Source organism: Enterococcus sp. DIV1444a (assembly GCF_051712125.1).
In the GTDB taxonomy this organism is placed as follows: Bacteria; Bacillota; Bacilli; order Lactobacillales; family Enterococcaceae; genus Enterococcus; species Enterococcus faecalis.
The window spans coordinates 267,501-382,843 of the sequence record NZ_JBIOOG010000001.1 but is presented as its reverse complement, the minus strand read 5'-3'; the positions used below and the strand labels follow the sequence as shown (position 1 = coordinate 382,843).

Below are 115,343 nucleotides of genomic sequence, written 5' to 3'. Positions count from 1 at the left end.
TCCAAATGAATACAATGTCCTGCTTCAGGAAAAATTGTCAGCCGCAACAACGGTTGACGTGCCTGCATTTTTTTCGCAATCCCAATAAACTTTTGATCTTCGCCGCCTACCAATAAATCGGTAGGAATCGGCTGCAATTCTGCTAGACGTTCCCAATAACTCTCTTGCGCTCCTGTCCCCATATACCACAAACTACTAGCCAATCCAAAGGCCGATTGGCTCAAACGTTCCTGACGAATGGCCATTCGCTGTGTCATAGACAAGGCTTTTTGCGTTTGAAATAACGGTAATTCTTGCCAGAAATCAATAAAATCCACAAGCGGTTCCTCTAAGAGACGTTCCGCCAAACGATGATCTTGACAGATACGAGTCTGACGTTCTGCGGCGGTGGCCAAACCTGGTGACCCACTTTCCAATAAAAGATGCTGTACCTTTTGTGGATAATGTAATGCAAAACCTAAAGCTGTTCGAGCGCCCATTGAATAGCCTAATAAACAAAAACAAGGCAAATTTAGCGATTCGGTTAGTTCAGCAATATCACGGCAAACTTGTTTCATGGTATAACGCTCTGGTGCTACCAAACTAGCAGTAGCACCATGCCCAGGTAAATCAATGCCTAAAACGTTATAAGGTGTGTGACTAGGAAAAACGGCTGCAAACGTGGCTAACGTTCCTGTAAAACCGTGTAAACAGACTAGTGTCGTTCGCTTTGCATCAAAAGGTGTTAACCATTGATAATGGTACTGCATCCCCCGAATTAACCGTTCCATGAAATCCCCTGTCTTTCTACTCTTCTACCAATTTCAGCTAAAATTGTTTCGTACAAATGAACATTCTCTTGGCGATTTCCTTTGACTTCGATCACTTGAAATTGTGGTTCTTCCGCCGCTGTTTGTAAAATTTGCTTGAGCTCTGCGATTGTTTTGACTTCTTGATACGAAGCGCCATAAAGTTCAGCAACTAACGAAAAATCTAAATCAAGCGGTGTTCCAAATAAAGGCTCAAAATCATCCTCCCGTAAAGTTCGTTGGGATAGAAAAGAGAAAATCCCACCACCATTGTTATTTAATAAAACAATTGTTAACGGCAACTGATAACGTTTTGCCAAAAATAAACCATTCATATCATGATATAGCGCTAAATCACCAATCAGTAGAACGTTTTGCTGTGTCGGTGCTACAGCACTCATTCCTAAAGCAGTTGAAACAATTCCGTCAATCCCGTTGATGCCGCGATTTCCAAACATCCGATAAGGGCGACTATCCATAAATCGATCTAAATAGCGGATAGCCATACTATTAGATACAAATAACTGACCGTTCTCTTTCATTGTCTGGTGAACAGCTAAGCTAGCTGTTGTTTCATTTAATTCTGTCGCGTTCAGCGTTTCTAGAAGAACTTCAGAGACCGTTTTTTCCAGCAGGAGCCATTGTGCTAACCAAGTCGCTTCTGTTGGTTTGACAACCGTTAGCAGTTGTTCTACAAACGCGGTTTCCTTTGCCTGAATAACCGTTTGTGATTTTTTCAATTGCTCTTGCCATTGCCCGTTTTCGTCCACAAAATAAAAAGCAGTCTCTGTCGTTGCTAAGCGTTTCAACCATAACATGATGTTTTTAGAAATTGGCAACGAACCAAAGCGCACTACCACTTCTGGTTCTTGTGGTAAGGTCGCCATATTTAGAAACAGATCACTGTGTGCAATAATAACTTCACTATTTTGCCCATGTGTCACAATGTTTGCTAACGGATCAGCTAATAACGGCCATTGCAAAGCTTCGGCTAATTGAATAAATAACGCCGCTTCCTCCTCTGTATGACTACCACCGATAACCAAGACCCCGTTTTTCTGGTGCCATTGATCCGCTAATTGTTGCACTTGTTCTGTAGAAAGGATTGATTGACCAGCGAATAAAGCCGTTTGTTGAGAACTCTTTATTTTTCTCTCTAAGTCAGGTAATAATGGTTCCCGCAAAGGAAAATTCAAATGAACAGGTGCTGCAGGCGTTTGTTGCGCGAATGCTGCTCCTTTAGCGCCTTGCCAATAGGCGTAATTCAACATCTCTTCTGTTGCTTCTGGCAAAGCCATTTCAACAAATAATTTCACATGATTTTGATACATTTGTAATTGGTCCATGGCTTGAGGAGCACCAACTTGACGTAACTCATGCGGCCGATCCGTTGTTAAAACGACTAAAGGCACATGGCTAATATTGGCTTCACAAATTGCTGGATAATAGTTTGCAGCTGCTGTTCCAGAGGTACAAAGTAAGACCACTGGTTTTTGACTCGCTTTACTTAATCCTAAAGCAAAAAAAGCAGCGGAACGTTCATCGACATCGACAAAAGTTTGGATTGCGGTTTCCCGATGAAGTAATAAAGCCAGTGGTGTGGAACGGGACCCTGGACTAATGACTGCTTGTTCAACTCCACTATTTTTTAGGCCTTCAATAAAGGCCGTTAAATAATCGGTCATTGTTTCTTGATGATTCATTAAACCTGCCCTCCAATTCCTCGTAACATCGGTTGAAATTTTATTTTCGTTTCTTCTCTTTCTAGCTCTGCTTGAGAATCAGCAACGATACCACAACCTGCATAAAGAACGCCTTGCTGACCAGCAAAGACACCTGAACGCAAGGCCACAGCGAACTCGCCACTATCATCATTCCCTGAAATCCAACCGATGGGCGCACCATATAACCCACGACTCCCCGGCTCATATTGCCGAATCCATTCGACTGCCAACTCTTTGGGCTCACCGCCTAAAGCTGGCGTTGGGTGTAGCTGCATCACACTTTCCAAGAACGAAATTCCCGACTTACGTTGACCCGAAATCGGCACATAAAGATGTTGTACATCTCGATTTTCCAAAATAATGGGTGCTTGAATACTGTTTTCAGAAGTCGTCATCTTCGCCAACTCTTTCGCTAAACGTTCCACCACGATTTGATGTTCTCCTGTATTCTTGCGGTCTCGTAAAAGTTGTGCTCCTAAAGCTTTCGTTTCTTCTGATGTTTGACCCGTTTTAATAGTTCCTGCAATACAAGCGGTCGCAAACGTTTCTTTAGTACCCAACAGAAGTCGTTCTGGTGTTGCACCAATGAAACTTGTGTCTTTGGCTTCTAAAGCAAACAAATACGTATTTTGTTGTTGTGCCATTAAATTAACGAGCACTTGGTTACTTCGAATTTTTTCAGGACTGCTCACAGCAAGTTGTCGAGCCAAAACCACTTTTTTTAAAGGGCCATCTTCTCTTAAGACTGCTACTGTTTCGTTGACAGCTTGTAGCCATTCAGTCACGGCAACTTCTTCCTTGTCAATCTTTGTTTCCGCTACAGCTGGCAACTCCTCACAGGTAGCTAACAAGCGATCAAACTGAGCCACCAAAGTCGACCACCGTTCCTCGACTTCTTGTTCACTAGAACCTGAAAAGTTCAGCGTTCCATAAATACGTGAACCTGAAAAAGTAAATAGAATACTTGGTAGATAAAACCAACCTTCCCCTAACTCTCCCCAGGCCTCAGCAGGCGTTTGTTCTGTATCAAAAGGCAAACCGCCAAACAGAAGAGCCCCCGTACCAGAAATAGACATATTTTGAAAACGAGTTGCCGCCTCTTTTTTTAAAAAATTGTTCAATTGCTGCGTTTCTGTTTCTGCGCCTTTTAAGATAGTTTCATATCCGAAGCCAATCAAAGCAAAATCTTTTTTCGGCGTTTGCCAAAAAAAACGTTCTCCTTGGTATACCTTTTCACCAGCGGCAAAAATTGCTAAGGCTGTTTGTTCTGTTTCTAATGGAAAAACCCAACTGAACTGACGGGCATTCTTCTGATAGGCTTGTCGTAATTCATCAGGCAATTTCATCTGATTAAAAACGCCTCTCTTTCTTCTGTCATGAAACGATGTTTGGCAATCTTTCCACTCGCTGTTTGCGGGAAAGAATGACAAAAATAAATGCGTTTCGGTCGTTTATATTTTGCCAGTTTTCGTGAACACTGGTCTTGAATTTGCGCTAAGGTGAGTTCTTGATCACTAATCACATAAGCAACTGGGACGGCTCCCCATTGCGCATCTGGTTCTCCCACAACTGCCGCTGCTTTAATTCCTGTTATCGCCTGTAACACCTGTTCAACCTCAGTGGGGTAAATGTTTTCACCACCAGAGATAATGAGTTCACTTAAACGACTAACCAAATACAGGTAACCTTGTGCATCTAAATAGCCCATGTCGCCTGTTTTAAACCAACCATCTGCTGTCCATTTTTCAGGTTGACGCTGGTTAAGGTAACCTGAAACAACGTTTGGTCCCTTAAGTAAAATTTCCCCGACTTGCTTTTCTGGCTGTTCTTGTCCTAGTTCATCAACAATTTTGATCTGCATATCTTTTAACGGTTGCCCAGCAGAGCCGATTTTCAGTGCCGCATCTTCAAATTTCAAGGCAACAACTTGCGAACACGTTTCCGTCATCCCATAAGATTGAATGACTGGAATCCCTTTTTCCTCACACTGCGCTAATTTATCCGATGCAATCGGTCCGCCACCCAATAGCATTCCTTTAAAGCTGACGCTGTAGCCAGCCTCAGGATAGACAGACAATAATTGTTGTAACATTGTCGCAACCACTGAAATGACGGTTCCACGGCCTTCTTGTAAATCTTGTGTCACTTGCTGTTCATCAAATTTATCGTAAAGGCGAATACTACAACCTAAGACGAGTTGTCGAACAACAATCGACAATCCGCTAATATGAAATAATGGGACTGCACACAACCAACAATCTTCAGCAGTAATCCCCATATTTTCTTGAGTGCCTCTAGCACTGGCCAAATGATTTTTAAACCGTTGCAAGACCCCTTTAGGCTGTCCTGTAGTTCCAGATGTATACATAATAGAAGCCACCGACTCTAAGTCACTTGGCTGTTGAAACTCCTGACGTGAAAGACTATGCTGTTTTTTAACCATTGGCTGAACGTCGACAAAAGAAATCTCCTCTAACAAAGCCTGCGTTTCAGGCGCACCAATAATCGTTTTAACTTGCGCATCTTTTAACTGAAAAGTCAGTTCAGCAAGTGTCAAATGCGTATTTAAAAATAATAACTCTTTCCCCAATTCCCATAAGGCTAGAATTGAAAAATACAACTCTTTGCTGTTCTTACTGAATAAAGCCACACGTTTTTCTTCTGGTGCAAGCACCTGTTGATATGTGGCTACCCAATGGCTGACTTCTTGTTGCACTTCTAAAAACGTCCAAGATTCATCCTGAAAATAAAAAGCAGGATGATCGGGACGTTTTTGTACTTGTTTATTTAACCAAGTCATTGGTTTATGGGAATTTAGGGAATTGATCGAAATCTGGTGTCCGTTTTTCTTTAAATGCATCTCGGCCTTCTTGTGCTTCAGCCATTGTATAGTAAAGAAGTGTCGCATCACCAGCTAATTGTTGCACACCAGCCAAGCCATCTGTATCGGCATTTAAAGAGGCTTTAATCATCCGTAAAGCAATCGGGCTTTTGGTTAACATTTCTTCTGCCCACTCCATTGTCACATCTTCTACTTGATCTAATGGAACAACAGTATTAATCCAGCCCATATCTAAAGCTTCTTGGGCAGAATATTGTTTACACATAAACCAAACTTCTTTCGCTTTTTTATGGCCGATAACGCGCGCCAAGTAACCTGAGCCGTATCCACCATCAAAGCTACCGACATTTGGTCCAGTTTGCCCAAACTTAGCATTTTCAGCCGCAATTGTTAAATCACAAACTAATTGTAAAACATTGCCGCCACCAATGGACCAGCCTTTCACCATTGCGATGACTGGTTTGGGAATGACACGAATTAACCGTTGTAAATCTAACACATTTAAACGTGGAATATTGTCTTCGCCAACGTAACCACCATTACCTCGAACTTTTTGATCGCCACCAGAACAGAATGCTTGGTCACCGGCGCCTGTTAAAATAATAACCCCGACATCTTCTTTATCACGACTAATGTTGAATGCATCAATCATTTCCATGACTGTTTTTGGTGTGAATGCGTTGTGAACATGCGGGCGGTTGATAGTAATTTTTGCTACTTTGCCTGCTTGCTCAAATAAAATTTCATCATATTCTTTAATTGTTGTCCAGTTTCTCATTAGGAAACCTCCTTCATTAATCTCATCTTTTCTATTATACACAAGAATCGGCACTTTAGAGAAAAAGTCGCTTGAATTTTAAGAAAAAACATGGCTATTTCAAATTTTCTTCATTCCTGTATAATAAATAAAAAACCTTTTATTCTCTCTTTTATTAGAAAGGACTGATTACGATTCATCTTTTAGAGTATTTAGGCATCACGATTCAACACGTTTCTGCTGAGAAATGTCAGCTTACTTTAGCGGTAAAAGACGTGCATAAACAACCCTATGGCCTTGTCCACGGGGGCTTAAATGGCATCTTAATTGAAACTGCCTGTAGTTTAGGTGCGAACGAAAACGTTCCTGAAAATGCTTTTGCTGTCGGCATAGACTTACAAGTAAATCATCTTCGTAGTGTCCCTGATGGTAGCCTCACCGTGATTGCGACGCCTGATCACTTGGGGCAGTCCCTTCAAGTTTGGGAAGCAAAAATTTATAACGCAGACCGCCAATTGACGAGCGTGGGGCGTTGTACCTTAACAAATCGACAAAAAAAACAGTAATCTTTACAGGTTACTGTTTTTTTGTTTATGGTTTTTAATAAGTAATTAGATTACTTCGTTTATTTAATTTTAGTACCAACCATTTGCTAACCAGAATGATTTAGCTGCATCCCATGAACCATAGCGACCTGCTACGTACTGATCTGCCACGCGTTCTTGGTTGGCAGGTGAATAGTCACCATTTAAATAAGAGGCAGATAATTGGTAACGACCGATATACTGACCGTTTGTTGCATCGTAAGAACCACTAGATTCACGTTGTGCGATCCACTCTTTTGCATCACTGCTTGCGGCAGGTGCTGCTGGTTGCGCTACTTCTTGAGCAACAGGTTGTTGTACTTCTTGTTGTACTGGTTGTGCAACAGGTTGTTCAACTACTTGTTGAACTGGTGCAACTTCTACAGCTGGTGCTGGAGTATTAGCAACTTCTTTTTCTGAACGAATAACTAATTGTTCTCCTTCAAAAATTAAATCAAGGTTTGGCAATTTGTTATCAGAAGCAATTTTTTGAATTAAGCTATTGTCTCCTGCAAATTGATGAGAAATTGTTGATAAAGTATCTCCTGCTTTAACTGTATATAAGCTTTCTGCGTTTGCGTCTGTTCCTAAGAATAATCCTAAACCTGCGGCCAAAGTTGTTCCAAGTAAAATCGTTTTGATTGATTTCATGTATGTTTCTCCTTTGTAATTAAAAATATTTGATTGTTGCTCTTAGCTCTCGGCAACAACCACGTCTGCTTCGCTTTATCGAAACGACTTCACATACTTTATCATCGAATGGCCGGCCGTAGGTGAATATCTCGTGACAATTTATTACTAGAATGTCGGTTTTGTTACATTTTGTAATAAAAAGCTGCTGGAAGCTTGATATTATCCTGTTTATATTTTGCGAAAAAAAGTTAAAAAAACAGGATTTTATTTTTGAGAAACCGTTTTCTAACCCTTGATTAGCCATTAAATGTCGGTTTTTTTACATTCGTTTCAGTCAAAAAGTAACAAAATGTTAAAGATACTAGACATGAGAATGTTTTTTTCAAAAACTCACGCCTAAAAAGAACAGGTGTTTTCTTTGAATTTTTTTATCATTCACTATTTTTATTTTTCCTTCTATTATATAGTTAAATTTTTTATCGTATTCATTTTTCGATTCTGAAAAAACACTAAGCACTTCCTATTGAAACAAAAAGAGTTAAACAAAAAAATCTTATATTTTGCTTGTTATTTATTCATTTTAATCTTATTCAAAAAAGGAATAGCTAAAACGACTGTGAAAACAAAGTATTGAAAATAAAGCAGAATAAATATTCATTTTTATTGTAATTCACGAATAAAAAACAAACAATCACTCGAACGCTTGTTATTTAAAAACGTAATCAGTTTTTTCTCTTTCTATTTTCCAATCTATGAGTAATAAAATATATGAATCTACATTTAAGTCATTTTATTATCAAATATTCTGAATATTATAAGAATTGGAGTTTTATCTATGAGTGACAAAGAACAACTTGAGAAATTAGACAAATCCTTTCTGGGACAACCGAAAGGACTAGCAACACTGTTCTTCACAGAAATGTGGGAACGTTTCAGTTACTACGGCATGCGTGCTATTCTAATGTATTACATTTACGATACCGTAGCCAATGGCGGTTTAGGTCTCCCCAAAGCAACCGCCTTAGCCATCATGTCCATTTATGGATCAATGGTTTTCATGTCCAGTATCATTGGCGGTTGGGTCTCTGACCGTGTCTTAGGTTCAAGGAAAACTGTTTTTATTGGTGGTTTGCTAATCATTGCTGGACATATTGTTCTCGCTACCCCATTTGGTGTGCCCGCCTTATTCGTTTCTATTATGCTAATTGTGTTTGGGACTGGGATGTTAAAACCAAACGTTTCAGGGATGGTTGGCCATCTTTATTCAAAAACTGACTTACGTAGAGATGCAGGCTTCTCCATTTTTTACATGGGGATTAATATCGGTGCCTTAATTGCTCCCCTTGTTGTCGGAACTTTAGGACAAGAATATAATTATCATTTAGGCTTTTCCGTTGCCGCAGTTGGGATGTTCTTCGGGCTACTACAATATTATTTCCAAGGACGTAAATCTCTGGCTGGGATTGGTCAGGCCCCAACTAATCCAATGTCTAAAGAAGAGCAAAAGAAATTTGCTAAAGCATTTATGTTGGCAATTGTCGTTGCTTTACTTATTTTTGGTGGCGCCTATGTCACAGGACATTTAACAATTGATTTCTTTATTAATACCATCAGCGTGTTAGGAATCCTGTTACCAGTTTATTATTTCAGCAAAATGTTAACGTCTAAAGATGTTACTGCTGAAGAAAAACCAAAAGTTCTGGCTTACTTGCCATTATTCTTAGCAGCAATTGTTTTCTGGTCATTGGAAGAACAAGGTTCGTCTATTCTTGCTCTATTTGCAAATGAACGGACGCAAACGAGTTTGTTTGGCTTCCCGATTGCCGCTAGCTGGTTCCAATCATTAAATCCTGTATTCGTAGTTATTTTGACCCCTATTTTTGTTACATTATGGACAAAACTAGGTAAACGTCAACCATCAACAGTTGTCAAGTTTTCACTAGGGCTAGTCTTTGCTGGTCTTTCCTTCGTCTTATTAATGTTGCCAGGTCTACTTTATGGCACCGAAGGACGGGTGAGTCCACTTTGGTTATTCTTTAGTTTCTTCATTATGATTGTCGGAGAAATGTGTTTATCTCCCGTTGGTTTATCGATTACTACAAAATTAGCACCGAAAGCTTTCGAAGCTCAAACGGTTGCTATTTGGTTATTAGCAGATGCCGCTTCACAAGCCATTAATGCTCAAATTGCTCGTTTCTATACACCTGGAACAGAGTCAGCCTATTTTGGGATTGTCGGACTTGTAGCTGTCGTTGCCGGGATTCTCTTATTCATTGTGAAAAAACCAATCCAAAACTTAATGGGTGACGTCCGTTAAACCGTCAAAAAAGTTGCCTTTCTCTTTTTTGAAAGGCAACTTTTTTATACAGTATTTTGATAACGTTTTCAAAAAGTGATATACTAAATAGAAGGAGGACGAGGACATGCGTTACTTAATTGGCGGTATTTTTTTATTGATTAGTATCTGGCAATTCATTGTTACTGGACGGACATTTTCCTACTTAAAGAAAGAGGGCGGCAAAAGAACCTCACCATTTATTCTGTTAGGACTATGGAGTAGTTTAGTGTTTGCTATTATTTCATTTGCTGTGGCGATTGCTTCTTTCTTTTATGTGAGTTTTTAGTAGAAGGCTAGCCATAAGTAAAAGGAGCGAGATTGCTAGTCTCGCTCCTTTACTTATTTTTTATGGTTGTTTTCCAATATAAGCTAAAATTCCACCATCGACATATAAGATATGTCCGTTAACAAAGTCAGAGGCGTTAGATGCTAAGAAAACTGCCGGGCCAGCTAAATCTGCTGGTGTGCCCCAACGATTAGCTGGTGTTCGTCCCAAGATGAATTCGTTAAATGGATGCCCTGATTCTCTTAATGGCGCTGTCTGTGGCGTTTCAATGTAGCCAGGTCCAATCCCATTACATTGGATATTATATTGTCCATATTCAGAAGCAATATTTTTCGTTAACATTTTTAGTCCGCCTTTTGCTGCCGCGTACGCACTAACTGTTTCACGACCTAGTTCACTCATCATTGAACAGATATTAATAATTTTGCCATGGCCCTTTTCAATCATATCTGGAATAACCGCTTTTGCCATAATAAATGGCGCATTCAAGTCAACATCAATCACTTGACGGAACTCTTCTGCTGACATATCTACCATTGGAATTCGTTTAATAATTCCCGCATTATTGACTAAAATATCAATAGAGCCGACTTCTTCTTTAATCTGAGCAACCATCGCTTGAACTTGCTCTTCATCAGTGACATCACACACATAACCACGTGCTTCAATCCCTGCAGCCCGATAATTTTCCAAACCTTGTTCAACTGATTCAGGAGATAAGTTATTAAAAACAATTGTTGCTCCTGCTTCAGCTAGGGATTTCGCAATCTCAAAACCAATCCCATAAACAGCACCTGTAATTAATGCTACTTTTCCATCTAATTGAAAATCATTCATTTTAAATTCCATGTTTTCTCCTCTTTCTTTGGTTTATTTTAATTGATCCATTGCAACCATATCCATGTCTGTGTACGTAATATTTTCTCCGCACATGGCCCAAATAAAGGAATAATTACTTGTACCAACCCCAGAATGAATCGACCAGCTTGGTGAAATAGCTGCTTGTTCATTACTCATTACTAAATGTTTTGTTTCGTCTGGTTTACCCATCATGTGGAAAATCCGCGTATCTTCTTCCATATCAAAATAAACATACGCTTCCATACGACGTTCATGTGTATGACAAGGCATAGTATTCCAAGCGCTACCTGGTTCTAAAATGGTGTAACCCATTTGTAACTGGCAACTTTCACAAACGTTCGGATGAATGTATTGGTAAATTTTACGTTGGTTCAATGTTAATGGATCACCTGTTTCCATTGGGGTAATTTCATCAATACTAATTTTTACGTTGGGATATTTATGATGTGCTGGGACACAACTAATGTAAAATTTCGCTGGATTATCAGGGTTTTCTGAAGAAAAACGAACATGTTTTGTTTCTTTCCCAATATAATAGCCATCTTGTTTTTTCATTGTTTCTTTGGCGCCATCAATTTCAATAAAGCCTGGTCCCCCAATATTAATAACCCCTAGTTCACGGCGTTCTAAAAAATAATCAACCCCTAATTCTTTGTCCAAAATAATTTCTAATTCTTCTGTGGTCGGTGTCACACCACCAAAAATCATCCGATCATTATGTGTGTAGGTTAAGCTGATTGCACCTGGAATAAAAACTTTCTCTACTAAAAATTCATCTCTCAATTGTTCTGTTGAATAGTGACGGATATCCGCCGGACTATGTGTATAACGTGTTTCCATATTTTGCATAACTAAAATCTCCTATCTATTTATTTTTCCTGAGCCCGTTGCCAAAAAAGCAAGGACTTCTTTTTGACTAAATTGATTACAATCACCATGTACAGTATGTTTTAACGCACTAGCCGCTGTTGCAAAATCAATACAGGTTTGTGGATCATAGGCAGCTAATATGCCATGTAAAACCCCACCAGCAAACGCATCACCGGCACCGACACGGTCAACAATCGGTTGTAATCGATGACATTTGGACGTATAATACGCACCTTTGTACCATAGCGTGCCGATTAATTCATTATCTGTCGCTGAATGAACTTGACGTTTGGTTGAATAAAATACTTGAATGTTGGGATAACGTTCTTGCATTTTTCGGTAGTACCACGTTAATGCGTCTTCAAGTTCTTCCTCTGGTTCTGGAATCTCCAGTAAATAACGAGCGTCTAATACCCCAGCTGAACAAATATCAACAAATGGAAGAATGGCCTTCAATGCCACGCTCGCTTCTTTCTGGGTCCAAAGTTTCCCTCGATAATTAATGTCAAAACTTACTTGGCACCCTGCTTGCTTCGCTGCTTTAACTAGCGCAACCGTCATACTTTGCCACGTTTTTGATAACGCCGCTGTAATCCCTGAAATATGAAAGATCTCTACTCCTGAAAACAGCTCATGTAAGTCCCATTCCATTTCTTCGATTTGAGCAAAGCTTGAATAGGCGCGATCATAGACAACACTGGCTGCTCGTTCTCCTGTACCAGTTTCCAAGTAATATGTTCCTAGGCGTGTTCCGCCAGTTCGTACAAATTCCGTTGAAACCCCATAACGACTTAAATGCTTTTTGGCGGCTTCTCCTAATGAATTATCGGGCACTTTACTAGCAAAAGTCACTTGGTGGCCATAGTTCGCTAACGAAATTGCTACATTCGCTTCACCACCGCCGTAATGTACAGCGAAATTTTCTGTTTGTGCTACGCGTATTCCGACAGGCGTTGACAAACGCAACATGATTTCTCCCAATGTTACGACTTTTCCCATGCGCCTACACCCCTTTGATTGCTTGGAATTTTTCCATATAGGCTTGGGCAACCTCACGAACTTTTTCAAAATCCCCAGTTGCTGCTGGCGCCAACAGATTACCGCCAACACCGACGGCCGTCACACCTGCAGCAAACCACTCGGCCATATTTTCCAAACTGACACCACCCGTTGGCATAATATTTAACTGAGGCAATGGCGCTTTAAATGCCGAAATAACACTCGGTCCATAAACACTTCCCGGAAATAGTTTAATAATATCTGCTCCGCTTTTCAGTGCTTCTTTCATTTCTGTGATGGTCATACAGCCTGGCAAGTAGGGAACTTGATATAAATTGCAAATTTTAGCGGTTTCTTCATCGAAGCTTGGACTCACAATATATTCAGCCCCTGCTACAATAGCTAAACGAGCAGTCGTAGCATCCAAAACTGTGCCCGCACCAATGACTACGTCAGGATTCTCTTGGTATAACGCAACTAATTCCTGAATCACTTCTGTTGCTTGAGGAACAGTAAAGGTTAACTCAATCCCCCGCATACCGCCTGCTACAATGGCTTGACTAGCTTTTAGCGCTTCCTCTTTTGTCTTTCCGCGAACCACAGCAATCACGCCAGCATTTTCTAATTTTTGTAAAATTGATACTCGCTTCAACAGACTCCCTCATTTCTTATTCAGAAATATATATTTATTATAAAGAAATTCACAACTTCATTATACAGATAAAAAAAGAAAATGCAAACGTTTTTACAAAAATAAAAAAAGAAAGCCAAACAAAAATCCCAATCGACTTTTGTTTGGCTTTCTTTTTCTACTATAATTTCGCTTCAATCGCTGCTTTTGTTGCTAAAAGGGCTTGATTAATCGTCGTTTTATTTTCCTCTGTCAAACGATATTTCGGCATGCTTACACTAAAAGCACCCGCAATTTCGCCATCTTTCATTAAAGATACTCCGCTACAGAAAATATCTTGTTCAATTTCTTCATCATCGTAAGCAACCCCCGTTTGTTGCACTTGTTTTAATTCTTTTTTCAAACGCAAGGGATTGGTAATCGTATTTTCGGTATAGGGAATTAATGTCTGCATGTCTAAATATTGTTGCACTTGTTCTTCCGAAAATTCTGCTAAAACGGCTTTACCCATGGCCGAATTATACAAAGGTCGAGTAATTCCCACTTTCGAGGACATGCGAATGGTTTGATTTTTCGGTTCTAATTTATTGATATACAGAATTTCATTATTATTTAAAATCCCTAAATGAATGGTTTCATCGACCGTATTTTGAAGGTTTTCTAAATAAGGTACCGCAATTTCAGCTAAATCGATTTGCTCCACACTTTGATTCGCATAGCGAATCAATTTTGTTCCTAAGCGGTACGTCTTGTTCGTGTCTTTTTGAACATAGCCAATTAATGTTAAGGTTTCTAAAATTTTGATTGCTGTTGATGCCGTCATTTCGGTATTCTTTGCAATTTCCTGTAAGGTTTGATCGGGTTGTAAACTTAGACAGTCCATGATTTTAGCCGCTTTTAACAAGACTGTTCCGTAAGGTTTTGTTTCTTTCATCGAAACCCTCCTTTTCCATATAAGAAATTATATAGAAAAATAAAGAAATTGCAAGAAAAAAAGAACTCGAAGATTCATTCAGTAACGTTTTACTTTCACTTCAGGTCTTTCTCCCAGTCCTATTTCATTCTTATTTTCTTTTCTTTAACTCATCAGAAATATCTGCATCCTTAGGAATTAAAAGATACTCACTGACTTCTGTGGTTTCATTAAATACGACATATAATTTTTGTTCTTCATCGAAATCGCCTAAATCAATCGCTACGTAATTGGGACAAACTTCTGAGATACCATGAAACATTTGACTAAAGATTTTTTTCGTAATGCCCACATTACGATGCTGCTCTTCTGCTTTCTCCACCGCACTTTGTAACGTATATCCTTCATCTAAAAAACGCTTGATCCAATGCACTTTGACGACTGTATGTAACCGATATTTCCGTGGACCGTTTGCGTCTTTCGCAATAGAAGAAATATACCCTTTTTCTTCCCAATAACGAAGTTGACGTGGCGAAACTTCAGCAATTTCACTTAGTTCACTAATTCCTATCAACAAATTTTCTTCATTTAACAAACGCTGAATCATTTTTGACCACATTAGTTTAACTTCCTTTCCCTTATCCTTTCCTTAATTGTAGTTTTTTTTACACCTTTGTCAAGTAAGTTGACAAAGATTCTAATTAGTTGTAAAGTAGTTAATGCAATTTAATTTGAAACTTACAGAAAAAGGAGCGATATATGTGACTTCACAACAACCTGTGGATATTCACGGAAAACCTTATAACCGGTCGTTACTTGTCGGTGTTTTACTAATCGGAACATTTTGTACGATTTTAAACCAAACACTTTTAACGACGGCCTTACCTACATTAATGAAAGAATTTGATATCTCAGCTTCAAGTGTACAGTGGCTAACCACTGGATTCCTACTTGTGAACGGCATTATGATTCCCATCAGTGCTTGGTTGATTAACAAATTCAGTTCAAAAAAATTATACATAACAGCGATGTCAACGTTCTTAATTGGAACCATCATCTGTTTTGTAGCGCAAGACTTCGGCATGTTATTGACTGGACGACTTGTTCAAGCCGCAGGGGTCGGCGTATCTATGCCTCTTTTACAAACAATTATGCTTTCAATTTTCCCGCCTGAAAAACGTGGCGCTGCCATGGGCACAACGGGAATTGTTATCGGATTAGCACCCGCTTTAGGTCCAACATTATCTGGTTGGATTATTGATTCTTATACATGGCGTGACCTTTTTGGGATGGTTATTCCAATTGTCGTTTTAGTCCTAATTTTAGCTTCATTTTTAATGAAAAATGTCATCCAATTATCTAATCCAAGTATCGATGTCTTATCGGTCATTCTTTCTACTCTCGGCTTTGGTAGCTTACTTTACGGCTTCTCAAGCGTTGGTGATAAAGGTTGGGGTAGCCCGCAAGTCTATGGATTCTTAATTGTTGGTGCGATTGTTTTATGTCTTTTTACATATCGACAATTGCATTTAGAACAACCTTTCTTAGAACTACGCGTTTTTAAATCAAAAGTCTTTACTGTTGCAGCCATTTTATCTGGCGTAACCAACATGGCAATGATTGGCGCCGAAATGGTTTTACCTTTGTATATTCAAAATATTCGTGGCGAGTCTGCCTTCCATTCAGGGTTAATGCTTTTACCAGGAGCGTTAGTCATGGGACTTATGATGCCAGTAACTGGTCGCATTTTTGATAAAATTGGTGCCCGTCGTCTTGCGATTACTGGGATGTTTATTTTAACAGCTGCAACGTTACCGTTTGCTTTCTTAACAAAAGCAACACCTATTATTTATATCATTGTCCTATATGCGATTCGGATGTTTGGTATTTCGATGGTCATGATGCCTGTGACAACTTCTGGCATGAATGCTTTACCAATGAATTTATTAAGTCACGGAACTGCTGTAAACAACACCTTCCGACAAGTAGCCAGCTCAATTGGAACAGCTGTTTTGATTAGTGTTTTAACAAATGTTACCAAAGACGGCTTACCTGCATCGGACTTATTAAAAACAGCTCCACTCGCTTATCGCGATCAAGCAACAAACGCAACATTAAACGGCTACCACGCAGCCTTCTTCGTGGCAACAATCTTTGGCGTTCTTGGCTTGGCGATTACTTTCTTCTTAAATAAAAAAGAAGCAATGCCTGTTAAGGAAGTAGGTGCAATGAAATAATGATTATTTTTCTTTTAATCCTTTGCGTGTTAGGCTTTGCCTACACGAATGTATTTGGCCGAAAAGTCTGGCATAAATGCTGTATGGTTATTTTTGGTTTAGGCTTCTTAGCTTCGTTAAGTCTCATCGTTTTAAACGATAAAGATCATTTTGGTATGACCGAAGTTACTCAGGACAAAACGTTTGAACTAAAAAGCAGCAGCGCAAGCAAAGATGGCCCCAACATGTTATTGTACCAGCCGTTGGGCGATGGTTCCGAAAAAGTTTATTTATACAACACACCAGACAAAAAGAAACTACAAAAAACAGGAACGGAAAACGTCACAAACACGGTTCAAAAAGATGCTCAAAAAGCCACATTAGTCCAAAAAACGACGAAATGGTCCTATCAAGAGTCTTGGGCCAAAACACTATTTGGCCTTGCTGACAACGATAACCAATTTGCAAAACAAGAAAACACCTTCAACGTTGCTAGTGACTGGCTAGTTTTAAGTGCTGATCAAGCCAAAAAATTAGGCGAATATATGGAACAACATGCCGCTGATATCAAAAAAGAAGGGACTGAAACAGTTGGCAAAAAAATGATGGCCGCTATGATGGCCAATCCATCAATGTCCCAAGAAGAACAAGGGAAACTCACCGAACAATATACCAAAGAGTTTCAACAAGAATTGATTCAGAAAATTCTTAGTGACATGAAATAAAAAAGCGAGCTTGATAGGATCATCAAACAAGATGTGACTACCAAGCTCTTCTTTTTAATTATAAATCGCTTTAATCGGATCCATCCTCGAGGCACCAATTGCTGGAATAATCCCGAAAAAGATACCTGTGAAGACCGAAACCAATGTTGAAATAGCAAAGATGGACGGCGTAATAATTGGCGTGATCGAAATATACCCACCAACCACAGTTGCCAATAAGTAGCCGCAGCCGACACCAATCAAACCACCAATCAATGTGATAAACGCTGCTTCCATTAAAAATTGGAATAAAATGACTCGTGGTTTAGCACCAATGGCCCGACGAATCCCGATTTCTCGTTTCCGTTCCGTGACAGACACATACATGATGTTCATGACGCCAATTCCCCCGACTAATAGGGAGATTGCAGTAATTGCCATCAGAAACATTGTCATACCCGTGACCATTTCTTCCATTTGTTGTTGGAGTTGTTTGTCTTGGTCATTTTCTTTAAACGTTCCTTTCACTTCAGGATGATTTTCACTTAAAATGGTGATTGCCTGTCCTAAAATTGCTTCCCGGTCCGCTCCCTCACGAACCTTAATATTGATGCCACTAATTGCTTTTGTTTTCGCTAATTTATTGTATGATTCTCGAGAAACAAAACTGCTCATAGCGGTTGCCCAATCATCGTTCATACCCAAACTATCTAAATCTTTTGGCGCTAAAATACCAATCACCTTGTACATATAACCACCAATTGAAACAGCTTTTCCAATGAGTTGGCTAGGATCATCAAGCCGAATTTGCGCTTCAAAGATATCATGATTTAAGACAATCGCATCTGTATTTGCATCGCTCGGTTGAAAATCACGACCATATAAAATATCATTCTGCCCTTTAGTCGACGTAATGGATAAATTCGCTTGCGCCCCAAAATAATCCATTGGTACAAACAAATTGTCTCCGCCCCCCATCATTGATTCACCATATTGAGGATAAATACTTTCAATTCCTTGAATGTCTTGTAATTTTTTCAAGTCCACTCGGCTAAACGTATAATCTGGCTCTTCATAGGACATAAAATTGTCACTGCTACCATCCGACATTGTATAATGAATCTTCAAAACATCCGCGTTCACTGCACTGGATGCCTTCACAACTTGACGCTTCATCCCTTCACCTAGCGCAGAAATCGTTACGACTGATGTAATCCCAATAATAATCCCGACCATCGTTAAAAATACCCGCAACTTATGTGCCTTTAAGCTTAAAAAAGTACTAACAAATAAATTAGCAATCATCTAATCACCTCTTCTTCCAAAAAGCGACCATCTTTCATATGAATCACTCGTGAGGCATATTTTTTCATATCTTCATCATGTGTCACCATGACAATTGTTTTGCCCTGTTCATTCAATTCTTTCAATAATTCCATAATTTCTGTACCCGTTTCACTATCCAATGCCCCAGTCGGTTCATCAGCCATAATCAATAATGGATCATTCACCAAGGAACGAGCAATGGCTACTCTTTGTTGCTGTCCTCCAGAAAGTTCAGTAACTTTTGATTTGGCTTTTGTTTCCAACCCGACAATTTTTAGGTATTTTTCAGCAATCGCTTTTTTCTCAGCGCGGCTTTTTTTCCCTTCATAAACACAGGGCAATTGAACATTTTGACTAACATTTAAGGAATTAATCAAGAAAAATTGTTGAAAAATAAACCCTAGATATTCATTGCGAAAGGCTGATTTTTTATTTTCAGACAATTTTGAAACATCTGTTCCTGAGAAATGATAACTTCCGTCTGTTAAGCGATCCAAGAAACCAATAATGTTCATCAGCGTTGTCTTACCGCTGCCGGACTTCCCCATGATTAAAATGAACTCTCCTTGATGGATGGTCAAGTTCAATTCTTTTAAAACATGTAGTTTTTCCTTACCTACCGGATAGAACTTGTTAATGTCCCGCAATTCAATGAGGGGTTGATTTGTATTGTTTGCTTCCACCATCAAGCCCTCCTATTTCGACGCATCTGTCATTGATTCGTTGGTTGCTGATTCATCAGAAGCAATCGCTGCATCTGATTCAACAATATCACCGACTTTTACTGGTTTTTTTGAAGAAATAACCACTCGGTCGGCTGATTCTAAGCCAGATTCAATCGCCATTTTATCGCCATTTTCTTGCCCGACTTGGACATCACGACGAATGATGGTTCCAAAATCATTTACTAAAACGTAGGCCTGTTCACCCTCTTTTTGAATCGCTTTTTTCGGTAACTCAATCGCCCCTAAATCGCCTAAATCAATGGTTGCTTGCATATGGTAGCCATTTTTGACTTTGTCTAAATTGGCCAACGCAATTTTGACGCTATAACTAGACATCGTCGTGCCGCCCTCTGTATTGCCACTCGCGGCATCGCTGTTGCCTTCAGGAGGATTATCATCGATGTAAGAAATTGAGCCATCCACAACCACATTGTTGGAAACAGAAGTTAGTTTAGCTTTTTGCCCAACACTAATTTTAGTCAAATCCTTTTCATTCACTTTCCCAGCTAAATAAAGATCTTCTGAAGTTAACCGTAAAATCGGTGAATTGGCGTCTTTTACTTCTGGAATTGATACGCGACCTTTGAAATTAGCCTTTGTGGAAATATATTGCTTCGCTCCTAAGTCCGCTAAGGTTTCATTGGTGAAGGTAATCTCTTCATCTACCGCATCGACTTCTGTTTGATATTGTTCATTTAAATCATCCCCAGACATCGTGCGATCTTCTTCTTTAGTTTTATTAAATTTATCAATGGCTCGATTCCACTTATTATAGATATTCGCCCGCTTCGTTTCTAATTTGGCTAAGCTATTTTGTTGTGCCTCAATTTCTTTTGTGACCGCCTCATCTTCGTAAGTAAACAGTTCTGTGCCTGTATCTACGACATCGCCGTTTTTCACCTTAATCTCTGGATCCTTTGTTATTTTTTGATCGCGCGCAAAGGCTTCCATTTGTTCCGGTTGGATAACGCCATTAATATAAATTTGTTGCAAATCGGGAACGTCAAAATAGTCAATTCCCCAGTCATCTTTAGGCGCTTGCTTAATAGCTACTTGTTGTGCATTTTTATTTAACGCATTCACAGTTACGACGCCCCCAACCGCAATTACTGCAACTGCCCCCAATATAATCATCGTTTTCTTCTTCATTTTCTTCGTTTCATCTCCTCGTTCTGTCTAGTTTCCCTAACAAACTAAATTGCTCGGTCATTCACTTATAACTATTTAACCATGCTTGAATTCAAGAAACAAGGGCCTTTCTCTAGGCCTTTAGTCTGATTTATTTCATCTTTGTTCATTTTTTGTTTATTTCACGACAATCAGCAACCATTATTGAGTCTTTGTGTTCCAACATTTAAAAAAAGGTTATTTTTATGTTATTTATAATTAAACTATACGCAATCGAGATTTTTTGCTTCTTTTTTTATTTAAGGTAAACTAGAAGAAACAATTGAAAGTGAGGGCTTACCATGAAAATCGTTATTTTTGGCGGCAGTGGTTTTTTAGGTCAACAAATCGCGAAAATTTTAGTCCAACGCCAACATCAAGTCATCAGTGTTTCACGTCATGGAAAGCCTGCCACGCTCTCCGCATCTTGGAGCCACCAAGTGCAGTGGGTACGCTCCGATGTTACTCGTGACACGAATTGGCAAGAACAGGTCCAACGTGCTGACTGGGTCATTGATACAGTAGGTATTTTATTTGAAAATCCACGAAAAAAGAAAACCTATCAACGCCTAATTCTGACACCAGTGAAAAAAATCAGCTCTTTTTTAGCGCAACAAAAAAAGCCAGCTAAGTTTTTATTTATTTCAGCCAATACTGTTCCTTTCCCTTTGAGAAAATATATGGATGCCAAATTGGCAGCAGAGGAACTAATCCACCAAGAAGTCACTGAAGCAGTGATTTTTTATCCTAGTTTACTCGTAGGTCAAGAACGTACCGGCACCATACTTTTTAGTAAATGTATTTATTTTTTTAAGAAAATCCCCTTTTTAAAGAACTTATTTATTGGCTATGATCCCGTGCCTGTGGCAGAAATGGCACAAGAAATTGTTCACGTTTTAGAAGGCGGCAATTCTATTTACACACACAGAAGGACCCGTTAACAAGTTATCCCCCAATCGTCTCTGTCTAGAGGCGGTTTTTTTGTGTTACAATACAACTGTTCGAAGGAGAGAAGAAGCATGAAAAAAATTGCCATTATTGGCGGCGGCATTATCGGAATGACGTTAGCTAATTATTTAGATCCACAAAAATTTGACATTACCATTTATGATGAAGGGCTCGGCCAAGCGACTAAAGCGAGCGCCGGGATTATTTCCCCTTGGCTATCCAAACGTCGGAATAAGAAATGGTACCAATTAGCACGAGAGGGTGCTGCCCTATTTCCAAAGCTAGTCAAAGATTTTCAGCTGACGGAGGATATTTATCGTCAATCAGGGACTGTCATTTTGCGGCCCACAGCCGCTTTGGCAGACTTAGCCCATTTGGCAGAAGAGCGTAAGCAAACTGCACCTGAAATTGGGGAAATCGAGATGTTGTCAGCGGTTCAAACAGCAAAGTTCTTACCACTACTTAAGGAAACTCCCTCACTTTTTATTTCTGGCGGCGGTCGCCTAGATGGTCCAGCTTATCTGAACCATCTTCAAAAACGCGCCGAAGCCAAAGGGGTCACTTTTTGCTCACAACGGGCGCACTTTCGACAACTGAATCAAGGGTGGAAAATTGTCACAAATTCAGAAAAAAAGAGCGTTGATTTTCTCGCTTTAACACCTGGTCCTCATTTAAAGGAATTACTAGCTACTTTAAATTTATCTGTGGATATTCGTCCCCAAAAAGGACAGTTATTAGTTTTCGAGACCCCTTTTACAAATAGTCAGCAATGGCCTGTTGCTATGTTAGACGGCGAAGCTGATTTAATTCCGTTTAATCAAGGAAAAATTTTATTAGGTGCCACCCATGAAAATGACCAAGCCTGGGATTTGGAAGAGACTGTTAGTGCTTTTCAACAACTAACTTCTGGGACTGCGCCATTTCTAAAAGAAGCAGATCAGCTTTTTAAGCAACCCATGCATTACCGCGTCGGTACACGTGCTTATACATCTGATTTCGCTCCGTTTTTCGGTCCCTTGCCAGAGATGCCCCACCTTGTGGTTGCTAGCGGACTTGGTTCATCGGGACTCACTACCGGCCCGTTCATTGGTTACCAATTAGCTGAATACTTCAATACAAGTGCCTTCAAAGGAGAACTTTATCAAAAACCACTTAGTCAATATGTTAAAAACAACCCCTCACTTTAATCAGTGAGCGGTTGTTTTTGCCTTTAATTAAGAAATGTGAAGTATCTTGGTAGAAGGATTTTGTTATTATGCTACTTGTGGTCGCGCATAGCGTTCTACGTTTTGTTTAATATTTTTAACCGTTTCTGGATCTTCAATGCCCGTTACTTCAGCGATCACTGTATCAACGCTTTCTTGGTCAAGCATTTCCTGTAATTGACGGCTTTGTTCATCTTCTGGATCATGATAATTAAAGACAATACCAATCATTGCTAATAAATGCGGCGACACTAGATTGCGTTCCTGTAATTCACGGATTGGTCGAATAAACCGTTCTTGCGCACCTAATTTTCTGATTGGTGTCCGTGCTACACGTGTAATAGCATCTGAAATATATTTATTTTGGAAACGTTGAATAATTTTTTCAATATAGGCTGCATGTTCTTGTTCATCAAAATTCCATTTAGCCACTAAAAGTTTACCCGTTTCCTGCAAAACTGATTTGAGTTGCGCTACCACTAAGGCGTCCTGCATCGCTTCGTCAATGGTTTGATAGCCTAACAACGCCCCTGTATAGGCAACTGTAGCATGGCCAGTGTTTACACTAAATAATTTCCGTTCAATATACGGCTCTAAATCAGCAACGTAATGAACGCCTTCTAACTGAATCTCTTTGGCTTTTCGGTGGGTATCATCAATGACCCATTCACAAAAAGGCTCAACTTGAACAAAAAGTGGGTCTTCATGTTTTTGTAATGGAACAATCCGATCAACCGCCGCATCAGGAAAACCAATCCATTTTTCAGCATAAGCTGGGTTTTTCAAATATTTGGCCACTTCTTCTGCTAAAAAGGTTGAACCACCAATCATATTTTCACAAGCGATAATATCCAGCGGCTTTTGACAATTTGCTTCGGCACGTGCATCAATTCCTTGAGCAATTAATTCAGCAATTCTTGGTAAAATATTGGGACCAATTGCCGTCGTGACTAAATCGGCTTCCCCAATTGCTTCGACTACTTTTTCTGGTTCTGTCATGTTATTTAAACCGGTCACATTTTCAACGTTAATTTGTTGATGTGAGGCATCGGCCAATTCAATTGTGTAACTTTTACGTTCTTTTAACGCTTGAATGATAGTTTCATTAACATCCACAAACTTAATATGAAACCCGTTTTTAGCTAAAATTTCGCCGATAAAGCCGCGTCCAATATTTCCTGCTCCAAAATGTACTGCGTTCATTCTTATTCTCTCCTTTAAGCAATGGCTAAATTTTCTGTTATTTCTTCTTTACTTAATGCATCAGCAAGTTGCACCACGTTATCCATATCACTACAATAAAGTGCTATTTGTTGGACTAATTGCAAATGTTCTTCACCGACTCCGGCAATCCCAAATAATACGGTAGCAATTTTTTCATCTTCTTCGGTGCCAAAATTAACGCCCTCTGGGACTTGTACTACACAGATTCCTGATTTTTTCACTAATTTTTTGGCTTCTTCTGTTCCATGAGGAATGGCAATAAAATTCCCCATATAAACAGATAGCAATTGGTCTCTTTCAATCATTGCTTCAATATAAGCAGGCTCAACACAGCCTGCCTCGACTAGTTTTTCGCCGCAAAAGCGAATAGCTTCTTCTTTTGTATTAAACTGTTGATTTAATTCAATTGAAATATTCGTAAGATTTTCCATTGTTTTCTTCCTCTCTAGGCACTTTCTTTTAAGAGCGAAACCACTGTTTCATATTTTTGGGGATTAACCATACTTTTTACTGATAAATGTGTCGCTTTCGGTGCTTTTTTACGTGCTTGTTCCGTTAGTTCAGCTTTTGTGACAATTAAAGCCTGTGTTTGTTGAGTTAATTCATTAATATTAATTTTTCGAATCGGCATTGAAATTTTCTCTTTATCTAAAATTTCTTCTAAGACTTTCATTCCCATCGTTGCTGACCCGACACGGTCATCGTGAACCAAAAGAATCTCATTGACATTGGCTAAATCTCCCTCAATTTCAGAAGTAGGTGTTGCTTTAGAGACTGTTGGTTGTGAGTCTTTTTTTTCTTTGGCACCTGATAGTTCAGCCACAATTTCATCATAACGTGGTGAGTTCAAGAAGTTTTCAACTGCTACAAAGGTTGCATTAGGCGCTTTCTGTTTGGCCCGTTCTTGCAATTCCGCTTGTGTGACAATCAATGTATTTCCCTCATCGGTCAAATTATTAATGGCCCGATTCGTCACAGTTTGTACTAAACCAGCCTCTTGGACCTTTTTCCGTAAGATAGACGCACCCATTGCACTAGAGCCCATCCCAGCATCACAAGCAAAAATAATTTGTTGAATTCCTGACAATGAAGCACTACCATTTGCGACAGTTAATCCTTTTGATGCTGCTTTAGCAACTTGGGTTTCTTTCACTTTTTGGGCAAATTCATCACTTTCTTCTTTCGCATCCGCTTTTAAAATGACTGCGGATACTGCAAAGGAAACAGCAGTTGCTGCCAAAACACCTAAAATAACTGGTAAGTAAGAACCCATTGGTGTCATCGCTAAAATAGCTATAATGGAGCCTGGTGAAGCGGGCGCACGTAAACCAGCATCTAACGTTTGGAAAACCAAACTACCTGTCGCACCACCTGCAATAACTGATAGGAATAATAACGGTTTCATCATTACATATGGAAAGTAAATTTCGTGGATACCACCAAGGAAATGAATAATTATTGCTCCCGGTGCTGAAGATTTTGCCGCACCTTTTCCAAAAAACATAAATGCTAATAAGACACCTAACCCAGGACCCGGGTTTGCTTCTAATAGGAAAAGAATTGATTTGCCAGCCGATAAGACTTGTTCTGTCCCTAAGGGTGTTAAGATGCCATGATTAATCGCATTGTTTAAAAAGAGTACTTTTGCTGGTTCAATAAAAATACTCGTTAATGGAATCAAATGAGCATTTAAAATGATTTCCACACCACGTGCCATTGCAGCAGTCAGCGCATCAACAATTGGGCCAATCGCTGAAAAGCCAAGTAAAGCTAACGCAAAACCAATTAATCCAGCTGAAAAATTGTTTACTAACATTTCAAAACCAGCTTTAATTCGATGTTGGAAATACTGATCAAATTTCTTAATTGTCAAGCCACCAAGTGGACCCATAATCATGGCACCTAGCATCATCGGAATATCAGTTCCCACAATCACGCCCATTGTCGCAATTGCGCCAACTACGGCACCGCGATCACCTGCAATTACTTTCCCACCAGTGTAGCCAATTAATAATGGAATTAAATAGGTCAACATTGGGCCAACCATCGTGGCAAAGGCTTTATTTGGCAGATATCCATCTGGGATAAATAGCGCTGTCAAAACGCCCCACGCAATCAATGCCCCGATATTGGGCATCACCATGCTAGATAAGGTACTGCCTAGTCTTTGAACTTTTGCTTTAATTGATACTTTATTCTTTTCTGATACTTGTTCCATTTTTATTCCCCTTCTCTCAAGTAACTTTTCTTGTTGACTAAATTGTATCCGCTTTCTAAAGCTAAAAAAAGTCGTACTTTGGCACAAACCATTGTGCCAAAAGTTGAAAGAAAAAAGCACATGTTCTCTAGTTACGAAAACCAGAAAACACATGCTTATTCCATTTCTAATAATTCCAATAATAAATGAACAACTTTTTATGCTATACTCAAATTGGCGACTTGCCTCGAAAGGAGGTGCATCACATGTACGAGATTGTCACAAAAATTCTTGTGCCGATTTTTGTCGGGATTGTCCTGAAACTTGTAACCATTTGGTTGGAAAAACAGAACGAGGAATAAACAAGTTGCTTCCAGCCGCTGCTGTCTAAACAGCAAAAAAAAGACACCCTACTGCAATAGGGTGTCTTTTTAGTGCATCCATGCACGACTTTGTCACAAGTTACCTTAAATTTATCATAGGGCCTATTTTTTGTCAAGGAATCTTCTTATCTTTTTTGTTTAATCTCTTAAATAAAAAATATTTTATTTTTTAAGATAAAATTATTTCAATAATTTTTGGACATTTCAGAATGAATTGATTTTTTTCCTACCAATTTTTTTCAGACGTAGCTTTAAGCTTGAGCCAGAATTTTTTGCGCTTCATCGATTGTTTGACAATCACTGAGCCGCTGAATGTTTTCGAGATCTGAACAGAAAAAAGCTAATTCTTGAAGCATGCTTAGTTGCCGTTGACTTTTTAAAGCAACAACAAATAACAAGGTGGCTATTTTTCGATCTGCTTCCGTACCAAAGTTGACCCCATCAGGCACTTGAATAAAGCAAATCCCTTCTTTTAAAACTTGTTCATCTTGTCCTTCCGCATGAGGCAATGCCACGAAGTTACCGATATACACGCTGACTTTTTGTTGGCGTTGATACATTGCTTTGACATAGTCAGGCGTGACCAACTGATTTTTTAGCAGTAATTCACCAGAAGCTGCAAGTGCTTCCTCCCAACTAGCATACGATTGATTCAACATTATTTGCTCTGCTGTAATTTCAAACATCTCTCAACACCTAGCCTTTCATTTCTTCAATTAATAATGACGAAAGCAACTGATAAACAATGGCTTCATTTCCTGAATGAAAAATTTCTGTATTTAAGTCATTCATAATAATCGCACCACTGATTTTTCCTAAAATTTTTCCGATTGTTTCATCGATCGGCATCGGCGCTAGCATGAGTAACATACGTTGTAACTGCATCGGCTTTTTATCCATGCCTTCAATCATAAGTGGCTGAGCTAGATTAAAAATACAAAAGACAGGCTGTGTCACTGCTGTACTCGAGGTATGGAATAAGGCCATTTCCGTCTGAGGAATCCCAATAGGCGCTTGCTCGTAACGTTTCATTAATTGCTGACAAACGATTGCACTATCGGTGATTAAATCTGCGGAAAGTTGCGCGAGGGCTTGTTGAACGGTTTCTGCTAAATCCGCTTGATTATTTAAATCTGCTATGAAAAATGTTTCTAATAGTTTACTAATTTCTTCCATGAAAGCGACCACTGTTTCGTAACTTTCCTCGCCACCTGTTTTTTTCACAGGCGCTTTCCTAAGCGAGCGTTTTTCGTGACTAATCCGCTTAAACTCTTCTTTCAATTGGCGGATTTCATCGTCTAAAAGTAATGGTGAAATCAATTTATATTTGCCGTTGTATCCTGGTAATAACGAAGTGGAAATCACTAAGTCATAGTTTTCCTCAACATTCACCTTGCCTAAATCCGCAATCCGAAAAAAATGAATCTGGTTGATAAAAGGAAAGTAGCGCCGTAATCGCATTTCCAACATACTTGTCGAAGCCAAGCCGCTAGGAGAAAAACCAGCAATATCAACTTCCATAATTTTGGGACTCCGTTCTAAAGAATTGGCAAAATGAAGTACCATGTAGGCAATTTCCTCTTCCGATAGATTCTTTTGCGGAAAAATTTGCGGCAACGCTTGGCGTAAAGCCGCAGCTATTTCTTGATATTGATTCATGATCCGTTCTAAAATGGGATTCGTTAAATCTTCTTCTTGTAAAACCGCCCGAGAAAAAACACCTGATAAATGCGTCAACAACATTTTATACAAATTGGTATCTTCGAAAAAATTAACTTCCGTTTCTTGACTTACTGCTTCAATCAGTTGTTTCACTGCATAAGCCAGCTGAGTGTCAAAATGTTCATCAAAAAAATCTTCATCAAAAGAATTAGAAAAATCACTTAATAAGCTAGCAAAAAAAACAATCTCACTGACAGCATATAGTTGTTTCGTTTCAGCAGCGACTTTTGAAAAAAGTCGTTTAGAACAATTGAGAAAGGCCTTATTCATCTGCCCAGTATAGGTCTCATCAGCTAAATAAAAACCTGCAGTGACCCGATCCATCGCAATCGTTAACATTAAGATCAAATGTTGTAATTTGCGATCACTTAATGCTGGAAATAAAGTTTCTACTTCTGGCTGAACAATTTTTTGTGCAAACGCTAAATGTTCTGCATGAATAAACTGAAAGAAAAAATGGTCGTTTGTCGTTAATTCAGTAAAATGAAAAAATTGGTACTCATTAATTTCCATACTTAGAATATTCGCCATTAGAAGACGGCGATATTTTTCAGAACCAGTCACTTCATAACCTTGATTTCGAGAAATCGTCAAAGGAATCCGCGCAATCCGTGTTTCTAATTGTTTAATATCGGCATAAAAAGTCGTATTACTAATACAATACGTTTCCAGAAAATAATGCATAGAGACTGGCTCTTTTGTTTGAAGTAATGTCAATAAAATCGCATGTTGCCGCGCCAAAGTAGAAAGTTCCTGTGTTTCTTCTCCTAAAATAGCAGCCTGAATTTCCGTCATCGCTGCTTCATCTGCTTGAATCGAAAAGCGCCCACGAGCTACTTTTTCTAACGTCGCGCCCATCGTTGCTAGCGAGGTTTCTAAATTTTCTAATTCACGATACACTGTCCGGCGGCTAACCTTTAACAAATTCATCATGCGGTTTACTGAAACGGGGGTGGGACTATTCACTAATTCCGTTAATAGAACGGTTTCTCTTGTCGTTAAAAACATCTATCAACTCCTCCTTCCAGCCATTCTTGATACTCTTTCTTATTCAAAAAACTAGTAACCACATATAAATTTTGTTGCGTTAGATCTAAATGATAGGCTTGCGCCAGTTCACGAGTCACTACGTAGGTTTTCTCCTTGGTAAAAAAGACTGTTTCCAGTGGTTCTTTAGATACTTCAATTGCGACTCCTTGTTTCGCCGCTTGTTGTCGCAATAATTCCATTCCCATTGTTTGCGACCCTCGAACGTTCTCGGCATATAAAAAAACCAGCTTCTGTATTTGTTTTGTCGGGTTCGTTCCAGTAGATTCTGAACCAAGTGAAGATTGCTCTCGAGAAGAAGCAGTCAGTTTGGCTAAAACTTGCGGGTAATAGGATTTAATTTCTAAAAAATTTTGAACACTCACCATATCCTTTTCTGGGACGTACTTTTGTGCTAACTGTTGCAATTCTGCTTGAATGACCACTAATGTCTCAGGCTGCCACTTCATCTGATGAACGGACTGGTAAGTCACAGGCATCTCCAAATTCACAGCTTTTAATTGTCGTCTTAGCAAACTAGCCCCCATGGCACTTGAGCCCATTCCTGCATCACAAACAAATAAAATTTGTTGATAGTTGGGTGTGACTGTTTTCACTTGGTCTTCCTCCTTCTCCTTCATCTTTATCATTGAAACTGGTTCAGTTCCTCGTTGACGTTTTAATAACAAGCTTGCTATTGCAAAAGAGCACAGAAAGCTAACAAAAATTCCACTAAAAACTGCCAGCCTCGCATCAGTTGGGGCATTGGCTAAAATCGCAACCAATGAACCTGGCGAAGCAGGAGCGCTTAGCCCCACATTAAATATTTGAAAAACAAGCGTACCACTCATTCCTCCAGCAATTACTGCTAAAAATAAGCGCGGATCCATCAAAACAAACGGAAAATAAATTTCATGAATGCCCCCAATCAGTTGAATCATGGTGGCACCTCCTGCTGTTTTTCGTTGTCCTACAGGCCCAAACAGCAGAAAAGCAACCAAAACACCCACGCCTGGCCCAGGGTTTGTTTCCAATAGAAATAAAATGGACTGTCCTGTTTGACTAGCGCCTTCTAAACCTAGAGGCGTTAATAAGCCGTGGTTAATCGCATTATTAAAAAATAACACTTTTAAGGGTTCTAAGAAAACGTGAACCAATGGTAAAAGATTGGCTTCAATTAACCAAGAAGAAAATTGATACAGCCAAAAACTAGCGCTTTCAACAGCAGGAGCCACAACTAGAATACCAAAACAGCAAAGCAGTCCTCCCACAATTCCTGCTAAAAAGTTTTTAGTCAGCATCTCATAGCCTTCTTTAACTTTCGGTAAGAGAATTTGTTCAATTTTGGCGAAAGTATATCCTGCTAAAGGTCCAATAAACATAGCACCAAACAACTGTGGAACATCTGTGGAAACAATCACGCCCACTGTCGCAATAGCAGCAACGACGCCGCCACGTTGTTCCTCGAACATTTTTCCGCCTGTAAAACCAATTAAAATCGGTAAAACAACTCGAATCATTATTGTTTCGACTTCAGAAAGAGCTAGCCGTAGATTCCCGGCCGTATAGCCAGCCACCAAAGACAATAAGCTCCACGCAATAAAAATACTCAAATTTGGCATAATCATCCCACTCAAACGATGGCCAAAACTGCGTAAATAGGGAGTTACTTTCACAAACTTATGTTTAAAAAAGAGCGAATGCATTTCTTTTTCCTTCATATCCCTTGTCCCTCGCTCTCTATGTAGATAATTAGAATACTTCTATTATATGAAATTTCACAAAAAAATAGTATAGATTTTTGTAAAATAATTCTTTTATACACCTCACAAGAGAATCCGTTTACATTAATAGAAAAAAATTTTATACTAAAAAAAAGAAACTCTTCGGATTGGAGGCCAATTATGGCAATCAAAGCAATTGTAATGGATATTGATGGTACCTTGTTAACTTCAGAAAAAAAGATTTCACCAAAAACGCGACAAGCATTAGTAGTTGCACAAAAACAAGGCCTCTCACTGATTTTGGCTTCTGGCCGCCCGACTAACGGTATGCGGCCCTTAGCAGATGAATTGGGGATGGCTCATTATAATGGACACCTACTTTCCTATAACGGCGCTTGTGTCACCCATCATGGCAGTCAGCAACAACTATTTAACCAGACAATTTCAAAATCGTTGAGTCAACAAATTTTAGAACATTTAAAACAATTTGACGTAATTCCAATGATTAATGATGAAACATTTATGTATGTCAATGATGTTTTTCATCACACCTTACATTTAGAGACTGGTGATTTTAATATTATTGAATATGAATCACGGGGTGGCAACTTTCAATTATGTGAGTGGCATGATTTAGCCGCCAGACTAAACTTTCCCTTGAACAAAATTTTAATTGCTGGTGAACCCGCCTATTTACAAAAATATCATGAGGCCATCTACGCGCCTTTCAAAGAAACCGTCACCGCTGCTTTTTCCGCTCCTTTCTATTTTGAATTTACCGCTAAAAATATTGATAAAGCGCGTTCTTTAGAAAAACTAACCCTACAGTTAGGCATAACTGCTGAAGAAGTAATTGCTTTTGGTGATGGTCACAACGACTATACTATGTTGGAATGGGCCGGCACGGGAATTGCTATGGAAAACGCCGTTGACGAGCTTAAAAGCATCGCAACGGAAGTCACTTTATCCAACGACAATGACGGCATCGCTGTTGCATTAGCCAACTTTCTTTAAGAATGTTGGTTGATGCAAGCGTACGCCGTCATTTTTTATTGCCTATTCAAATGTCGTGATTTTTTCTGGTGCTAAACGAACAGATTCATAGCCAGTTTCCATGCCCTTACCCACAGATAAAATCATTACTGGGACATAGCGCTCTTGATCTAAACCAAATGTTTCGGCTAATTTTTCCGCTTCAAAACCACCGATTGGATTTGTTTCATATCCGTGAGCTCGTGCCACTAACATAAATTGCATAGCTGCTAAACTCGCATCAATTTTTACGATGTCATTCATTTGTTCTCTGCTTAAACTTTCATAATGGGGAATAATGGCTGCTAATTGTTGGTCCCGCACTTCTTTAGGCATTTTACCACTAGCATAGGCTTGATTGTAAATTTCCTCTCCTCGTTCATGGCAGTTTAGATCACCAAAAATTAAGAGCATTGCAGAAGATGTTTCATTTTGACGCGTATTAAAGCGAATTAAGGGTTTTAATTTTTCTTTGCCTGCTTCACTTTCCACTACGACAAAACGCCATGGCTGCATGTTAACAGAAGAAGGGGCGGTGGTCGCTTCTTGAATCATTGTTAACATTTCTTCATGAGAAATTTTATGGGTTTCATCGTACACCCGAACCGATTTGCGGCCAAAAACAATCTCTGAAAAATCATTCGTTGTATATGTTGTCATTCTATCATACCTCTTTCGTTGTAATGCTTTGATCTAGTTTTGTCAAAAGTTCTTTTAATTGGCGACAGTCGTCCTTTGTAAATGTACTGGGAATAATTTCTGTTACCGTTTGTTGCTTGGCTGTACATTGCTGTAGTTCTTGTTGTGCTTTTTCTGTTAAATGCACTAGCACTTCCCGATTATTTTCTGGATTTCGCTGTCGTGTCACATACTGTTTCTCTTCTAAAATTTTCAAATGGCGAGTGACCGCACCACTATCGATTTTTAAGTGTTCTTGAATCTCCGTTTGAAGACACGGCTGACGTTCTTTTAAAATCATCAGCAACTCATAACGAGTCAAACTCAAGCCAACTTGCTCTTCAAAAACTTTGGTAATTTTTTGATCTAATACCTTTAACTGACATAATAATTGGCTGACTTCCCGTAATGATAACGACATAGTTTCCTCCTTAAAAAGATGACTCGTCAACAATTGACTAGTCGACTATAACTGTTTCTTTCTAAAAATGCAACCTTTTTTACAAAAAAAATAGAACAATTGACGGAGAAAAACTACAGCATTCCCCATCAACTGTTCTATTTTTAATCAACCTATTTTTCGGTAACAGGTTCTGTTGATAACCGCTTAATCCCTAAACCAGTAAACGCACTGACCATTGAGAAAACAGGCGATAACAAACTAAAGAAAACAAATGGTAAGTAAGTCAACGTTGGTACGCCAAAGGTCCCCGCTACGAAGCTACCTGCAATCCCCCAAGGAATGAGGTAATTAATAACCGTCCCACCATCCTCCAAGGTTCTGCCTAAAACAGTCGGATCCAAACCTTCTTTTTTGTAAACTTCTTTAAAGGCATTCCCTGGTAAAATAACCGATAGGAATTGTTCACCAATAAAAATATTTACGCCAATTCCTGTTAATAACGTTGATAAAATCAATTTCGGTGTACTGCTCATTTTCTGCGAAACAACTTCCATGACCGCAGAGATCAATCCTAATTCCATTAATAAGCCACCTAGAGACAACGTTAGAATAATAAGTGCCACAGTCGGCATCATACTCATAATCCCGCCACGGCTTAATAATTGATCAATTTGTGCGTTCCCTGTTTGAGAAACAAACCCATTTTCCAACGTGTTTCCTAATGCCTGCAACGATACTTTCGGATTTTGAATAATAATCATAATTACTGCCACAATAATGTTTAACAAAATCGTGATAATCGCTGGAATTTTGCGCCAGGCACAGATTAACATTAAGGCTAATGGTAACAATGACCAAATGGAAATGGTAAAGTTGTCTTCCAATACTTGAATAACTTGAACTACTTCTGTCAGACTTGTATTCGCGTACGTTTGCCCTAAAATCATAAACAAAATTAGAGAGACAATAAATGCTGGTACAGTCGACCACATCAAGTTTTTTATATGTTTAAATAAATCCGCTTCAACAATCGCTGCGGCTAAGTTTGTTGATTCTGATAAGGGCGACATTTTATCACCAAAAACTGAACCAGAAACAATCGCACCCACAACTAAGGCAGGATTTAACCCTAAGGTACTGCCAATACCAAAAAACGCAATTCCGATTGTTGACATCACTGTAAAAGCACTACCTACTGCACTGCCGACAATCGCACAGACAATAAAAACAGACGGCACAAACCATTTAACACTAATCATTTTAAAACCAAAAACCATAATTGTTGGAATAATTCCTGCTTGAATCCAAACGGCAATCAACGCACCCACTAAAATAAAAATAAAAATTGGAATAATCCCTGGCTTCAAGCCATCAACAATCCCTTTATGCATTTGATCAAATGGTACTTTACGAAACATTGCGTAGCCTAAAATCAATGCAATCACAAACAAAATAGTAATATTTGGCGATATCTTTAAGCCAATCACTCCTGTTGCAATAGCTGCCACAATAATTAATAACACGATACTTGCTTCTCGAACACTCACGGTCTTCTTTTTCAGTTCTTCTTTCATTTCGTTACGCTCCTCTAATCTTTTTTCTGAATACTCTGACATTAAAGGATCTTATGATAACGAATAACCCCTCCACAACTCATTGAAAACGCCTCCTAAAGCTACATAAAAAGAGAGATTCATCCTTAAAGAATAAGGACGAATCTCTCCGCGGTACCACCTTAATTAGAAGCTTACTTGCTTCTCGCTTATGTATTATGTAATTGTTACTACTTATTAGTGTAATTCACAAATAGACTTGATCGATTCGCAGCAACCATCGACTTTCTGAACAAAACATCTATTTCCTACTGGGCTAATAATTTATGAATCTCAATATACCAAGAAGAAACCGACTTGTCAACGAAAATAGCATAAAAAATTTTTTCACACGCCAACAAAAATTACTTTTTCTTTTTGTAAAAATAGAAAGAGGTCGGGACAGCAGCGTTTAACTCCGAGAACCAAGTAGGTACTGTTTAACATCTATTTGCTTTGCAAATAGTGTTTCTCAGCAATAAGAAGGAATTTCCGAAAATTGTCATAAAACACAACGAGGTACGAGTTGATGTTGCATGATACCTACCCGGTGTTCTTTAATTTTTGGAGACCAAGTAGGTATTGTTCATCATCGAATCACTACGTTCTTCGTGATTCTCAACAATTTCGGCTTATTTCCGAAGGACCTTCACCAAGTAGGTACGATGATTTCATCTGTTCATGCTTCACAGTGAAACATCGCAACTCTTAGAGCTGTAGCTCTTTTGAAGGCTGGACTGTGACGAGACGCAAGTCGAGAAAACACCTTAGAAGTTGTTGAGAACGAAGCAACGCGTAGTGTTGCTTCTGTTCCCGCCGTTTATCAGTTTTTGAGCGTGGGACAAAAATCCAAAGTGATTTTTGTTCCACGCTCCTGTTAATTAGTGGGTTGTGCCACCTTGTAGTTGAATATCTTCTTGCGTTTTTACCGCTGCTTCAATCATATAGAACAAAGAATCTGTGATTGCTTCTAATGACATAGAAGCAAACGTTGGTTTATCAATTGTTTGTTCTGGTAGGAACGGAACATGAATAAATCCGCCACGAATAGTTGGATATTTGGTGTTAATTAAGTGTAGTAAGTGATACATAATATCATTACATACAAAGGTTCCTGCTGTATAAGAAATCGTTGCAGGTAATTGGTGGTCGTGACAATTTTTTACCATCGCTTTAATCGGTAAATTTGTAAAATAGGCTGTTGCTCCCTCTTCAACCAACGGTACATCGCTTGGTTGTTGCCCTGCATTATCTGGGATACGCGCTTCCGCTAAATTAATCGCCACTTTTTCAACAGTGACTGTTTGACGGCCGCCTGCTTGTCCAACACAAATCACCATATCTGGTTGATGGGCTTCAATTGCTTCAGCCACCTTTTCACCACTAGTGCCAAAAACAGTTGGCACCTCAACTTTAATAATTTCAGCTCCTGCAATTTCAGCAGGTAATTTTTTGACTGCTTCAAAGGCAGGATTGATTGCTTCTCCTCCAAATGGATCAAAGCCAGTAACGACGACTTTCATTTCGATCATCCTTTCTTATTTGAATAGAATCATATAAACAATTTGGAAAATTAACATGAAAAGTGCAATCGGCAATTGATTTTTAATGACGCCGTACTTATCTTTCATTTCCAACATGGCTACAGGTACGATATTAAAGTTCGCAGCCATCGGTGTTAACAGTGTACCACAAAAACCACATGTTAAGGCAACCATCCCAACTAATGCGGGATCTGCCCCTAAAGAAAAGACAAACGGCACACCAATTCCGACTGTCATCACAGTTATTGCTGCGAAGGCATTGCCCATGATAGCCGTAAAAATAACCATTCCCACAGCATAAATAATAATCCCTACATTAACATTTCCTGCTGGTACTACGGCACTAACCCCTTTTGAAATAATCTCACCAACACCAGCGCTAGTAAAAACAGCACCTAAACAAGCTAATAGCATTGGCAACGTACTAAGAGGACCGACTGTTTCTAACATTTCCGCCGCATCATCAAAAAATACTTTCGGCGTATTATTTTTAGAAAAGAACATCATGATGAAAATTGCTACAAAAACACCAACGCCGACACCAACTAAAGCCCCTAAAGTAGTCAATGTGGCAAAAAGAATCGCAAAAACCCCGATACTTAGTGCGGGAATAAAAATCTTCATTCCTAATTTTTGAGACATTTTTTCCATGTATTCTTTCGAAGGTAAGCGACTTTCCCCTTTTGTCACTTTTTGAAGAATTGCCGGAATTGTCATCACAAAAATAAGTACGCCACAGGCAACTGGTGGAATAAACCGGCCAAAACCGATTAAAATCCCTAAGATTCCCCAGAATAAACTAGTCCCATACGCATGTGGATTGGTTTTATCACGAAAACTACGAAAACTTGTATATAACAAGATAATCCCCATAAAAATGTAAAGGACTTCCAATAATTTTGCACTCAAATCAATACTTGAATCTGTGAAAAAACTCATTTCAGTCCCTCCTGTCCATAATATTTTTTACGTAATCTTTTTTCTTTTAAAGTAAAGTAAATACTTGCCGAAATTAAGGCAACTAAGGCGACTGGTATTTCCACTAAAGCCAATTTACCTAATGTCACTTCATAGCCTAAATCTTTCAATGTTGATTGAACAAGCAATGCCCCAGCCCCACCAACAAACAAAACTTGACCAAAGAACCAACAGATATTTTCCATGGCTGAAGCCATCCCTTTTAGTTCTTCTTCATACTCTGGCACCATTGGTAAATTTTTTGATTCAATTGTTCCTAACGCCATTGGCAAAATAATCGGGCGCACAAAACCTGCTACCCCACCGAAACTTACGTTAAAAGCGGCAAAAATAATCCGAAAGACACCATAAATGTCAATAATCACACCAGCAGATACCTTTTTGAATCGTTTAATCAACGTAGCCGCTGACTCTTTCAAGCCATTTCTTTCTAACGTTCCTGTTGCTAACATAATAATAATAAAGATAGCCATGCCTCGATTATTCACAAAGGTTGTTCCTAGTGTTTCTAGCATCGATGTCAAACCAAGCCCGCCAGTAAAAGCCGTCACTATTAAAGCAACCATCACAATCAAGATAGCATCAAATTTCAATGCGAAGCCGACAATGACGATCAATACGCCTAATAAAGGTAATAAATCCATCAAATCTCTCCTTCTTAAAATAAAATTTCACTTTCCATTATATGCCAATTTTCGCTCATTTGTAAGACTTTTTTAATTTTTAATGTTACTTTTTCTAAAGACACAGTTTCCAACACTTTTTAGAGCTACCACTCGCACTTTTTCCTTTTTTCCGCTAGAATAAAAGAACCAATAACATTGAGGAGGATTTTTATGTTCCAAACTTTTAGAGAAAATTTTCGGCGCCATACCCTATTACGCGACGCCGTCTTTATCGTTATCGGAAGTGCCATTGTCTTTAATCCCGGTGCTTTCTTCCAGTTCGTCGGTTATTTAATTGCTGGTTATTTGATGCTTTTAGGGTTAATTAATATTTATGATGACTACAAAATAAAAAAACAAACAGGTAGCTGGGGACTTGGTTTCGTAACAGGTTTAATCTTTGTTGTCTTAGCAGTAGCCTTTTTATTTTTTGCACCAGTGATCGTTTCGATTCTGCCATTTTTATTAGGGATTAGTATTGTAATAAACGGCCTCGTTCAATTGACTTTTGCTTTAAATACTCGTCAAACAGGCGCGCTTATCTACAGTGTTCTCGTTTTAATCGCTGGAGCCGTTTTAGTTTTCAACCCCTTCAAAAGCCTCTTAGTTTTGATGCAAGTCTTTGGATTTATCCTGATTTTCATGGGAATCATTGAAATTATTGGTCATTTTAGAAATAAAGCTTAACGAAAGGAGCAACTTATGGATAAAGAAAGTACCAAGTGGATCCGCTTTTTAGGTGGGAAAAATTTACTTTACACATTAACTATCCTTTGTCTAATTGCTGTAACTATCTTTTTATTCAACACCGTTTCATTTATCTTTAAACCGATTTTTGTTATTTTCAGTGCCGTCTTAGGCCCGGTACTTTTTGGTATTATTCTATTTTATTTGCTTAATCCAATGGTGAAACGCCTTGAGAAAAAAGTCCCCCGTGTTTGGGCGATTGCGATTCTCTATGTCTTAATTATTGCATTACTCGTGTTAGCTGGACTGCAACTTTTCCCAATTATTCAAGACCAAACGGAAGAGTTAATCAAACAATTCCCAAGTTTTTGGAAAAGCACGCTCCAAACAGTACAACAATTTATGGCTAAAACACCTTTTGTAAAAGATTTAGAATCTGCTAATGAGTCCATTAATCAGCTCTGGAGCAAACTGGCAAACTCCTTTAAAGACTTTGCAGGGGATTACCTACAAACAGGCGCACAAGGTCTGGGAAGCGTCTTTTCTGCAGTCTCTTCTACTTTCCTAACCTTGTTTACAGGACCTATCATCGCCTTTTTCCTTTTAAAGGACAAAGAAAAGTTTTATCGCTTTGTAAAAGGCATGATTCCCCCAGCTTTTCGTCCTGATTTTGATGAATATAGTCAAATTGCCAATATTCAAATTGGCGATTATCTAAAAGGTCAAGTCATTGCTTCGTTGGTTTTAGGGATTATGTATTGGCCAGCTTTTCTATTAATTGGTTTACAATTTGGTAGCATTTTAGCTTTAGCTGCTGGTATTTTATGTATTATTCCTTATATCGGGCCATTTATTGCCTTTATTCCTGGATTGATTATTGCCTTTCAGGATTCCACATTTATGGTAGTTAAATTTGTTATCGTCTGGTTCGCCATCCAATTGATTCATGGTGATTTTGTTATTCCTCGTGTGATGGGCGATAAATTAAAAGTCCATCCAATTACCATTTTACTTGTCTTGTTAGTTATGGGTGAACTGTTTGGTTTAATGGGCGTTATCTTTGGGATTCCAATGTATTGCCTAGTTAAAGTAACGGTCATTTATTTATTCCGCAAATTCAAACAACGCTATAATCGCTTTTATGGTAACAAAGGCGAATATGAATACACAAATTTTACTAAAGATCAATATTTAAAATAATATAATGAAAAAACTGGGACGTAAGCCATTTAGACTTATGTCCCAGTTTTTTACCATACTTCTTTAGCAATTTCTTGAAGTAATTGAACTTTGCGCCATTGTTCTTTCTCCGTCAAACGATTTCCTTCTTCCGTCGAAGCAAAACCACATTGCGGACTAATACTTAAGTTTTCTAAAGGAATAAACTGTTGGGCTTCTTGAATTCGTGCTTTCACTTGCTCAGTCTCTTCTAGTTCAGGAAACTTAGAAGTAACTAAACCTAAAACGACTTTGCTGCCATTATTTTGCCAATGTCTTAATGGTGAAAAGTCCCCTGCACGATCTGAGTCATATTCCAAGAAGAAACCATCATAATTCGTAGCAAATAATTCTTTTGCTATCGGTTCATAACCACCTGAAAATAACCAAGACGAAGCATGGTTCCCACGGCAAATGTGTGTAGTTACAGTTAAATCTTCTGGCTTACCATCCAAGGCTTCATTAATAATCGTGGTACACACTTGTGCAATTTCTTCTGGCTGTATTCCTTTTGCTCGTAATTCTTCTTGTTTTGTCTGATCCGCTAGAAACGCCCAATTTGTATCATCAAATTGCAAATAGCGGCAACCTCTCTCATAAAAGGCCGCAATTGCGTCTTTATATGTTTGTGCTAAATCCTTATAAAAAGCGCCAATCTCTGGATAAATTGTTTGGATACGCGAGGTGCCATCATTGGATAAAATTTCTTGACGTAAAATCATGGTCGGACTAGGGATTGTTGCTTTGGCTACCGTGCCATCACCAACTTCCACCACCTCTTTTAAAAATGAAAAGTCCTCTAAAAATTGATGTTGCGCAGGAAAAGATATTTTATCCACTACGCGGATATTATAGGCCGGAGCTGCTTTTCCATGAAAGGTTTGGTTATACCCCGTTTCTGGGATATAGCCTGTCACGCCATTTAATCCTTCTAAGAAATCAATATGCCAAAAACCGCGACGAAATTCACCATCTGTGATTCCCCGTAAGCCGCCAGCTTTTTGTTTTGCTACTAATGCTTTGATTTCCTCATCTTCAATAAGACGTAGCTCTGCTTGAGATAAAGCACCTGCTTGGACCTTTTTCCGTGCTTTCTTAATTGTTTCCGGACGTAAAAAACTTCCCACATGATCAACTGTAAAAGGGATCTGACTACTCATTTGCCTCACTCTTTCCTATTTTTATTTATAAAAAAACGCCCTTTTACTAGCCGTAACTAGTAAAAGGGCGATTATTATCGCGGTACCACCTTTTTTCGGAAAGATGACTCTTTCCCTTCAACTGACAATCATAATCAGCGGTCTTGTTAACGAAAGACATTACGTTTTTGCCTACGTTTCGACAAAAATTCCTCCTAGGCCATTTTTCGATACAGACACCTAACTTTTTTCACCAACCAAAGTCTCTCTACCAGCTGTCTTGTATTTACTTTCCTATTCAACGGAAATTATTAGATTATAATTAGAATACCACGTTTAGCAAATTTGTCAACGGAGACGGATGAAATAGTAATGAAAAAAGCAGCTTCTTTTCAGAAGCTGCTTACGTCTATTTTTATCGTTGCTGATTAGGCTGAGTGTCCTACGATTGTGCTACCTGAGTAACCAAAACCGACACGTGTAATACCTGGGTTAATTTCCCAATCACGGTGACCGCTACCTGAAGCTGTTACCATGCCTGTTTCATTATACCACGCCATGATTACTGAGTTACCTGGCGCCCACATAATTGCGATAACTTCATCTCCGCGAGACCAGTGATCATTTGGAATGCCGCCTGCTTCAACTTGTGCTGCACGAGCAGTTGCAGAAGCTGCTAACCCTGCATCCCATACTACTGGACGTAAACCTAATGATTGACGTAGAACGTTCAATGCATTGATTGTTGGATCAGCAGAAGGTGTTGGTGTTGGTGGTGTTGGTTTCTCTGGTTCTGGTGTAGGTGTTGGTGTAACTGTTCCACCACCAGTTTCGCCACCATTACTTCCATTATCACTTGGTGTTGTAGGTTGTACTGGTTGTTCTGATGAAGAAGAGCCAGTATTTTCTGTTGCACTATTATCTGTACTTGGTGTAGTTGTTTCAGTTGTTTCAGTTGTTTGTTGCGTGCTTGATTCAGTTGCTGAGCTTGAGCTTGCTGGTGCTTGTGCTTCTGTTGTTGAAGAAGAGGCAACTGGTGCTTCTGCTTTCACTTCAGCTTTAGCTTGAACTGGTTTTGCAGCAGCTTTTTTAGCTTTTTCAGCTGCAGCTTTTTGTTCAGCAGCTAAACGTGCTTGCTCTGCTTCAGCAGCTGCTTTTTGTTTTTCTAAGCCAGCTTTAGAACTTTCAGCAGATGATTGTTCTAATGCTAATGAAGCTTTCATTACATTTAATTCAGATTGTTTAGAAAGTAAATCTTGACGTTTTGTTTCTAATTCAGCTTCTGTTGCTTCAAGTTGTTTCATTTTTTTCTCGTTTTCAGCTTTTTTATCAACAACGGCTTGTTTGTCTTCTTTTTGTTGTTGCATTAAGTCGTTGTTGGCATTTACGATTGTTGAAACAGCTTGAACACGGCTGATTGCGTCTGCAACTGAGTCCGCATCTAAAACTGCATCTAGCATTGTTGTGCTTTGTCCATTAACTTGAACATCGCGTGCTTGATTTTTGATTGCTTCGTTACGTTTTTCAATACGTTGATTCAAGTTTGTAATTTCTTGTTGTAATTGTTCTGATTTTGCTTTTAGTGTTTGCTTTTGTTCACGTAAAGCCATGCTTTCGTCAAATACTGAAGATACTTCTGCTTCTAAAGAAGATACTTGTGAAGCTAAATCTCCTTGTTTTGCTTTTAATGATGAAATTTCTTGATTTTTTTCTTCAATCTTTTTATCAACATTGTCCGCCAAAGCGATGCTTGGAGTAGCAATTGCCGATAGCGTTAATGAACATAGTAATACTGATGCAAATAGACGTTTCTTCACTTGTCATTCCTCCGAATTAATTTCTAAAGTTTATTTAAAATATCTTAATCTTTTCTTACGACAGAATCATTCTACCACACCCATATTTCAATTAAGCAATAGAAATGTTACAAAAACATTTCAGATTACTCGTTCTCTCTCCATAATAGGTAAACTTACCTTTTGTAAGGCTTTCACACCTTGATATCACTGGTTTTCATGTGTTTTCAATTGTTAAACAATTCTTCGATTTTTTTTCATATTTTTTCTTTTTTTATTCAAAATTTGCTTCTTTTTTGTTGATATATGCTTTTTTTCGTAAAATTAATCATTTTTCCTTCTTTTTATCAAACGTTTTTGTTACAAAATGTATTCAAATACAACTTTTTCTATCAAAAAGAGCGTGGGACAAAAATCACTTTGGATTTTTGCTCCACGCTCAAAAACTGATAAACGACGGGAACAGAAGCAACACTACGCGTTGCTTCGTTCTCAACAACTTCTAAGGTGTTTTCTCGTCACAGTTTTGTCCTTGAGAGTTCTCGGAGTTAAACACTTCTGTCCCGACCTCTTCTTGATTTTTTCATTAAAAGACATTTATAAACATTTTTTCTTAACGAATGATTTCGACTTTTTTATCTGTTTTAACTGTGACACGGCCATTTTTAATGACATATAATCGTTCAGGAATATCAATAATCGCATCTTCAACTACTTTTGTGTCTAATAAGACTAAATCTGCTTTATTCCCAACTGCGACACCGTAGCCTTCTAGTCCCATCGCACGAGCAGGACTTGTTGTTACCATTGGTAGCACTGTTTTTAAGTCATCCGCTCCACCTAAGTGCCCAACAGGAATGGCTAACATCGCCGTTTGAACAATATCCCCTGTGCCATATGGTGTAAAAGCATTGCGAATATTATTTGTAGCAATACAGACATTCACGCCACCATCGCGTAATTTACGAATTGGCGTAACAGCACGTCGAACATTGTACTGATCACCACGAGCCCCTAAATGTAAATCCGTTGCTGGTAAAGCCATCACACTAATATTTGCTTCCGCCATTTTTGCAATAATGGGCGCCAATTCTGCTTCTGGTAAGGCGTGCAATGCCGTTAAGTGGCCCACTGAAACACGGCCTTGGTAGCCTTCAGCAATGGTTTTTTCACATAAGTATTCAATACTCATATCATCAGCTTCATCGGCAAAATCTTGGTGTAAATCCACGTCTTTATCATATTTTTTGGCAATTTCAAACACTAAATCAATATGTTCTTTCGCTGGTGCATCATTATAAGGAATCCCGCCGACAACGTCTGCGCCCATATCCATTGCTTCATACATCATTTGTTCTGTTCCAGGAGCTTTAAAAATTCCTTCTTGCGGAAACGCAACTACTTGCATATCAATTAACTCTTTGTATTCTTCTTTCAAACGCATAATTGTTTTGAAGCCAGTAAAACCTTGTGCTGGGTCAAATTCTGCATGCGTTCTTAACGCCGTGGTTCCATGAACGATTAACATTTCTAAAGCACGTTTGGCACGGTCGTAAATGTCTTCTTCGGTAAATGTTGGTTTTAATTCTGCAGTCACTTCAATCGCTTCTTTCAACGTACCTGATTTATTTGGTTTACGATCAGCGATCAATGCTTTGTCCAAATGTAAATGGCTTTCTACAAAACCGGGGATTAAAACACGGCCATCTGCTTCGATGACTTCTTTGGCATCGCCAGTAATAACTGGGGCGATTTCAATGATTTTTCCTTCTTTAATAGCTACATCTTGTAATGCTTCACCGTCTTGAAGACGAACTTGTTTAATTAATAAATCCATGTTTTCCACTCCCTAAATTGTTTTTTATCCAAAGATTAAACCGATAACTAATAATAGTACAGAGGCAATACTTAACCATTTCACGTTTCCTTTAACAACATCCAAAATTGGAATTTGGAAACCTGAAGATAAAGCTTGCATAGTAATATTAACGAAACTCATTTGACTACCTAAACCAACACCCATTGCTACAAAACCTAATGCTAACGGCGGGAAGTTCAACGATACAGCAACCGGTAACACTAAAGTTAAAACAGAACCAACATAGGCCCCGGCTGGAATCCCAATTAAAATCCCTGTTAAAATGGCAACTGGCACGACAATAAAGGCTGGTGCATTTTCGGCAACACCTGCGATTACAGCAAACGTTCCGGTTTGTGCAATAACATTAATAAAGGCTAAGAAAATCCCTACTTGGAACAAACGAGTCAAAATATATGTAGACCCATCTACCATCGCTTCGACAGATTTGTTCATTGAGAAATCTGTACATAAGAAAATTAAAACTAATGTTAAAATCATGTATACAAGTGGCGTAAAGAAGGCAAAACCAATTAAGTCATTCACAATTGGTCCAAAAATTACAGCAAACAATAAGAAGATGGCTGGCAAGGTAATTTTAAATAATTCACCATTGCTCTTTTTATCAAATTCATCATCTGCCGACTCTTTAAAGCCAATCTTTCTGTGTTTCGTTCCCCAAAAGGCTAAAACAATTGCTAAGGCTACGAAGAATAACCAGTAAGGTCGCATGGTTGAAACATATGAACCTACACTGATATCGCCTAATTTTGAAACAATACTTGATTCTAATGAAGCGGGTGATGTTGTAAATGATACCGCAGCAGCTAAAGACATGGCTGCAATTAATTCAGGAACAACGCCAACTGCAGCAAAGGCCAATGGCGCAATAACCATCGCACTTCCGCCACCAATTCCTGACATATATGTGGCTGCGGCTAATAAGATAACAATAAAAGCTGAAACATACTCGACTTTTCCTTTTGTGCCTCGTTTGGCTAAAGTTAATGCGGCTGAATAACTACCTGCTTTAAAGACAGCCATCGCAACAGCTGAATTAATGATGGGAACGGTAATTCCTAACATCATTGGGATAGCTTCCAACATCTGTTTATTCGCTTCTTCTAATCCAATGCCGCCAATCAGCATCGCTAAGACCCCGCCAATTAAACCAGCAATAATCATATCGACTTTCATAAACAATAGAACCAAAACAACAATCAATGGAATAATGACAACTAATGCCATGATTCCTGTCGGGGCAACTACATCCCCAATCTCATCAGCAAAGGCCGCAACTGGCACAAAAATACTAACTAAGAATGCAAAAATAAGTGCTACTTTTGACGATTTTTTCATTTTACTTTCCTCCAATAGAAAGAAGGCGAGAGCAACGCAGCAGCGAATACTCTCTGCGCTCCTCATTATTTGGCAAAGGCACCTTGCCCGCCATATTTATCGTAATGTACAATCTCACTAACTAAATAATCATAAATACTTTGTGGAATTTCAATGCCTTCTGACATGGCTTTTTGATAGTTTAGCTGACCAATTTCTCCTGGGTAGTAAACTTGTTGAAACCCTTCTGCTGTAGGCACACTATGAAGTTCTTCCACCATTTGATTAATATTTTCTTTAAATCGTTCAGAATCTGTAAAGCGGCTTGGATCAATGACTAAAAACATCTGACCCAGATTCCGTTTCTCCGTTAAATCCGCATACATGGAGCTGACATGTTTGCCAAAAGGTAAGCCTAACAACGAACCAGCTAAGACATCGACCATCATCATTAGTCCATATCCTTTTGGTCCTGAAATCGGCAATAAACCTCGTACTTCATAAGGATCAGTCGTTGGCTGGCCTTTTTCGTCTACTGCCCATGTGTCGGGAATTTCAACATCTCTTGAACGTGCATCTAAAATTTTCCCCCAAGCCTGTACTGTCGTGGCCATATCAAACACGACTGGTTCATGACCTGCTCTAGGTGCTGCAAAAGCGATTGGATTTGTCCCAAAATAATTGCTTGTACCGCCAAACGGTACCACCATTGGATCAGATTGACACATTGAAAGAGCAACCATGCCTTGTTCCGCTGCTTTTTTAACATAATACGATAACGTCCCACTATGACTCGTTTGAGAAACGCCAACATATGCTAACCCTGATTCTTTGGCTAGATCAACTGCAGCAGCTAATGCTTCGTTACAAACAAATTGACCCACGCCATTATCGCCATGAAAAATGGCAGTGGACGGTCCAGTTTTTTCAAATGATAATTCGGGGTCAATCGTGATCCCGCCTTTTGCAATCCGTTCCGCATAATAATCCATACGAACCGCCCCGTGTGAATGAATACCGCTAGCATCTGCAAAAGTTAAATGTCGAGCAACTTCTTCGGCATGTTCAGAATGTAAACCAGCAGCTTCTAATTTTTGTTTCATCAGCTTTTCTAATTTCTCCGGTGTAACGACAACCATTTCTTCCATTGCGTTTGCTCCTTTATCATTAATCTTAAAAAAGGGAAAGAAAACAAGTGATTTTCTTCTTCGTCCTTGCATTTCCTCCCCTTTTTTCACTACTTATTGCTACTGTTAAAGACAGTATAGTCAATTTCATCCACTGATTTTGCAACTAGAATAGCAGAGTAAACATCTGAATTGACATTTAAAATTGTTCGTAACATGCCAACAAACCATTCGACCCCTGCAAAAATTGCAATACTTTCAATGGGTAAACCCATTTGCGGAACAATCACTGCCAGTGAGACTAAGCCCGCACCGGGAACAACTGCGTTTGCTAGTGAGACAAACGTTGCTGTAATTGCTAAGTAAATCATTTTCGTAATATCAAACTCTAGCTGATACATCTGAGCGATAGTCATTACAGTAAAAGCCATATGCATCGCTGAACCGTTACTGTTTAACGACATGCCTAATGGCAACACTAAGTTAGTAATCCGCTTACTTAAACCTAATTTTGTTTCTGTTTCTTCCAAAGCTACTGGTAAAGTAATTGCTGAAGAAGTTGTCGCCAAGGCCATCACAGACATATTTTTCATGTTTGTGATTAAACGTAGTGGACTTACTTTGCAGTACAATGTGATAACCAAAATCCAGATGCCCAAAAATAAAATAGTTCCTAATCCGTAGACCAATAGATACTTCACTAACGGTAAAATAATTTGAAGGCCTAAGTGACTAATTGTTGAAGCAATTAAAGCAAAAATCCCCAGAGGTGCTAGATACATAACGTATCGAATGACTGTAATGATAACTTCATTAAAGTCCACAATTATTTGGAAGAGTTGTGTCTCTGGATGGCTTTGTAAGTATTTATTCAGTGCTAAACCAAAAAATAATGCAAAGACAATAATTTGAATAATCGATCCTTGAGTCAGTGAATCAAAAATATTTTTCGGAACGAAATTTAAAATCGTATCAGTGATTGAGATTTCTTGCGCTTTAATAGAAGCATTTTGAAAGCCAGTCATTTTAACACCGTATCCTGGATTAAAAATGACTGCCATTAGGACGCCCCATAAAGCAGCAGCTAAGGAGGAAATCCCGAAAACAGCGATTGTTCTGCCCCCAAGGCTCGTTAATTCTTTTGGATTAATACTGCCAACTGCTTGGACAATTTGTCCTAAGATTAAGATGGGAATGGCCATTTGCATCAGTCGCAAAAAGACATCTCCAACTATTTTCAAGTAATTGCCGCTAGCAGGAATCAAGAGTCCTACGAGGATTCCTACGACAACAGCAATTGCAATTTGGGTGATCATGGACGGTTTTTTCATGGTAAACTACCCCTTTTGACTGATCACAGTTCCTGCTTCTTTATCGATGTTTTCTAAGTTTTCGATAGAAGTAATGATTGCTTTCCGTTTGTCATCACCTTTTACGAAGTCTAAGGCAGCTTCGATTTTTGGTAGCATGCTACCAGCAGCAAAGTGACCTTCTTTAATGTATTCTTCTGCTTCGGCTACACTGATTTGTTCTAATGCTTTTTGATCTGGTTGATTGTAATTAATGTAGATGTTATCAACGCCTGTCAAAATAATCAAACGGTCTGCATCAACGTTTTCAGCTAAAACACGTGCAGAAAAATCTTTGTCGTTAACCGCTTCCACACCTACGTATTGTCCGTCTTCTGCTACGACAGGAATGCCCCCGCCACCAGAACAGATAGTTAAAACATCCGCCTCTACTAAAGCACGTACCGCCTCTTTTTCAACAATTTCTTTAGGCATTGGTGATGGAACGACTTTTCGGTAGCCACGGCCAGCATCTTCCACATACGTAGAGCCATCTTTGGCTGCTTCCGCGTCAGCTTCTTCTTTTGTATAGAATGGACCAATTGGTTTGGATGGTTTTTTAAACGACGGATCTTCTTTGTCCACGCGTACTTGCGTAACTACAGAAATAACTGGTTTAGCAATGTTACGTTTTTCAAACTCATTAGTTAAAGCATTTTGTAACCAGTAACCGATGCTTCCTTGTGTCATCGCAACACAAGTATCCAATTTCAACGCTGGATTTTTTTCACTTTCGCCTGCTTTTTGTTGTAAAAGCAAATTCCCTACTTGTGGGCCGTTTCCGTGACAGACAATGACTTGTTCCCCTTTGGCAACAAATTCTGCAATATATTTGGCCGCGTGATTAACGACGGCTTTTTGGCCTTCATCTGTTGGATCTGTATCTAAAATAGCATTCCCACCTAGGGCAATTACGTTTAAACTCATTGATTGATTCGCTCCTTTTTAGTAAAGCAAAGACAAAATCTTTTCAGTATCGACGGATAAGAAATAATTTGTTTACGAAATGAAAGATTTTGTCTTGCTCATTTTGATTGTTTCAGTCATTATCGAAGGGATAATTAACCTAATTTCGGTTTACTTTCATCTTTAGCTAAGAAAGCAAAAGCTAGTAAACCAATAACTAATAGTACACAAGAAAGATAGAAGCCAACTTGCATTGAGCCTGCTGTATCTGCTAAATATCCTGTGACATACGGTGCTAGGATTGACCCTGACATCCCGATAAAATTATAGGCACTTAACGTTGTTCCTAAGGCCGCTTTTGGTGCATGTTTGGTAACAAAAGTCACCATAATTGGATCTAATGCTAATTTTCCTGTTAACCCATAAAGAATTAAAACAGAAATTAACAATGTCCGATTTGTTACAAAAGCAATCGCAAAGACAGATAGGATTGCTAAAGGTACTAATGTAAAGACTAATTTTTTCGTCGCACCTGTTTTATCATTCAAACGAGCGAAGATTAAGGCGCCTGGAATCGAGGCCCATGGTACAAGTGATGAAATGAAACCAACGCTCGCTCCTGTAAAGCCACGTTCAGCAATTAAAAATTGTGGCAACCAAGTAATAATGACAAAGTTTGCATAAATACTTGTGAAACATAAAATAAATGCGGCTAATAAATTACGATTTGAGAAAATTTCTTTTAATGAGATCTTTTCTTGTGGTCCTTCTTCAGCAGCTGCTCTTGCAGCTTCTTCACCAGGACGAATCACTTTTTCTTTCAAAATTGTATAGAAAAGAATTCCTACGATAAACGTTGGAATCGCCATAATAAAGAACGGTTTGCTCCAATGTTCACCATTTTCTAAAACCAACTTACTTGAAAGTAAGTACCCACCTGATGTACCGAAGGCCATCCCACTATTGATGATGGCATTACCGATGGTCCGTTTACTTGCTGGAATCGCTTCTGTCGATAGCGCATATTGCGGGCCATAGTAAGCGCCTTGACCAATACCAGCAATTGCACGAATGACTAAAAACATAACAAAGGTTGTCGCTAATCCACTAAAATAAGTAGAAATAGCAAGAACGATAAACCCAACAGCAATGACTAATTTCCGCCCAATTTTATCGCCAATCATCCCAAAAGGAATCTGTGCAACAGCATAGGTTAGAAAGAAGATACTATTGGCTAAACCAAGTTGTGTGTTACTTAGACCAAATTGTTCTCCAATGACCCCCATCACTGGATTAAAAATAGTTCGTGTTGCGTACATTAAAATCCAACCTACGAAGAAAATGGCTACGACTTTAATCCAGTAACTATTGCTCACTTGCACTGCTTGATTTTTTTTACTATTCTCCATGTCTTCTCCTCACTTCTCATCTAACTCTACAGATTGTAAAGCTAGTAACATTCCAAAGGACATATCTTTACCAGAGGAATGCCCGATTTGTATAATTCTGTCAATATTTTCGTCAACTCTATTATCCCGATGGTTCTCCAAATCCAAGAGTAACTGATACAACAATGAATTTACATATCCTTTAGCCGAGCTTGCAATATAGCCTTTACTAACATCTGTTGTGGATAAATTTGCTGCCGAAAGAGTAGCGGCTAACGCCGCAGCTCTTTCTTCAGCAAGTATGAACAGAATTGTTTGATACGCCACTAAAATGTCATCACCACTCGGGGTTAACCCTTTGCCCCGACCAATCAGATAATTCGTTACTTCTTGCCATTCCGATAGTGTCCAAACTTTTTGTTTTTGGCTCATTTTTTTGAAAATATGCTTTGCGCGTTCGTCTAAAGGCAGGCCAATTCTACGTTCTAAATTTCTCGTTAATAAGCGGTCTCGTAACAAGCGTAATTGGTCTTTTTCTAACTTGAAATGAGTAATGTTTAAAGAAACGACCTCGGCAGGTGTGAGTTGGATCGTCTTCACGCCGACTGTACTGTAAAAGGTCAACTGATTTTCTGTGATTTTGACTTTATTGCCTTGTTGTACATACGGAAAAACTTCTTGAAACAATTGATCCGGCAAAAACATACCAAAGCTTGATAAATAATTATGGAAGTTTGCAACATTGATTAATTGATCCTGGACTTTCAGATTAAATGAACGTTCAAAAACACTGTGAATGGTTCCCATCTTGCCATATTGGTGGATAGGAAAAATGTAGTCACTAATGACTAGTTGGTTATTCAACCGTAATGCCTAGTTTCTCAGCATACGCTTCTAGAGCTTTTTCAAAACAGCCTAGAGGTGCTCTAACTGTCCCTGCACCAATTTGACCAACACCGGCATTTTTGTGTGCAATCCCTGTATTGATGATTGGTGTAATTCCTAATTCCACCACTTTACGGATATCAATTCCTAAACAAGTTCCTTGGAAATCCCAAGTTGGAATTGAGAATGTTGGGTTGTGTCCTTCACAGATTTTTGCCATTTCATTTGAGGTTGCTAACGCATCTTCAAAACCACCTGCACCTACAAACCGTGTTACGCCAGGTGCAGCTACCATAGCCATTGCTCCAACGCCTACTGTTTCAGTAATTGCACTATCCCCGACATCAGGATTTCCGTCTTCTTCGCTGAAACCAGTGAAGTAAAGACCTTTTGGTGTATTTACTGGTGCGGTATGCCATTGATCGCCTGTTTCTGCAATCCGGACCCCAAAGTTCACGCCGTTACGAGTCATCGTTGTGACAATCGTTCCGTTGGTATCTTTACGAGCACCATCAACAATTGCTTTCCCAGTTGCCATCATGACATTTAAGAAGAATTGATCTGTGTCAGCTAAGAATTTGATCACTTCGTATTTTTGATCTTCTGGAATATCTGTTTTGATAATTAATGGAGACAATTCTTTTAAGAAGTTCAAAGATGCGGCAATATTTCTTTGGTGGAACTCGTCACCCATTGTAATAGAGCGCGCGATCAATACGTTTAAGTTCAAGCCTTCTTCAGAAAGTTTCAAGGCTTTCGCAATAGTTGGTCCTAAAACATCTTTAATCCAATCTAAACGATCAACCACTTCTTGTGAATAAGCACCAAAACGCAATACTTTACCGATACCTTCATTCAAGATACAGTATGCTTCGTTACCTTCTAAGCGATTTTCTACAACAAAGACTGGCATATTACCAGAAGTAATACCGCCCATTGGTCCTACTGCTTTCACATGGTGACAAGGGATGAAACGTACTTCGCCAGCTTCAAAAATCTTCAAGGCATCTTCTTCGTTGTCTGCCCAACGTTCGAATAATGCAGCACCGATACAAGCACCTTTCATTGGTCCAGTCATTTCAGACCATTGGATTGGTGGTCCAGCATGAAGTAATGTTTTTTGTGCGTCATCATTTAATTCTGGAATCACTGATTTCGCAGGTACCACATCTACTAAGAATGGTTGTGCATTTTTAATTTTGTCTGTTACTTTGTGATTTTCAGCTTCGATTTGTTCACTGTAATCTTCCAAAGCATCTAAAATTTTAATCATTTTTTTATTGCCGTTAGCACGTGGACGCCAGTTGAATTGAACAGTTTCGCCCCCGTAATCAACGATTGATTCTGTAAAGCTTTGCAACCCAACGTTAATGATTCTTGGTTTGGTTGTTAATAGTTCCATTACTTTTTCGCCTGGTTTTGGTACATCGACAGTTGATCCGTTGTAAGCAACCACTTCTTTATCGTCTTCTGAAATTTCGATTCCTTTTAGTAATAAAGCTAATTGAACAGCTTTAGCATTGCTTTCTGCAACTAAAACGCCGCCTTCTTTCAAACGATCAACCGACGATTGGTAATTTTGCGGATCTTTCGTCGTCCCACAGACAGTTGCAACAAAGTAAAGATCACGTCCTGCTTCTTTGGCTGTGGCACGCGCTTCTTCAATTGCTGGTAACAATGCACCAACCATGTCTTCATGAGCACCATAGCCTAACACCACATCGAATAAGATAATCCCCGTTTTTTCATCTTGTGCGTATTCACGAATTTTTTCGATACGAACATCTGGGTCAATCATTGGGTGTGGACGACCTTGTGTATACATATCATCGCCTAAGTCAATGACTTCATAACCGTGAGATTTCAAGACATAGCCTTCTGCTTTCACTAAACCGCCAAGGTCTAAAGCTTCAGAAATTAACATACCTGCTTCAGAAGCTAATGTACCACCTGAATATAAGCCTTTTACAACTTTATCTTCTGGTAATGTTGGTACAGCTGGTTTTGCTAATGCTTCAAAGTAATTTTTCTTCACGGCTACATCATTTGCTAAATCGACAGCAATTTTAGCTGTTTCTTCTAATGTATGAGCTAGATAAACTTTGCCTTCGTGACTTGTTGGTTTTTCTCCTAAGAAAATCGCAACGACTGGTTTTGAAATGCTTTGTAATAATTCAACCACTTCATCACGAACTTCTTTTGCAGGTGGTTTAGAGATGACTGTAATCACATCGGTTGGTTCGTGATTTTCTAAGGCCACAATTGCATCTTTCACAGTGATAGCGCCTACTTTGTCGCTTAGGTCACGACCACCAGTACCAATGGCGTGAACAACTCCGCCACCTAAGCGGTCAATAATCGTTGTGACTTCTTGAATCCCTGTTCCTGAAGCACCAACAACGCCAATGTTTCCTGGAGAAACAACATTTGTAAAGGCGATTGGAATACTTGAGATAATACCAGTTCCACAGTCAGGGCCCATCATTAGTAAGCCTTTTTCATGCGCTAATTTTTTCAAACGTACTTCATCTTCAATCGACACATTATCCGTGAAAGAGAACACGTGTAAATCATTTTTTAAGGCACGTTCCATTTCTGGCGCGCCATACTCACCAGGAATACTGAATAGCGCTACATTCGCCTCTGGTAAAAGATCAAACGCTTCTGCCCAAGAAGTTGCTGCTTGTGCTTCTTCACTAGTTCCTTTTGCTGATAAATCATCTAAGAATTCATCAATCGCTGGCATAACTTCTTCCATGATGTTTTCTTTTTCACTGTCAACCACAATCATCATGTCGTTTGCAGATGCACTATTGGCCTCATCCGTTAACAAGTTCGTGTTGTTAAGGATGTCTTTGTTGGCATCTGTTCCCATCATGATTTGACTCATGGTTACACCATCTAATGCATTGATTTTATTGGTCAATAACATTAAGTTGATGGAGTCTTGGTAATTGTTTTTCAAAATTACTGTGTGTAACATTGTTCATCCTCCTATCTATTCCTTACAATGCTATTGTATCGAAACGAGAAAGTGTTTTCATCGGACATAATTCTAAAAAAATGGTATAATTTTTATCCATAAGAGGAAAAAAGGAGAAAACGATGAAATTAAGAGAGTTATTATCGATAGGCGACTTAAAAAAAGGTAAAATTTTGACGAAAGAGATTGGTTTAGACAATGAAGTTGACTCAGCTATGGTCTTAGAAGCGATTGACATTGAGAACTGGAGTAGAAAGAATCAGTTAATTTTGACTTCTTTCTACGCTTTGCATGATCTACCTGAAAAAGAGTTGGAAAATTTTTTCGTAAAGATGCGCCGGATTGGCATCAGCGGCTTAATTTTAAAAACAGATCGATTCATTAAAATGATTCCAGAGTGGTTTATCGAATTATGTTTCAATTATGAAATTCCTTTAATTAAAATCACACAAGACATTAGCTATGAAAAAATTCTGTTTACGATTTACGAGCCTTTGTTGAATTATCAGTCGCATGTCTTACGTACGTATTACGATGTGCGCCAGCGTTTCACCAAATTAGAGCGCCACTACCCAACGGTTGAGACGATTATGCAAGAATTTTATGACATCATTAAATTACCCTTCGCTTTAAAAATGTTGGATAAACATCTGGAAATTAGCGATGGTGACTTACCCCATGATGCGATTGTGCTCTCAAGAGAAAAACTAAAAAACAGTGAATTCACTAAAAACGATTACTCTCTTTTAACACTTTACTCTCATGCCAACCCCAAAAAACAGTTGGCACTAGAAGTTTCTATTTTCAATAGTTATTCCACTAATTGTTTACTTCTGGTTTATTTACAAGATGAAAAGGTTAAAGAAACGGATTTAGTGATTATCGAAAATGCGATTGATGTCTTACAAGAAAAATTCAATACCGAAAATTTGTTAAAAAAAGAACGGTATACTCGTTTGAACAACTTAGCGGATGCTATTTTACAAAATACACCGCAAAATCCTGACGAGCTAAACAGTTTGCTTCGTGAAGTGCAAATGCAAGAACTAGATTCTTACCAAGCAATTGCTTTTTCTACCAAAGACACCAATACACAACTCATGAAAGAACGAATTATTGCCTTACTTCGTACCCTGCGTGTGAAATCCATCTTCTTTGATCAACTAAATTATTCGGCTGTCCTTTTTAACTTCAATGAAAGTGATGGAAAAATTACAAAGCTGCAATTAAGTCGTTTATTAGCTGAACTTTTAGAAGAAAACGACACGCTTACCGTCGCCGTCAGCAGTTTGAAATCACGAGAAGGTATTAAAGAGCTACTGATTGAATGTCTGGACATCCTGCGCTTTAATGAAACTTTTTACAACGGACCAATTGTTACCTTAGCCGATATCGGGGTTTTTAAAAATTTTATCCGCGAAGACCAATTGGAAAATTTAGACGAATTAATTCCTCGCGCACTTTATCAATTAGCCGAAAATAACTACGATTTGTTTGAAACCTTGTACAGTTTTTTCCAAAATAATCGCAACTATAAACAGACCTCTGAAGCGATGTTCCTTCATTCAAAAACAATTCGTTATCGTTTAAACAAAGTGGAACAACTTCTTGATATTGACTTAGCCAATCCCTTGCAATTGTTAAATTATGAAATTGCCACATACATTATAAAGATGAGGAGACGTGCACTTGAAAAACAATCAAACACTCGCTAATGGCGCAACAGTTACTATCTACCCCACTACGACTGAATCAACGAACTATGTCGTCTATTTACATGGTGGCGGGATGATTTATGGAACCAAAAGTGATTTACCAGAAGAACTGAAGGAGCTGTTTACAAGCAATGGCTATACCGTTTTAGCGTTGGACTATTTATTGGCTCCAAATACAAAAATCGATCACATCTTAGGAACGCTAACAGAAACCTTCCAATTGTTAAACGAAGAGATTATTCAAAATCAGCCCTTTGGTTTGTGCGGGCGTTCCGCTGGCGGTTATTTAATGTTACAGTTAACCAAACAATTACAAACACTAAATTTGACGCCACAATTTTTAGTCAATTTTTACGGCTATACAGATTTAGAATTTATTAAAGAGCCACGAAAATTATTAAAGCAAGCCATTTCCGCTAAAGAAATAGCTACCATCGACCAAACGAAGCCTGTTTGGGATGATCCTTTTCTTTCTCGCTATCTGCTGTATCATTACAGTATTCAGCAAGCGCTATTGCCGCACTTTTACGGATTACCAGAAAATGGGGACTGGTCTGCTTACGCACTGTCAGACGAAACATTAAAAACGTTTCCCCCTTGTTTCAGTACAGCTAGCAGCTCAGACGAAGAAGTGCCGTTCCGCTATAGCAAAAAAATCGGACGGACCATTCCTGAGAGTACCTTTAAAGCGGTTTACTATTTAGAACATGATTTTTTAAAACAAACCAAAGATCCTTCGGTCATCGCTTTATTTGAGCAATTGGATAGCTGGTTGAAGGAACGATAAGCATAACAAAAAAAGAAGCGAGAAATCTCGCTTCTTTTTGTTATTTTTGATAAAGTGTGGTTCCTTTTACCACACTGATTTCCACCGGTGTCTGACGAGCGACAAAAGCCGCCGCACATTCTGCTTCAGTGAGTAAGTAAGTTGCTTCAGCACCAACTTGCGGCCAATTTGCTTGCCCTTGTTCATCTAAAGTCGTGATACCATCTGTCACTAAGCCTAATAATTGTGTTAAAGCATCTTGATCTTTCACATTAAAAAGTTCACCTAAACGAGCCAATTTTTCTTGTAATGAGCCATCACCATAAGGAGACCAGCAATCGTAGATATTGTCACAACCAAGATGGACATTGACGCCATGACGTAACAATTCCATAATTGGCGGAATCGTGTTAGGTGTGATTGGCACGCTGGAATTAATATGAATTTTTTCTGCTGCTAAAGCGTCATAAACTTCGTCACGTTCTTCACCAATGAAATCATTTAACCCGAAGGCATGGCTGATAAATACTTTGTCTTGTAGGCCATATTCTTTCGTTAAACGGATAATTTCTTTAATCGTCGTTGTCCCAGCTTCGTGACGGTCATGTAAATGAATATCCACACCGACACCATGTTTATCTGCTAAGCGGAATGTTTCAGCCAATGATTTTTTGTAATCACCATCTAGTGAATAAGGATCCACGCCACCAATAAAATCGGCACCTTTTGCCAATGCTTGATCAACTAATTCAACGGAATCTGAACGTAGTAAGCCGTGCTGTGGAAAGACGACAATTTCTACCGCAAATGGTTTCGTTTGGGCCAATGCTTGGACTTCATCAAAATAACGTAAGTCTGTCATCGGTTCCACGTCGACATGTGTTCTGAAGGCTGTCGCGCCATGTGATAATTCTAAGTCAATTAAATGATTTGCGCGTTCAGTTAAAGAAAGTTCTAAACTATCTAAATAAGGGATTTCTGTTTCGACACGTTCCACAATTGTCTTCGCTGGCGTCACTGGATACCATGAAACACCTAATTTACTTTTATCAAAGTGACAATGTTTTTCAATCAAACCTGGTAAAATCAATTGATGGTGACCATCAATAATTGTCATCCCAGTTTCTTCTACCAATTCTTCATTGGAGATGATTTTCGTAAATACTCCATCTGTTACTTCAATTGCCACCTCTTTGGTTACTGTCCCAGATAACCAGTCACCTTCTTTTTGATACCCTGTTTCAATTCGAACATTTTTTAACCAATAATTCATGCTTTCCTTCACTCCTACCTGTATTTATTCCTTCCCGAAAGGACACAACACTTAGTCGTACTGTGCTAAAATTTCACTAATTTCCGTATAACCTTTTTGATTGGCATAGTCCATTGCTGTTCGACCAGAATTGTCTTTAATGGATTGATCCGCACCATTTTCCATTAACAATTTTACAATATCTTGATATAGTTGGTTCCCTTCACGTAACCCAACTGCCTCAATCAACGCTGTATAGCCAAAGTCATTTTGGAAATCTATGTCTTCTCGTCCATCTTCTAACAAGAGCTTCACATTGTCAATATGTCCTTTTTCAGCTGCCGGAATTAACGCATTGCCGCCGTAACGGTTATGCTTATTTAAATCTGGTGTCGCATTTTTTAACATATACGCTAAAATCTCCGTACGTCCTTGCGCTCCCGCATAAAGATAGGGACTATCACTAATGCTATTTTGTAGATTAATATCAGCACCCCGATCAATCAACGCTTTCGCAATCTCAATGTCATTATTGTGAACAGCGATATTGAGCGGTGTATTGCTTTCTGTGTCGACTTCATCCACTTGATAAGTAGTATCTTGCAAAATTTCCTTAACCCTCTTCGTATCTCGTTGATTGGCTGCTTCTAAAAGTGCACCCACTTCATAGGTCTTCATTGGTTCTTTCACTTCCTCTTTTGATGTTGTTTGAGCCACTGAACGAGTTGTACTGGTGCTTTCAGTTTTTGCACTACTTTGAGTAGTCACCGTTTGACTATTTTGTGACGGTGCGGAAGGTGTTTCTCCTCCTTGACACGCAGCAAGTAATGGAATGGTCGTGACACTTAATAGCCCCATTAAAATTTTTTTGTTCATTGTGCTCAGCTTCCTTTCCTCGAGAGAAATATGAGATTTTTCTCCAGTGGTTCTAATCTAACGAATCTTTTTTTATTTGTCGATTAAAACGCTTTCTCTGTTTTTTTATTTTAAAAAGATAGAAACCAAAAGCAGGAAGTCCTACTTTTGGTTCCTATTCTCATGTCTAGTTTTTAAAAGGTAAATGTTGGGTTAAAGGTTCCTTGATAAGGTTCATGCTCTACAAATACTTGAATATCATTACCTTCATTATCTTTACCCATTCGTGTATAAGTGAAACGATTTTCATTTAATTCTGTTAATTCTAACGCAGCACCATAGCGATTCGCACCGATAGATACATGGGCTCGAATTTTGTTATTATCGGCAACTTTGAAATATCCATAGTCGCCACGTGTTACACCTGTTTGTAAGTTGAAGAACTCATATTTACTACTATACGTATCAAATTTTGCTAAGCTGATAAAGTTTTGATTAGCTGCCGTAACATCATTTCCGTCTTTATCGACCACTTTTGTGCCATTCCATAAAGTTTGTCCTAAGATTTCATCCCCAGGCTTGTTTATATCAATTTCGCCTGTTTGGTTTGTTAAATATGGACGTCCGTTCGTAAATGTTAATTGACTTTCTGTTGGATAAACAGGTCCCACGTATGAAGTACTTACGCCAGAAGTTGCTTTGTTTTCAACATAAACTTCAATAGGATTTCCAGCTTTATCTTTCCCCGTTTGTTTGTAAGTGAACGTGTCACCATACAGTCTAGCAAAGTCGTACACTCCTTGATAGTTTTTTGTTTGTGAAATAAAAACAACTTTTAAAGGACTCGAAAAACCAGCCGTAATAAAGAAGGTTCCTTCATCACCTAATGATTCTCCTGTTTCCTTGTCAAAAAATTCATAAAAACTTGTTGCGGCATCAAATTTGGCAGCATGTAATAAATCAGTATTTTCAGCAGTTAAATCTCTACCTCTCGCATCATAAACACGTCTACCTTCCCAATCCTTACCTGTCAAATACTCATCCAAACGTTCACCGACTGTTCGTTTGGACTCTGGACGATTACCTACATTATTGCTTGCACCTACATTAGCCCCTGAATTACTTTCATAGGCAAACACTGTAGTACCACTACCAACTGCTGTAAATAGCATCGTGCTTAAAGTTACTGTTACTAACATTTTGAAAACCTTTTTTTTCATCATTTAAACTCCTTTACTGATTGATACTTCCATACTAACAATTATTTATTAACTACACCTGTCAATAATATGAACAAATTATAAAATAATTATATTTATAATTAAAATATTAATAAATGTAAAACATGTTAATAACAACTTATTTATTTCAAAAATGAAAACAAAAGAACGTTGGGGGACGTTCTTTTGTTAGATGAGAGAGAAGACAAGAGAATACTAGAAAGTAAAAGCTGGATGATATGTGCCTTGGTAAGGTTCATGCTCTACAAATACTTGAATATCATTACCAGCATTATCTTTACCCATTCGAGTATACGTAAATCGATCATTGTTTAGTTCTGTTAATTCTAGCGCCGCACCGTAACGATTCGTACCAATAGATACATGGGCCCGAATTTTGTTATTGTCCACCACTTGGAAGTACCCAAAGTCGCCACGTGTTACACCTGTTTGTAAGTTGAAGAACTCATATTTACTTGTGTTTGGATCAAATTTCGCTAAACTAATGAAATTTTGATTGGCCGCTGTCACATCATTACCGTTTTTATCTACGACTTTTGTGCCATTCCACAAGGTTGTTCCTAAAATTTTATCCCCTGATTTATTTGTTACAATTTTGCCAGTTTGATTGGTTAAGGCTTCACGTCCATTTGTAAAAGCTAATTTTTTCCCATGATAAGGAACGTGTTCCACATAAACTTCGACATCATTCCCCAGTTTATCTTTCCCTAAACGTTTGTAAGTAAATTTGTCTTTACTCACTTCGGTTAAATCCACTACGGCTTGATAATTTTGTGTCCGCGAAATTAAAATTCGTTTTGTGCCATCACTTGTCACAAAAAATGTTCCTTCGTCACCACGGGTTTCCCCAGTGTTTTTGTCGAAAAACTCGTAAAAACCAGTCTCACCATCATATTTTGCTAACCCAATAAAATTAGCATTTTCTGCCGTTAAATCATTACCAGCAGCATCATAAACACGGGTTCCTTGCCAGTCCGTCCCAGATAAAATCTTAGTCGCCTTATCACCTTTTGTCTGGCCATTGTTTTGATGTTTACCTAAATTTGCTGTAGCACTATTTGGATTGGCTGCATGATCTGCAAATGCTGGACTTGCATAACCTGCTATAAGTAACGTACTTAATGTTACTAAAGTAATCGAACTTAATACTTTCTTTTTCATAAAGCATCGCTCCTTTTCTTTGATAAACCAATCTTAACAAACGATTCTAAACTACCACTGTCAGAAAAATGAACAATTTATAAACGATTAAAAACAACTATAAACTATTTTTTTATTAAAAATAAAGCGGTCAAAAGAATCCTTTACTTTCTTTTGACCGCTTCAGCCACTCGTGATTGACTAATTAGAACGTGAAGTCTGGCGTAAAGTCACCTTCATATGGTTCATGTTCCACAAAGACTTTAATTTCTTTGCCATTGTTGTCTTTACCCATGCGTGTATACGTAAAACGTTTATCATTTAATTCTGTTAATTCTAATGCAGCTCCATATTTATTGTCACCAATTGAAACATGGGCACGAATTTTGTTATTGTCAATTACTTGGAAGTAACCAAAATCGCCACGTGTTTTACCCGTTTCTAAATCAAAGAATTCATATTTACTTGTTTTATTATCAAATTTCGCTAAACTAATAAACATTTTATTTGCTTCAGTAACATCATTACCATCTTCATCTAAAACTTTCGTGCCATTCCATAATGTAGCCCCTAAAATATCATCACCAGGTTCATTGGTAACAATCTTGCCAGTTTCTGTTTCCAAATCTTTACGACCATTCGTAAAGGTTAACTTTTTGTCAGAATAAGGAACATGCTCTACAAAGACTTCTACATCTTTCCCGTCTTTATCTTTCCCCATTCGCTTATAAGTAAATTTATCCTTTGTCACTTCCGTTAAATCGACCACTGCTTGATAGTTTTGTGTATCCGAAATCAAGATACGCTTTTCGCCATCGTCTGTCACGAAGAATGTGCCTTCATCGCCACGGGTTTCCCCTGTCTCTTTATCGAAAAATTCATAAAAACCTGTTTCACCATCATATTTTGCTAAGCCAATAAAATTAGCATTTTCTGCTGTTAAATCATTATTATTTTTGTCATAAACTTTTGTGCCTTGCCAATCTGTACTGGATAAAATTTCTGTTAATTCTTGTCCTTTTGATTGCTCTTTAGCTGATTCTGCTGAACTAGAGACTGCAGTGCTTGAACTAGCTGCACTTGATTTTTCTGTGGCAGAGTTGGCTCCGCCAGCACAACCTGCAATCAACAACGTACTAAAGGTTAATAAGGTCAGCGCACTAAAAACTTTTTTCTTTTTCATGGTTGGTAATCCCCTTTTTCTTTTTGATAGACCTAGAATAGCAAAGTCTTATAAACTCCTACTTGCCGAAAAATGAACAAATTATAAACAAATGAAAAAAAGTTAATAACAATACTAGCTTTTTTTTGTTCACTTGTAATAAACTATAAGTAAGAAATAGATTAAAACCACTAGGAGGGACGCTTTTGACCATTAAACGCCGCTTTTTTATTTCTTATATAAGTGCCATCATTATTACTTTAGTCTCTGTTTTAGCTGTTTTATCCTTAGCTTCTTACATCACGTTAGGAACTGTCCCCAGTTTGCCCCAAGCTTACCGAATGATGAATAAGCAACGACCATTGACCGCTAACGAAGAAGAAAGTTATTTAGCCTTAGACCAACTGTTAAAAAAATCACCGAAATTACTAGATACGCCTTTGAGTAAAGAATTAAAAGAAACGATTCAAACAATTGAGGCAAAAGGATTAAGCGTGATTATTCGAAAGAATGCCCGGTTTCCTTATTATTCGGATAATTTAGTAGAAAAATCTTTGTTTGTACATATTCCAAACTACGAAATGAATAATATTATGCCAACTGGCACATTGGATAATGCAGGGCGTCTGTATCATTATGTCAAATCCGATTTTCATTATTTAGATGGTTCTAAGGGGAGCTTTATTGTCTTGAAACGCGAAAGTAGCCTCTTTGAATTCTTCACACGCTGGATTATCTGGATGATTTTGTTAATTATCCTTGTAGCAATTGCGGCGGCTTGGCTCATTAATAAGCGCTTAACCAAAACCACTATTGAGCCATTAGAAGCATTAGAAAAAGCGACCAAAACATTGAGCAAGGATGCTCAAAAAGAAAACCCTTTTACACCAACTAGTCACCAAACTGTCTCAACGGAAGTCAAACAGCTCCAACTTAGTTTTGAACAAATGTGGCAAGATTTAGAAGAAGCCAATGCGGAACGTGAAAAATATGAAACTAATCGGAAAGAATTAATTGCAAATATTTCTCATGACTTAAAAACACCAATTACTTCTATTATTGGTTATGTTGAAGGCTTGATGGACGGCGTTGCCAATACCGAAGAAAAAAAGCAACGCTATTTAACGGTTATTCATGAAAAAAGTTTAGGCCTCAATGATTTAATTGAAGAATTATTTTTGTATTCCAAATTAGACCTAGACCGTGCTGTTTTTACGATGGAAAAGACCAATTTCACCCGTTTTATTGCGCATATCCTTGAAGAGTACCGTTTGGAACAAGAATTAGTGATTACTTCTTCGATTCCAGCCGAAGCCTTATATGTTCAAATAGATCCAATTCAGATGAATCGCGTGATTACCAATCTGATTCAAAATAGCATTAAATTTGCAGATCCCACTAAAGAACAACTAGCCTTTACGATTTCTTTAACACATAATCAAACAGACTTAATTTTAACCATTACAGATAACGGTATTGGTATCGATAAAAAAGAATTACCTTATTTATTCGAACGCTTTTATCGTGTGGATAAATCTCGAACTCCAACGGTTAAAGGAAGCGGATTGGGATTAAGTATTGTCAAACAAATTATTGACTATCATCAGGGAACAATCACTGTCACAAGTAAAAAAGGAAACGGCACCAACGTGATAATTACGTTGCCGTTGTTGGAGGATGAAAAATGAAACCACATGTATTAATTATTGAAGATGATCCAAGCATTGCTGATTTACAAAAAGATTATTTAGAAATTAATGATATGACTGTCACAATTGAACATGATGGAAAAAAAGGATTGGACGCAGCTTTAAATGAGCCCTTTGATTTAATTATTTTAGATGTGATGCTGCCGACTATGGATGGTTTTGAAATCTGTCGTGCGATTCGAAAAAAAAAGCAAACACCGATTATGATTGTCTCGGCTAAAAAAGAAGATATTGATAAAATTCGTGGTCTTGGCTTAGGTGCGGATGATTATATAATCAAGCCGTTTAGCCCCAATGAATTAGTTGCTCGAGCAAAAGCCCATATGAACCGCTATCAATTGCTAAGCAAAGCAGAACAACCACCACAATTACTACAAATCAATGAAATTGCTGTCGACACAGCCGCCCACAAAGTGTTTGTTTTAGAAAATGAAGTTATTTTTACAAGTAAAGAATACAAATTGTTGGTTTTCTTGATGGAACATCCCAATCGCGTGTGGAATAAAGAAGAACTTTTTGAAAGTGTCTGGGGATTTGATGCCTTAGATACTGAGGTTTCGACTGTCGTTGTTCATATTAAACGGATTCGGGAAAAATTAAAAAAAGCCAATCTCTCTGATTCTCCGATTGAAACACTCTGGGGAAGTGGCTACCGCTTCAATCGATAAAGAGCACAAAAAATAAGTCGGGTCCTATTTCTAGGATCCGACTTATTTTTTTTATTAATTTACACGAGAAAATTTTTGATAAAGTTGGTTAAAAACAATCATAAATTGTTCAATTTCTGCCATTGTATTGCTTTCATCTAAACTAATGCGCACAGCAGAAGTAGCCAATTCTCCAGGTACATGCATGGCATACAAGGTGCTACTAGCCATTTTTTTGCGGCTAGAACAAGCACTCGTGGTCGAAATATAAATCTGTTTTTCTTCCAATGCATGGACTAGTACTTCTCCACGGATTCCTTTCAAAGCAAAACACAAAATATGTGGCGCAAAATATTCATTTTCTTGTGAAAAAACAGTCACATTTTGAAATTTTCCTAGCGTATTTAATAAACAACTCCGTAATGTCGCCACATGTTGCGGCCGTTGTTGCTCGTTCTCTAAATGCAAACGCAACGCTTTGGCCATTGCCACAATTGCTGGTACGTTTTCTGTCCCACTTCGTTGGTTGTTTTCTTGCCCGCCTCCTGTTAAAAGCGGCGCTAAGCGTTTGCCTTGTTTCCAATACATAAAACCGATGCCTCGTGGTCCATGAAATTTATGTGCAGAAAACGTTGCAAAATCCACCCGATCCGTTAACCACTCTGAGAAATTAACTTTTCCAATTGCTTGAACCGCATCTACATGAAAATGAATTTTAGGAAACGCCGCTAAAACCTCGCTGATTTCTTTAATTGGTTGAATCGTTCCCACTTCATTGTTCACTGCCATAACAGAAACCAAAATCGTTTCTTTTCTAATTAATTTCTGTAATTCCTCGACTTTCACACGACCGTCTTTATCCACTGGCGCATAAGAAAGTTCAAAACCTAGTTCGACTAATTGTTCCGCTGTTTCTGTGACTGCTGGATGTTCCACTGCAGAAATAATGATATGATTACCAAATTCTCGTTTTTCGATTGCCGTTCCTTTTAAAACCCAGTTATCTCCTTCAGTTCCGCCACTTGTAAAATAGATTTCATTTGCTGAAACATTGATTAGCTCCGCAAGCTGCTTCCGTGCTTGTTGTAAGAGCCGATTTGCTTGGCTGCCTAAGTCATGTAGGCTAGACGGATTGCCAATAATCCGCTGACTGGTTTTTACATATGTATCTAAAGCTTGGGGGTAAATCGGTGTGGTTGCACTATTATCAAAATAAATCATTTGTCACCCTTCTTTTTTAAAATTCTTTCCCATTATATACTTTCTAAAGTATCACTTCAAGTCACCACTACGCCATAAAAACAGAGGCTTGTCTGTCGACAAACCTCTGTTTAGTGATTGTTTAATTAAATGGCTGTTAAATTAGGGTTATTGATATTTTTAAAATAAAAATCTTCGATTCGTTTGAACGCTCCTGGCTCAACAGCTTCCAAGGCCGTTCCAATTTCATCTAATGCATCTTGATAACGGAATTCTGTCGAGAATAAATACATGCTTTTATCTAAAGCCGTTCGGATGTTCTCATGAGTATGACGATAGCGGTTTGCATATTGCATCATTTGTTCTGTCAAAGCTGCTGCATTGACTAAATCTTTTGTTTTCTTATCTAATAACTCTAAATCATCTTCGCATAAGTCACACAAACGATTGATTTCATCCATGTTAATACGCATTTTATTTAAGGCACGGCTTAAATCTTCAATTCGATCTGTTGCCACATAGAAAAATTCCAAGTAATCAGCAGACAAACCTGGCAATCGTTGCTTTTCAACATACCGTTTGATACTCCGTAAACGGAATTCGTATTCGTCAACTTTTTCTTGGGCGACTTTTTCGCCTTTTCTTAGTTCTTTCAATGAAGCATCGATTTCTAATTGTTGATTTTCAATATCATCTAAAATCTTATAGCATTCTTTATAGAACGCTTGAATTTCAGAATAAGGAACGGTATGTTCTTTCATTCGAGGTTCCAAATCTTTTTGACGGCGAATAATTTCTTCAATTTCCGTTTGGAAACCACGACTACGTCCTAGCTCGTTATTATTTAAGGTGTAACTTTGTGAGACATGGTCCAATTCAATCATTAATTGACGGTTATTTTTTAAGGAATGAGAAATATAATCGTCAATAATTTTTTGATTGGTTACGACATATTTCTTCGCTTCGATTTCACGTTCCATCACTTCATATAATGCATCGATCGCCGTTGCTGTGTCGCGATTTGCGACCTCTACTGCGGCAATCTCTGTTTTTTCTAAATCAGCCATTGAATTCTCCACACGTTTTTTCGCATGTTGAATTTCTTCAGCAAAGTTTTGTTCAGGGAATACATAATCGTCAGCTAATAATTGGTTGTAGCCTTCTTCAATTTCTTTTAATTGATCCGGGAAAGTTTCATTTAATTCTTCATACATTGGTGGAATCCGTTTCATCAAGTCCTCCAATTCATACGTATGACGTTCCGCATCTTCTAGAACTTCTCGAGCCTCGATTGGATCGCCTGATGTATTTAGAGTGACAAATTGTGTGAATTCAATTTCGACGTTTCTTAATTGTTTTTGGATTTCGGAGTAAGCCGGACCAAAGCTAGCTTTATCATCTTTTAGTGATTTACTTAATTCTTCATAGACATCCAAAGCTTTTTGAACTTCTAATGAATTGCGCTCTTCACTTTCACGTAATTCTTTCAAGCCATTACGAATGACTTCCACTTCGGCTTCCATTTCGGTCATCGTTTCATTCGCTTCCACGACTGCTTTTTTCGCTTTCATGAAGCGGAAAATTTCATTTTGATTTTCGACTTCATAAATTTGACTTTCTAGTTCGGCGAAAGAACGCGTTGATAGTTCTACCCAACGTTGATTCCATTCACGGAAACTATTTTGACTCTGTCCAACTAAATGCATTTTTTTGATATCATCAATTTCTTCAAAGACTGGCAAGTCAAACAGGGCTTCTTTACGAACTTCTAGTTCATTTAATTGTTCTTGATTTTTTTTGCGCATAAAATAACCAATTAAGTATAGCACCGCAGCAATAATAACGATTACTAGTACTAAAATGATAATCCAATTATTCTTCATTTTGGCTCCTCCGATAATTTTTCTATAATAAAAGAAAGGTTGTTTGTTCTCTTCACACGGTTATCTATTGTTTCTGACCCTTGAAAAAGGCCATTCTTGCAGAAATACCTATAGAAAATTATAGCACAAACTGTATATTCATTCACTAGTTATAACAAACTTTTTTAAGAAAACCCACGATCTTCTTACGAAGGGGTTGATTCACTGCTTTCATCGATTCGATTTTCACTAATTTTTTTACAAATATCACTTAGTTGTGTTAAGAAGGCATCCGCTTGACTTTGATCCATGCCAAAGTGTTCATCTCGCATAGCCCAAACTTCTAGCCCAGCTTCTTTCGCAGAGGCAATGCCTTTTTCTGAATCTTCAATGGCTATACATTCCTGTGGAGCGACAGCTAATTCTTGTAACGTGTGCAGATAAATATCCGGCGCTGGTTTACTTTCTTCGAAATCTTCCCCACTCACGACCGCATCAAAATAACTACTTAATTGCCCCACTGTCAAAACCTCTTCTATTGCGTCTTTTGTGGAAGAAGAAGCTAATCCGATTTTATAGCCTTGTCTTTTTAAAAATTGTAAAACACGTTTCGCATTTTCATCAAGCACAGCTAAATAATCTATCGGATGCGCTTTTTTATAGGCTATGTATTGTTCATTTAAAAAAGCAATATCTAGCTCTTTTTTGTTGACTTGTTCAATCTTTTGCCATAATGAACGCATATCCGCACCGACTAATTCTGGCAAGGTTAGGCCCTCAATGGTCAAATCAAATTCCGCTAAAAATGCTTTACGTCGCTCATAATAATAAGCTTCGCTATCTACTAGGACACCGTCCATATCAAAAATAATGGCAGTTTTGGATTCTGTCATACTATTTAACTCCTTCGTTACGACTCATATCTTTACAGTTTAACAAAATTTTAAGGAAAAATGAAGAACAAATATTTTCATGATTTCCTAACTTTCTGAAAATAAGTGGTTGCTTTTCTAAATGTTTTTCGGTATCCTTTTACTAATCTACAAATGAGAAAATAATTAAAAACAGGAGTGATAAACGTGAACGTAGTTAAATTCGGCGGTAGCTCGCTAGCATCAGCACCACAGTTACAGAAAGTCTTACAAATCGTCAAGGAAGAGCCGCGCCGAACGTTTGTCGTTGTATCCGCTCCTGGAAAGCGAACCCCGCAAGATATTAAAGTGACTGATTTATTGATTCAATACTATCAGCGCTACTTAAATAATGAGGAAATTGAACCGACAATCACTGCCATCATTCGACGTTATGAAGATCTTTTTGATGAATTACACTTGGATAAAGCAGTTTTAGCTGATATCGCTATTTCGATTCGCCAATTAGCCACTTTACCAAAAGAAAACAATGCTTTTTTATTTGACTATTTTTTAGCTAGCGGCGAGGACAATAATGCAAAGGTTGTTGCCAGTTTTTTCAGGCAAAATGGCTTAGATGCTCGCTACATTAGTCCAAAAGAATTAGGTCTCCTAGTGACACCTGAGCCAGGCAATGCCCGCATTTTACCAAAAGCTTTAGAGAAAATTAGTGCCTATCGTGAGACTCAGCAAATCTTGGTTATTCCAGGTTTCTTTGGCTATACAGAAGCAGGCGAAATTTGTACTTTTTCTCGTGGTGGTTCCGATATCACAGGGTCCATTATTGCCGCAGGTGTCCAAGCAGATTTGTATGAAAATTTTACTGATGTGGACGGAATTTATGTCGCACATCCTGGAATTATTGAACATCCTCAAACAATTCAAGAATTAACCTACAGAGAAATGCGAGAGTTAGCTTATGCAGGATTTGCCGTCCTCCACGATGAAGCCTTAATGCCTGCCTATCGTGCAAATATTCCAGTCGTTATCAAAAATACCAACAACCCACATCATCCTGGCACCCTAATTACCACCTCTCGCAAAGTGAAGCATGCTCCTGTTGTAGGAATTGCTAGTGATCAAGGATTCGCAAGTATTTACATTAGTAAGTATTTAATGAATAGAGAGTTAGGTTTTGGGCGACGGCTCTTAGAAGTACTAGAAAAATTAGCCTTAAGCTATGAGCATATGCCCTCAGGAATTGATGACATTACGATTGTGTTAAGAGAAGACCAGTTAACCACTGAAATTGAAAATCGGCTGATGACCCAACTCCAAGAAGTTTTAGCGCCTGATGAGTTACGCATCACGCATCACCTTTCCATGATTATGATTGTCGGCGAAGGCATGCGCCAACGAATTGGGGTTACTGCTGAAAGTACAATGGCGTTAGCCAAAGAAAAAATCAACTTAGAAATGATTAACCAAGGATCTTCGGAAGTAAGTATTATGTTTGGTATCAAAAAAGAACAAGAGGAAAAAGCCATCAAAGCCTTATATCGGACGTTCTTCCATGATTAATGAAAAAGACGAATGAGGAAACTCATTCGTCTTTTTCATTGGTCTCAGTAATTTTCAATTGGCGTTGAATTTCCGCTTTAATTTTAGCTTCTGGCGCAAAATCTTGTTCCCAATTTTCAGGTTTTAATACTTTATTTGTTTCCGGATCATAATGTGGCTGCCCATCTGGAAATAATTTTCCCATATTGGCTTGATGAACGATTTCAATAATTTTTGTTGGATTGACGCCCATTAAGCAAAACGAACCATAAGTAAAATACAATAAATCGACTAGTGCATCCACTTCCTCCACTAAAGGATCAGATACTGGTTTGCCTTTCGCCAAGACTTTCTGCTCTGCTTTATCGACAGATTTTTTTAGTCCGTCGACTAATTGTTGAAAAAGCACCTGGTCATTATCAGCAGCACTATATAAAAATTCTACAAGTTCTTCGACTTTAAACTCTGCTCGTCGACTGGCTAGCTCTGGCGAAAAAGCAGTTGGTTGCTCTGGTTGTTGTGGATTAAAAACCTCGTGGAATGCACAAGCCATTTCATAAGGGGATTGCTTTTCAGACATTCAGCTACCTTCTTTCTCAAAATAAATCTAATTGTTTTGGATTCAAATCATCGTAACTCAAATTCAAGACTTTTTGCATCTGTAGGGCGTTTTCTGCAGCATCACCGCCAGAATTATTATTAAAAATCACGCCCACTTCTTTGGCTTCTTGCGACATTTTTAAAACAGCTTCGCTTAAATCAGCGATTTCTTGCGTATTATAATGATAGAGGGTTCTTTTTTTACGCCACTCTGAATCATTGGCTAACCAGCCAGCCGCATTACGTCCGTGAAACCGGAAGAGCACGAGATTAGGATTCGTTACATAAGGATAAAAGGGCACTGGATTCGTAGGGATCTGCGGTTCATCTACAATCACAAGTGAAAATTGATTTTCTTTCATAAATTGCAACATTTGTTTTACAAAGTTTGGTTGATACCATGAATTATTTCGTAATTCAATGGCGATGGGTAGGTCTTTAAACCAGTGACGAATTTTTTGCAAGTAAGCGACATTTTCTTTCGTACAACCAAATGTTCCTGAAAATTGTACCAGAAAGGCAAATAATTTTTTACTTTCAATTAATGGGGCCATACTTTCTAAAAAAGCGGTGATCATTTCTTCTTCACTTGCATAATAGGTTTGCCACTCACCTTGACAACTGATTCCACTATAAACTTTCATGACAAAGCGAAAGTTTTCTGGAACTGCTTTGACCCATTCAGCTACTCGTTCTTTGGGAGGAATCCCGTAATACGCCGTGTCCATTTCAACTAGCGGTAAATGACTGGCGTATTCATAAAGCGTGGCCCGTTTTTTCCCAGTTAAATAGTCGTGTTCACTAAAAGATGTTAATCCTAAGCGAATCATGTCCTTCCTCCTCTGCGTAACTTTTTATTTTTCTATATTGTCAGCTCAACTTCTTAGTTTGTCCAATCGATATTCGCTTCACAATAGATTTGACCATCAATCCGAATTTCATGGCGCGTTTTCAACTGATTTTCTTGTTCGACAATTTCGTAATGACTTTCGACTTCTTGGCCGTATTCTACTTCTTTGTCAAATTTTACAAGAATTTTTTTCGGTTGATGTGTTGTTAAAAAGTCATACCCTAACACGTCCAATAACCAATTAAAGTAAATCGCATTGTTAACATGTTGATTGCCATCAATATCAAAAAAACGCACGCGATAAGGTAAAAAGTTCCCCTCTGTGACTTTTTCAATTTTTTCATGGCGATAAATTTTAGTGATTTTTTCAGAATCAAAAGGTGCAATAATTTCTGGTAACACACTACTGATTTTCCGATTTTTTTGATCCATTAAGACAAAGGTTGATTTCACAAAGACACATTCATTGCCTTCTTCATCATGAACCCAAAAGTTACGATAACAAAAATATTTGTTATAACTCATTGCTTGCGTTGTAATTGCTACTTTTTCACCAACTTTTGGTAAGCGGTGAATCTCTATTTCATAATTGGTGATGACCCAACCTAGGCCAAATTGGGCGACATAAGCCGCATCTCTTCCTAGTAATTCTGTTTGTTCTTCTGATACTTTAATGACAACCGCTAACAAAGCTGGTATCTTCATTGCGCCAGTAAAATCGCCGTCATAGTAGGCAACTTCATAAGAGGATGTATGTTTTTTTCCCACGAAATAATCTCCTTTTTCCAATGGCTACTTTCGTGTCATTGTTTCTTATTAAAAGTATACCACGTGATTTCTTCAATTGCGATTCTGAATAAAAAATTAACAAAAATCCGAAAAATACTATTATTTATATTATTTAAAACCATGATTAATATCACTAAAAAAATATTGACTTATTTAAAAAATAACATTTCTTATTATTTGTATCTGAAAGATTATTATGTTATATTCATAACTGTAAGCGCATACAAAAAATTTTTTAGGAGGTTTTTTTCGTGAAAAAGAGTTTATTAACAATCGTCCTGGCTTTTAGTTTTGTTTTAGGTGGCGCTGCATTGGCCCCTACTGTTTCGGAGGCTCATGGTTACGTGGCAAGTCCTGGAAGTCGTGCTTTCTTTGGTAGTTCTGCTGGTGGTAACTTAAATACAAATGTTGGTCGTGCACAATGGGAACCTCAAAGTATCGAAGCGCCAAAAAATACGTTTATTACTGGTAAATTAGCCAGTGCAGGTGTCTCAGGTTTTGAACCTTTGGATGAACAAACAGCTACTCGTTGGCATAAAACAAACATTACAACAGGTCCCCTTGACATCACTTGGAACTTAACTGCTCAACATAGAACTGCTTCTTGGGATTACTATATTACGAAAAATGGCTGGAACCCAAATCAACCATTAGACATTAAAAACTTCGACAAAATTGCTTCAATCGACGGCAAACAAGAAGTTCCTAATAAAGTTGTCAAACAAACAATTAATATTCCGACAGACCGCAAAGGTTATCATGTCATTTACGCTGTCTGGGGCATTGGTGATACTGTGAACGCCTTTTACCAAGCAATTGATGTGAACATTCAGTAAAAATACCCACATCTTAAACTAAATTAAAGGAGTTCTCAAAAAATGAAGCTAAAAAAAATAATTCCTGCTTTTCTCCTTCTTTCGACCGTTGCAGCGGGCTTGTGGTTAACGCCTACTCAAGCTTCTGCAGATGCTGCGGATACGATGGTAGATATCTCTGGCAAAAAAGTGTTAGTTGGGTATTGGCATAACTGGGCCTCAAAAGGACGCGATGGTTACAAGCAAGGAACATCAGCAACGTTGAACCTTTCAGATGTCAATCAAGCCTACAATGTCGTACCGGTTTCCTTTATGAAAAGCGATGGTACGACACGGATTCCTACGTTCAAGCCTTACAATCAAACGGACACTGCCTTCCGACAAGAGGTCGCACAATTAAATAGTCAAGGTCGTGCAGTTTTATTGGCACTTGGTGGAGCAGATGCACATATTCAATTAGTCAAAGGTGATGAACAAGCCTTTGCGAATGAAATCATTCGTCAAGTGGAAACATACGGCTTTGATGGTTTAGACATCGACTTAGAGCAATTGGCAATTACTGCTGGCGACAACCAAACCGTCATCCCTGCTGCGTTGAAAATAGTCAAAGACCATTATCGAGCACAAGGAAAAAATTTCATCATTACGATGGCGCCAGAATTTCCTTATTTAAAACCTGGTGCCGCTTATGAAACCTACATTACTTCCCTAAATGGTTATTATGATTACATTGCCCCACAATTATATAACCAAGGCGGCGATGGTGTCTGGGTTGATGAAATTATGACTTGGGTCGCCCAAAGCAACGATGCTTTAAAATACGAATTCCTCTATTATATGTCTGATTCATTAATCCATGGCACGCGCGGCTATCTACAGATACCAAACGATAAATTAGTCCTTGGTTTACCAGCAAATCGGGATGCTGCTGGTAGCGGCTATGTCGTTGAGGCCAGCCCTGTAGCCAAAACTTTTGACCAGTTAGCAAAAGATGGTAATCCTATCCGTGGCTTAATGACTTGGTCTGCAAATTGGGATGTTGGTCAAGATGTCAACGGCAAGTCCTACAACAATGAATTTGCGACACGTTATAGTAACCTCGTAAAATAAAAGCTATTTTGAGACAGAACACCGCGTTTGGTTCTGTCTCTTTTTAAATTTTATTCGCCTGTCTTTCAATAATCCAAACAGTATTCTCTCACTTTCTAACCAATTAATTTTAAACCAATCACAGAAACAATGATTAAAAAAATAAAAAATATCCGGCGTGGGTCTTTTGATTCACCTAAGAGCATTCCTAAAATAGCGCCTCCTGCTGTACCAATTCCTGTCCAAACCGCATAAGAAACGCCCATTGGTAATTGTCTCATTCCTAAATATAAGAATAAAAAACTACCACTAAACGCTAGAATTAAAATTAACAATGAACGTAAGTCTTTTTTTGTTGTAAATAATTTAATTGAACCTACGCCAAAGATTTCAAAACAGCCTGCAATGACTAAGTATAACCAACTCATCTTGTTTCCTCCTCTTTATTTCCAGTTACCATTTTTAAGCCAATCACACCTATTAATAACAGCAACAGAAAAAGAACTTTTCCTATGCCCAATGGTGTGTGGAATAAAAAATGATCTGTCACAATAGTTCCAGCACTACCTAAGCCGACAAATACAGCATAGGCTGTGCCCACTGGCAATTCCTCTCCTGCTTTAATCAGCGCATAAAAACTGATAAAGATTGCAATTACTGTCCCTAAAATCTCCCACCATGTTGTACTATGCTTCATGCCAATGACCCAAATCACTTCACAAAAAGCGCCAAAAATAACTTTTAACCAAGCTTTACTCATCTTGTTTTCCTTCCCTTCCAAACAAAAAAAGTGCCAACAAACAGTTCAGCTATGGCCTAAGAACTGTTCATTAACACTTTAGTCGCAAGCATCCGGCGATGTTTACGCAAGTTTATGTATTAAAATATCTCTGGTCATTATATTCTTATTTTTTAAAAAAATCAACTAGAAAATAATAGTTCGAATTCGAGACATTTCTTTTGCATTTTTAGGACTAATCATTTAAACTTACTTTTAGTAAGTTAATTAAAAAATTATTTTTCTTTTAGGAGGATTTTTATTATGAATACACAAATTTTAGGTTTACACCACGTCACTGCCATGACCTCAAGCGCTGAAAAAATTTACCACTTTTTCACCGATATTTTAGGTCTACGTTTAATTAAAAAGACCGTTAACCAAGACGATATTGAAACGTATCATTTATTTTTTGCTGATGATGCTGGCTCTCCCGGAACAGACATGACTTTCTTTGATTTCCCAGGCTTACCTAAAGGAACCAAAGGAACCAATACAATTTCTCGTACTTCCTTCCGTGTAAAAGATGATGCTGCTTTGGATTACTGGGTATCACGCTTTAATGAATATGCAATTGATCATGGAGAAATTCAAGAACGTTTTGGTAAAAAGTATTTAGAATTTGAAGACTTTGACAATCAACGTTACCAGCTTATTTCTGATGAAAAGAACCAAGGTGTTGCAGCTGGCACGCCTTGGAAAAAATCTAACGTTCCTAGTGAACATGCTTTAATCGGCTTAGGTCCAGCCTTTGTAACTGTCGAAAATTACGAACATCTGCAACTAGTTTTAACTGAAGTTTTAGGATTCAAATTGATTGATGCTGAAGGTAGTTTCCATTTATTTGAAGTTGGTGAAGGCGGGAATGGAGCCAGCATTATCGTAGAGCATCGAGAAGATTTGCCAGCGGCCCAAGAAGGCTACGGCAACGTCCATCACTTAGCCTTGCGCGTTGCCGATGAGGAAGCACTACGTTTCTGGATTGAAAAAATTAATCGTTTGGAATTCCCTAATTCTGGCTTTGTGGAACGTTTTTACTTTAAATCTGAATATTTCTTGGCGGCAACACATGTTTTATTTGAACTGGCAACCGATGGTCCTGGTTTTTTAGAGGATGAAACCTATGAACACGCTGGCGAAAAATTATCATTACCACCATTTTTGGAACCAAAACGGGCAGGGATTGAAGAATTTGTGCGTCCTTTCGATACTTCAGATGCAAATGTTCAAAGAAATTAGTATTTTTTCTAGGAGGCTCCTATGATTCATTACAATAGTAACGAGTTATCTGCAAAAACAGCGTATAAATTTTTATCAGGAAGCATTATTCCTCGGCCAATCGCTTGGGTTACAACACAAGATACAGCTACAGGTATCGTCAACGCTGCCCCCTTTAGTTTCTTTAATGCGGCGGCAGCTGAAATTCCTTTAGCAACATTGTCCATTTTACGACCAGACAAAGAGCCTAAAGACACGGCACGAAACATCTTGGCTACTAAAGAACTCGTCATCCATTTCGTTAATGAAGACGTTCTTACTCAAATGAATCAAACTTCGGCATCTTTAGCAGCAGAGATCAGTGAAATTGATACATTCGGTATTGAAACCATTGCCAGCCAGACTGTTGCTGTTCCAGCAATCAAAGCCGCGCCGATTCGGATGGAAGCTCACTTACATCAATATGTACCTATTGCTAACCATGAAGGTCAAATTATTACGGATTTATTCATTGTAGAAATTACCGATTTCTATTTTGATTCAGCCGTTTTTGATGAAGAACATCAGTACATTTTACCTGAAAAACTCCAACCGATTGCTCGTTTAGCAGGCAATGATTATACAACATTGGGCGAAATCCGTGAAGTTCGCCGTCCAACGTAGAAAGAAGGCCCCCGCCATGACGGCGGGGGCCTTCTTTTTCTGTTTTAGGCTAACGCACCCATTGGATCCCAAGGTGCCAAAACAGTTGGTGCTTGTTCCCAAGCTTTTTTCTGTTCGTCAGTTAATAAATCTTTGTGCACAACGATTTGATAAGTGTATTCGTCCATCCACGCATCGCTCATGACGAAGAAGCCATTTTCACCGACTTTTTCGCCCCAGCTATTTTCCACTTTCCATTTTGTTGTTTGGCCATCAATGATATCAACACCTGTTAAAACCATGGCATGTGTCATTAAGCTTTCACCAAAGTCTAAACGTTCTGCTTTAGTCATCGTAAAATCAATATCAAAAAGATCGTTCATATCGTAAACGTCTAATGCCATAATTCCTGTGTCACGTGTTGAAGATTGGCCGACATCACAACCAAACCAAACAGATTCGCCTTGTTCCAACTGTGCAGCAGCTAATTTTTTGAAAGCAGCCATTTCTACATTTAAATATTTAACTTCTTTGCCGCCGACAACATTCCCTAACATTTCAACAGTGTATGTTTTGTTGAAGGGTTTATCTTCTGTAGGAGCATTAATAATACTTACATAATCATGTAAATCAACGCCAACGTATTTCTCAAAGAACGTTTGCGGTGTTAGATTTTGCTCCAAATGATAATTTTTTTCTTCGTCACGGTATTCAAAATCAAAGGTTTCTGGCGGCGTTCCTAAAGAGATTGCTAAGAAATTATAAATTTCTTGTAACATTGCTTCTTTGTTTTTTTGGACTTCTTCAGCAGAAGCGCCTTTTTCAATTAAACTACGTAAAATTGTTGCATCTTTGCGTAATTTTTTATTTAAATAGTTGTTTAAATCACGTGAATTGGAACTGTTGCTACTTTCAGGCATTGCCGTTTTAGGTACTACGCCATATTTATCAAAAATTGAAACAATCATATCCCATTGCCCACCATCTTGTTGTGGTGTAGCTAATAAAAAGGCCACTTTACGACTAGTCAACGGTTGATCGGCTGTTGCAATAATATTTTCATAGAAATAATTTGATTTTTCATATTTATCCCAGAAAAATGTATAGTTTTGTGATAATTCAAAATCTTTTAATTGAAACGTATTTAACATTCTATGTCTAAATGTATTTAACGCCGCAAACATCCAGCAGCGACCGCTTTGTTTTTGATTGGCCACTTTTCCAGTAGCTAAGTCGACTGAAAAGACGGGTACGTTATTCACGGCTCCTTGTACAGATTCACCAGAAGCGCTGATACCATTTTTTACAACACTACGTTGTAAGGCATTTTGTTTATTATTGTTCAAGAAATCTTGATGGAATTTCTCTGTTAATTTTGGTTCAATTGCTGTCATTTTTTCATCGTCCTTTCATTTTACGTTCTTCTTCATTATATGCTTCTCTTTAAGCAGAAACAACCATTTACTCTAAATTCCTTGCTTTCTAACTCTTTTTGTATTAGTATATATAATACAGGTAGCACAAATAAGACAGGAGTGATTCGATGCTTTTAGAAATAGATGAACAAAGCGAACAACCGATTTATCAGCAACTCATTGATCAGATCATTGTAGGCATTGCCAAAGGTGAACTGGTTCCCAATGAAAGTTTGCCTTCTATCCGACAATTGGCAGACGAAATCGGGGTCAATATGATGACTGTTTCAAAAGCTTATAACAAGTTAAAACAATCAGGTTATATTGTGACTGACCGTCGTAACGGTACCAAAATTGCCGCAAAATTACCTGCTACCGCTGTTTGGCAACAGCAATTGCATGAGCGTTTAGAACTTCTGTTAGCTGAAAGTTTTTTACATCAGCAATCCGAAGCAGAAATCCAAGCACTTATTCAGAAAATTTATCAAAATTTTGATTCGAAAGGGCGTGCATTATAATGGCGGTATTCTTTTATTTCATCCTAGTTTCTGTCGCTTTTTTTATGGCATTTACTATGGGGATTTATGCAAATCCTCACAAAAATATTATTTTGGAAAACACTTTACCAGAAGATAAACTACAAGATCCCAGCGTTCAAGCAATCCGAAAACGTTATAAAAAACACTTGGTTCAATTAGCAGCCATTTTCAGTGTTCTTAGTTTACCTTTGTTATTTATTCCTTATGATTCGATTTTATTGTTCCTTTTTCTGTTACTTTTATTTAGTTTTATTGGCAGTGGCTACTATCTGCAAATTGTTTATATTCGCAAAATGGCCGCTTTAAAAATGCAAAACGGCTGGTTGCTTCCTAAGCGTCCTCTCTTAATCGACACACAATTAGTTTTAAATAAAAACCAGAAACTTATTTCATTTTGGTGGTTTTTACCTGCGATTATTCTTACTTTTGCGGGGGGCTTTTATTCCTTGCAAACGGCGATTGGTTCTTGGATTCTTTTCTTAATTGCTGTTTTGATGTTAAGTTTGTTCACCGGCGGCTATTATTTTGTTGCGCGCTTACCTGTCAAACCGCTAACTAGTGACTCAAAAATTAATCAGCAAATCAATGATTTATTTCGACATCATTGGTCTGTTTTAATGGTTTTATCGGCCTTAGTTTTTGCGCCGTTAACCATTTTACCAACTTTCACAATTGTCATTGATTATACGGTTGCGATGACCCTTACATTTTGTTATTTTATTCTTTTGTTTGTTTATGTAGGCTTTCTTTTCTACTACCTATTTTCAATGCGCAAAAAACAAGACCAATTCGTTTTACAGGCCGGCGATTATCGCTATGGGGATGATGATCAATATTGGCGGTATGGGATTTATATCAATCCAAAGGACCCCAAAATCATGGTTCCCGATCGCATTGGTATGAATTTATCTATTAATCTCGGTCGTCCTGCTGGGAAAATTATTCTAGCTGCTACTGGTATTTTAACGATTGCGGTGCTGTTCTTTGCCACAGTACCGATGTTTATAAATGATTTTTCTAACCATGCCTTTCAAGCAACCATCGAAAAGAAACAAATTGAATTATCTGCCCCATTAGCAAAAACGAGATCGATTCCTTTTAACCAAATCGCTGCTGTTTCTTTGATTGATAACTTACCTCAAGAACGCATTCGCACAATGGGCGCTGCGACAGATAGTTACTTAACAGGAGAATTTAAAGTCGCTGGAAAACCTGCTTATTTACTAATTTATACAAAAAGTCAGCCGATTCTGAAAATAGAAACACGGGAGAAAGTTTATTATTATACTGCGCGTGATGGTCAAGAAACGACTAAGATTTATCAGGAAATTAAAGCAAAACTTCCATAACAAAAAAACAGGGCCTACGCATGATGGTAGGCCCTGTTTTTTTGTTATTCGCTGACAACTTTGAATTTTGTACCTGCCAACATAGTATTCAGTTCATCCTGACTTACTTCACGATCTGCTGTCACAACGGCTGTATGATCTGCCAAGTGAACCGCAACATTCGTTACGCCGTCAATGCCACTAAATTTTTCAGTGACTGCTTGAACACAGCCCTCACATTTCATTCCGTCAATTTTTACTGTTTTTTCCATTTCACTTCATCCTTTTCAATTTTATTTTTGACTTCCACTAGTTCTTTTCACCGCCGAAGGTTTAAATCCTTTCAAGCGTAAGGCGTTTAATAAGACCGAGACTGAACTAAAACTCATAGCTGCTGCAATCATCGGACTTAACAAAGGTCCACCAAATAAGTGTAACACACCCATGGCCACTGGAATACCTAATGTATTATAGGCAAATGCCCAGAAAAGATTTTCTTTGATGTTTTTGATAGTCGCTTTACTTAATTCAACTGCTGTAGGCACATCCATTAAATCACTGCGCATTAGCACAATATCAGCCGATTCCATTGCAACATCTGTGCCTGAACCAATAGCAATCCCCACATCCGCTTGGGCAAGTGCTGGTGCATCATTAATACCGTCACCCACCATCGCAACTTTTTTTCCTTCTGCTTGTAGTTTTTTCACTTCTAACGCTTTATCTTCTGGTAAAACTTCACTTAAGACACGATCGATACCTACTTGTTTCGCAATCGCCTCGGCAGTGCGCTTGTTATCTCCCGTAATCATCACGGCTTCGATCCCCATTTTATGCAAACGCGCAATAGCTGTTTGACTGCTGTCCTTCACAGTGTCTGCTACCGCAATAATGCCCGCAAACGAACCATCTTTTGCCACAAACATTGGGGTTTTCCCTTCTTCTGCCAAACGATCCGCTTGTTGAACAAATGTTGATAGCTCAATAGCTTCTTCTTTCATTAATTTCACATTGCCCAAAAGTAAGACTCGTTCGTTGACTGTCACACGGATCCCGTGACCTGGAATCGCTGAAAAATCGCTTCCTTTTGCTAATGGCAATTGACGTTCTTTAGCCGCGCCCACAATTGCTTCACCTAGGGGATGTTCTGATCCTTGTTCTGCAGAAGCTGCTAATGTCAGTAACTCAGCTTCGGAAAGTGCTGAATCAACAACTAAAATATCTGTAACCACCGGTTTGCCTTCTGTAATAGTCCCTGTTTTATCAAACACGATTGTTTGAATTTTATGGGTTGTTTCTAAAGCATCCCCGCTTTTAATTAAAACGCCATTTTCGGCGCCCTTACCTGTTCCCACCATAATCGCAGTCGGCGTTGCCAAGCCGAGCGCACAGGGACAAGCAATCACTAACACAGAAATGGTAATTGTCAAAGCAAAAATCCATGACTCTTGTCCTAAAAAGAACCAAGCCAAGCCAGAAAGGACAGCCAAACCAATGACGATTGGAACAAAAACACCCGAAATTTTATCAGCTAATTGTGCAATCGGCGCTTTTGAGCCTTGCGCATCTTCCACTAATTGAATGATTTGGGCAAGGGCCGTCTCTTTTCCCACTTTTGTTGCCTTAAATTGAAAGCTGCCATTTTTATTGATGCTAGCCCCAATCACAGCATCACCGACTTTCTTTTCAACAGGCAAACTTTCGCCCGTTAACATGGCCTCATCCACAGAACTACTGCCTGAAACAATCACTCCATCAACAGGGATTTTATCTCCCGGGCGAACAACCACAATGTCATCCAACTGAACAGCATCAACTGGCACTTCAATTTCTGCGCCGTCACGTAAAATATGGGCAGTTTTCGGTGCTAAACCCATTAATTTTTTTATCGCATCTGAGGTTTTCCCTTTTGAAACAGCTTCGAAATATTTTCCTAACGTAATTAAGGTTAAAATAACACCCGCTGATTCATAATAAAGAGCCATTGTAAAACTTGTATCTCCTAAGAATATCATGACTGTGCCATATAAACTATACACAAAAGCAGCACTGGTTCCTAAAGCCACCAAAGAAAACATATTCGGATGACCTTTAAATAATGCTTTAAAACCAACTGTGAAAAATTCTCTGCCGACATATAGGACAGGTAAAGTCAAAATCAATTGAACCATTGCAAAAGTCGTCGCATGTGTCATTGGATTCAAAAAATCTGGCAATGGTAAGCCTACCATGTGTCCCATCGCAATATAAAGAAGTGGCACTGTAAACACCGCTGAGAGCCAAAAACGTTGCCACATCTCAGCAATATGTTTTTGTTTCTTTTCGCGATCTTGGTCCGCTGTTGCACCGGCAGTGACTTCTTCTGTCGCCTGATAACCTGCATCCGTAACTGCTTTGATAATTTCAGCACTCGTTACTTGATGGTCGTCATAACTAACTACCAGTTTTTCCGTGGCTAAATTAACAATCGCTTGTTGAACACCAGATAATTGGTTCACAGCTTTTTCAATCGTTTGAGCACAGGAAGCACAACTCATTCCTTCAATCGCAAACGTTCGTTGCTGGGCTGGGCTAATCGCCTTGTAGCCAGCATCTGACACAGCTTCCTTGATTTCTTCTTCTGTGACTTCCGTCTGATCATACGTGACACTTAATTTTTCCGTAGCTAAATTGACACTTGCTTTTGCCATCCCAGGTAACTTCGACGTAGCCTTTTCAATCGTTTGGGCACAGGAAGCACAGCTCATCCCTTCAATATCAAACGTTTTACTTTCCATTTTTTTCACTCCTTTTTAAATTAAATGACATTGGCATTGACCAGGAATACAGTTACAAGGGACAGATTCAACCGCCGTCTTGCGCTTCTCTTTCAAGAGTTCCTCTAATCGATCCAAATCGTCATAACTCAACTGACTCTCTGTTAAAATTGTTTCTACCACGGAACCGACTTTACGGCTACACACTTTGGCCAAAAGTTCATCTGCCACCGTTTCAACGCTCTGACGTTCTTCTACTAGCGGATAATAAATATATTTATTGCCTGCTTTCTCCGTTCCAACTAACCCTTTATCTGTTAAACGACTTAGTAACGTCTTGACGGTCGTTGATTTCCATTCTTTCTTCTCATTTAAAAGTGTATGCACTTCACGACTCGTGGTCTTGCCTTGGGTCCAAATAACCCGCATGACTTCCCACTCTGCATCAGTAATTGTCGCTAATTTATCTTTTGCCATACTCGTTAAATTCCTCCTTTATCAATAAAAAAAGAGTTCAAGTTTATCGACTACAAACGTAGTCATTTATCTTGAACTCATCATATAGCTATTTTATTTTTTTGTCAACAACTTCTGCTCATCTTTTTTTATCGCAACGCAGATTCTTGTTTTTTAACAAAGTATTTCAATAAGAACGGTGCAACTAAGGTCGTTAAGATAATTACCACAATCATGCTCGTATAATACGCTTCTGAAAGTAATTTAGATTGGTAGCCAATTTGCGCAATGATTAATGCCATTTCCCCACGCGAAACCATCCCAGCACCAACCATCAAGGAACTTGTATTGGAGAAACCAACCATTTTCGCTCCCCAGGCGCCGCCCAGTAATTTCGTTAAAATCGCCATAATCGTCATTACCAAAATAAAAGGTAAATCTTTTCCTAACGTGTTAAATGTCACTGATAAGCCAATGCTGGCAAAGAAGACGGGAATAAACACGGCATAGCCAATAGCTTCAATATTGAAATCAATTTCTGTTTTGGCATCCGTTTGGCCCACAGCAATCCCTGCAAAAAAGGCACCTACGACAGAACTTAAACCAACTAAATCAGCCAAATAAGCCATGCCCAAACAGATAATCAATGACATGATAATAACGGAAGACCCAATGTTCATTTTTTGACTTAAACGTAGTAAATAAGGAGCGATAAAGCGAACCAAAAAGAAAATCCCAATAAAGAATAAGCCTTGTTCAATTAACTTAACAATAAAGCTGACTTCTGTATTGCCGCCTGTACTTGCACCAATCATGCCGACAGCGACACTTAAAATAATCACGACCACGATATCGTCAACGACAGAAGCCCCAAGAATCGTTGCACCTTCTTTACTACTTAAAACATTCAACTCTCTTAATACTTCTACTGAAATGCTGACCGAGGTTGCTGCTAAAACTAACCCAAGGAAAAAAGCTTCTTTCCAAGAAAAAGCAAACAGCTGACTAATCAACATAGTAAAACCAACCGGTAAAACAATGCCCAAAATAGCGACCATGACACTAGGTTTCGCATATTTTTTCAATAAGTCCAATTCACATTCCATTCCAGCAATAAACATCAGCATAATTACACCAATCTCTGAAAAGTCATGCACAAATACATCCTGATGCACAATATTTAACATCGCTGGACCCAACACAATCCCTACTAACAATTGCCCAATTACTGCAGGAATCCCTACTCTTTTACAAGCAACACCTGCTAAAGTTGTTGTAATTAAAATCAAACATAAAATACCTAAAAATTCCATTCTATTTCCCTCTTTCTCTATTAACCAATCATCACTGATTCTTTTGGATATTGAACTTTCGACTGACTTTCCAAGCCTTTCTTAATTAATGATAATAACACCGTGTACACACCGACACGACCGACGAACATTAGAAAAATAATCACCAGTTTACCAAAAACAGTTAAATCTGGTGTTAACCCCATTGTTAAACCAACCGTTCCAAAAGCAGAAATTACTTCAAAAACAATATACTCAATCCCGTTTTTTAAAGGTAATGTTTCTGTAAACGAGAGAATAACCGAAGCAGTTACACATAAAAAAGTTGCCAAGAAGAACAAAGTAAACGCTTGGAGCACTACTCGCTCAGGAATTGTGCGTTCATGGAATTCCACTCGCTGTTTCCCCTTAAAAATCGCACGAAATTGTAAAAATAACACCCCAAACGTGGTGGTTTTCAAGCCGCCAGCGGTTGATCCTGAAGTTCCACCAATAAACATCCACAAAATTGTGACAATCAGGCCTGGATTACTCATTTTTAAATAATCAACCGAATAAAAGCCAGCAGTTCTTGGTGTAACCGACAAGAACCAACTATTGACAAGACGTTGCCAAAAAGACATGTCAGCTGGAAAATGGCGATATTCTGAAATGTAAAAAATAACGGTCCCTAATACTAAAAAGGTGGCGGTCACCGTTAAAGCAAGGCGTGTATGAATACTAACACGGTGCTTAATTTTATTTTTATAGCCTTTAATCATTGTAAAAATATCGCGCCACACAATAAATCCTAAGCCACCAGCTATAATTAAAAAGCTTATGACCAGTAAAAGGTAAGGCGAATTTTGATAAGGAACCAGGCTATCTCCTAGCAAATCAAAACCAGCATTACAGAATGCCGAAACGGCATGGAAGAGACTAAAAAACAACCCTTTTTTCCACCCAAATGTCGGCACAAATTGAAAGGACAACAAGAAGGCTCCAAGTAATTGAATAATAGCCGCAAACTTCATAATATATTTCATTAAACGAAAAACTCCGGAAACTTCACTAACATTTAACGCTTCTTGATACAACATTCGTACACTTAGTGACGCTTTTTTTCGCAGCAAACTAAAGAAAATCGTGGCAACTGTTAAAAAACCTAAGCCGCCTAATTCAATCAAAATCATAATAATAACTTGCCCGATAGGACTCCAATGTTCCGCCGTATTCAAAGGCGAAAGTCCTGTAACACAGACGGCGGAAGTTGCCACGAAAAAAGCATCAATCCATTGTGTTTTTTGTCCAGCTTGTGCAGAAAAAGGCATCATTAATAAGATCGTGCCTACAACAATTAATAGAAAAAAGCCTAAGACAATTGTTTGAACAGGTGAAATATACAACCTTCTTTTGATCTGATGTTTCATTTTTTTCTCCTCTATCATTTCTTTGTCAATCAAAAACAACACAAACGGCTAGACAAATGTTGCTTTGTTCCTCTCGCCCTATGAGAAACTCAAAACCTTGAAAGCAACTTGCCCAACCGAATAATTATTTTTTAATTTTTGTTTTCACGTTGATAAATCGAATAAACCAACTCATTTTTTTGATAAACCTGTTTTAAACGAACTGGGATTGATTGAGCCATTGTCTCGTATAGAGCAATACCCTCACCCAGAAACAGTGGCATTGTCGTCAAAATGAAGGTATCAATTAAATCAGCTGCCAAAAGCGGTTGAACCACTTTCGGGCCTCCAACAATCCAAATTCCAGCGCCGTCTTCTTCTTTGAGACGACGAATTAATGTGACGGGATCTTCCTTGGTAAAAGTTCTTGAAGCAGTTGATGGTTCTGGATGAGAGGTAATGATATAAGAATGCTTGTCTTCATAAAAATATACATCTGGGGACAATTCTTGTGTAACTTGATCATAAGTAGTCCGACCCATTACCACAGTGTCTATTTTTTCATACATTTCATCGTAACTACGATCTTCTTCATCGCCACGAATATTCTCTTCTAACCAAGCAACACCGCCTGCTTTATCCGCAATAAAACCATCAATACTCGCTGCAATAAATAAAATTACTTCCCGTGCCACACCAACGCCTCCTTTTCTCTTCTTATCTATTTTAGCTTGTTTTCACAAAAAACTCTAGGGGTGTGCATTGTTATTTTTAAAAGAAAAAAGAGAAAAACTAGGATAATTGGGCTACTTTTTGTAAAATAGGAAATAAGAAACTTTTTATTGAGTTATTTTGCATTTTTTTCAAAAAAAATAAGAATTGGTTTATTTAATTTACACAAAAAAATAACATATTCAGTTTTTATATAAAGGAGGATTACTTTGTGTGATTTAGAGAAGGTTCAGACCTTGAATGAATTAGAAATGCTCGTTTACCATTATGTACTGGAACATCTGCACCAAATCCCTCAACAGACCATTCGCCAACTGGCTACTTCCTGTCATGTCTCCACCTCAACGATTCTACGATTTTGTAACAAAATGGGCTATGCTGGCTTTTCCGAATTAAAATATGCAGTGAAAGAAGAAGCCAAACAAACACAAACGTTTGAAAATTTTTATGATGCCACGATTCACGTCGATGCTTTTTTGAAAAAATTAAACCAAGAAACCTATTACGAAATGCTTCGTCCAGCGATTCAAATGATTGCTCAAGCACGTCACATCGCCTTTACTGGCATTGGTACTAGCGGGATTTTAGGCAGTTATGGCAGTCGTTATTTTACCAACTTAAATATCAATTCTTACAGTATTGCTGATCCTTTTACGCCTATCCCCAAGCGTGGATTTGAAAATACATTAGCCTTGATTCTGTCTGTATCTGGGGAAACCAATGAAATGATTAAACAAATGACCGATTTTAAAACAGCTGGCGCCAAAGTGCTAAGCATTACCAACAATCAACATTCAACTATTGCCCGCTTGGCTGACTACAACATCTCCTATTACATGCCCGACGAACGTTCTCCATTTGCAGATAAATCAGTCAATACAACCACTCAAATCCCTGTCATTGCTTTAATTGAACTCCTAGCTCATCAAGCAAGTCAACTTTTAAAGGAACTAGATGAAACTCATTCCTAATCGTTTTCCAAAAAAGCTCATGCTGTTTTGGACAGCATGAGCTTTTTTGTTTTTTTTCTTGGTACATGTTTCTCATTCAAGCAAAAGTCTATTTTTTCTTCAAATAACCTTATATAGTAAATATGTAAACGGATACATTTGCATTTATATTATTCTTCAAAGGAGAGATTTTTATGAACGAATGGATTAACGAGAAATTATTACCTCCAGTACTAAAATTCGTCAATACCAAAGCGATTACTGCCTTACGGAACGGGATGCTTTACACGATGCCTTTTACCATTGTTGGTTCCGTGTTTCTTCTATTAGCGAATTTCCCAGTTACAGCTATTTCTGAATGGGTTAACGCAAGTGGCCTGGCCGTTTATTTCAATCAAGCATATGGTGCATCTTTTGCGATTATGTCTTTATTTGCGGTCATCGGTATTGCCTACTCATATGTAAAAAGCGAGGGATTTGAAGGCCTCCCAGCGGGCATGATTGCCATGGTGGTTTTCATTTTGTTTATGTCATCTGAAGTCAAAGATGCGGTTTCTGGCGCAGTAGTTGGCAATGTCATCAACAAAGATTGGACAGCTGGCAAAGGGATGATTACAGCTATTATTGTTGGTTTGTTAGTAGGCGTTGTATATAGTTGGTTTTTACGTCATGATATTCGCATCAAATTACCAGAAGCTGTACCAGAAAATGTGGCCAATTCCTTTACTGCGTTAATTCCTGCCAGCGTCATTGTAACTGGTGCAATGCTAATTTTCATTCTTCTAGATAAAGTCTTCAATACGACATTCTTTGACTTTATTTACGAAGTGCTACAATCACCACTTCAAGGGGTCACAGATTCACTAGGTGGCGCATTACTATTAGGATTTGTCGTCCCGCTCTTTTGGTTTTTCGGTGTTCACGGATCAACAATCGTTGGCGGTATCATGGGCCCTATTTTACAAGCAAACTCTTTAGAAAACACCGAAATTTTGAAATCAGGAAAAGACTTAACACTGGCTAATGGCGGCCATATTGTTACACAACAATTTTTAGATCAATTTTTAACAGTCACTGGTGCGGGCATGACAATTGGGTTAGTCGTGTTCATGGTTTTCTTTGCCAAATCAGCTCAGTTTAAGCAATTAGGTCGTCTTTCAATTGGGCCAGCTGTTTTCAATATTAACGAGCCAATTGTCTTTGCTACACCTATCGTGATGAACCCAATCATGGCTGTGCCGTTCATTATCACACCGATTGTTTCTTCTGTTGTGACATATTTTGCCTTGTACACAGGACTGGTGCCTCTCTTTACTGCGGTGCAAGTTCCTTGGACTACTCCTCCAATTATTTCTGGACTTTTAGTTGGTGGTTGGCAAGCAGCGTTGCTTCAAGTAGTGGTACTGACGATGAGTTTCTTTATCTATTTACCGTTTGCTAAAAAAATGGATGCACTTAATTACGCAGAAGAAACCAATCAACCGATTACTGAAGAAACCCTTGAAAAAGTCGAAGCACAAAACGCATAAAAATTTGAACAAAGGACTGAAACGATATGTCAATTTTGAAAAATGATTTTCTTTGGGGCGGCGCTGTCGCTGCTCATCAATTAGAAGGAGGCTGGGACCAAGGCGGTAAAGGAGTGAGCGTGGCGGATGTAATGACTGCCGGTGCACATGGCGTACCTCGTAAAATTACCGCAGGCGTTTTACCCGATGAACATTATCCTAACCATGAAGCGATTGATTTTTACCATCGCTATCAAGAAGATATTCAACTATTCAAAGAACTAGGTTTAAATTGTTTCCGAACCTCTATTGCTTGGACACGAATTTTTCCTAACGGAGATGAAGAATCGCCCAATGAAGAAGGTCTTCGTTTTTATGATACAGTGTTTGACGAGTGTTTGAAAAACGGCATTGAGCCAGTCGTGACACTGTCTCACTTTGAAATGCCTTATCATTTAGTCACAAAATATGGCGGCTTTCGCAATCGCCAGGTCATTGATTTTTTTGTCAAATTTGCTGAAGTGTGTTTCACTCGTTACCAGAAAAAAGTCAAATATTGGATGACCTTTAATGAAATTAACAACCAAACCAATTATGAAGAAGATTTTGCGCCTTTTACTAACTCTGGTATTGCTTACCAGGAAGGAGAAGACCGCGAAGCAATTATGTATCAGGCTGCTCATTATGAACTCGTTGCTAGCGCACGTGCAGTGAAAATTGGTCACGCTATCAATCCTGACTTCCAAATTGGCTGTATGATTGCAATGGTGCCTATTTATCCTTATTCTTGTAATCCTGAGGATATGATAATGAGTGTTAGCGCAATGCAAAAACGTTATTGGTTTACCGATGTTCATGTCCGCGGTCATTATCCAAGTGCAATTCAATGCTATTTGAAACGAAAAAACATTTCATTAGATGTCACAGAAGAAGATTTAACTGATTTAGCTAATGGCTGTGTTGATTATATTGGCTTTAGCTATTACATGTCATTTGCTGTGAAAGGTGCAGAAAAGGCACCCACTTTTGACTACAATGAAGCAAAAGACTTGGTGCGAAATCCTTATGTAGCAACATCTGATTGGGGCTGGCAAATCGATCCTATGGGCTTGCGCTATGCAATGAATTGGTTCAATGATCGGTATGAATTACCACTTTTTATTGTCGAAAATGGCTTTGGTGCTATTGATGAGCTAGAACCAGACGGAACGATTAACGACACTTACCGAATCGCTTATTTACGTGCACATATTGAGATGATGAAAGAAGCCGTTGCGTATGACGGCATTGATTTGATGGGCTACACACCTTGGGGATTCATCGATTTAGTGAGCGCTAGTACAGGTGAAATGAAGAAACGATATGGCTTCATTTATGTAGAGAAAGACAACGATGGTCACGGAACGTTGGAACGGCGAAAGAAAAAATCGTTTGCTTGGTATCAACAAGTGATTGCTACGAATGGCGAAGAATTATATTAAAAAAAATTATTTTTAAACAATTACGTAATAAATAGAAGATTATTTAAAAATACTAAACAGAGTTTTTCATTGTTGAGCGATGCCCCTTCTTCAAATAACACAAAATACCTTAATTAAAAACAAGGTCGGGACGGAACCGTTTAGCTCCGAGAAATAAGAAGGAATTTCCGAAAATTGCTCTTTAATTTTTGGAGAATTTCGGCTTATTTCCGAAGGAGTTGGTTCTGTTCCCGCCGTTTATCAGGCTTGTTTTCTTCGCTTTATTTGTTGAAGTACTTCAACGATTTTTGTATCATCTCTTGAAATGACTTTCTCTTCAGACTCTTTGTAATACACACTTTTAATATATTTTTCGTGTCTTTCTTGATGACGAATTCGGTTAATTTCTTGAAGTAATTCGATCTGTTCTCTATCCACTGCAGTCCCTCCTGTTCACTCCTATATTACTGTCTGTTACTGTCTGTCTCTCCTTCATTATCACATACTTCTATTTCCTCTTCAATTATTTTTGATGTTACTTTTACATCCTTGTAATTATGCTTCGCTAGATAAGTTAATAAAATTTCTGTCTTGCAAAATTCTTTGAAGATGGGCCATTCCATATAGAGGTTCAACAAATCACTATCGTTACCACTGTCCATTTTTTCTTTTTGCAATAATTCGTCTAAATAAGTTACTGCCTCCTCAAAATTATCTTGAATCAATGCTACGCATAATTTGTGTTCGTTATCTGCTAAAGAAAAATCGGTCCGCTCAAGTAAATCTGTCAATCGTTGCTCTCTATTTGTCCACTTTAGACTTTGTAGATAATTAATAACGAGCATTAATTTCTGTTTTTCTGAGAAGTGATTACTATCTTTAAATAACATTTCTAAAACAACATGCGCAATTTCATACTCCTCTGATAAAAGCTGATCAAATGCAATGCTATGATAATGGTCAAAAAACTTTTGAAAATTCTTGGGAAAGTACGATTTTACAACATAATAGTTTGCTTTAACTGCTATCACAAATAATAAATTTAGATTGGACAACAAATAATTAATAGATAAAACAATTTTCTCCCCTATGCCAAATGGACTGCTGATTTCTTTTTGGTTACAAGCATTTACATATTTTTTATTCACTCGTCCTTCATTATGTATGATTAAATTACGTCTTAAAAAGAATTCATTAAATTGTTTTTCCTCTTCCCCAACCAATTCTTCAAAAAACTTTTTACTTGTATTTTTCGCTAGATGTTCTAGCCAACTAATCTGAGTACCTCTCATTACTTCTTCAACTGCTTTTTCTATTAAATATTCTTTCGCTTCTTCAATTCCTCCTAAATCTATCATTTGCTTATACGTCAACTGTTTTTCTTCAATTTTAGAATTTCTAGTATTTGTTATTACAAATGCTGTCATCTTGTAAAATAATGCTTCAAAGGCATTACTTAGAGAAATTAATGACGTTTCATATAATAATTCCTGCTGTCTATCTTCTTCTATAGACTTATTAATATATATATTCAACTCCTTAGCTATTTTATTGTCTCTAATTTTAAAAGAAAGTTCGTTTTCTTTATCTATGTAAAAAGTAACGCCCTTTTCTTCATTGGAAAATCTTTCTAAAATAATAGTAAACAGATTTCCTATCTGTAATTCATTGATATCTTTTTTCTTTAAAAAACGTTCTTCCGTTTTTTGAATAAATCTATTTATTTCTCTTAAAAATGATTGCTCATCTTCTTTCAGCAGTTCATACCAATGGTCTAGCATGATATATGCATAGACTATGGCTCTACCATCTTTAATTTCTGTGATTTTCATTCTAAAAGTAGTGTCCATGATTTCATCTATAGAACTTATATACTTTTTTATCGCATTCATTTGTGAAATAAATCTATCTAAATTTTCGAATAATCCTTCCAATAAAATCATTCCTTTACTTTTTCTCTTTATAATAAGTATACGTAGTTTATATCCTGTTTATTTCTCAATTTTTTTAAAGAATCAAGAAATATTTGAAAAAGTTTTTAAATATTGGCATAAAAAAAGTAGAACTAAATAATTAACAGTCATTTAGCTCTACCTTATCTTCATTATGCTTGTAATCCCTTTTCTAAATCAGCCAACAAATCTTCGACTGCTTCAATTCCTACAGATAAACGAATGAGTCCATCTTTAATTCCCACGGCTTCACGATTTTCTTTGGGAATAGATGCGTGAGTCATAATGGCAGGTACTTCAATTAAGCTTTCTACGCCACCTAAACTTTCCGCTAAAGTAAAAATTTCCAACGCTTCTACGAAAGGAACGACTTGCTCATCCTTGGCTAATTCAAAAGAAATCATGCCACTAAATCCCGACATCTGTTTTTGTGCAATTTCGTGACCAGGATGACTCGCTAGTCCTGGATAATACACCGTTGCTACAGCTGGATGCGCTTCTAAAAATTCTGCGATTTTTTGAGCATTTTGGGCATGCGCTGCCATCCGGACGCCTAATGTTTTTAAACTACGTTGGACCAGCCAACTATCATGTGGTCCTAAAACAGCGCCAATCGCATTTTGTAAAAAGGCAATCTTTTCTGCGCTTTCTGAATGATTCGTTACAACTAAACCAGAGACTACATCACTATGGCCCCCTAAATATTTTGTCCCGCTATGAACCACAATATCAGCACCTAACGCTAACGGCCGTTGAAAATAAGGCGTCGCAAACGTATTATCGACAATCGTTAACAACTGATGTTTTTTAGCAAGCTTAGCCGCCGCTTCAATATCAGTAATTTTTAACAGTGGATTACTTGGTGTTTCCAAAAACAAGGCTTTTGTATTTGGCTGAATTGCATCTTCAATTGTTGATAAGTCACTGGCGTTTACAATCGTGTAGCTTAACCCATTTGCCACAAATACTTTGTCCAATAAACGGAAACTGCCACCATAGACATCGTCACCCAATAAAATATGATCTTCGGGTCCAAACATAGAAATGATTGCATGAATACCAGCTAAGCCTGAACTAAACGCAAAGCCGTGGCTCCCACCTTCTAACTCAGCAATTAAGTTTTCTAACGCGTGACGTGTGGGATTACCTGAACGAGAATATTCATATTCTTTTGGCTGGCCCACACCATTTTGCTCAAAGGTTGACGTTTGATAAATAGGAACACTCACTGCACCGGTTGTTGCGTCTTTGCTAATGCCGCCATGAATTAATTTGGTATTGAATTTCATAAAAATTTTCCTCCTAAGAATAAATATTTTTTGATAAATAACGGTCACTGCCGTCAGGAAAAATAGTTACAATTGTGCTACCTGCTGGTAAGCGGCGCGCCTCTCTTAATGCCGCCGCAAACGCTGCGCCGCTGGAGCTTCCCACCAGCAAAGCGCTTTTCTTAGCTAATTGTTTGACCCAGAAAAAACCATCCTCGTCTGAAATGGTATAAAAGCCGTCCACAGGGATCTGTTTAAGAAAAGGCGGCACGAACTCCACGCCAATGCCTTCGATTTCATGTCCATGTGCAGGTCCGCCATTTAAAATCGAACCTTCTGGCTCCACGCCCCATAGTTGCGTCTTACTATTTTGTTCTTTGAGATATCTACCAACACCTGCAAACGTTCCACCACTGCCTAAACCTGCGACAAAGCTAGTAATCTTCCCGCCTAAGTCTTGAACAATTTCAGGTCCTAATCCTTCGTAGTAAGCAGCAGGATTATCTGGATTTTCAAATTGTAACGGCACGTAACTATTAGGAATTTCCTTGGCTAAGTCTTGGGCACTAGTTATCGCTCCGACAATCCCTTGCTCTGTTGGCGAAGGGACAATTTTAGCACCTAACGCTTGCATCAGCTGTTGTTTTTCCTGACTAAATTTTTCTGGCACAACAAAGATTGTCTTGAGGCCCAGTTGACTGGCAGCTAATGCCAGTCCAATCCCTGTATTCCCCGCTGTCGGTTCAATAATTGTTGTGGCTTGATTTATCTTTCCCGTTTTCATTGCTTCTTTGAGAAGGTGGACACCGAGCCGATCTTTGACGCTGCCACCTGGATTCAAATATTCTAGTTTCGCATAAATTTTAGTGCCTTCTGGCATAGGATATTGTTCACTTGTAAATTCAAATAATGGTGTTGCTCCGATTGTGTCTAAAATTGACTGAACAATCATAGCGAATTCCTCCTTCTAATACATGTACATAAAACAAAAAGGTGCTGATCGCATCAGCACCTTTTTTGTTTATTTCTGGTTGTCTAGATTCAGAGAGGAATCGTGTTAGGCAATTTTTCAGAAATAACGGAGGTTTTCCCCATCACAAAAGAGTATGCTGCACTATTTTGCACCATACAACAACAGCTTTCCGTTTCTAAAAAAGGGCTAGCTTGTTTTTTCGTCATGGTTGATTTCCTCCTTCGTCATGTGTTGACCAAACTATACCATTTCCCATTTTCTAGTGTCAACGATTCTAACGATTGCTATTTCCTATCACACCAATGGTTTTCTTATAGGCAAAAGAATTAATAGACCAAAAAAAACAGAAGGCTAGCCTTCTGTTTTTTTTGCTACTTATTTAGCACGTTTTAAATACGTACCTTCCGCAGTATTAATTTCTAATAATTCATCTGCTTCAACAAAATCTGGAACGTTAACAACTAATCCTGTTTCCATTGTAGCGGGTTTACCAGAACCAGTTACTGTTGCGCCTTTGATTGAAGGTTGTGTTTCAGCAACACGTAAGATTACCGTTGTTGGTAAAGTTAAACCAATGACTTCTTCACCATAAAATTGAATTTTTACTTCCATATTTTCTAATAAATATTTTAGTTCTTCTTCAATTAAAGCAGTTGGTACTTCATATTGTTCATATGTTTCTAAATCCATGAAAATAGCCATATCATCTTGGCTGTATAAATATTGAACCGGTTTTGTATCGATGTGCGCTTTTTTCACTTTTTCATCTGGGCGCATTGTTGTATCTGTTGTTGAACCCGTACGAACATCTTTTAATTTCATACGCATAACCGTGTTACCTTTACCTGGTTTGTGGTGGCTAGCTTCCATTACTTTAATTAATTTACCGTCTTGCTCAAAAGTCATACCGGCTTTTAAATCGCTTGCTGCAATCATTGTAATTTCTCCTTTTCTCTGGTTAATTCTTCATTATTGTAGCAAATAACCTAGGATTAATCTAGGAAATCACGTATCTTTTTTAGAAGTTTATCACTCCCCAGACATTGAATTGGGAAATAAAACGAGTTTAACTTGCCTTTTTTCTTGAATTACGTTAGAATTACCAAGCTTTCATCAATTATTTTCACTTTTTACATAGAAAAAAACAAGCATTAAAGGGGGTGATGATATGATACGTCAAACGCTATCTTTATCAAAAACACATGAGGTTGTCTGTCACTAAACATACGTTGGTGAGACAAATTGCCTTTCAGCGTATGTACTCGGTCTATTTGAAAGGAATTTAAAATCATGAACCCAACTATTCAACCTTACCAATTTAACATAATTAAAGAACAAGTCGCTGTGTTAATGAACACCTATACGTCTGTCAACGATGCTACGACTGTCAAAACTGTTCAGGCCCTATGTGCCGAAAAAATCAAGGGGGTATTTCCAGAAGAACCTCCTGCTGTTACGATTTTGTTGGACAAAGTGATGGATCGTCGTTTAACACGCGCACGTGCTGAAAAATATTTAGACGAATTAAAAGAAACCGTGCTACCCTTTAAGGAACCTTCAACACCACAAGTCACGAAAGTCTTTCGCAAAGTGAAAAAGTTAAAGATTCCTGAGTGGGAAAACATGGATTTACGGAACAATACCTATGTCGGTTGGAACGACGCTGGGACTCAGAAAAAATTTATCTTAGCTTATCGAGAAAATAAATTAATCGGTGTCCACGGCACCCTTTCACCCACCATTGTTAAAGGTGTTTGCTCCATCTGTCAAACAATCACGAATGTGTCTATGTTCCTAGCTACCACCAAATCAGGCGGCGACGGAACCTACACGAAAAAAGGCAATTATATTTGCCATGATAGCGAACAGTGTAACCAACAATTAACACAACCTGAATATTTGGAAGCCTTTATGGAAAATGTTAAGGCTGTGAAATAACAAAAAACCGTCAAGAAAATTTCTTGACGGTTTTTTATTACATCTCTTTCAATTTCCCACGAAATTCTTCAATACTTTCATAACCTTTTGCTGCCATGATTTCTTGTAATTCTTTGGCTAGACGTTCAAAAACAGCTGGACCTTCTTGATGCAATTGTGTGCCAACTTGTACTAATGTCGCACCACAAAGTAAGTGTTCAAAGACATCTCGACCATTCGTAATGCCGCCAGTCCCGATAATTTTAATTTCTGGTTTCAAACGTTGCGCAAACGCACGAACATTGGCTAACGCTGTTGGTTTGACATATTCGCCACCCAGTCCACCGAAGCCTCCTTTTGGTTTAATGACCACTTCTTCCTTGTCACTGTCAATATATAAACCATTACCAATGCTATTAATACTATTCACGTATACTAAAGGGAATTTATTTAAAATTTCAGCCATTGCGTCAAAATGCGCAATATCAAAAAATGGGGGTAATTTTACACCTAATGGTTTAGTAAAAAATTGGAAAACTTCTGTTAAAAGCTTTTCTGTTAATTCAAAATCATAAGCAATTTGTGGTTTACCAGGTAAATTGGGACAAGACAAATTAAATTCTGTCACTCCTGTGTATTCACTATCTTGCACTTTTTTTAAAATAGCGATATTTTCCTCATAATTCATACCAGATACAGATAAAAAGCGTAACTCCTCAGGAAATTCCTTTTGACGTGCAATCTGATAATCTAAATAATAATCAATCCCTAAATTAGGCAAGCCCATTGAGTTAATACTTCCTAATGGTGTATCAAAATACCGAGGCTCCTCATTGCCCTGACGAGGATTAGGTGTTGCCGTCTTAGCGACAAAAGCGCCTGCTTGAGAATCCGCTAACTCGTCCATTTCCTTAATTGTCATACAATGAATGCCTGATGCGTTCATTAACACATTCGCCAATTTATGTCCCGAAAACTCTACTGAAATATCCAAAAGAAAAACCCTCCTGTAAATTGATTTACTCATAAGCTTACCACCTTCACGTAAGCTTTTTATGATTATAGCATGTTTTTTTGTGTTAGTGTTATTTATATAAATTTAAAAAAGGAATAAGCCAATGTGACTTATTCCTTTCCTTAGGGAAACTAACGTATCTAAAATTGATTCATTTTTATCGTCCCACAATAAACGTCAATTCACATTCGCAGACCTTTTTATCTTCCACGTAAGCAGTCGCTTTGCCGATGCCGACAAAGTCACGTAATTTGACGATTTCAAAATGTAATTTCAAAACATCACCGGGAACCACTTTTTGACGGAATTTGGCTTTGTTGATACCGCCAATATAGGCTGTTTCACCTTCAAATTGATCCATTTTTAAGATTAAAATCGAACCTACTTGTGCCAATGCTTCAATAATCAAAACACCTGGCATTGTTGGATTTCCAGGGAAATGTCCTTGGAAAAATTCTTCGTTAATTGTCACATTTTTTGTTGCAATAATCTTTTCATTTGGAATAATTTCATCCACATAATCAATATAACAAATCGGATAGCGATTAGGAATCATTTCCATAATTTCTGTTGCAGTCATTACTTTTTTCATACTAGTTTTCCTCCCATTTCTTCAAGCAAATTACACCATTATGGCCACCAAAGCCAAACGAATTACTAATTGTATAGTCCGCTGTAATGTCACGTGCACCTTCTGTGACATAGTCTAGATCACAATCTGGATCAGCCACTTGGTAGCCTACTGTCGGATGAGCTTTTCCTTCTTGCAATGTTTGCACACAAGCAATCGCTTCGATACCGCCAGCCGCGCCCAATAAATGTCCAGTCATACTCTTTGTACTTGAAATTGGAATTTGCGATGCTCGCTCACCAAAGACACGTTTGATGGCCGTTGTTTCCGCAGCGTCATTCGCTGGGGTTGATGTGCCATGAGCGTTGATATACCCAATTTGTTCCGGTGTAATCCCTGCTTCCGCAATCGCCATTTCCATCGCAGCCGCCGCGCCACTACCGTCTTTTAAAGGAGCGGTCATGTGGCTAGCATCACAGTTGCTGCCATAACCAACAATTTCGCCGTAGATAGTTGCACCACGTTTCTGTGCATGTTCGAGTTCTTCTAAAACCAGCATACCTGCGCCTTCACCCATCACAAAACCTTTTCGTTCTTTATCAAAAGGAATTGATGCCCGAGTCGCATCTTCTGTTGTATTTAAAGCATTCAATGCTGCAAAACCGGCAATCCCAATTTCACATACTGTGGCTTCTGTCCCGCCAGTTACCATCATGTCCGCTAAACCATATTTAATCGTGCGAAAAGCTTCACCAATTGCATTCGTCGCAGAAGCACAAGCAGTCACGATAGTTTGAGAAGGTCCTTTTGCACCTAAACGAATCGAAATATTTCCCGCTGCCATATTGGCAATCACCATCGGCACGAAAAATGGTGTTACGCGTTTTGCGCCTTTTTTATCCATTACCCGTACTTGGTCTTGTAAGGTAGTCATCCCGCCAATCCCACTACCGACAATCACGCCTAAACGAGTCGGGTCAATCGTTGCTTCTGTTAAACCACTCATTTCCCACGCCTCTAAAGCAGCGACCAAGCCATATTGAGAAAATAAGTCCATTCTTTTTTGTTCTTTGCGCTCTAAAACAGCACTTGGGTCAAACTCTTTCACTTCACCAGCCAAAGCCACCCCAGTATCTTCAGAATCAAATTTAGTGATTTTGCCAATTCCTAGCTTGCCATCTACTAGATTATGCCAAAATTCTTTTACGGTATTGCCTAATGGTGTTACGGCACCCATGCCGGTTATGACCACTCTTTTCATACTGTACCTCCGAGTTTATTTTGATTATCAAACTATTATATCATGCGGTTTCCAGCACTTTTTCTTAAAAAATAAGAAAAATAGTTTGACTTTCAAAGTATTTTGGTTAATAATTCAGACATCAGGAAAAATGTCTGTTTTTTCAAGATTAGAAAATTGAGAAGATTTTGTTATCATTCTCACACAGATAATACCAGTTGAAATTTTATTCGTCAACTCAATAAATGTAACTTTTACATTTTGATGAAGAAAAGCCTATTCTATCAACAAAAATTTTTTATTAAAGGAGATTTTATATGTTTTTACAAAATAAGAATGTCGTCGTAATGGGTGTTGCCAACAAAAAAAGTATTGCTTGGGGCTGTGCAAAAGCATTAAAAGATCAAGGAGCTAATGTTATTTATACGTATCAAAACGAACGCATGAAAAAGCAAGTGGTTAAATTAGCAGACGAAAATGATTTGTTGGTGGAGTGCGATGTTGCTTCTGATGCGTCAATTCAAGCAGCCTTTGAAACAATTAAAAATGAAGTGGGTACGATTGATGGACTAGTCCATGCGATTGCTTTTGCTAAAAAAGAAGAATTATCTGGAAACGTTAGTGACATCACTCGTGATGGTTTCCTATTAGCACAAGATATTAGTAGTTACTCTCTTTTAGCAGTCACTCATTATGCGAAACCTTTGTTAAATCCTGGTTCAGGAATTGTCACATTGACGTATTTAGGTTCCGAACGTGCGATTCCTAACTACAATATGATGGGGATTGCTAAAGCGTCTTTAGAAACTGCCGTGAAATATTTAGCTTTTGAATTAGCTGCAGATAAAATTCGTGTCAACGGGATATCCGCAGGAGCGATTAAAACATTGGCTGTGACTGGTGTAAAAGACTACGATCAATTGATTAGTATTTCTAATGAGCGGACACCAGATAAAACAGGTGTGACCATTGAAGAAGTCGGAAACACTTGTGCCTTTTTAGTCAGCGAACTAGCTAGTGGTGTGGTCGGCGACATCATTTATGTCGATAAAGGCGTTCATTTAACCTAATCATTTTTTGTCTTTATTTTCTATTTATACATTACCAAAAAACAGAGATTGGACAATCTCTTTCAATCATTGATTGTCCAATTTCTGTTCTATTTTGTACTTTATTCTATAATAAAATTGACAGTTTCAATTCCAAAAACAGTTGTTAGGATTTGATTGACTTGTTCAAAAAGTTTTGGTAAATCTTCCAGTTTATTTTTAGATTGGATTTTTTCAGAACCGTTATCGTAACTTAAATGATTGTACGCTTCTTTAAAGGTTACTGTCGTGTCTTCTTTTTGATAAAGGATATATTCGTCATCTAGCATATCCATTTGCAGCTCCTGTTTAAATCCATTTCTGGCAACAACAGCAGAAACTAGATGAGCAACTGTCAAGCCATCTAATGGAATGTCCACTCCATTCATTGCTAATGTATAGACGGTATCTTCCACTAAACCACAGGCGTTGCAACCGCCACTGGTTAAATCTACTGTACTTGTTATAATTGCCTCTTGCATCGTTTCTTCCCCCATATTGTTTTTTAAAGTTATTCTTTCATTTGTTATTTACGAACGTAATTCACATCATAATCGTCAACTTCAATATAGATATAGATTTTTTTATCAGGCATTTTACTGCGAATGTCTCGTTCAATCGCATTCACAACATCAGGTGCATCTTCTTCCATTGGTTCTACCACATCAATTTTCGCCGCTACTAAAATTTCTGTTGGGCCTAAATGAACGGTCTTTACATCAATTAGTTTTTCAACATCCGCTCGATCAAATGCGGTTTTAATTTTCGCTAAATCTGTAGCGGTCACACTTTCACCAATAATCAAACTATAAAATTCTTTCGCTAAGAAAATAGCTGCACACATTAATAGTAAACCAATCAGTAAGCCACTGATAGCATCAAATGCAGCAATCCCAGTCACCATTGTTAAAATGGTCCCCACCAAAGCTAAACACAAGCCAATAACCGCACAAAAGTCTTCCGTAAAAATAATTAAAATCTCACTGTGACGACTTTCTCGCAAAAATTTTAAGAGCGATAATTTCTCTGTATTCAATTCTTTGATTTCTTTCATCGCTACACGCAAAGAGCTACCTTCCACGAGCAAACCAAAAATTAAAATACCAACGACAATAGCCACATTTTCTACTTCGTGAGAGGGATGCAATAACTTTTGAATAGCCTCCATTACGCCTAACGCACCCCCACCAAAAAAGAGCATCGTTGCAACAATTGTACTAAAAAAGTACTTTGCACGGCCTTCTCCAAATTGATGTAACGCACTTTGTCCACGAGAAGCGCGCTTATTCCCAAAAAGTAATAACACCTGATTACTACAGTCTACGACACTGTGGATACTTTCATTCATCATAGCGGTACTACCACTTAAAGCAAAACCAACAAATTTACTAATCGCTACTAAAATATTCGCAATCAGTGCGGCAATAACTGCAAACATGCCACTCGATTTTTTTGTCTCCATAATTACCTCCTATATGTAACGTAAAACTAAGATAAACCATCCGTTTATTCATCCATCATTTTACCACTTCTGAGGTATTTGTAAAAAAGAGTTCTCTTAAAATTCAAAAAGAAATGTACTGACTGTTTTAGTTGGCCCTCATTTATCGGTGTCCATCCCACTCTTGATAAAATTCCTCCAGATAAAGTTCCATAAATTGATGACGCTTTTCCGCCAATAAGCGACCATAATTTGTATTCATTTGTTCCTTTAACTTTAAAAGTTTCTCATAAAAATGCATAATAGCAGTATCTTCCCCATTCCGGTATTCTTCTTGGGTTAACTGTTCACGAGGTTGTTTGTGAGGATCGTGAATTAAACGGCCTTTATTTCCCGAATAAGCCATCACCCTTGCAATTCCAATTGCGCCGATGGCATCTAGTCGATCCGCATCCTGGACCACTTTTCCTTCTAATGTAGTAACTGTTTTCCCAGTATTTCCTCCTTTAAAGGACATATTAGCAATAATGGAAAGGATGTGATTCGTTTGCTCTGTTGATACGTTATTTGCTTCCAACCATTGTTGCACCTTTAGCAAGCCAGCCTCTTCACTTTCGTTAAATTTTTCATCGCCAATATCATGTAACAATGCTGTTAATATACATAAAAATAAATTTGCTTGTTCTTTCTCTGCAATTGTTTTTGCTAATTGTGTCACTCGATAAATATGCCACCAGTCATGGCCACTTGCTTCGTTGGCTAATTCTTGTTGAACATAACGCTCTGCTGCTTGAATAATTGTTTGTTCTTCAAAACTAAGAGATTCATTTTCAAACATCCTAACACTCCTTTATTCTGGATTTAAAATTTCCACCTGGATAATCCCGCTAGCTTTCAGAAACATATTGGTGACAATCGGACCTACAAAAGAAAATCCTCTTTTTTTTAAGTCTTTTGCTACGTTATCTGATAAAAGCTGTGTGCGTGGGACTTGGTATGCTTCTTCATAAATAGATAAAACGGGGACGTTTTTTACAAATTGCCATAGATAATTGGCAAAACTGCCAAATTCTTCTTGTACTTTTAAAATTGCTTGCGCATTTTTAATGGTTGCTTCAATTTTGCGCCGATTGCGAATCATATCTGGATCAGCTACTATTCGATCGACTTCGTCAGGCAACAGCGCGGCAACTTTTTCCGGCTTCATTTGGCAAAAATTTTTCATGAATGCTACTTTTTTCCCTGCTGCTGCTTTCCAACTTAAACCAACTTGAAAAACACCCACCGTCAACAATAAAAACAGCAAATCATCCTCTCTTGTAGGGTTTCCCCATTGTTCTGTATACCATTGATAGTTGTTCATCGCCGCCTCCTTTTAAGACTGTTCAAATGTTAATAATGCTTGTTTCATTGCTAAACCACCACGGTAACCGGTTAATTGTCCCTTGCTGCCGATGACTCGATGGCAAGGAATGACCATTAATAAAGGATTTTTCCCAATCGCTGTGCCAACTGCTCGAACCGCACGTGGACGCCCAATTTTTTCTGAAATTTCCTGATAGGTCATTGTCTCACCATAAGGGATTTCTTGCAACGCTTGCCAAACTTCTTTTTGAAAGGGCGTTCCTTTGATGTCTATGGGGCAAGCAAACGTTGTCGAATGTTGGTTAAGATAACTTATTAGTGCTTCTTTATAAGGCGCAGTTTTCTTTTCAGAAGCTTCTAATTGTGCTTGAGGGTACCAGTTTTTCAGCTCTTCTATCGATTGATTGGCTGAACCTACAAAAGCTAGTCCAGCGTCTGTCACACCAAGATAATAGTGATCGTTCTGCCATTCTTGTTGCGCATAATAAATTTTTTTTGCCATATTTCTACACTTCTTTCTCGTGTTTTTCTTATCTTCATTATAATTCTTTTGGCTTTCAAAATCTTGCGCTCCTATCACTTTTTACTTGTTTTTATTAGGGATTCTTTTACAATGAAGAAAACGGGAGGTGTGCTTACAATGAAAACAACGTATCGACTTACTCAGAAACGTTGGGAAGCCATTCAAAATAATAATACGCAATTTGATGGTGATTTTTTTTATGGTGTGACCACAACTAAAATTTTTTGTCGTCCTTCGTGCCCTTCCCGTGTGCCCAACAAGAACCACGTTCTGATCTTCAAAACGGCTCAGGAAGCTTTAACACTTGGTTTTCGTCCATGTAAAAGATGTCAACCAACCGGGCAAGTCGTTCCTAACGAGGAATGGGTTGCTCAAATTAAGCAATTTATTGATCGGCATTCAGCGGAACCATTAAGTTTAGACTATTTAGCGCAAGTCTGCCACGGTAGTCCCTTTCATTTGCAGCGAACCTTTAAGGAACAGACGAAACAAACCCCGTTAGCTTATTTAACAAGTGTCCGAATTAGGCAAGCCCAAGAATTGCTTCTCCATTCACCCCTTACGATTCAACAAATCGCGAAAAAAGTTGGCTTCCAAACCGCAGCATATTTTGCCACTACTTTTAAAAAAGAAACAGGCGTAACCCCCTCTGTTTATCGCAGTAAAAATGAGCCGAAAAAATAACATTTCGGCTCATCGGATTATTTATTGGGGCGTGATTGTAGCCACGCTACAATCAATTGACTGATTTCTGTTTGCTGTTGCTCGTTAGAAATTGTCGCTTTGTTATCTCCTTTTTGGACACCGTAATTACCAAACCCTGCATGATTCCCACCTTCGATAGATACATACTGCGTATCTTTTGGCAAAAACTGTTTGGCTTTTTGGTAGCTAGTCCAATTTAAAACACCATCGTTTGTGGCTGTTATTGACAGAACCGGCAGATTTTGCTTGTTTAGTGCACCTTTTTCGTCAGGATAGCTGGCTAAATAAATCATGCCTTTGATTCGTTGCTCATTTTCCGCTACAAAACGACTAGCCATCACACCACCCAGAGAATGCCCAGCCAAAACGAAGTTTTGTTGTGGATGATCCTTTATAATTTGTTCTGCAGCATTTGGTGCAAGAACCGCTAAATTCAAAGGAAAATGAACAACATAGACATCATAACCTTTCGTAGCAACTTCTTGCGCCCATTCACTATAACTAGCGGGCGCAACCAATGCACCTGGATAAAAAATCAGTGCTGTATCATTTTTTTGCCCGTTTGTGTAATAATCATAGTTTTTTTCTTGCGTGGCACTTTGACTTATTTTCAAGGCTGAATCAGTCGCTTGATACGTACTATTTTTAATAAAAATAGTCAGGCCGATGACTAAGATTACTAAAAAAAGCCCAAGTCCTAGGACAATTTTTTTCCAGCGTGATTTTGTTCTATTTTTCATTTCATTTCCTCCCAATAAAAAAATTCTTCTTTCTGATTCTACCTTTAATAAAAAAAGAACACAACAATAGGAGTTGATGGAGCACCCTTTTCTTGCTCCACCAACTCCTAAATAGACTGTTTCTCGACGCCTGGGATTATTTTGTCTCTTTTTCGCCCGCTTCTAAGTAGCTGATAATAACCGTTTCAAATCATCATTTTATTTTTCCTATACTTCCCTTATTAAAATAACAATGAAGCTGAAAGCAGAAATATTAACACCGAACAGATCAATAAAGCCCTGTTATTTGATAAAGTATATTCTAAATAGATATACTCGCCAATGAAAAATACTATCAGAACTAACGAAGCCCTCAATAAACCAACATTTTCAAAAATATATTCTTTGAAAATGAAGGAAAGGACTCCTAAAATAAGGAATGATAGTAACATTGACTTAACAATAAACCATTGCTTCCTCGCCATTCTAACACTTCTCTCTAAGGAATATTAATTGTATAGTTCCAATTCCAGCCACCGATATATTTCCCTAAACTTATTCTTCTAATTCCGTTTTCTACTGCCCATTTTGCTGTTGCAGCTGCTCCAGCTGTTATAACTGCTGCTACACCTGCACCGACTGGTCCTGCTGCTGCAAATTGCTTGGCATACCAGCCCACATATCCACCTACAAATGCGCCAGCTGCCCATGCATTCATAAGACAGCTACAGAAATTAAAAATTTGTTTTTCATAATTTAAAGCTCCTCCTTTTACTTTGATATCCGATTTTTTAATACCTAACAACTGTTAATTTTTGCTGATCAACAAACATACTATGGTACTTTCTTCATCAATTCCCTCCCTTTCATAAATTTGTCTGTTGTAAAAATAGTAGCATACACTATTTTAAATAGACATAGCTATTATTCTATTTTATAGGGACACATTACTAATATAAGCAAGCATAGTAACAGCCTTATACAATTTAGATAATAAATAACAACCTATTTCATTAACTAAAAAAAAACAGTCATAAAAAGGACTGGTTTTTAACAGATACATGTCACAATTTTTTCATACTATTTATTTAATAGTTGATTCGCTAATTAAAAAAATAATTTATAATTTTCACTTAATATAAATGTAAAAATATCCCATCAGAACATGCTTTTATTCAGTTAGTAAAAAAACGGTCCAAAATCTAGTCAGCATAGTTATGCGATAAATCGTTTTTGAGCTCGAACCACTTCTATTTAAAAATGTGATGAGGTAAGCCTTCACTTTTAATAAAAAAAGAACACAACAATAGGAGTTGATGGAGCACCCTTTTCTTGCTCCACCAACTCCTAAATAGACTGTTTCTCGATGCCTGGGATTATTTTGTCTCTTTTTCGCCTGCTTCTAAGTAGCTGACATCGTTGACTTTATCCAAAGTATACTCGCCATTTTTGTAATGAATCGTTGTGACACTAGCATTCTTCAACCCGCCTTCTGGGACTTTAAAATCATCAAATAAAGTTGCTAACAACGCTGAAATACTCAAGCCATGAGAGACAACTAAAACATTGCCATTCCCGGGATTGTCTGATTCTGTGGCAACAATTTTATCTAAGCCTTTTTTCAAACGTTTGGTAATTGTGGCATAGTCTTCTGCAGGCCAGTTATTCGTGCTTTCCTCACGCTGTTGATCTAGTTTAGCTACACTGTTGGCAAAAGACTCAGGGGTCATGTTTTTCATAAATTCTTCTAAGGAAACGCCTTGATCATCAGCAATATCCTGCCACATTGTCTTGTTTAAATCTCCTTCATAACTACCAAAATTAAATTCACGTAAATCTGGGTCACGCACGACTTCGAGGTCTTTGCCTGTTTTATTTTGATCTAAAATAAGTTGAGCAGTTTGCAAGGCGCGGCCACTATCACTACTATATGCATTTTGAAAGGCAACATCTTTCAAACCAATCCCAGTTGCTGTCACAACTTTTTCACCTTCTGGTGTTAAGACCGCATCTGACCATCCTTGTACGCGGTCCGTCGTATTTAACATGGTTTTTCCATGGCGCACAATGTAAAGAGTTAGTTCTTCAGGTTTTGTCTCTTTTTCTTTTGTCGTTGCTTGCTGATTTTTACCACAACCAACCATTACTAAAATGGCCAGAAAAAGCATCCCCACAATCGTCAATCGTTTTTTCATTTTTTATTTCCCCTCATTTTCTACTCAGTTGTTAAGTTTTCACCATTACTAGCGATAACTTGTTTGTACCAATTAAATGATTTTTTCTTAGTTCGTTTCAAGGTTCCCTGACCTTCGTCATCCATGTCTACATAGATAAAACCGTAACGTTTTTTCATTTCGCCAGTCCCTGCTGAAACTAAGTCAATACAACCCCATGGCGTATAACCAATTAAGTTAACCCCATCTTCTTCTACTGCGGTTCTCATGGCTTCAATATGTTGTTTAAAATAATCAATGCGGTAATCGTCGACAATCGAGCCATCCTCTTGCAATGTATCCACCGCACCAAACCCGTTTTCAACCACAAACAATGGCATATTGTAACGATCTGACAACTGACACAATGAAATTCTTAACCCTAAAGGATCGACAGCCCAGCCCCATTCAGATTCTTGCAAATAAGGATTTTTAACCGCAGGCATTTGGTTGCCTCCGACATATTTTACTTCTTCGGGATATGCAGTCGAAACGGTCGACATATAATAACTAAACCCGATATAATCAACTGTTCCTTTTTGAATAATCGCCAAATCCTCTGACTCCATTTGAATTGTCATTCCTTCACGCTCAAATTCTTTGAGCTTATGCGCTGGATAATAGCCCTTAGCCTGGACATCCATATAAAATTCTTGCTCTCGGTTAAATTGAACAGCTGCCATCACGTCCTCAGGTTTGCAGGACAAAGGATAACTCGGGATATAAGCTACCATCATACCAATTTGGAAATCTGGATTGATGGAATGGCCTAATTCAACTGCTTTCGCACTTGCTACAAATAGATGATGCGCCGCTTGATATTTACTTTGTTTATCATTATTGTGAATCCCAATTTGCGTCCAACTTCTTAAAAAATTAATTTCATTAAAAGTCATCCAATACTTCACTTTATCCTGATAACGTGTAAAAATGGTTTCGCAAAAGAAAACAAAGAAATCAATCACTTCACGATTTTTCCAACCATCATATTCATCGGCCAAATACATCGGAATATCAAAATGGTTAATCGTCACAACGGGCTCAATTCCATGGCGCAGCAAAGTATCAAAAACTTTATCATAAAAGGCTAAGCCTTCTTCATTAATCTCTTTTGTTCCATTTGGACAAATCCGGCTCCATGAGATAGACAGCCGAAAACATTTGAAACCCATTTCTGCAAATAAGGCGATATCTTCTTCGTAATGATGGTAAAAGTCCGTCGCTACATGACTAGGGTAGTATAACTCTTCATCGATATAGCCAATCGCTCCTTCGGGTAATGCTTGATCGCGCGTACACGAAGCCTTTTGGCCCTCTTTAGTTAAATACGTAATCCGTCGCGGTTCTGTTTGACTACCACCAGTAATTGCATCTAATGTACTCAGACCTTTGCCTCCTGAAAGGTAGCCACCTTCATATTGGTTAGCAGCTGTTGCGCCGCCCCATAAAAAATTTTCTGGAAATCCCATAAAATCCCTCTTTCCCTCTGTTTTTAGGCATCACAAAGAAACCATCAAGGGAATTGACGCTAGCAGAAGAGTCCTTGTTTTTTCTACCAACGTCAAACGCCCTTTAATAGTTGCTAATTTTATTAATTACTTAAATCTTCACCATTTGTTGCGATTACTTTTTTGTACCAATCAAACGATTTCTTCTTGCTTCGTTTTAACGTACCATTTCCTTCGTTATCGCGATCCACATAGATAAAGCCATAGCGTTTTTTCATTTCACCTGTTCCAGCTGATACTAAATCAATACAGCCCCAAGTCGTATAGCCTAACAAGTCGACACCATCTTGTTCAACGGCATCTTTCATCGCTTGAATATGCGCCGCCAAATAATCGATACGATAATCATCAACTACATAACCATTTTCGTCTGGTGTGTCTACCGCTCCTAAGCCATTTTCAACAATGAATAGTGGTTTTTGATAACGATCATATAAATCATTCATCGTAATTCTCAAACCAAGCGGATCAATTTGCCAACCCCATTCACTGGCTTTTAGATAAGGATTTTTCACAGAGGCAAAGATGTTACCAGCTGTTTGCTCATTAATTTCTGGATCTGTTGATGTGACACGAGAAGAATAATAAGAGAACGAAATGAAGTCCACCGTATGTTCTTTTAAAAGTTCTTCGTCGCCTTCTTCCATTTCAATTTGAATACCTTTACGGGCCATTTCCTTTAAAGCATACGCAGGGTATTCCCCGCGTGATTGGACATCGATAAAGAAATAATTTTCACGATCTGCTTGTCGAGCAGCGAAAACATCTTCTGGTTTACAAGTATAAGCGTAGTTGGAACCAGCCGCTAACATACAACCTACTTGGTTTTCAGGATCTACCTCATGAGCAATTTTTGTCGCAATTGCACTTGCTAGTAGCTCATGATGGGCCGCTTGGTATTTCACTTGTTCTTTGTTTTCGCCATCTTCAAAGTATAGACCCGCTCCCATAAATGGTGCATGTAAAATCATATTAATTTCGTTAAATGTTAACCAATATTTGACTAATCCTTTATATCGGTTGAAAATTACACGACAAAGATTTTCATAGAAACCTACTAACTTACGGCTACGCCAAGCGCCATATTCTTCCACTAAGTGCATTGGGCAGTCAAAGTGTGTAATCGTTACTAGTGGCTCAATCCCATATTTATGACATTCTTTGAATAAGTCTTCATAGAACTTCAAGCCTTCTTCATTCGGCTCTGTTTCATCTCCCATTGGAAAAATTCGACTCCAAGCAATGGATAAACGGTATGTTTTAAAACCCATTTCACCAAACAAAGCGATATCTTCTTTGTAGCGATGATACATATCAATCGCCTCTTGTGCAGGATAGAAATGTTCCTCATCGAAGTTAAACATTTTCTTTTCACCAGTGATTACTGGAAAACGATCTGGACCAGTTGGCGCTAAATCGACGTTTGCCAAACCACGTCCGCCTTCGTTATAGCCACCTTCACATTGATTGGCTGCTGTTGCGCCACCCCATAAAAAGTCTTTTCTAAATGCCATAAATTCTCTTCCTCCACATCTTTTTATATTAAAGCGGTCAGCAAATCATCGCTGGTTGAAACTTCATTACTGCCGACTTCCAAAATATCTAAATAATCCGCTGTATTCGTCACAACGATTGGAATTTGTGTACTAAACCCAGCTTTTTTAATTCCTTCTAAATCAAAGGTCACTAATGTTTGACCTTTCTTCACGCGGTCGCCTTGTTTTACAAAAGCTTCAAAGCCTTCGCCTTCTAATTGAACTGTATCAATCCCAATATGAATCAATAATTCTGTGCCGTTATCTGAAATCAAACCTAATGCATGTTTTGTTGGGAACAGTGTGACAATCGTTCCATCAAAGGGTGCAACCACTTTACCTTCCGTTGGTTCAATCACGACCCCATTTCCTAAAGCTCCATTTGCAAAAGCAGGATCCTCTGCATTTTTTAAAGATAACACTCGTCCTTTGACTGGACTTGTAATATTTTCTTTTTTAATCATTGTTTTATCAATAATCACTTCTTCTTCCTCAACTGTATTGTCTTTCCAGAAGAAGAATGTTAGACCAAAACCAACGACCACTGCAATAGCAATTGCAATAAAAGACTGAATCATCCCACTTGCATCATCACCATTGATAAAGTTTAGCACACCGAAAATTCCTAAACCACCCATTGTATAAGCTGTCACATTATTGATCATCAAATATAAACCACCGACAGCGCCACCAATCATTGAATAAATAAATGGCCATTTTTTTGGTAAAGTAATTCCATAAATCGCTGGCTCTGTTACACCAAAAATACCAGAAATAATTGCTGGCGGACACAAAGCTTTTAACTTTTTATCTTTCAATTTGAAGAACATCGCTAAAACAACCGCTGTTTGCGCAAAACTAGCTGCAAATGATCCCGTTAATACTTGGCTTGAACCTTCTTGTGTCACTTGCATAATAGCTAATGGCACAACGCTCCAATGTAAACCAAAAATAACCAAGACTTGCCAGAAGAAACCAAGAATCAAACCATACAAAGCTGGTGAGAAACTCATTAATGCTGTAAAGCCAGCGCTTAATAAATCTGTTAGCATGCTAACGATTGGCCCAATTACTAAGAAACCAATTGGTAAGGCAATCAACAAGACGAAAAACGGTACTAAGAACGTTTGAACAACTTCTGGAATAATACGTTTAAACACTTTTTGAACTTGTGCCGCAAAAGCAATAATAAAGATGATTGGTACGACACTACTTGTATAGTTCGCACCGACCCAAGGAATCCCCAGAAATGTATTATAGGCAGGTAAGCCGAATAAATTATACGGTGCTGCGGCTCCCGCACCCGCTGTTGTTTCAAAGGCCGTTTGTAATGCGCTTCCTTGAATCGTTGGGTAACATAAAGCTGCGCCAATCACGATCCCTACCATTGGATGCAACCGGAATTTTTTAGCTGCTGTATAACCTAAAATAACTGGCATAAAGTAGAAAATTGCATCGCCAATCCCATTTAACATGGTATAAGTCCCTGACGTAGCCGTATAGAGCTTTAAGAAAACCAATAAGGCATTTAACCCTTTGACCATCCCAGCCGCTGCTAACGCACCTAAAAATGGTTGGAAACAACCACTTAAAATATCTATTAAGCGATCAAATAAATTCCCACTAGAAGCTTCTTCTTCACGTTCTCCTGACAAGCCTGCAATACTAACTACTTCTTCATAAACGGCGGGGACATGATTCCCAATAACGACTTGGTATTGTCCACCGCTTTTCATAACAGTTACCACACCGTCCATGTTTTTTAAGACATCATCATTTGCTTGACTCTCATCTTTTAATTTGAAGCGAAGACGTGTGATACAATGTGTCAAACTATTAATATTCTCTTGCCCACCGACATTTTTTACAATTTTTTCTGCTAGTTCATGATATTTTCCCATCTTTTTTTCCTCCAAAAATTTATTTTCATTTGAAGGTTTAGCCAACTGAATGTCACTATCCAAAGTGGTGCTTTTATGGTTCCGTTGTTTGTACAATTCGTGCAATGTGAATCGTTAGGTACAAGCGTTCTTCATTTGAAACTTGATAGTCATAGTTCTCATTTAAATACAAGCTGATCTTTTCCACGCAACGATAGGCGTTGAGATATTTCTTTTTAATTACCGCATACAGTTCTTCATCATCATTTTCTACAACTTCACGTTGGTGTAATAAGCGATAACAGAAAAATTTTAAATGTGTGCTAAATCGATAAAAGTAGACAGAGTCTTCATCAAAACTTACCTTAAAATAGTATTTGACGATATTTGTAATCTCTTGCATCAACTTTGTCAATTCGTAAATATTACCGACTTCTTCCTCCATCTCCGCATTTACCAAGTGCAATGCGATAAAACCTGCCTCATCCGTTGATAATTCCATTCCTACGCGCTTTTGTACCATTTTTAAAGCATTTACTCCTACTTCGTACTCTTCAGGAAAAAAACGTTTAATATCCCATAATAATAAATTCTTAATTGCAATTCCTTGTTTTTTTCTTTCTAAAGCTGTGTACAAATGATCCGTCAGAGAAATATAAATGGTATCATTCAAACTCTTTTTCAACGTTGATTTTGCATAAACAATAATGTCATCCGAGAGTTTCATCATCTCTAAAGGAATATTTCCTAACAATTCTTGAAACTTAAGTGATGTTTCTTGATTGGCTAAATAAAAAACTTGATCGATATTTTCATCAGGAACCCAATCACCAATGCGTTTCTTAAAAGCAATTCCTTTGCCCATAACAATTTGCTCTCGTTTATCATCATCTAATGTAATAACCACATTATTGTTCAAAATTTTGTGAATAATCAATGCCCCACCTCCTTTGTGTTTCGTTGAAAAAAGAAAAACCTAATTTCTTCAAAAAGAACGACACACACGTCGCTTCATGAAAAAATTAGGTTTAGCTTGTCTTTAAACAATCACTATCCATCTATTTACTTATCCCTACATCCAAAGAATAACATATTTACAACAAATGTCAACGCTTTCAACAACATTTTTTTTTGCAATAAAAATAAAAAAAGCATACAAACATTGTTTGTATGCTTCACTATGACCCGTACGGGACTCGAACCCGTGTTACCGCCGTGAAAGGGCGGTGTCTTAACCGCTTGACCAACGGGCCATTAAAAAGAAAAAACGGAGAAGGAGGGATTTGAACCCTCGCGCCGGTTTCCCGACCTACACCCTTAGCAGGGGCGCCTCTTCAGCCACTTGAGTACTTCCCCAAGAAATAAATGGGCCTAAATGGACTCGAACCATCGACCTCACGCTTATCAGGCGTGCGCTCTAACCAGCTGAGCTATAGGCCCCAAATAAGAAAAAAGCGGGTGACGAGAATCGAACTCGCGACAACAGCTTGGAAGGCTGTGGTTTTACCACTAAACTACACCCGCAAATTTTTCTTGGATGGCGCGGGACAGAATCGAACTGCCGACACATGGAGCTTCAATCCATTGCTCTACCAACTGAGCTACCGAGCCAAAAACGGTCTGGACGGGACTCGAACCCGCGACCTCCTGCGTGACAGGCAGGCATTCTAACCAGCTGAACTACCAAACCAATTCGTTTTTGCTTTATACAAATGTATGCTTTAAAAAATAAAAGCAATTGCGGGGGCAGGATTTGAACCTACGACCTTCGGGTTATGAGCCCGACGAGCTACCTGACTGCTCCACCCCGCGATAATTAGACCAAGGAAATTTAATTCCTAAGAAAGGAGGATAAGGGATTCGAACCCTTGCACGGTTTTACCCGCCTGACGGTTTTCAAGACCGTTCCCTTCAGCCGGACTTGGGTAATCCTCCGTAACAAAACTATGACCCGTACGGGACTCGAACCCGTGTTACCGCCGTGAAAGGGCGGTGTCTTAACCGCTTGACCAACGGGCCATTTTATAAAATTATGGGCCTAAATGGACTCGAACCATCGACCTCACGCTTATCAGGCGTGCGCTCTAACCAGCTGAGCTATAGGCCCAAAAAGAAAAGCGGGTGACGAGAATCGAACTCGCGACAACAGCTTGGAAGGCTGTGGTTTTACCACTAAACTACACCCGCATGGCGGTCTGGACGGGACTCGAACCCGCGACCTCCTGCGTGACAGGCAGGCATTCTAACCAGCTGAACTACCAAACCATACTTTTCTTTTTATGTGCTTTTGAAATCAAAAGCAATTGCGGGGGCAGGATTTGAACCTACGACCTTCGGGTTATGAGCCCGACGAGCTACCTGACTGCTCCACCCCGCGATAATTAGACCAAGGAAATTTAATTCCTAAGAAAGGAGGATAAGGGATTCGAACCCTTGCACGGTTTTACCCGCCTGACGGTTTTCAAGACCGTTCCCTTCAGCCGGACTTGGGTAATCCTCCATGATA

Annotated in this window: 106 protein-coding genes, 14 tRNA genes and 2 other annotated features (1 of these 122 only partly in view); of the genes, 28 read left to right on the top strand and 92 right to left on the bottom strand. The window is 38.3% G+C overall.

The features are described from left to right. The 5 genes in view from menH to menB are tightly spaced (at most 4 nt apart) and all read right to left on the bottom strand, a layout consistent with a single transcriptional unit that may run on beyond the window. On the bottom strand, positions 1–770 hold the 5' portion of the coding sequence (gene menH / locus IGI87_RS02075) for a 2-succinyl-6-hydroxy-2,4-cyclohexadiene-1-carboxylate synthase (protein ID WP_162782608.1). Its footprint begins 55 nt before the window's first position; 770 of the gene's 825 nt are visible here — the first part of the coding sequence; its start codon is at positions 768–770; its stop codon lies beyond the left edge, outside the window. Beyond that, positions 758–2,491 (bottom strand): 2-succinyl-5-enolpyruvyl-6-hydroxy-3-cyclohexene-1-carboxylic-acid synthase, encoded by a 1,734-nt coding sequence (gene menD / locus IGI87_RS02070; RefSeq protein ID WP_438736127.1) that lies wholly within the window; start codon positions 2,489–2,491, stop codon positions 758–760. The genes menH and menD overlap by 13 nt, the downstream gene beginning before the upstream one ends. Then, a complete protein-coding gene (locus IGI87_RS02065; protein WP_438736126.1) occupies positions 2,491–3,858 on the bottom strand; it encodes an isochorismate synthase in 1,368 nt (455 codons plus the stop codon). The genes menD and IGI87_RS02065 overlap by 1 nt, the downstream gene beginning before the upstream one ends. Beyond that, the gene (locus IGI87_RS02060; protein ID WP_271851644.1) at positions 3,855–5,312 is read right to left on the bottom strand and encodes an o-succinylbenzoate--CoA ligase; all 1,458 of its coding nucleotides are present in this window, start codon (positions 5,310–5,312) and stop codon (positions 3,855–3,857) included. The genes IGI87_RS02065 and IGI87_RS02060 overlap by 4 nt, the downstream gene beginning before the upstream one ends. A gap of 4 nt (positions 5,313–5,316) precedes the next feature. Then, the gene (menB, locus tag IGI87_RS02055; protein WP_002391106.1) at positions 5,317–6,186 is read right to left on the bottom strand and encodes a 1,4-dihydroxy-2-naphthoyl-CoA synthase; all 870 of its coding nucleotides are present in this window, start codon (positions 6,184–6,186) and stop codon (positions 5,317–5,319) included. A 110-nt stretch (positions 6,187–6,296) separates the two neighbouring features. Between menB and IGI87_RS02050 the strand changes: the two genes are divergently transcribed. Then, entirely contained in the window at positions 6,297–6,677 is a 381-nt protein-coding gene (locus IGI87_RS02050) for a PaaI family thioesterase (RefSeq protein ID WP_438737383.1), read from the top strand. Between the two features lie 69 nt (positions 6,678–6,746). Here IGI87_RS02050 and IGI87_RS02045 read toward each other — a convergent pair whose 3' ends face one another. After that, a complete protein-coding gene (locus IGI87_RS02045) occupies positions 6,747–7,346 on the bottom strand; it encodes a LysM peptidoglycan-binding domain-containing protein (protein ID WP_002355317.1) in 600 nt (199 codons plus the stop codon). Positions 7,347–8,163: 817 nt separating this feature from the next. Here IGI87_RS02045 and IGI87_RS02040 point away from each other — a divergent pair. Together IGI87_RS02040 and IGI87_RS02035 are read left to right on the top strand one after the other, a co-directional pair. Further along, complete coding sequence (locus IGI87_RS02040) at positions 8,164–9,645, top strand: peptide MFS transporter (protein ID WP_002355315.1); 1,482 nt, start codon at positions 8,164–8,166, stop codon at positions 9,643–9,645. A gap of 106 nt (positions 9,646–9,751) precedes the next feature. Beyond that, complete coding sequence (locus IGI87_RS02035; RefSeq protein WP_002355314.1) at positions 9,752–9,952, top strand: hypothetical protein; 201 nt, start codon at positions 9,752–9,754, stop codon at positions 9,950–9,952. A 60-nt stretch (positions 9,953–10,012) separates the two neighbouring features. Here the strand turns inward: IGI87_RS02035 and IGI87_RS02030 are convergent, their stop codons facing one another. From IGI87_RS02030 to IGI87_RS02005, 6 genes are all read right to left on the bottom strand, one after another. Continuing rightward, on the bottom strand, positions 10,013–10,801 hold the full coding sequence (locus IGI87_RS02030; protein ID WP_104853859.1) for a gluconate 5-dehydrogenase: 789 nt from the start codon (positions 10,799–10,801) through the stop codon (positions 10,013–10,015). Between the two features lie 21 nt (positions 10,802–10,822). Next, positions 10,823–11,662 carry a 5-dehydro-4-deoxy-D-glucuronate isomerase gene (gene kduI, locus IGI87_RS02025; protein WP_002355301.1) on the bottom strand — a complete coding sequence of 280 codons (840 nt, stop codon included), beginning with the start codon at positions 11,660–11,662 and terminating at the stop codon, positions 10,823–10,825. A gap of 12 nt (positions 11,663–11,674) precedes the next feature. Further along, positions 11,675–12,682, bottom strand: a complete 1,008-nt coding sequence (locus IGI87_RS02020; protein ID WP_438736125.1) for a PfkB family carbohydrate kinase — start codon at positions 12,680–12,682, stop codon at positions 11,675–11,677. 4 nt (positions 12,683–12,686) lie between these two features. Beyond that, positions 12,687–13,334, bottom strand: a complete 648-nt coding sequence (locus tag IGI87_RS02015) for a bifunctional 4-hydroxy-2-oxoglutarate aldolase/2-dehydro-3-deoxy-phosphogluconate aldolase (protein WP_002367887.1) — start codon at positions 13,332–13,334, stop codon at positions 12,687–12,689. A 160-nt stretch (positions 13,335–13,494) separates the two neighbouring features. Further along, positions 13,495–14,247, bottom strand: a complete 753-nt coding sequence (locus IGI87_RS02010) for an IclR family transcriptional regulator (protein ID WP_368552887.1) — start codon at positions 14,245–14,247, stop codon at positions 13,495–13,497. Between the two features lie 130 nt (positions 14,248–14,377). Continuing rightward, positions 14,378–14,845, bottom strand: coding sequence for a MerR family transcriptional regulator (locus IGI87_RS02005; protein WP_438736124.1), 468 nt, complete (start codon positions 14,843–14,845; stop codon positions 14,378–14,380). Positions 14,846–14,945: 100 nt separating this feature from the next. Here IGI87_RS02005 and IGI87_RS02000 point away from each other — a divergent pair, with 100 nt between their 5' ends. Next, the gene (locus IGI87_RS02000) at positions 14,946–16,463 is read left to right on the top strand and encodes an MDR family MFS transporter (RefSeq protein ID WP_002389910.1); all 1,518 of its coding nucleotides are present in this window, start codon (positions 14,946–14,948) and stop codon (positions 16,461–16,463) included. Then, entirely contained in the window at positions 16,463–17,167 is a 705-nt protein-coding gene (locus IGI87_RS01995; RefSeq protein ID WP_438736123.1) for a DUF4811 domain-containing protein, read from the top strand. The genes IGI87_RS02000 and IGI87_RS01995 overlap by 1 nt, the downstream gene beginning before the upstream one ends. A 54-nt stretch (positions 17,168–17,221) precedes the next feature. Here IGI87_RS01995 and IGI87_RS01990 read toward each other — a convergent pair whose 3' ends face one another. From IGI87_RS01990 to IGI87_RS01980, 3 genes are read right to left on the bottom strand one after another with little or no spacing between them, the layout of a single operon-like run. Then, positions 17,222–18,451 (bottom strand): ABC transporter permease, encoded by a 1,230-nt coding sequence (locus IGI87_RS01990; protein WP_438736122.1) that lies wholly within the window; start codon positions 18,449–18,451, stop codon positions 17,222–17,224. Continuing rightward, entirely contained in the window at positions 18,448–19,158 is a 711-nt protein-coding gene (locus tag IGI87_RS01985) for an ABC transporter ATP-binding protein (protein ID WP_002383683.1), read from the bottom strand. The genes IGI87_RS01990 and IGI87_RS01985 overlap by 4 nt, the downstream gene beginning before the upstream one ends. A 9-nt stretch (positions 19,159–19,167) precedes the next feature. Further along, positions 19,168–20,346 carry an efflux RND transporter periplasmic adaptor subunit gene (locus IGI87_RS01980; protein WP_280211229.1) on the bottom strand — a complete coding sequence of 393 codons (1,179 nt, stop codon included), beginning with the start codon at positions 20,344–20,346 and terminating at the stop codon, positions 19,168–19,170. Positions 20,347–20,666: 320 nt separating this feature from the next. Between IGI87_RS01980 and IGI87_RS01975 the strand changes: the two genes are divergently transcribed. Then, positions 20,667–21,305 (top strand): NAD(P)H-binding protein, encoded by a 639-nt coding sequence (locus IGI87_RS01975; RefSeq protein ID WP_104853851.1) that lies wholly within the window; start codon positions 20,667–20,669, stop codon positions 21,303–21,305. 78 nt (positions 21,306–21,383) lie between these two features. Then, positions 21,384–22,499 (top strand): NAD(P)/FAD-dependent oxidoreductase, encoded by a 1,116-nt coding sequence (locus IGI87_RS01970; protein WP_438736121.1) that lies wholly within the window; start codon positions 21,384–21,386, stop codon positions 22,497–22,499. Positions 22,500–22,565: 66 nt separating this feature from the next. On the opposite strand, the gene IGI87_RS01965 is transcribed toward IGI87_RS01970, so the two are convergent. From IGI87_RS01965 to IGI87_RS01955, 3 genes are read right to left on the bottom strand one after another with little or no spacing between them, the layout of a single operon-like run. After that, the gene (locus IGI87_RS01965) at positions 22,566–23,720 is read right to left on the bottom strand and encodes a mannitol-1-phosphate 5-dehydrogenase (RefSeq protein ID WP_438736120.1); all 1,155 of its coding nucleotides are present in this window, start codon (positions 23,718–23,720) and stop codon (positions 22,566–22,568) included. Positions 23,721–23,734: 14 nt separating this feature from the next. Continuing rightward, complete coding sequence (locus IGI87_RS01960) at positions 23,735–24,172, bottom strand: PTS sugar transporter subunit IIA (RefSeq protein WP_002355279.1); 438 nt, start codon at positions 24,170–24,172, stop codon at positions 23,735–23,737. Between the two features lie 14 nt (positions 24,173–24,186). Continuing rightward, a complete protein-coding gene (locus tag IGI87_RS01955) occupies positions 24,187–25,959 on the bottom strand; it encodes a PTS mannitol-specific transporter subunit IIBC (RefSeq protein WP_438736119.1) in 1,773 nt (590 codons plus the stop codon). Between the two features lie 245 nt (positions 25,960–26,204). Here IGI87_RS01955 and IGI87_RS01950 point away from each other — a divergent pair, with 245 nt between their 5' ends. After that, complete coding sequence (locus IGI87_RS01950) at positions 26,205–26,300, top strand: type I toxin-antitoxin system Fst family toxin (protein ID WP_015543884.1); 96 nt, start codon at positions 26,205–26,207, stop codon at positions 26,298–26,300. 272 nt (positions 26,301–26,572) lie between these two features. Here the strand turns inward: IGI87_RS01950 and IGI87_RS01945 are convergent, their stop codons facing one another. From IGI87_RS01945 to IGI87_RS01935, 3 genes are read right to left on the bottom strand one after another with little or no spacing between them, the layout of a single operon-like run. After that, positions 26,573–27,007: a PTS sugar transporter subunit IIA gene (locus IGI87_RS01945; RefSeq protein ID WP_002355276.1), complete on the bottom strand. Its 435-nt coding sequence runs from the start codon at positions 27,005–27,007 to the stop codon at positions 26,573–26,575. A gap of 10 nt (positions 27,008–27,017) precedes the next feature. After that, positions 27,018–29,051, bottom strand: coding sequence for a BglG family transcription antiterminator (locus tag IGI87_RS01940; protein ID WP_438736118.1), 2,034 nt, complete (start codon positions 29,049–29,051; stop codon positions 27,018–27,020). After that, positions 29,042–30,790, bottom strand: a complete 1,749-nt coding sequence (locus tag IGI87_RS01935) for a PTS transporter subunit EIIC (protein WP_438736117.1) — start codon at positions 30,788–30,790, stop codon at positions 29,042–29,044. Before IGI87_RS01935 ends, IGI87_RS01940 begins: the two co-directional genes overlap by 10 nt. A 183-nt stretch (positions 30,791–30,973) precedes the next feature. Here IGI87_RS01935 and IGI87_RS01930 point away from each other — a divergent pair, with 183 nt between their 5' ends. Then, entirely contained in the window at positions 30,974–31,807 is an 834-nt protein-coding gene (locus IGI87_RS01930; RefSeq protein ID WP_438736116.1) for a Cof-type HAD-IIB family hydrolase, read from the top strand. Between the two features lie 42 nt (positions 31,808–31,849). On the opposite strand, the gene IGI87_RS01925 is transcribed toward IGI87_RS01930, so the two are convergent. From IGI87_RS01925 to IGI87_RS01900, 6 genes are all read right to left on the bottom strand, one after another. Then, positions 31,850–32,485 carry a nitroreductase family protein gene (locus tag IGI87_RS01925; RefSeq protein ID WP_002358386.1) on the bottom strand — a complete coding sequence of 212 codons (636 nt, stop codon included), beginning with the start codon at positions 32,483–32,485 and terminating at the stop codon, positions 31,850–31,852. Positions 32,486–32,489: 4 nt separating this feature from the next. Further along, positions 32,490–32,924, bottom strand: coding sequence for a MarR family winged helix-turn-helix transcriptional regulator (locus IGI87_RS01920; protein ID WP_002362972.1), 435 nt, complete (start codon positions 32,922–32,924; stop codon positions 32,490–32,492). Positions 32,925–33,076: 152 nt separating this feature from the next. Further along, complete coding sequence (gene nhaC, locus IGI87_RS01915) at positions 33,077–34,522, bottom strand: Na+/H+ antiporter NhaC (RefSeq protein WP_162782605.1); 1,446 nt, start codon at positions 34,520–34,522, stop codon at positions 33,077–33,079. Between the two features lie 89 nt (positions 34,523–34,611). After that, positions 34,612–34,787: a binding site (T-box leader), on the bottom strand. A 592-nt stretch (positions 34,788–35,379) separates the two neighbouring features. Continuing rightward, on the bottom strand, positions 35,380–36,021 hold the full coding sequence (gene pcp, locus IGI87_RS01910) for a pyroglutamyl-peptidase I (protein WP_113794821.1): 642 nt from the start codon (positions 36,019–36,021) through the stop codon (positions 35,380–35,382). 15 nt (positions 36,022–36,036) lie between these two features. Further along, the gene (locus IGI87_RS01905; RefSeq protein WP_113794820.1) at positions 36,037–36,981 is read right to left on the bottom strand and encodes a DUF979 domain-containing protein; all 945 of its coding nucleotides are present in this window, start codon (positions 36,979–36,981) and stop codon (positions 36,037–36,039) included. Further along, a complete protein-coding gene (locus IGI87_RS01900) occupies positions 36,978–37,664 on the bottom strand; it encodes a DUF969 domain-containing protein (RefSeq protein WP_438736115.1) in 687 nt (228 codons plus the stop codon). The genes IGI87_RS01905 and IGI87_RS01900 overlap by 4 nt, the downstream gene beginning before the upstream one ends. A gap of 192 nt (positions 37,665–37,856) precedes the next feature. Between IGI87_RS01900 and IGI87_RS01895 the strand changes: the two genes are divergently transcribed. Together IGI87_RS01895 and IGI87_RS01890 are read left to right on the top strand one after the other, a co-directional pair. Beyond that, entirely contained in the window at positions 37,857–38,372 is a 516-nt protein-coding gene (locus IGI87_RS01895; RefSeq protein WP_104853838.1) for an HdeD family acid-resistance protein, read from the top strand. 15 nt (positions 38,373–38,387) lie between these two features. Then, complete coding sequence (locus tag IGI87_RS01890) at positions 38,388–39,572, top strand: AI-2E family transporter (protein WP_104853837.1); 1,185 nt, start codon at positions 38,388–38,390, stop codon at positions 39,570–39,572. Between the two features lie 50 nt (positions 39,573–39,622). On the opposite strand, the gene IGI87_RS01885 is transcribed toward IGI87_RS01890, so the two are convergent. From IGI87_RS01885 to fdrA, 10 genes are all read right to left on the bottom strand, one after another. Continuing rightward, positions 39,623–40,750, bottom strand: coding sequence for a 5-methyltetrahydropteroyltriglutamate--homocysteine S-methyltransferase (locus IGI87_RS01885; RefSeq protein WP_104858234.1), 1,128 nt, complete (start codon positions 40,748–40,750; stop codon positions 39,623–39,625). A 60-nt stretch (positions 40,751–40,810) separates the two neighbouring features. After that, positions 40,811–41,040: a binding site (T-box leader), on the bottom strand. Positions 41,041–41,157: 117 nt separating this feature from the next. After that, positions 41,158–42,546, bottom strand: a complete 1,389-nt coding sequence (locus IGI87_RS01880) for a PcsB-like coiled-coil domain-containing protein (RefSeq protein WP_438736114.1) — start codon at positions 42,544–42,546, stop codon at positions 41,158–41,160. A gap of 592 nt (positions 42,547–43,138) precedes the next feature. After that, a complete protein-coding gene (locus IGI87_RS01875; protein WP_164982914.1) occupies positions 43,139–44,362 on the bottom strand; it encodes an amidohydrolase family protein in 1,224 nt (407 codons plus the stop codon). A gap of 24 nt (positions 44,363–44,386) precedes the next feature. After that, positions 44,387–45,808: a citrate transporter gene (locus IGI87_RS01870; protein WP_373879335.1), complete on the bottom strand. Its 1,422-nt coding sequence runs from the start codon at positions 45,806–45,808 to the stop codon at positions 44,387–44,389. Further along, positions 45,808–46,869 carry an ureidoglycolate dehydrogenase gene (gene allD, locus IGI87_RS01865; protein WP_002413499.1) on the bottom strand — a complete coding sequence of 354 codons (1,062 nt, stop codon included), beginning with the start codon at positions 46,867–46,869 and terminating at the stop codon, positions 45,808–45,810. Before allD ends, IGI87_RS01870 begins: the two co-directional genes overlap by 1 nt. 89 nt (positions 46,870–46,958) lie before the next feature. Further along, a complete protein-coding gene (locus IGI87_RS01860) occupies positions 46,959–48,179 on the bottom strand; it encodes a dicarboxylate/amino acid:cation symporter (protein WP_104853833.1) in 1,221 nt (406 codons plus the stop codon). Between the two features lie 6 nt (positions 48,180–48,185). Continuing rightward, on the bottom strand, positions 48,186–49,124 hold the full coding sequence (gene arcC / locus IGI87_RS01855; protein ID WP_002355252.1) for a carbamate kinase: 939 nt from the start codon (positions 49,122–49,124) through the stop codon (positions 48,186–48,188). Positions 49,125–49,258: 134 nt separating this feature from the next. After that, complete coding sequence (locus IGI87_RS01850; RefSeq protein ID WP_002355251.1) at positions 49,259–50,512, bottom strand: MFS transporter; 1,254 nt, start codon at positions 50,510–50,512, stop codon at positions 49,259–49,261. Positions 50,513–50,521: 9 nt separating this feature from the next. Next, the gene (locus IGI87_RS01845; protein ID WP_438736113.1) at positions 50,522–51,355 is read right to left on the bottom strand and encodes a DUF2877 domain-containing protein; all 834 of its coding nucleotides are present in this window, start codon (positions 51,353–51,355) and stop codon (positions 50,522–50,524) included. Next, positions 51,348–54,359 carry a DUF1116 domain-containing protein gene (gene fdrA, locus IGI87_RS01840; protein ID WP_104853830.1) on the bottom strand — a complete coding sequence of 1,004 codons (3,012 nt, stop codon included), beginning with the start codon at positions 54,357–54,359 and terminating at the stop codon, positions 51,348–51,350. Before fdrA ends, IGI87_RS01845 begins: the two co-directional genes overlap by 8 nt. A gap of 122 nt (positions 54,360–54,481) precedes the next feature. Here fdrA and IGI87_RS01835 point away from each other — a divergent pair, with 122 nt between their 5' ends. Together IGI87_RS01835 and IGI87_RS01830 are read left to right on the top strand one after the other, a co-directional pair. Then, a complete protein-coding gene (locus tag IGI87_RS01835) occupies positions 54,482–56,074 on the top strand; it encodes a PucR family transcriptional regulator (protein WP_002355248.1) in 1,593 nt (530 codons plus the stop codon). Then, complete coding sequence (locus tag IGI87_RS01830) at positions 56,049–56,861, top strand: alpha/beta hydrolase (protein WP_438736112.1); 813 nt, start codon at positions 56,049–56,051, stop codon at positions 56,859–56,861. Before IGI87_RS01835 ends, IGI87_RS01830 begins: the two co-directional genes overlap by 26 nt. Before the next feature lie 40 nt (positions 56,862–56,901). Here IGI87_RS01830 and IGI87_RS01825 read toward each other — a convergent pair whose 3' ends face one another. The 5 genes from IGI87_RS01825 to IGI87_RS01805 form a co-directional block, all read right to left on the bottom strand. After that, positions 56,902–58,113, bottom strand: coding sequence for an amidohydrolase family protein (locus tag IGI87_RS01825; protein ID WP_438736111.1), 1,212 nt, complete (start codon positions 58,111–58,113; stop codon positions 56,902–56,904). Positions 58,114–58,164: 51 nt separating this feature from the next. Next, positions 58,165–58,968: an ankyrin repeat domain-containing protein gene (locus IGI87_RS01820; RefSeq protein WP_164982915.1), complete on the bottom strand. Its 804-nt coding sequence runs from the start codon at positions 58,966–58,968 to the stop codon at positions 58,165–58,167. Positions 58,969–59,141: 173 nt separating this feature from the next. Then, on the bottom strand, positions 59,142–60,167 hold the full coding sequence (locus IGI87_RS01815) for a DUF4822 domain-containing protein (RefSeq protein ID WP_438736109.1): 1,026 nt from the start codon (positions 60,165–60,167) through the stop codon (positions 59,142–59,144). Positions 60,168–60,383: 216 nt separating this feature from the next. Further along, positions 60,384–61,349, bottom strand: coding sequence for a DUF4822 domain-containing protein (locus IGI87_RS01810; protein ID WP_438736108.1), 966 nt, complete (start codon positions 61,347–61,349; stop codon positions 60,384–60,386). Between the two features lie 184 nt (positions 61,350–61,533). Further along, complete coding sequence (locus IGI87_RS01805) at positions 61,534–62,511, bottom strand: DUF4822 domain-containing protein (RefSeq protein WP_104853825.1); 978 nt, start codon at positions 62,509–62,511, stop codon at positions 61,534–61,536. 323 nt (positions 62,512–62,834) lie between these two features. On the opposite strand from IGI87_RS01805, the gene IGI87_RS01800 reads away from it, so the two are divergent. Continuing rightward, a complete protein-coding gene (locus tag IGI87_RS01800; RefSeq protein ID WP_280211447.1) occupies positions 62,835–64,178 on the top strand; it encodes a sensor histidine kinase in 1,344 nt (447 codons plus the stop codon). After that, on the top strand, positions 64,175–64,867 hold the full coding sequence (locus IGI87_RS01795; RefSeq protein ID WP_104853823.1) for a response regulator transcription factor: 693 nt from the start codon (positions 64,175–64,177) through the stop codon (positions 64,865–64,867). Before IGI87_RS01800 ends, IGI87_RS01795 begins: the two co-directional genes overlap by 4 nt. A 54-nt stretch (positions 64,868–64,921) precedes the next feature. On the opposite strand, the gene IGI87_RS01790 is transcribed toward IGI87_RS01795, so the two are convergent. From IGI87_RS01790 to IGI87_RS01780, 3 genes are all read right to left on the bottom strand, one after another. Further along, positions 64,922–66,067 (bottom strand): cysteine desulfurase family protein, encoded by a 1,146-nt coding sequence (locus IGI87_RS01790; RefSeq protein ID WP_104853822.1) that lies wholly within the window; start codon positions 66,065–66,067, stop codon positions 64,922–64,924. Between the two features lie 125 nt (positions 66,068–66,192). Continuing rightward, positions 66,193–67,929, bottom strand: coding sequence for a septation ring formation regulator EzrA (gene ezrA / locus IGI87_RS01785; protein WP_280211181.1), 1,737 nt, complete (start codon positions 67,927–67,929; stop codon positions 66,193–66,195). A gap of 185 nt (positions 67,930–68,114) precedes the next feature. Next, positions 68,115–68,801, bottom strand: a complete 687-nt coding sequence (locus tag IGI87_RS01780; protein WP_002355232.1) for an HAD family hydrolase — start codon at positions 68,799–68,801, stop codon at positions 68,115–68,117. Positions 68,802–68,987: 186 nt separating this feature from the next. Between IGI87_RS01780 and IGI87_RS01775 the strand changes: the two genes are divergently transcribed. Further along, positions 68,988–70,340 carry an aspartate kinase gene (locus tag IGI87_RS01775; RefSeq protein WP_438736106.1) on the top strand — a complete coding sequence of 451 codons (1,353 nt, stop codon included), beginning with the start codon at positions 68,988–68,990 and terminating at the stop codon, positions 70,338–70,340. Between the two features lie 22 nt (positions 70,341–70,362). Here the strand turns inward: IGI87_RS01775 and IGI87_RS01770 are convergent, their stop codons facing one another. The 3 genes from IGI87_RS01770 to IGI87_RS01760 are packed head-to-tail and all read right to left on the bottom strand — an operon-like array spanning position 70,363 to position 72,537. Next, positions 70,363–70,899: an HAD family hydrolase gene (locus IGI87_RS01770; RefSeq protein WP_131639225.1), complete on the bottom strand. Its 537-nt coding sequence runs from the start codon at positions 70,897–70,899 to the stop codon at positions 70,363–70,365. 16 nt (positions 70,900–70,915) lie between these two features. Continuing rightward, on the bottom strand, positions 70,916–71,749 hold the full coding sequence (locus IGI87_RS01765; protein WP_104853817.1) for a DUF72 domain-containing protein: 834 nt from the start codon (positions 71,747–71,749) through the stop codon (positions 70,916–70,918). Between the two features lie 53 nt (positions 71,750–71,802). Further along, positions 71,803–72,537 carry an acyl-ACP thioesterase domain-containing protein gene (locus IGI87_RS01760; RefSeq protein WP_002413507.1) on the bottom strand — a complete coding sequence of 245 codons (735 nt, stop codon included), beginning with the start codon at positions 72,535–72,537 and terminating at the stop codon, positions 71,803–71,805. Positions 72,538–72,809: 272 nt separating this feature from the next. Here IGI87_RS01760 and IGI87_RS01755 point away from each other — a divergent pair, with 272 nt between their 5' ends. Together IGI87_RS01755 and IGI87_RS01750 are read left to right on the top strand one after the other, a co-directional pair. Beyond that, a complete protein-coding gene (locus tag IGI87_RS01755; RefSeq protein ID WP_002355225.1) occupies positions 72,810–73,394 on the top strand; it encodes a lytic polysaccharide monooxygenase in 585 nt (194 codons plus the stop codon). A 42-nt stretch (positions 73,395–73,436) separates the two neighbouring features. Further along, positions 73,437–74,483, top strand: coding sequence for a glycosyl hydrolase family 18 protein (locus IGI87_RS01750; RefSeq protein ID WP_438736105.1), 1,047 nt, complete (start codon positions 73,437–73,439; stop codon positions 74,481–74,483). Positions 74,484–74,578: 95 nt separating this feature from the next. Here the strand turns inward: IGI87_RS01750 and IGI87_RS01745 are convergent, their stop codons facing one another. Both IGI87_RS01745 and IGI87_RS01740 read right to left on the bottom strand, forming a co-directional pair. Further along, positions 74,579–74,890, bottom strand: a complete 312-nt coding sequence (locus IGI87_RS01745) for a DMT family transporter (RefSeq protein ID WP_002361148.1) — start codon at positions 74,888–74,890, stop codon at positions 74,579–74,581. Continuing rightward, a complete protein-coding gene (locus tag IGI87_RS01740) occupies positions 74,887–75,243 on the bottom strand; it encodes a DMT family transporter (RefSeq protein ID WP_002386054.1) in 357 nt (118 codons plus the stop codon). Before IGI87_RS01740 ends, IGI87_RS01745 begins: the two co-directional genes overlap by 4 nt. Before the next feature lie 261 nt (positions 75,244–75,504). Here IGI87_RS01740 and IGI87_RS01735 point away from each other — a divergent pair, with 261 nt between their 5' ends. Next, positions 75,505–76,479, top strand: coding sequence for a ring-cleaving dioxygenase (locus IGI87_RS01735; protein WP_002355221.1), 975 nt, complete (start codon positions 75,505–75,507; stop codon positions 76,477–76,479). Positions 76,480–76,500: 21 nt separating this feature from the next. After that, positions 76,501–77,121: a flavin reductase family protein gene (locus tag IGI87_RS01730; protein WP_438736104.1), complete on the top strand. Its 621-nt coding sequence runs from the start codon at positions 76,501–76,503 to the stop codon at positions 77,119–77,121. A gap of 44 nt (positions 77,122–77,165) precedes the next feature. On the opposite strand, the gene IGI87_RS01725 is transcribed toward IGI87_RS01730, so the two are convergent. After that, a complete protein-coding gene (locus tag IGI87_RS01725) occupies positions 77,166–78,494 on the bottom strand; it encodes an aminopeptidase C (protein ID WP_438736103.1) in 1,329 nt (442 codons plus the stop codon). A gap of 149 nt (positions 78,495–78,643) precedes the next feature. Here IGI87_RS01725 and IGI87_RS01720 point away from each other — a divergent pair, with 149 nt between their 5' ends. Both IGI87_RS01720 and IGI87_RS01715 read left to right on the top strand, forming a co-directional pair. Beyond that, positions 78,644–79,033 (top strand): GntR family transcriptional regulator, encoded by a 390-nt coding sequence (locus IGI87_RS01720; protein ID WP_002358356.1) that lies wholly within the window; start codon positions 78,644–78,646, stop codon positions 79,031–79,033. Next, a complete protein-coding gene (locus IGI87_RS01715; RefSeq protein WP_438736102.1) occupies positions 79,033–80,403 on the top strand; it encodes a PH domain-containing protein in 1,371 nt (456 codons plus the stop codon). Before IGI87_RS01720 ends, IGI87_RS01715 begins: the two co-directional genes overlap by 1 nt. Before the next feature lie 44 nt (positions 80,404–80,447). Here the strand turns inward: IGI87_RS01715 and IGI87_RS01710 are convergent, their stop codons facing one another. The 6 genes from IGI87_RS01710 to IGI87_RS01685 form a co-directional block, all read right to left on the bottom strand. Continuing rightward, entirely contained in the window at positions 80,448–80,654 is a 207-nt protein-coding gene (locus IGI87_RS01710; RefSeq protein WP_438736101.1) for a heavy-metal-associated domain-containing protein, read from the bottom strand. Between the two features lie 21 nt (positions 80,655–80,675). Next, the gene (locus IGI87_RS01705) at positions 80,676–83,159 is read right to left on the bottom strand and encodes a heavy metal translocating P-type ATPase (protein ID WP_438736100.1); all 2,484 of its coding nucleotides are present in this window, start codon (positions 83,157–83,159) and stop codon (positions 80,676–80,678) included. A 15-nt stretch (positions 83,160–83,174) separates the two neighbouring features. Then, positions 83,175–83,615, bottom strand: coding sequence for a CopY/TcrY family copper transport repressor (locus IGI87_RS01700; RefSeq protein ID WP_002379040.1), 441 nt, complete (start codon positions 83,613–83,615; stop codon positions 83,175–83,177). A 128-nt stretch (positions 83,616–83,743) separates the two neighbouring features. Further along, positions 83,744–84,907: a cation:proton antiporter gene (locus IGI87_RS01695; protein WP_113794804.1), complete on the bottom strand. Its 1,164-nt coding sequence runs from the start codon at positions 84,905–84,907 to the stop codon at positions 83,744–83,746. A 20-nt stretch (positions 84,908–84,927) separates the two neighbouring features. Further along, positions 84,928–86,295, bottom strand: a complete 1,368-nt coding sequence (locus IGI87_RS01690; RefSeq protein ID WP_104854741.1) for a TrkH family potassium uptake protein — start codon at positions 86,293–86,295, stop codon at positions 84,928–84,930. A 131-nt stretch (positions 86,296–86,426) separates the two neighbouring features. Next, complete coding sequence (locus IGI87_RS01685; protein WP_085443748.1) at positions 86,427–86,969, bottom strand: dihydrofolate reductase family protein; 543 nt, start codon at positions 86,967–86,969, stop codon at positions 86,427–86,429. A gap of 246 nt (positions 86,970–87,215) precedes the next feature. Here IGI87_RS01685 and genR point away from each other — a divergent pair, with 246 nt between their 5' ends. The 3 genes from genR (at position 87,216) to genA (ending at position 90,945) form a co-directional block, all read left to right on the top strand. Continuing rightward, the gene (gene genR, locus IGI87_RS01680) at positions 87,216–87,977 is read left to right on the top strand and encodes a transcriptional regulator GenR (protein WP_438736098.1); all 762 of its coding nucleotides are present in this window, start codon (positions 87,216–87,218) and stop codon (positions 87,975–87,977) included. A gap of 173 nt (positions 87,978–88,150) precedes the next feature. Next, positions 88,151–89,485 carry a PTS sugar transporter subunit IIC gene (genB, locus tag IGI87_RS01675; RefSeq protein ID WP_113794803.1) on the top strand — a complete coding sequence of 445 codons (1,335 nt, stop codon included), beginning with the start codon at positions 88,151–88,153 and terminating at the stop codon, positions 89,483–89,485. A gap of 26 nt (positions 89,486–89,511) precedes the next feature. Then, positions 89,512–90,945, top strand: coding sequence for a 6-phospho-beta-glucosidase GenA (gene genA / locus IGI87_RS01670; RefSeq protein ID WP_438736097.1), 1,434 nt, complete (start codon positions 89,512–89,514; stop codon positions 90,943–90,945). 240 nt (positions 90,946–91,185) lie between these two features. On the opposite strand, the gene IGI87_RS01665 is transcribed toward genA, so the two are convergent. From IGI87_RS01665 to efp, 6 genes are all read right to left on the bottom strand, one after another. Next, positions 91,186–91,362 (bottom strand): hypothetical protein, encoded by a 177-nt coding sequence (locus tag IGI87_RS01665; RefSeq protein ID WP_162782601.1) that lies wholly within the window; start codon positions 91,360–91,362, stop codon positions 91,186–91,188. A 26-nt stretch (positions 91,363–91,388) separates the two neighbouring features. Then, the gene (locus tag IGI87_RS01660; protein WP_438736096.1) at positions 91,389–92,867 is read right to left on the bottom strand and encodes a hypothetical protein; all 1,479 of its coding nucleotides are present in this window, start codon (positions 92,865–92,867) and stop codon (positions 91,389–91,391) included. 161 nt (positions 92,868–93,028) lie between these two features. After that, positions 93,029–94,165: a cystathionine gamma-synthase gene (locus IGI87_RS01655; protein ID WP_438736094.1), complete on the bottom strand. Its 1,137-nt coding sequence runs from the start codon at positions 94,163–94,165 to the stop codon at positions 93,029–93,031. A 13-nt stretch (positions 94,166–94,178) separates the two neighbouring features. Further along, entirely contained in the window at positions 94,179–95,096 is a 918-nt protein-coding gene (locus tag IGI87_RS01650; protein WP_002361143.1) for a PLP-dependent cysteine synthase family protein, read from the bottom strand. 89 nt (positions 95,097–95,185) lie between these two features. Continuing rightward, positions 95,186–95,323 carry a hypothetical protein gene (locus IGI87_RS01645; RefSeq protein WP_002355203.1) on the bottom strand — a complete coding sequence of 46 codons (138 nt, stop codon included), beginning with the start codon at positions 95,321–95,323 and terminating at the stop codon, positions 95,186–95,188. Between the two features lie 169 nt (positions 95,324–95,492). Continuing rightward, positions 95,493–96,053, bottom strand: a complete 561-nt coding sequence (gene efp / locus IGI87_RS01640) for an elongation factor P (RefSeq protein ID WP_002355202.1) — start codon at positions 96,051–96,053, stop codon at positions 95,493–95,495. Positions 96,054–96,407: 354 nt separating this feature from the next. Between efp and IGI87_RS01635 the strand changes: the two genes are divergently transcribed. After that, positions 96,408–97,055, top strand: a complete 648-nt coding sequence (locus IGI87_RS01635; protein ID WP_438736093.1) for a FusB/FusC family EF-G-binding protein — start codon at positions 96,408–96,410, stop codon at positions 97,053–97,055. 37 nt (positions 97,056–97,092) lie between these two features. On the opposite strand, the gene IGI87_RS01630 is transcribed toward IGI87_RS01635, so the two are convergent. From IGI87_RS01630 to fabF, 3 genes are all read right to left on the bottom strand, one after another. Further along, entirely contained in the window at positions 97,093–98,061 is a 969-nt protein-coding gene (locus IGI87_RS01630) for a dihydroorotate oxidase (RefSeq protein WP_438736092.1), read from the bottom strand. A gap of 145 nt (positions 98,062–98,206) precedes the next feature. Further along, positions 98,207–98,641 carry a 3-hydroxyacyl-ACP dehydratase FabZ gene (fabZ, locus tag IGI87_RS01625; protein ID WP_002355197.1) on the bottom strand — a complete coding sequence of 145 codons (435 nt, stop codon included), beginning with the start codon at positions 98,639–98,641 and terminating at the stop codon, positions 98,207–98,209. Position 98,642: 1 nt separating this feature from the next. Beyond that, positions 98,643–99,881, bottom strand: coding sequence for a beta-ketoacyl-ACP synthase II (gene fabF, locus IGI87_RS01620; RefSeq protein WP_002358339.1), 1,239 nt, complete (start codon positions 99,879–99,881; stop codon positions 98,643–98,645). Between the two features lie 296 nt (positions 99,882–100,177). Between fabF and fabI the strand changes: the two genes are divergently transcribed. Further along, complete coding sequence (fabI, locus tag IGI87_RS01615) at positions 100,178–100,930, top strand: enoyl-ACP reductase FabI (protein WP_002358338.1); 753 nt, start codon at positions 100,178–100,180, stop codon at positions 100,928–100,930. 101 nt (positions 100,931–101,031) lie between these two features. Here the strand turns inward: fabI and IGI87_RS01610 are convergent, their stop codons facing one another. The 5 genes from IGI87_RS01610 to IGI87_RS01590 all read right to left on the bottom strand — a co-directional run bounded on the left by IGI87_RS01610 (position 101,032) and on the right by IGI87_RS01590 (position 104,256). After that, a complete protein-coding gene (locus IGI87_RS01610) occupies positions 101,032–101,445 on the bottom strand; it encodes a DUF4809 family protein (RefSeq protein WP_162782599.1) in 414 nt (137 codons plus the stop codon). A gap of 29 nt (positions 101,446–101,474) precedes the next feature. Next, the gene (locus IGI87_RS01605) at positions 101,475–102,410 is read right to left on the bottom strand and encodes a cation diffusion facilitator family transporter (RefSeq protein WP_104854731.1); all 936 of its coding nucleotides are present in this window, start codon (positions 102,408–102,410) and stop codon (positions 101,475–101,477) included. 142 nt (positions 102,411–102,552) lie between these two features. Beyond that, positions 102,553–103,227: an HD domain-containing protein gene (locus tag IGI87_RS01600; protein ID WP_002355190.1), complete on the bottom strand. Its 675-nt coding sequence runs from the start codon at positions 103,225–103,227 to the stop codon at positions 102,553–102,555. A gap of 12 nt (positions 103,228–103,239) precedes the next feature. Beyond that, entirely contained in the window at positions 103,240–103,752 is a 513-nt protein-coding gene (locus tag IGI87_RS01595; protein WP_438736091.1) for a DNA-3-methyladenine glycosylase I, read from the bottom strand. 12 nt (positions 103,753–103,764) lie between these two features. Continuing rightward, on the bottom strand, positions 103,765–104,256 hold the full coding sequence (locus tag IGI87_RS01590; RefSeq protein ID WP_002389531.1) for a methylated-DNA--[protein]-cysteine S-methyltransferase: 492 nt from the start codon (positions 104,254–104,256) through the stop codon (positions 103,765–103,767). Positions 104,257–104,367: 111 nt separating this feature from the next. Here IGI87_RS01590 and IGI87_RS01585 point away from each other — a divergent pair, with 111 nt between their 5' ends. Continuing rightward, entirely contained in the window at positions 104,368–104,961 is a 594-nt protein-coding gene (locus IGI87_RS01585; RefSeq protein ID WP_202522284.1) for a bifunctional transcriptional activator/DNA repair enzyme AdaA, read from the top strand. Between the two features lie 17 nt (positions 104,962–104,978). Here IGI87_RS01585 and IGI87_RS01580 read toward each other — a convergent pair whose 3' ends face one another. The 21 genes from IGI87_RS01580 to IGI87_RS01480 all read right to left on the bottom strand — a co-directional run bounded on the left by IGI87_RS01580 (position 104,979) and on the right by IGI87_RS01480 (position 115,337). Further along, on the bottom strand, positions 104,979–105,722 hold the full coding sequence (locus tag IGI87_RS01580; protein ID WP_025187154.1) for an alpha/beta hydrolase: 744 nt from the start codon (positions 105,720–105,722) through the stop codon (positions 104,979–104,981). A 478-nt stretch (positions 105,723–106,200) separates the two neighbouring features. Then, positions 106,201–106,419 (bottom strand): hypothetical protein, encoded by a 219-nt coding sequence (locus IGI87_RS01575; protein ID WP_373413002.1) that lies wholly within the window; start codon positions 106,417–106,419, stop codon positions 106,201–106,203. Positions 106,420–107,077: 658 nt separating this feature from the next. After that, the gene (locus IGI87_RS01570) at positions 107,078–107,896 is read right to left on the bottom strand and encodes a histidine phosphatase family protein (RefSeq protein ID WP_438736090.1); all 819 of its coding nucleotides are present in this window, start codon (positions 107,894–107,896) and stop codon (positions 107,078–107,080) included. A 20-nt stretch (positions 107,897–107,916) separates the two neighbouring features. Then, positions 107,917–109,383 carry a glycoside hydrolase family 1 protein gene (locus IGI87_RS01565; RefSeq protein WP_192445037.1) on the bottom strand — a complete coding sequence of 489 codons (1,467 nt, stop codon included), beginning with the start codon at positions 109,381–109,383 and terminating at the stop codon, positions 107,917–107,919. Positions 109,384–109,505: 122 nt separating this feature from the next. After that, positions 109,506–110,936 (bottom strand): 6-phospho-beta-glucosidase, encoded by a 1,431-nt coding sequence (locus IGI87_RS01560; protein WP_317095848.1) that lies wholly within the window; start codon positions 110,934–110,936, stop codon positions 109,506–109,508. Between the two features lie 23 nt (positions 110,937–110,959). Continuing rightward, positions 110,960–112,858 carry a beta-glucoside-specific PTS transporter subunit IIABC gene (locus IGI87_RS01555; RefSeq protein ID WP_317095847.1) on the bottom strand — a complete coding sequence of 633 codons (1,899 nt, stop codon included), beginning with the start codon at positions 112,856–112,858 and terminating at the stop codon, positions 110,960–110,962. A 73-nt stretch (positions 112,859–112,931) separates the two neighbouring features. Beyond that, positions 112,932–113,774, bottom strand: coding sequence for a BglG family transcription antiterminator LicT (gene licT, locus IGI87_RS01550; protein WP_104854724.1), 843 nt, complete (start codon positions 113,772–113,774; stop codon positions 112,932–112,934). Between the two features lie 244 nt (positions 113,775–114,018). Then, positions 114,019–114,090: transfer RNA gene (locus tag IGI87_RS01545), tRNA-Glu, on the bottom strand. Positions 114,091–114,105: 15 nt separating this feature from the next. Continuing rightward, a tRNA-Ser gene (locus IGI87_RS01540) sits at positions 114,106–114,193 on the bottom strand. 10 nt (positions 114,194–114,203) lie between these two features. After that, a tRNA-Ile gene (locus tag IGI87_RS01535) sits at positions 114,204–114,277 on the bottom strand. Positions 114,278–114,290: 13 nt separating this feature from the next. Continuing rightward, positions 114,291–114,361, bottom strand: a tRNA-Gly gene (locus IGI87_RS01530). Between the two features lie 14 nt (positions 114,362–114,375). Further along, a tRNA-Phe gene (locus IGI87_RS01525) sits at positions 114,376–114,448 on the bottom strand. 5 nt (positions 114,449–114,453) lie between these two features. After that, positions 114,454–114,527, bottom strand: a tRNA-Asp gene (locus tag IGI87_RS01520). Between the two features lie 48 nt (positions 114,528–114,575). Then, positions 114,576–114,649 (bottom strand) — tRNA-Met (locus IGI87_RS01515). 33 nt (positions 114,650–114,682) lie between these two features. Further along, positions 114,683–114,772, bottom strand: a tRNA-Ser gene (locus IGI87_RS01510). Positions 114,773–114,784: 12 nt separating this feature from the next. Next, a tRNA-Glu gene (locus IGI87_RS01505) sits at positions 114,785–114,856 on the bottom strand. 14 nt (positions 114,857–114,870) lie between these two features. Beyond that, positions 114,871–114,944 (bottom strand) — tRNA-Ile (locus tag IGI87_RS01500). 9 nt (positions 114,945–114,953) lie between these two features. Next, a tRNA-Gly gene (locus IGI87_RS01495) sits at positions 114,954–115,024 on the bottom strand. A 1-nt stretch (position 115,025) separates the two neighbouring features. Beyond that, positions 115,026–115,102: transfer RNA gene (locus tag IGI87_RS01490), tRNA-Asp, on the bottom strand. Positions 115,103–115,140: 38 nt separating this feature from the next. Next, positions 115,141–115,214 (bottom strand) — tRNA-Met (locus IGI87_RS01485). 33 nt (positions 115,215–115,247) lie between these two features. Further along, a tRNA-Ser gene (locus IGI87_RS01480) sits at positions 115,248–115,337 on the bottom strand. Positions 115,338–115,343: the final 6 nt, after the last annotated feature.

What these genes read in the sequence shown, in the direction of transcription:
- menD (WP_438736127.1), bottom strand. Translation starts at nt 2,491, where the DNA reads ATGAATCATCAAGAAACAATGACCGATTATTTAACGGCCTTTATTGAA.
- IGI87_RS02065 (WP_438736126.1), bottom strand. Translation starts at nt 3,858, where the DNA reads ATGAAATTGCCTGATGAATTACGACAAGCCTATCAGAAGAATGCCCGT.
- IGI87_RS02060 (WP_271851644.1), bottom strand. Translation starts at nt 5,312, where the DNA reads ATGACTTGGTTAAATAAACAAGTACAAAAACGTCCCGATCATCCTGCT.
- IGI87_RS02045 (WP_002355317.1), bottom strand. Translation starts at nt 7,346, where the DNA reads ATGAAATCAATCAAAACGATTTTACTTGGAACAACTTTGGCCGCAGGT.
- IGI87_RS02040 (WP_002355315.1), top strand. Translation starts at nt 8,164, where the DNA reads ATGAGTGACAAAGAACAACTTGAGAAATTAGACAAATCCTTTCTGGGA.
- IGI87_RS02035 (WP_002355314.1), top strand. Translation starts at nt 9,752, where the DNA reads ATGCGTTACTTAATTGGCGGTATTTTTTTATTGATTAGTATCTGGCAA.
- IGI87_RS02030 (WP_104853859.1), bottom strand. Translation starts at nt 10,801, where the DNA reads ATGGAATTTAAAATGAATGATTTTCAATTAGATGGAAAAGTAGCATTA.
- kduI (WP_002355301.1), bottom strand. Translation starts at nt 11,662, where the DNA reads ATGCAAAATATGGAAACACGTTATACACATAGTCCGGCGGATATCCGT.
- IGI87_RS02020 (WP_438736125.1), bottom strand. Translation starts at nt 12,682, where the DNA reads ATGGGAAAAGTCGTAACATTGGGAGAAATCATGTTGCGTTTGTCAACG.
- IGI87_RS02010 (WP_368552887.1), bottom strand. Translation starts at nt 14,247, where the DNA reads ATGAAAGAAACAAAACCTTACGGAACAGTCTTGTTAAAAGCGGCTAAA.
- IGI87_RS02005 (WP_438736124.1), bottom strand. Translation starts at nt 14,845, where the DNA reads ATGTGGTCAAAAATGATTCAGCGTTTGTTAAATGAAGAAAATTTGTTG.
- IGI87_RS02000 (WP_002389910.1), top strand. Translation starts at nt 14,946, where the DNA reads ATGCAATTTAATTTGAAACTTACAGAAAAAGGAGCGATATATGTGACT.
- IGI87_RS01995 (WP_438736123.1), top strand. Translation starts at nt 16,463, where the DNA reads ATGATTATTTTTCTTTTAATCCTTTGCGTGTTAGGCTTTGCCTACACG.
- IGI87_RS01990 (WP_438736122.1), bottom strand. Translation starts at nt 18,451, where the DNA reads ATGATTGCTAATTTATTTGTTAGTACTTTTTTAAGCTTAAAGGCACAT.
- IGI87_RS01985 (WP_002383683.1), bottom strand. Translation starts at nt 19,158, where the DNA reads ATGGTGGAAGCAAACAATACAAATCAACCCCTCATTGAATTGCGGGAC.
- IGI87_RS01980 (WP_280211229.1), bottom strand. Translation starts at nt 20,346, where the DNA reads ATGAAGAAGAAAACGATGATTATATTGGGGGCAGTTGCAGTAATTGCG.
- IGI87_RS01975 (WP_104853851.1), top strand. Translation starts at nt 20,667, where the DNA reads ATGAAAATCGTTATTTTTGGCGGCAGTGGTTTTTTAGGTCAACAAATC.
- IGI87_RS01970 (WP_438736121.1), top strand. Translation starts at nt 21,384, where the DNA reads ATGAAAAAAATTGCCATTATTGGCGGCGGCATTATCGGAATGACGTTA.
- IGI87_RS01965 (WP_438736120.1), bottom strand. Translation starts at nt 23,720, where the DNA reads ATGAACGCAGTACATTTTGGAGCAGGAAATATTGGACGCGGCTTTATC.
- IGI87_RS01960 (WP_002355279.1), bottom strand. Translation starts at nt 24,172, where the DNA reads ATGGAAAATCTTACGAATATTTCAATTGAATTAAATCAACAGTTTAAT.
- IGI87_RS01955 (WP_438736119.1), bottom strand. Translation starts at nt 25,959, where the DNA reads ATGGAACAAGTATCAGAAAAGAATAAAGTATCAATTAAAGCAAAAGTT.
- IGI87_RS01950 (WP_015543884.1), top strand. Translation starts at nt 26,205, where the DNA reads ATGTACGAGATTGTCACAAAAATTCTTGTGCCGATTTTTGTCGGGATT.
- IGI87_RS01945 (WP_002355276.1), bottom strand. Translation starts at nt 27,007, where the DNA reads ATGTTTGAAATTACAGCAGAGCAAATAATGTTGAATCAATCGTATGCT.
- IGI87_RS01940 (WP_438736118.1), bottom strand. Translation starts at nt 29,051, where the DNA reads ATGTTTTTAACGACAAGAGAAACCGTTCTATTAACGGAATTAGTGAAT.
- IGI87_RS01935 (WP_438736117.1), bottom strand. Translation starts at nt 30,790, where the DNA reads ATGAAGGAAAAAGAAATGCATTCGCTCTTTTTTAAACATAAGTTTGTG.
- IGI87_RS01930 (WP_438736116.1), top strand. Translation starts at nt 30,974, where the DNA reads ATGGCAATCAAAGCAATTGTAATGGATATTGATGGTACCTTGTTAACT.
- IGI87_RS01925 (WP_002358386.1), bottom strand. Translation starts at nt 32,485, where the DNA reads ATGACAACATATACAACGAATGATTTTTCAGAGATTGTTTTTGGCCGC.
- IGI87_RS01920 (WP_002362972.1), bottom strand. Translation starts at nt 32,924, where the DNA reads ATGTCGTTATCATTACGGGAAGTCAGCCAATTATTATGTCAGTTAAAG.
- nhaC (WP_162782605.1), bottom strand. Translation starts at nt 34,522, where the DNA reads ATGTCAGAGTATTCAGAAAAAAGATTAGAGGAGCGTAACGAAATGAAA.
- pcp (WP_113794821.1), bottom strand. Translation starts at nt 36,021, where the DNA reads ATGAAAGTCGTCGTTACTGGCTTTGATCCATTTGGAGGAGAAGCAATC.
- IGI87_RS01905 (WP_113794820.1), bottom strand. Translation starts at nt 36,981, where the DNA reads ATGAGTTTTTTCACAGATTCAAGTATTGATTTGAGTGCAAAATTATTG.
- IGI87_RS01900 (WP_438736115.1), bottom strand. Translation starts at nt 37,664, where the DNA reads ATGGATTTATTACCTTTATTAGGCGTATTGATCGTCATTGTCGGCTTC.
- IGI87_RS01895 (WP_104853838.1), top strand. Translation starts at nt 37,857, where the DNA reads ATGTTCCAAACTTTTAGAGAAAATTTTCGGCGCCATACCCTATTACGC.
- IGI87_RS01890 (WP_104853837.1), top strand. Translation starts at nt 38,388, where the DNA reads ATGGATAAAGAAAGTACCAAGTGGATCCGCTTTTTAGGTGGGAAAAAT.
- IGI87_RS01885 (WP_104858234.1), bottom strand. Translation starts at nt 40,750, where the DNA reads ATGAGTAGTCAGATCCCTTTTACAGTTGATCATGTGGGAAGTTTTTTA.
- IGI87_RS01875 (WP_164982914.1), bottom strand. Translation starts at nt 44,362, where the DNA reads ATGGATTTATTAATTAAACAAGTTCGTCTTCAAGACGGTGAAGCATTA.
- IGI87_RS01870 (WP_373879335.1), bottom strand. Translation starts at nt 45,808, where the DNA reads ATGAGGAGCGCAGAGAGTATTCGCTGCTGCGTTGCTCTCGCCTTCTTT.
- allD (WP_002413499.1), bottom strand. Translation starts at nt 46,869, where the DNA reads ATGGAAGAAATGGTTGTCGTTACACCGGAGAAATTAGAAAAGCTGATG.
- IGI87_RS01860 (WP_104853833.1), bottom strand. Translation starts at nt 48,179, where the DNA reads ATGAAAAAACCGTCCATGATCACCCAAATTGCAATTGCTGTTGTCGTA.
- arcC (WP_002355252.1), bottom strand. Translation starts at nt 49,124, where the DNA reads ATGAGTTTAAACGTAATTGCCCTAGGTGGGAATGCTATTTTAGATACA.
- IGI87_RS01850 (WP_002355251.1), bottom strand. Translation starts at nt 50,512, where the DNA reads ATGGAGAATAGTAAAAAAAATCAAGCAGTGCAAGTGAGCAATAGTTAC.
- fdrA (WP_104853830.1), bottom strand. Translation starts at nt 54,359, where the DNA reads ATGTTACACACAGTAATTTTGAAAAACAATTACCAAGACTCCATCAAC.
- IGI87_RS01835 (WP_002355248.1), top strand. Translation starts at nt 54,482, where the DNA reads ATGAAATTAAGAGAGTTATTATCGATAGGCGACTTAAAAAAAGGTAAA.
- IGI87_RS01825 (WP_438736111.1), bottom strand. Translation starts at nt 58,113, where the DNA reads ATGAATTATTGGTTAAAAAATGTTCGAATTGAAACAGGGTATCAAAAA.
- IGI87_RS01820 (WP_164982915.1), bottom strand. Translation starts at nt 58,968, where the DNA reads ATGAACAAAAAAATTTTAATGGGGCTATTAAGTGTCACGACCATTCCA.
- IGI87_RS01815 (WP_438736109.1), bottom strand. Translation starts at nt 60,167, where the DNA reads ATGAAAAAAAAGGTTTTCAAAATGTTAGTAACAGTAACTTTAAGCACG.
- IGI87_RS01810 (WP_438736108.1), bottom strand. Translation starts at nt 61,349, where the DNA reads ATGAAAAAGAAAGTATTAAGTTCGATTACTTTAGTAACATTAAGTACG.
- IGI87_RS01805 (WP_104853825.1), bottom strand. Translation starts at nt 62,511, where the DNA reads ATGAAAAAGAAAAAAGTTTTTAGTGCGCTGACCTTATTAACCTTTAGT.
- IGI87_RS01800 (WP_280211447.1), top strand. Translation starts at nt 62,835, where the DNA reads ATGAATAAGCAACGACCATTGACCGCTAACGAAGAAGAAAGTTATTTA.
- IGI87_RS01795 (WP_104853823.1), top strand. Translation starts at nt 64,175, where the DNA reads ATGAAACCACATGTATTAATTATTGAAGATGATCCAAGCATTGCTGAT.
- IGI87_RS01790 (WP_104853822.1), bottom strand. Translation starts at nt 66,067, where the DNA reads ATGATTTATTTTGATAATAGTGCAACCACACCGATTTACCCCCAAGCT.
- ezrA (WP_280211181.1), bottom strand. Translation starts at nt 67,929, where the DNA reads ATGAAGAATAATTGGATTATCATTTTAGTACTAGTAATCGTTATTATT.
- IGI87_RS01780 (WP_002355232.1), bottom strand. Translation starts at nt 68,801, where the DNA reads ATGACAGAATCCAAAACTGCCATTATTTTTGATATGGACGGTGTCCTA.
- IGI87_RS01770 (WP_131639225.1), bottom strand. Translation starts at nt 70,899, where the DNA reads ATGTCTGAAAAGCAATCCCCTTATGAAATGGCTTGTGCATTCCACGAG.
- IGI87_RS01765 (WP_104853817.1), bottom strand. Translation starts at nt 71,749, where the DNA reads ATGATTCGCTTAGGATTAACATCTTTTAGTGAACACGACTATTTAACT.
- IGI87_RS01750 (WP_438736105.1), top strand. Translation starts at nt 73,437, where the DNA reads ATGAAGCTAAAAAAAATAATTCCTGCTTTTCTCCTTCTTTCGACCGTT.
- IGI87_RS01745 (WP_002361148.1), bottom strand. Translation starts at nt 74,890, where the DNA reads ATGAGTTGGTTATACTTAGTCATTGCAGGCTGTTTTGAAATCTTTGGC.
- IGI87_RS01735 (WP_002355221.1), top strand. Translation starts at nt 75,505, where the DNA reads ATGAATACACAAATTTTAGGTTTACACCACGTCACTGCCATGACCTCA.
- IGI87_RS01730 (WP_438736104.1), top strand. Translation starts at nt 76,501, where the DNA reads ATGATTCATTACAATAGTAACGAGTTATCTGCAAAAACAGCGTATAAA.
- IGI87_RS01725 (WP_438736103.1), bottom strand. Translation starts at nt 78,494, where the DNA reads ATGACAGCAATTGAACCAAAATTAACAGAGAAATTCCATCAAGATTTC.
- IGI87_RS01720 (WP_002358356.1), top strand. Translation starts at nt 78,644, where the DNA reads ATGCTTTTAGAAATAGATGAACAAAGCGAACAACCGATTTATCAGCAA.
- IGI87_RS01715 (WP_438736102.1), top strand. Translation starts at nt 79,033, where the DNA reads ATGGCGGTATTCTTTTATTTCATCCTAGTTTCTGTCGCTTTTTTTATG.
- IGI87_RS01710 (WP_438736101.1), bottom strand. Translation starts at nt 80,654, where the DNA reads ATGGAAAAAACAGTAAAAATTGACGGAATGAAATGTGAGGGCTGTGTT.
- IGI87_RS01705 (WP_438736100.1), bottom strand. Translation starts at nt 83,159, where the DNA reads ATGGAAAGTAAAACGTTTGATATTGAAGGGATGAGCTGTGCTTCCTGT.
- IGI87_RS01700 (WP_002379040.1), bottom strand. Translation starts at nt 83,615, where the DNA reads ATGGCAAAAGATAAATTAGCGACAATTACTGATGCAGAGTGGGAAGTC.
- IGI87_RS01695 (WP_113794804.1), bottom strand. Translation starts at nt 84,907, where the DNA reads ATGGAATTTTTAGGTATTTTATGTTTGATTTTAATTACAACAACTTTA.
- IGI87_RS01690 (WP_104854741.1), bottom strand. Translation starts at nt 86,295, where the DNA reads ATGAAACATCAGATCAAAAGAAGGTTGTATATTTCACCTGTTCAAACA.
- genB (WP_113794803.1), top strand. Translation starts at nt 88,151, where the DNA reads ATGAACGAATGGATTAACGAGAAATTATTACCTCCAGTACTAAAATTC.
- genA (WP_438736097.1), top strand. Translation starts at nt 89,512, where the DNA reads ATGTCAATTTTGAAAAATGATTTTCTTTGGGGCGGCGCTGTCGCTGCT.
- IGI87_RS01660 (WP_438736096.1), bottom strand. Translation starts at nt 92,867, where the DNA reads ATGATTTTATTGGAAGGATTATTCGAAAATTTAGATAGATTTATTTCA.
- IGI87_RS01655 (WP_438736094.1), bottom strand. Translation starts at nt 94,165, where the DNA reads ATGAAATTCAATACCAAATTAATTCATGGCGGCATTAGCAAAGACGCA.
- IGI87_RS01650 (WP_002361143.1), bottom strand. Translation starts at nt 95,096, where the DNA reads ATGATTGTTCAGTCAATTTTAGACACAATCGGAGCAACACCATTATTT.
- IGI87_RS01645 (WP_002355203.1), bottom strand. Translation starts at nt 95,323, where the DNA reads ATGACGAAAAAACAAGCTAGCCCTTTTTTAGAAACGGAAAGCTGTTGT.
- efp (WP_002355202.1), bottom strand. Translation starts at nt 96,053, where the DNA reads ATGATTGCAGCAAGCGATTTAAAAGCCGGTATGACTTTTGAGCAAGAC.
- IGI87_RS01635 (WP_438736093.1), top strand. Translation starts at nt 96,408, where the DNA reads ATGAACCCAACTATTCAACCTTACCAATTTAACATAATTAAAGAACAA.
- IGI87_RS01630 (WP_438736092.1), bottom strand. Translation starts at nt 98,061, where the DNA reads ATGAGTAAATCAATTTACAGGAGGGTTTTTCTTTTGGATATTTCAGTA.
- fabZ (WP_002355197.1), bottom strand. Translation starts at nt 98,641, where the DNA reads ATGAAAAAAGTAATGACTGCAACAGAAATTATGGAAATGATTCCTAAT.
- fabF (WP_002358339.1), bottom strand. Translation starts at nt 99,881, where the DNA reads ATGAAAAGAGTGGTCATAACCGGCATGGGTGCCGTAACACCATTAGGC.
- fabI (WP_002358338.1), top strand. Translation starts at nt 100,178, where the DNA reads ATGTTTTTACAAAATAAGAATGTCGTCGTAATGGGTGTTGCCAACAAA.
- IGI87_RS01610 (WP_162782599.1), bottom strand. Translation starts at nt 101,445, where the DNA reads ATGGGGGAAGAAACGATGCAAGAGGCAATTATAACAAGTACAGTAGAT.
- IGI87_RS01605 (WP_104854731.1), bottom strand. Translation starts at nt 102,410, where the DNA reads ATGGAGACAAAAAAATCGAGTGGCATGTTTGCAGTTATTGCCGCACTG.
- IGI87_RS01600 (WP_002355190.1), bottom strand. Translation starts at nt 103,227, where the DNA reads ATGTTTGAAAATGAATCTCTTAGTTTTGAAGAACAAACAATTATTCAA.
- IGI87_RS01595 (WP_438736091.1), bottom strand. Translation starts at nt 103,752, where the DNA reads ATGAACAACTATCAATGGTATACAGAACAATGGGGAAACCCTACAAGA.
- IGI87_RS01590 (WP_002389531.1), bottom strand. Translation starts at nt 104,256, where the DNA reads ATGGCAAAAAAAATTTATTATGCGCAACAAGAATGGCAGAACGATCAC.
- IGI87_RS01585 (WP_202522284.1), top strand. Translation starts at nt 104,368, where the DNA reads ATGAAGAAAACGGGAGGTGTGCTTACAATGAAAACAACGTATCGACTT.
- IGI87_RS01580 (WP_025187154.1), bottom strand. Translation starts at nt 105,722, where the DNA reads ATGAAAAATAGAACAAAATCACGCTGGAAAAAAATTGTCCTAGGACTT.
- IGI87_RS01575 (WP_373413002.1), bottom strand. Translation starts at nt 106,419, where the DNA reads ATGAATGCATGGGCAGCTGGCGCATTTGTAGGTGGATATGTGGGCTGG.
- IGI87_RS01570 (WP_438736090.1), bottom strand. Translation starts at nt 107,896, where the DNA reads ATGAAAAAACGATTGACGATTGTGGGGATGCTTTTTCTGGCCATTTTA.
- IGI87_RS01565 (WP_192445037.1), bottom strand. Translation starts at nt 109,383, where the DNA reads ATGGGATTTCCAGAAAATTTTTTATGGGGCGGCGCAACAGCTGCTAAC.
- IGI87_RS01560 (WP_317095848.1), bottom strand. Translation starts at nt 110,936, where the DNA reads ATGGCATTTAGAAAAGACTTTTTATGGGGTGGCGCAACAGCAGCCAAT.
- IGI87_RS01555 (WP_317095847.1), bottom strand. Translation starts at nt 112,858, where the DNA reads ATGGGAAAATATCATGAACTAGCAGAAAAAATTGTAAAAAATGTCGGT.